Below are 115,343 nucleotides of genomic sequence, written 5' to 3'. Positions count from 1 at the left end.
TTCCTATCGAGGAGAAGTTAGCAAATGAAATTAAGTAAGCTGAAATAATACCGACTGTTTTATCAGATATGTCAGGGACAAGTTTGACGAAATCTGAGATGGCGACGAATTCATTCGCAGCTACTTTTGTTCCCATAATAGAACCTGCATTGACAATTTCAGAAGTTGGAATACCCATAATAAATGCCACAGGTGCAAAGATATACCCAAGTATTTCTTGGAATGACATGCCCACTAAGCCGTTGAACACATAGTTGATCATGGCCAATAACGCCATATACGTAATTAGCATGGCACCTACGATTAGTGCTGTCTTACCACCTAATAAGGTACCGTTTCCAACAGCTTCAAAAAATGATTTATCCGTATTCATCTCTTTTAGATCTATATCATAATCTTCTTCGCTTCGGACAGGAGCAACAATGGAAGATAAAATTAAACCGGAAAATACATTTATCGGCAGTGCGACGAGCACATACTCAGGTGGTATCAGCTGCAAATACCCTCCCAAAGTTGAACAAGACACCGCGACAAGTGAGGATGTTGCAACGATAAACAAGCGGTTTGGACTCAGCTTATGAAGTTGAGACTTAACTGAAATAATTGCCGTTGTATCACCGAAAATCATAGAATTCACTGCAACAAAGGATTCAACTTTCGGCAGTCCCGTGATTTTGGACACAATACCGCCTACATACTTAATCGCTAAAGGCAATATTCTGAGATACGTTAAAATAGATAATAATGCAGATATAAAAATAATCATCATAAGAACATTCAGGAAGAAATAACCTTTTGTGGACAAGTCACCGAATACGAATGAAATGCCTTCGTGTCCAAAGGAAAGGACTTTCGTGAATACCTCGACTATTTTTCTTATGACCGTTCTGCCAATTAACGTATTAAGCAAGAACCAAGCTAATATGAGCTGCACAGCCAACATGATACCGACTGCGCGATAATTGATATGTTTTTTGTCGTTTGACATTGCCCAGGCAACAGCGACTAAAACAAGTATTCCTAAAACTCCAATAACAATAGACACGCAATTTACCTCCAACCTTGCAGAACCAACCGTGGATTTTTTGTACATAGCTTATAAATATAAAGTTAATAGACCCGCATCCTACTGTTACAGCTGCGATTCTATACTTGGACCTATTTATAGGATTAACATAAATCCGTTATCATAAGCAGATCATAAAAATGTTAACAGTATCTCCTGCGTACTGGCGTCTATTATGACACATATCATATTTCGTGATAACACTTTTATTATTAGTTGCACTATTAACATTTTTTATAAAAGTATTTCAATTTCAATAAATACCACTGCTAAATTTTGTATGCTGCTGAACATTTGAAAGAGAGTGGAGGAAATTTGTGAAGAAACAGAAGGGCTGATCATGCAGATTTTATCTGCTTCCGTTCAAACGCACGAAAAAACCGGACAATACAGTAGATTTTCAAGCTTCAAAAATACCGTATTGTTCGTATAAAAGTTAACTGATGTACGCACTTAACAGATTTTGAGAGTGATTTTCCTTTTCTATAACTACTCTGAATTCATTAGCAAAATTGGCTTTATTAGAAAACTAAATCAATTTCTTGTAATAAAAATTCCCATCTTTATACTTGCCGAATGCATCCTGTGCGAATGCAGGTACTTCTCCAAACAATACATAACCTTCCGACTGGTATAACACATTCGCTGGTCCATCTTTTTCTGTGTCCAGCAAAAGCAGTGTTTTTCCATCCTGTCGGGCCGCTTGCTCAGCGTGCTGCAGCAGCTTTCTTGCAATACCTTTGCGCTGGGCATCTGGGTGTGTCATGAGCTTAGCAATTTCGGCACGGTGCTGACCGTTTTCTTTATCACTTAGATGCAATTGTACTGTACCAGCAACCTTCCCATCCAGTAAGCAAATAAATAAGCGTACATGCTCGGAGGGGACCTTATGCCAATACGCAAGGGCAGTTACATGCTGCATTGGATACAAATAATTCATAGAAGCCCCTGCCGCAACTATTTCCTGAAACAAATTAGCCAATTCTTCTTCATAAGCGCCGATCTCTGTTAACTCGACAATCTGCATAACTTCTCCTCCATTCCCTATCTTTAACTGCTTTTCCGTTTCCCATGTCTATTATAAAGCAAAAAAGGATGCAAAAATGCACCCTTTAACAAGTTGGAAGCCATTTATTCTGTTTATGTTTCGATCAAATTGTATCACGCACTAATAGTTTTAAACCGGATGAAACTGGCGGCTGACAACAAGTCGAAGTCTCGCTAATAACTTATTTTTTTCTCCATCAATGATGAGATTTCTTGGAAGCCAAGTTTTTGATATAGGTGTTTCGCTCGGTTTCCTGCAAAAACGTTTAACTGCACTTTATTAAGCCCCTCTGCACTTAATTGCCGGAACGCTGCTTCGCACAATTTTTCGGCTACTCCTTGTTTGCGGAAATACGGCAGTACATATATCTCGAATATAAATCCTGCCATATCATTCTTGTAATAGTCGACTATTCTTGCTACCCCAATCCATCCTTGGATAATATTATTTTCATTATGAACAAGGTAATAGCCGCCATTATGCAAAAATGAAGCTGCCATTTGCAGCACTTTATCGCTTGTTAATTTCCCGTAACCCATCGTTGCTTCATTAAAAACGTTAAAAGAATAATTCCAGATTGTTTGTGTCTCGGTATGCGTAGCTCTTCTGATTGACATCTGCCCAAGCATCTCCTTTACATCCTATAAAAAACTTCAGCCACGATATCCCCCACAAAAGAACAGCCATTGCTTGTAAGTGAATACGCTGCACGTAATATGACAGATCTGTCTCTGAATCTTGTGGTTAGTTTATGTGAGAAATAGGTGTTTGTGCGATATCACTGTCGTCACTTGCTGCGGACATTTTAGGTTTATATGAAGAAACGCGAAAAGGCTTTCGCTCCCTTACTTTCAGAGCTAAAGCCTCCACATGTTTTATATTACTGCTAGGTGCCAGCGTAATTTTCAGAGTGTATTGCGCCAATCTAATAGTCCCTGCTTTTCCTGCAATGTAATAGCGCCTCTTTCCACAAGGACTTCCGTTAATGAATCAAAGTTCGTCAGCGTTTCAAATGGAACTTCTACCTCAGCAAAGTTATCATCGGCTTTTTGTAAATTGTAGCTGAAAATAGCTAATACCTTTGTAACGATTGCTCCTGCTTCCTGGAGAGCTTGCACGGTATTCAGAACCGAACCGCCTGTCGAAATAAGATCTTCAATGACGACCACATGCTTACCAGCCACATCTGCTCCTTCAATCTGATTGCCTTTGCCATGACCTTTTTTGCTGGATCGAACGTAAATCATAGGTAAATTCGCTTTATCAGCAAGCCAGGCTGCGTGCGGGATTCCACCTGTAGCACAGCCAGCGATAATTTCAGTTTCCGGTAATTGTGCTAACTTGCGTTGAAACTGTCTGCTAATCTCACTCCGGACTTCAGGATGACCTAATGTAAGCCGGTTATCACAGTAGATTGGAGAATGAATACCGCTTGCCCATACAAACGATTTGGAAGGATCAATTTGGATTGCATTGATAGAAAGCAGTGCTTCTGCTAGATTAGTTGTTGTTGTCATCGTTTTTCCACTCCTGTACCGCCTGATTGTAGGCTTGTTTTGGGTTATCTGCTGCTGTCACACTTCTGCCGATGACCAAGTAATCGGCACCCATCTTCTTCGCCGCAGCTGGTGTAGCAATACGATGCTGGTCGTTTGGCGCGGAACCGGCCAGGCGAATGCCAGGCGTGACGGTTAGAAAGCTTTCTCCGCAGGCCGCTTTGATGCTCGCTGCTTCATGAGGAGAACATACAACGCCATCTGCACCAGCACACTTAGACAGCTCTGCTAAATGACGTGCATAAGCAGCTAATTCCATCGGCTGCTGCAAATCAGTTTGGACTGTATGCTCATCCATGGAGGTCAGCATTGTCACGCTAATCAGTTTCGGTACAGCATCTGCTGCTCCGCTATGTAATCCTTCTTTTGCCGCCTCTATCATTTTCGCTCCGCCAAGCGCATGCACATTGACGATATCAACATCAAGTGCTGCTAGATTACGCATTGCCCTATTAACCGTGTTGGGAATATCATGTAATTTTAAATCAAGAAAGATCGGATGTTTTTTCTCTTTTAATTGGTAGATAATCTGCGGTCCTTCGCGGTAAAAAAGCTCCATGCCAACTTTTACTGGTATTTCATCCATTTCATTCTGATTAAGGAAATGCATTGCTTCGTTCCCTGTCGGAAAATCAAGTGCGAGATAAATGGGTGTTTGCATGTTCATGCCCCTTTCCGATTGCTTCCACCGCATTAGCGAAACCATATTTCTCAAGTACAGCCGGCAATTGCTGAATAATCTCTGGACAAACAAATGGATGTTGGAAATTGGCAGTACCGACTGCTACCGCTGAGGCACCTGCAAGCAGGAATTCCAGCACATCTTCTGCTGTTCTGACGCCGCCCATGCCAATGATTGGTAAATCCGTCACTTGGCGGACTTGGTAGACCATGCGGATGGCAACAGGTTTAACAGCCGGTCCTGATAAACCGCCTATTTTATTCGCAAGCAGCGGTCTTCGGTTCGCTAAATTGATTTGCATGCCTGTCAGCGTATTAATTAAAGATAAGCCATCTGCACCGCCAGCCTCTGCTGCAGAAGCTATCGCTGTGATATCTGTGACATTCGGAGACAGCTTCACATACACAGGAACGGTACTAACTTCTTTTACCGCCGCCGTAACTGTTTGAGCCAGTGCTGGATCTGTTCCGAATTGCACGCCGCCTTCTTTTACATTCGGGCAAGATATATTTAACTCAATTGCTTTAATAACTGGATGTCTGCTGATCTTTTGTGCTACTTCGACGTATTCTTCAATTGTGCTTCCTGCTACATTTGCCATGATAGGCGTGTCGTAATTTGCTAAGAACGGCAGCTCTTGTTCCATAATTTGATTGACACCTGGATTTTGCAGACCGATTGCGTTCAGCATGCCGGCATCTGTCTCGGCTACACGTGGTGTCGCATTGCCATAGCGGGCTGTGCCAGTCGCTGCTTTAATCGTAATGGCACCTAGTAAGTTCAAATCATACAGCTCGGCGTATTCTTTACCGAAGCCAAAGCACCCGGAAGCTGGCAAAATCGGATTTTTCATTGTTAAGCCTGGCAGCTGGACCGCTAGGTTCATGTCAACACAACCTCCTTCGCTCGGAACACTGGACCGTCTTTGCAGATTTTTTTATAGCCATTTGCACTATCCGGTGCAGGAACGACGCATGCGAAGCAAGCTCCGATGCCGCACCCCATTCGCTGTTCAATCGATATAAACCCTTCCTGATTAGAAAGCTGTGTGGATACAGCTTTCAGCATGCCAGTGGGACCACAAGTAAAGTACTGATCAAAATCCAGCTTTTCTGCGTTAATGATATCCGTTACAAACCCTTTTTCTCCTGCACTGCCATCATCCGTGGCAAGATAGTAGTTTCCGAGAAGCCGGAACTGATTTTCATAAAAAACTTGCGCTTTGTTCTGGAACCCTGCCACCATGGTGACGTGCACACCTTTTCGTTTCAGACACTGCGCCAGATAGTAAAGCGGCGGTACCCCTATCCCTCCTCCGACAAGCAGCGCTTTTTCAAGCTGCAAGTCGTCGACAGGATAGCCTTGTCCGCAAGGCCCAAGCGCATCCAGCTGATCTCCTGGTGCTGCTTTTGCTAATGTGTTTGTTCCTTCTCCAAGCAGTTTAAAAATGATGGTGATGGTAGAAGCTTGTCTATCTACTCCCGCTATGCTGATTGGGCGGCGGAGCATATGATTCGTCCCTTCGCCTACAAGCAGATGAAGGAACTGGCCTGGGAGAATTTTCTCCTGGGCCATTCTTCCGCGAAAGGTCATCTCTACTGTATCTTTGGCAATAAGCTGTTTGCTGATAATTTTGAGCTGCTCATGAATCAAGACAGTACGCCTCCTGCCACAACTGGTTTGGCAGTAAAGGTCATCGATTCAATAATGCTGGCAATTGCTTTAGCAGTATCCAAGCTTGTCAAACAGGCGAGACCGTGCTCCACTGCTTCGCGGCGGATAAGGAACCCATCAGATCGCGGCTGTTTGCCGGAAGTCAGTGTGTTGACGACAAATTGTACGTCGCCGTTCTCAATGATGCTAATGACATTTTGCTCCGCTGACCCGACTTTACCAACGGTTGTTACCGGCAGTCCTGCATCCTCTACGGCTGCGCTAGTTCCTTCTGTTGCGTATAATTGGAAGCCTAGTGCATAGAACAGTTTGGCTATTTCCATTGCTTCTGCTTTGTCTTTATCTGCTACCGTCAGAAGTATTGCTCCTTCCTGCGGCACAGATAGTCCGGATGCGAGCAATCCTTTATACAATGCTTTTTCAAGCGTCCGATCGTGACCAATTGCTTCTCCTGTAGACTTCATTTCTGGTCCAAGCAGTGTATCCACACTGCGCAGCTTCTCAAAACTGAATACCGGCACCTTCACAAACACATCTTCTGGTTCCGGCAGCAGGCCGCTCACATAGCCCATATCAGCCAGCTTCTGTCCGAGAATAGCTTTTGTAGCAATATTAGCCATCGTTACGTGGGTAATCTTAGACAAGAACGGAATCGTTCGGCTGGCCCGAGGGTTTACTTCCAGCACATAGGCTTTTCCTTTATGGATAACAAATTGGATGTTGATCAGCCCTTTTACACCAAGTGCTTTCGCTATCTGCATTGTTGCCTCGATACATTGCTGGCGGCATTCTTCTGTAATTGTCTGCGTAGGGTATACGGCAATAGAATCTCCTGAATGGACGCCTGCGCGTTCAATATGTTCCATAATGCCTGGGATAATCGTTGTTTCTCCGTCACTGATGGCATCGACTTCCACTTCAATGCCAGTTAAGTATTGGTCGATTAGAACCGGATGATCATGACGAACATGAACCCGCTTTTCCATATAATGGTGTAATTCTGCTTCGTTATAAACAATTTCCATATTGCTTCCGCCGATAACATAAGAAGGACGGACAAGCACCGGATACCCGATTTTAGCCGCTGTTTCTGCTGCATCCTCAAGTTTCGTAATAGATGCACCTTCTGGCTTCGCCACTTTCAATTCGTCTAGTAATTTTTCAAATTTATTACGGTCTTCGGCAGCATCAATTGCTTGTAGTGATGTTCCCAGCACTTTCACGCCGCGCCGTTCCAGTCCTTCTGCTAGGTTGATTGCTGTCTGACCGCCGAATTGAACGATAACGCCCAGGGGATTTTCTAGATTAACAACGTGCATGACATCTTCTAAAGTTAGCGGTTCAAAGTACAGCTTGTCAGATACACTGAAATCAGTCGAAACGGTTTCCGGGTTGCTGTTGATAATAATTGCTTCGTAGCCCGCTTCTCGAATTGCCAGAACAGAATGAACTGTGGCATAATCGAACTCGATTCCTTGACCAATGCGGATAGGACCGGAGCCAAGCACAATCACTTTTTCTTTATCAGAGACAATGGATTCATTTTCTTCTTCGTATGTGCTGTAGAAATACGGTGTTTGCGATTCAAATTCGGCTGCACATGTGTCTACCATTTTATACACCGGTGCTAGCTGGTTTTCCATGCGGAACTGATAGACTTTGTCTTCTTTTGTATCCCACCAGTGTGCAATTTCACGGTCAGAGAAGCCCTTTTGTTTTGCTTCCTTTAACAGCTTCAGCTCCCACGGCTGTTCCTGTAAAGCTGTCTCCATTTCGATAAGTGCTTCAATTTTCCAAAGGAAGAAGCGATCAATTTTTGTCAGCTCATGCAGCTGTTCAACAGAATTGCCGCGGCGGAATGCTTCTGCCAAGATGAATAATCGCTCATCATCGGCTTTGACTAGGCGATGCTCCATCTCGTCGTCCGTCATCTGATCTAAACGCAGAGAGGCGAGGCCGTTTGCTTTATTATCGAGGGAACGAACACCTTTCAGTAACGCTTCTTCGATATTCCGCCCAATTGCCATCACTTCTCCTGTCGCTTTCATTTGGGTGCCGAGCTTGCGATTGCCGCTGACGAACTTATCAAACGGAAAGCGCGGCAGTTTGGCTACAACATAATCGAGAGCCGGCTCAAAGTAAGCGTATGTAGTACCTGTTACAGGGTTTTTAATTTCATCCAATGTCAAACCAACGGCGATTTTAGCTGCCATTTTGGCAATTGGATAACCTGTTGCTTTCGAAGCCAGCGCACTAGAGCGGCTGACACGCGGGTTCACTTCTATGATGTAATAGTTAAAGCTGTGCGGATCAAGTGCAAGCTGAACGTTACAGCCGCCTTCAATCTTTAATGCCTTAATAATCTTAATAGAAGCATTTCGAAGCAGCTGGTATTCGCGGTCGCTTAGTGTTTGCGATGGCGCCACAACAATGCTGTCTCCGGTATGAATACCGACAGGATCGACGTTTTCCATATTACAAACAACAATGGCCTGGTCGTTTTTGTCGCGCATAACTTCGTATTCAATTTCCTTAAAACCGGCAATATTGCGTTCAATCAAACATTGTGTGACAGGAGAAAGTGTAAGGCCGTTCCTTGTGATTGTCTTTAACTCTTCTAAGTCATAGCACATGCCGCCCCCAGTGCCGCCAAGCGTATATGCGGGACGGACAATCAGCGGAAAACCGATTTCCTCGGAAAAAGCTACGGCTTGTTCGACAGTTGTGACAATTTGGCTTTCGGGTACTGGCTCACCGAGCTGGTGCATCAAATCACGGAATTGCTCCCGATCCTCTGCTTGCTGAATGGCTTCCAAAGAAGTTCCTAACAGCTCAACACCGAATTCTTTTAATATACCAGAGTTATCAAGCGCAACAGCCAAGTTTAAGCCTGTTTGACCGCCAAGTGTAGGCAGCAGCGCATCAGGTTGTTCCTTGCGAATGATTTTGCTTAGGAACTCGACCGTGAGCGGCTCCATATAGACGATATCTGCTACAGTGTGGTCTGTCATGATGGTGGCAGGATTGGAGTTTGCCAGAACGACCGTATATCCTTCTTCACGCAACGCTTGGCAAGCCTGTGTGCCGGAATAATCAAATTCTGCTGCCTGCCCAATGACGATTGGACCAGATCCGATAACAAGGATTTTTTGGATGTCAGTACGTTTAGGCATAAGTAGCTTCCCCCTTGGATGATGGTTGTGTTGTTTGCTGTGTCATGTCAAGAAACTCATCGAACAAATGTCGGGTATCTTCTGGGCCCGGAGCTGCTTCTGGATGGTATTGCACACTCATGACTGGGTATTTTTTGTGCTGAAGCCCTTCTACGGTACCGTCGTTTAACGCTACTTGCGTTAATTCAAGATCCGTTGAAGATAGCGATTCTTTGGTAACGGTATAGCCATGATTTTGAGATGTTAGGTAGGTTTTCCCTGTTGCCAAGTCTTTGACAGGATGGTTGGAGCCCCGATGCCCGAATTTCAGTTTTTCTGTATTGGCGCCGGCTGCAAGTGCAATCAGCTGGTGGCCGAGACAGATACCAAAAATAGGTACTTGACTGATCAGCTCACGAATGGTTTTGGTGGCAGTTTCCACGTCTTTCGGATCTCCTGGTCCATTTGTCAGCATGACGCCATCAGGATTTAAATGAAGGATTTGTTCTGGCGAGTAGTGCCAAGGTACGACCGTAATATGACAGTCGCGTGCTGCAAGTTCACGTAAAATACCATGCTTCATACCGAAGTCCATCACCACAATTCGTTTGCCGCGGCCGGGAACGACATAAGGCTTGGCTGTACTCATACGCTGCACTTGGTCATTCGGCAGTGAAATTGCTTCCCAAGAAGCACCTGTTTCCACTGTTTCGGTTGCTTCTGTCAATCTAGCTTTCATCGCACCTTGTTTGCGGATGATTTTTGTTAGTTTACGAGTATCAATGCCTTCAATTCCAGGAATCTCATGAAACTTTAGGAAGCTGTCTATTGTATGCTGCTTCCGGAAATTTGAAGGAGCAGCACTTGCTTCTTTTACGACGAGTGCTTGGATGGATGGCTGGATGCTTTCGAAGTCATCACTATTAATACCATAGTTGCCAATTAGCGGATAAGTCAGTGTAACGATTTGTCCGCAGTAGGAAGGGTCAGACAGAATTTCTTGATAGCCGGTCATTCCTGTATTAAAAACAATTTCTCCTGTTGTTGCCTGATCGCTTCCGAATGCTGTTCCGTTGAATACAGTCCCGTCTTCGAGAATTAGTTGTCGTTTCTTCATTTTACCGCTTCCTTTCTGTATACAATTTCTCCATTGCAGATTGTCATTGTTGGCTCTCCTGTATAACGCCAGCCGATAAATGGTGTGTTTGTTCCTTTTGATTGGAATAAAGTCGGGTCCACTAGTCCGTCTGCTTGCAGATCCAGTACAGTCAAATCTGCTGCTGCTCCTGTCTCAAAGCGGCCGTACGGCAGCTCGAATGCTTGGGCTGGCTTGATTGTCAGCCAGTCGATAAGCTGACGAAGCGTGAATACATCTGTCTCGACAAATTGTGTGTACAGCAGACTGAAAGCTGTTTCTGATCCAACGATGCCGAATGATGCATCCAGCATGCTGACATTTTTCTCCTCCGCTGTGTGCGGTGCATGATCCGTTGCAATCATATCGATTGTGCCGTCCAGCAGTCCTTCGATAAGCGCCTGACGATCAGCTTCGGATCGGAGTGGCGGATTCATCTTATAATTGCCATCATCATTTTTAATATCTTCATCTGTCAAAAGCAAATGATGCGGTGTTACTTCTGCTGTTACTCGAATACCGGCGCGTTTCGCATCGCGGATAACGCGAACGGACTCTTTTGTACTGACATGACAGATGTGGTAATGACAGCCAGCTGCTTCTGCGAGTAAAACATCCCGGGCAATGTGCACCGACTCAGACACATTATTAATACCTGGCAATCCAAGTCTTTTGCTTGCTGTTCCTTCATGCATGACGCCTCCCGGCACAAGACTGTCATCTTCACAATGTGCGACGACCGGGATGCCAAGTTTCGCTGCTCGCTGCATCGTTTCCAGCATCATACCGGCAGACTGGATACCGAGTCCGTCATCAGTAAAAGCAAAAGCAGTTGTCATATTTTCCATATCGACAATTTCCCGGCCCAGCTGCTGCTTCGTGATGCTGGCGTACTGAAGAACACGAATTACGCCGCTTTCTTCATTTTTCGCTTGAATGCTGGCAAGTGTCTCTGGGCAATCAGGTGCAGGACGCAAATTGGGCATTGCTGCAACCGTTGTGAAGCCGCCTCTTGCTGCTGCCTTTGTGCCGGTTTCAATCGTCTCTTTTCTTTCAGCGCCTGGTTCTCGCAAATGGACGTGTACATCTACAAAACCGGCTGTGATCAGCTGTCCTTCCATATCTTCAAGCTGATCACCTGCTGCCGTCTCCATATGCGGAGCAATCTCTTTGATTACGCCACCCTCAATTTTTACCATTACATCTTCCAAGCTGTTGTCAGCTGTTAACTGCTTCGCGTTTGTCAAAATTATAGCCACGCTGCATTCCCCTGCCTTCCAATAAAGTTAGAATTACTGCCATCCTTGCTGCAACGCCATTTTCCATTTGGCGGAATATTCGAGACCTCGGCGCTTCGACTAAACTGTCATCAATCTCAATGCCTCGGTTGACTGGTGCGGGATGCATAATAATGCTGTGCGGCTGCATCCGTTTTTCTCTAGCTTTGGTCAAGCCGTATTCCTCTAAGTAACCTGCTGCTGCTTCTTTTTTGTCATGCCGCTCAAACTGTATACGAAGGAGCATCATCACATCACATTGCGCTGCCGCCTCATCCATACTCAATACTGGAAGATCCATGGACGCATCCATCCATTCCGGTTTGCCTGCCGCAAAGACCTGCGCCCCCAATTGCTGCAGTGCCAATGCATTGCTCCTGGCAACCCGGCTGTGACGAATATCGCCGGCAATCACGACTTTGAGTCCGTTAAAACGTCCGTATTCCTGATAGATGGTCATCAAATCAAGCAAGCATTGTGTCGGATGCTCTCCTTTTCCATCACCAGCATTGATAACCGGTATATCCAGCTTCTCCGCCAGCATACCAGCTGTTCCTTCCTCTGGGTGCCGGATAACAAGGACTGAAGCGCCGATCGATTGAAGGGTCTTCGCAGTATCATAAACGGTCTCGCCTTTCGTGACACTGGATGCTTCTGCAGCGAAGTCCAGTACTTCCAGTCCGAGTTTGCGTTCTGCTACGGTAAAACTCATCTTCGTCCGTGTGCTCGGCTCGAAGAATAGATTGGCTGCGAACAGCTGCTGCCTGTATGCAGATACCCCCTGTGCCTGTATGTCTGCAGCGAGCTGTACGAGCTGTAGCAGTTCTGCTGCACTAAGATGCTTCATCGATACAAAATGCTTCATGTCCTTCTCCTCCTTATTTGGATGTTTGTTTCTGCTCCTCGATAGAGAACAGACTGCCATTTCCAAGACCAGATTCTTTTCCCGGCAAGACTAAGTTCAGAACGACACCAACTAGTGCTGCTAATGCCATGCTATTGATTTCCAAGTCAAGTTCAGCTATTTGGAAGCGTAGGAATGCTCCTCCAATTCCAATGACCAAGATGATCGAACTAATAATCAAATTGCGCTTATCCCCTAGGTCAAGCTGACTGTCAATCATTGTCCGAAGGCCGCTGGCAGCGATGATTCCGAACAGCATAATGCTGACGCCGCCCATTACTGCGGTAGGCACAGAACTAATCAGTGCGGTGACGATACCCGTGAAGCCGAACAGGATGGCAAGCACCGCCGTTCCTCCGATAACATACACACTGAATATTCTCGTGATCGCCAGTACACCGATGTTCTCACCATATGTTGTATTTGGCGGGCCTCCAAGCATAGACGCAATCATGGTCGCTACACCATCTCCAGTGATGGATTTGTCCAACCCTGGCTTTACTAGCATGTTTTCATCTACGATTTTGGATAGTGCTAACTGATGTCCGATATGCTCCGATACGGTAACAACTGCGATTGGCACCATGGTGAAGAACAGCTGCCAGCTGAACACATCAGCTACATTGTAATCTGCAAATGGAACCGTGAAGTTCGGCACATGGAAAATGCCGCTAAAGAATGCTCCGACGGAATCTGCCGTCACAATTTGGTTCCAAGCTGCTTGTACGCCGCTTGTATCAACAATTCCTTGTGTTAAAGCGAAAACATATCCGCCAACAATTCCGATTAAAACTGGAATTAGACCGAGGAAACCGCGCAGGAAGATAGAAGCTGCTACTGTGATTGCTAATGTCACAAGTGCTGCGATAAAGTATTTGGTGCTGTATTCTCCTGTATCAGGAGCATTCATTGCCATGTCTACTGCAGTCGGTGCCAGCGCCAGCCCGATGACGATAATGACAGGTCCGACAACGATTGGCGGCAGCAGCCGGATGATACCTTTCATCCCGCCGAATCGGATGGCGATGGCTACGATTCCGTAAGCCAGCCCCGCAAAGAAGCTTCCAATCATGGCCCCGCCGATACCGGAAGCATCGATTGCCTGTGTGATAGGGTAAATGAAAGCAAAGCTCGATCCCAGATAAGCTGGTACGGATCCTCTTGTTATAAGGATGAATGCCAGTGTTCCAATCCCGCTGGATACGAGTGCGACAGCTGGATCAAGGCCGGTCAGCGCTGGCACAAGAATTGTCGAGCCAAACATTGCGAATAAGTGCTGTAAGCTGAATATTATCCATTGGTGCCATTTTGGTATGTCGTGTATTGCTAGTGCTGGTTTCATCTGTGTCTCTCCTCTTTTCGGCTATAAAAAAAGCCTCTTTACGATGTAGGTCGCAAAGAGGCACACGTCTGCCACTAGTCGTGACGACGTTGTTGCTTGCGACCTTGTAAGCCTCTCTGGACTTCCATTAAAGGTCCTATTTAATTTTCGTAAATATCTACGCTCTCGTAATCGTCTGTTTCTTCTAGTTCAACGACGATTATTTCTGATTGCGAAGTTGGGATATTCTTCCCAATATAGTCAGCACGGATTGGGAGTTCCCGGTGACCGCGATCAATCAGAACTGCAAGCTGGATCTGCGCCGGACGTCCCGCATCCATAATCGCATCCATCGCTGCTCTGACTGTTCTTCCTGTATATAACACATCATCAATCAAGATGACTGTCTTATTCGTTAAGTCTGTTCCAAGCTTAACTGGCTGTACCGTTGGTTCTTGATTATCAGAAGCATGTGCTAAATCATCACGGTATAATGTGATATCCACTTCTTCCAGCGGAACCGTCGCTTGTTCAATTCCTTCTATCTTCTGCTGCAAGCGTTTGGCGATGGGAACACCTCTGGTTTGGATGCCGACCAGCACCAAATCCTCTGGTCCTTTATTTCGCTCAAGTATCTCATGAGCAATTCGCGTAAGAGCACGGTTAATTGCTGCTTGATCGAGCAAAGTCGCTTTTTTGTTCATTCTTGTCCCACCTTCCTGAAGCTGTGAAAAAACCCCTTATCACCATGAGGTAATAAGGGGCATAGATACATACTTGTATCCCGTTCTTCTCCGCTTCCTTATCAGCCTCTCTGGACTGTCTTAAAGGTTCTTATTCAACTGCAATTAGTATCGCATAGGGCTGCATTACTGTCAAGCGTTGAATTTTAACTTGTCCAATTCCGCTTGAAACACTTCTGGGACAGGAGCTTCGAATCGCATCCATTCTCCTGTAATCGGGTGATGCAGACCGAGCACAGCTGCATGAAGCGCTTGTCCGCCAATGTCGAGTGTACGGCGAGGACCATATTTCGGATCTCCAGCCAGCGGATAGCTAATATACTGCATATGCACACGTATTTGGTGGGTTCTGCCTGTTTCCAGCTTACATTCAATGTAAGTAAAACCTTCAAAGCGCTCTAACACTTCAAAGTGTGTTACTGCTGGTTTCCCATTTTCAACAACAGCCATTTTCTGACGGTCATTCGGGTCACGTCCGATTGGTGCTTCAATCGTGCCATATTCATGGTCAATAACACCATGAACAATTGCCCGGTATTTACGTTCAATATCATGATCCTTCAGCATATCGGTTAATTTCTGATGTGCTTTGTCATGTTTTGCAACAACTAACAGACCGCTCGTATCTTTATCAATACGGTGGACAATCCCTGGACGAAATGTGCCATTAATGCCGGAAAGATCTTTAAGATGATACAACAATGCATGCACCATTGTACCGGACTGATGTCCATTGGATGGGTGAACCACCATTCCTCTCGGTTTGTTTACGACTGCAATATCTGCATCTTCATAAACAATTTCAAGCGGGATATTCTCCGCTTTGATCTCCATTTCCTCAGGTTCGGGAATCGACCAAGCAATTTCGTCTCCTTCTTGCACCGTATACTTATTCTTAACTGTCGTGCCGTTTACTGTCACCAGATCTTCCTTGATCCAGCTTTGTGCTTGGCTCCGGGAAACATCTTCCTGGATATCTGACAGCAGTTTATCAATGCGCAGTCCCGCTTGCTCGGCTGCAACTGTATGTTCAAACTGACTCATGTTTCTTTTCTCCCTTTCTTTCGCTCATCAAGCAGCATTGCGATGATGATGAGGATAACGCCGACAACCAGGCAGGAATCTGCCACGTTAAATATCGGATAATGATAATCGCCAAACCTCGTGTCTACAAAATCGACGACTTCTTTCCGGAATAAACGATCGATAAAGTTGCCGACCGCTCCTCCAAGTACAAGTGCAAGTGATGTACCCATCAGTTTGCTTTCTTTGCTATATTTCACAATATAGTAACTGACTATAACTATAACAATCGCTGTGACGAGATAAAAGAACCAAAAATGCCCTTCTAATATTCCCCAAGCTGCTCCTCGGTTACGATGAGAAGACAAGTAGAAGAAATTGTCGATGATAGGGATTGACTCTCCTTCTGTCATATTCTTCACAACAGCTAACTTTGTTAATTGGTCAATAATGACTGCGATGATCGCGATGATAAAATACATGGACTCTATTTTCCCCCGTTCAATACAATCTATCTTGCATTTTACCATAATTACACACAAAAAGATTGTATAGATAAAAAAGAAAGCTCCGCCTTACTGGCGAAGCTTTCTCTCCTTTACGCCTGATAATGAGCTTCTACAACGCTCGCACAGCGGGAGCATAGATCCAGATGCGAAGCATCTTCGCCGACCGTTTCAGATGCAACCCAGCAGCGTTCGCAACGTTTTGCCGGGTGTTTTTCAACACGTACAGCAACAAATTCATAATCAGCAGCTTCTGGATCAGCATCCACTACATTTGCTTCTGATACAATAAGCAGCTGATGCAAGTTATCGATGCTTTGAAGCAGCTGTTTTGTTGCATCATCTTTTGCAGCAATTGTCAGCTTAGATTCAAGCGATTTACCGATTACTTTTTCACTGCGCGCAATTTCCAAGGCTTTCAGCACATCATCACGAACGGCCATGAAGTGATCCCATTTTTCCAGCAAGTCATCGTGATCTGCAATAGACAGCTCTTCTGGGAAGTCAGTCAGCTGCACATAGTCAGCTTTCTCCCCTGGGATGTAGCTCCATGCTTCTTCTGCAGTATGCGCAATGATTGGTGACAGCATCTGTACAAGCGCTTTAATGATTTGATAATACGCTGTTTGGATGCTGCGGCGTGCTGGTTGATCAGCAGATTCGATATAAAGAATATCTTTCCCGAAGTCCAAATAGAATGAGCTTAGTTCAACAGAACAGAAGCTTAAGACAGCTGAATATACATCAGCGAATTCGTATTTGTCATAGCTTTCACGCACACGCTTGATCAAATCAGAAAGCTTCACAAGCATATAGCGGTCTACTTCCTTCATGTCAGCAAATGCAACACTGTCCTTCGCCGGCTCAAAGTCATGCAAGTTGGCTAACAGGAAGCGGAATGTGTTACGGATTTTGCGGTATCCTTCAGATGTTTGCTTAATGATTTCATCCGAGATACGAACATCGGATTGATAATCGACGGAAGCAACCCACAGACGAAGAATATCAGCACCGTACTGCTTCATAATTTTAGATGGCACCACAATATTACCTAGTGATTTACTCATCTTCTTCCCTTTACCATCAAGCGCGAAGCCATGACTTAACACTGCTTTGTAAGGTGCTTTACCTGTTACAGCAACAGCAGTTGTCAAAGAAGAGTTGAACCAGCCGCGGTATTGGTCAGAGCCTTCCAGGTACAAATCAGCTGGACGCTGCAGTTCCGGACGATTGACAAGCACACCTTGGTGAGAAGAACCAGAATCAAACCAAACATCCATGATATCTGTTTCTTTTGTGAAGATACCATTCGGGCTATGCTCTGACGTAAAGCCTTCCGGAAGCAATTCTTTCGCTTCTCTTTCAAACCAGATATTCGATCCATGTTCTAAGAACAAATCAGACACATGCTGGATTGTTTCTTCTGTGATGATTGGTTCCCCATCTTCTCCGTAAAAGACCGGAATTGGCACACCCCAGGCACGCTGACGGGAGATACACCAGTCTTCGCGGTCACGGAACATATTGTAAAGACGTGTTTCGCCCCATTTCGGGAACCATTCTACTTCTTTAATTTGTTCGATGATTTGATCGCGGAACGCTTTAATCGAAGCAAACCATTGCGCAGTCGCACGATAGATAACCGGTTTTTTCGTACGCCAGTCATGCGGATAAGAATGTGTAAAGAATTCCAGCTTCAGTAAAGCGCCTTTTTCTTCAAGAAGTTCAGTGATTTCTTTATTTGCTTTATCATAGAATACACCTTCAAAACCAGGAGCTTCTTTTGTGAAGACGCCTTTATCATCCAGTGGGCTGATCACAGGCAGCTTGTATTTTTGACTAGCGAAGAAATCTTCTTCCCCGTGTCCAGGCGCTGTATGTACACAGCCCGTACCGCTGTCTGTTGTCACGTGCTCACCAAGGATGATTAATGATTCTCTGTCATAAAACGGATGCTGTGCTGTCACATATTCCGCTTCTTTACCAGAGAAAGTTTTCACTACTTCTGGATTTTCCCATTCAAGTGTTTCTGTTACGCTGCTCAACAAATCTTCTGCTACGACGAATTTCTCGCCGCCAACGTTAGCGACCACATAAGTTACTTCCGGGTGAAGGGAGATGGCAACGTTAGAAGGCAATGTCCAAGGCGTTGTTGTCCAGATAATGAATTTCTCATCGCCTTCGAACAAGTCTTTGCCATCTTTCACTTGGAAAGCAACATAAATGGATGCAGAGCGTTTATCTTGGTATTCAATTTCTGCTTCTGCCAATGCAGATTCAGAAGATGGAGACCAATAAACCGGCTTCATCCCTTTGTAGATGAAACCTTTTTCAGCCATTTCACCGAATACTTTAATTTGAGCTGCTTCATAATCTTTTGTCAGCGTAATGTATGGGTTATCCCAATCTCCGCGTACACCCAGCTGTTTGAACTGGCTGCGCTGATTATCGATTTGCTGCATCGCATACTCTGCACACAGACGGCGGAATTCAGCAACCGTCATTTTTTTGCGGTCAACCTTCTTCTTCGTAAGCGCCTGTTCAATCGGTAAGCCGTGTGTATCCCAGCCTGGAACATATGGTGCATGGAAGCCAGACATGGATTTATAGCGGACGATAAAGTCCTTCAGCACTTTATTCAGTGCATGCCCCATGTGTAAATCGCCGTTTGCATACGGAGGTCCATCATGCAAGACGAAAAGCGGTCGTCCTTCAGTTCTTTCTTGTACTTTTTTGTAAATATTTTGTTCTTCCCATTCCTGCTGCATTTTTGGTTCTTTGTTTGGCAGGTTGCCGCGCATTGGGAATGCCGTGGATGGCATCAGCAGTGTGTCTTTGTAATCCAATGTTCTTCCTCCTTATCATGATCAGATCTTTTCCGGGTAAATAAAAAGAGCCCCTCATCATCCCAAAGGGACGAGAGAGACTCGCGGTACCACCCTTATAGACAAAAGCATATTACTTCTGTCCACTCGAATTCGTAACGTGAATGAGACGTCCATTTCTACTGCTTGCGGTTCGAATGGAAACTAACGGGTGATGTTCGGAAGAAATACCGCACCAGGCTCTCACCTTCCCTGGCTCGCTTCAATCGGTATGGACTTCTTACTGTCCCGATCACAGTCTTTATATCTGAGTCATGTTGTTTGCTAATAATAGTAAGATTATATGTAAGTTTGCGAAAAACGTCAAGCGAGTCTTATTCCGCCGGCTCTTCTTGCGGCTCATAAGCTACTTCTGTCGCGAACAAACCATCCCAGTCATCTGTTTCAATCATCTCTAGCTGCGCTTCAACCAGCATCTTCAAACGAGTACGGAATACTTTTGCTTGTTTCTTCAGCTCTTCTACTTCAAGGGCAATTTGACGAGATTTAGAAAGCGACTCATTGATAATGCGATCTGCATTTTTCTCGGCTTCTTTAATAATCAGCTTCGATTCTTTCATTGCATTGCCTTTTACTTCTTCTGCTGTTTCTTGGGCTACCAAGATGGACTTGTTTAATGTCGTCTCAATATTATTGAAATGACCAAGGCGTTCTTCCAGCGTGCTTACGCGTTCCTCTAATTCCTTCTTTTCGCGGATGATGATTTCATAATCTTTTATCACCCTGTCAAGAAAGTCGTTTACATCATCTTCATCATAACCGCGGAATCCGCGGGCGAACTCTTTATTATGAATATCCAAAGGTGTTAATGGCACAACGGCCACCTCCTATTAATAGATCTATAATTGCTGTTATTCGACAAAGATAGCACAAAAGAGCTGATACCGCTACTTTAATTTTTCTAATGTAATACGCTGCTTGTCCTTCTTTGTCGTGCCTTTCACTTCCGTCAGCTTCCCTCTGCCTTTGCCGCGTAAAGAGATTAGATCTCCTTCGGCTAACGGGTAACTGACATCTTCGACTGTTTTAAAATTAACTTTGACTAGGCCTTTCTGGATGTTTAAAGATGCTTGCTGCCGCGACATTCGATACAGCTCCTTCATTACTGCATCAAGGCGGAGCGAGGAAACAGACGCTTCCATCTGCATCCATTCTGCCTGTTCATGACGAAATTGCGATGAATCCGCAAGCTCCCAGTTTACTTTCGCACGTTTCACTTCCGTCAAGTTGGCCCGAATGTACACTGCGATATCAGCTGTTGTGAACAGCTGCATAACGCCATCCTGAACGCTAATATCACCCAATTTTCTGCGATCTATCCCAAGAGACATAAATGCCCCCATCACATCGCGATGCTCCAAGGAGACAAACTTCACTGGGTAAGTCGCTACCAGCATCACAATATCAAAGTCACTGTCTGCAACAGCATCATAAAGCGGTGCAATGATGCCGCGTTTTCGCTCTGCCGCATCCGCACCGCCTGAAAAAGCCCACTGCAGCTCAGATTGTCCGCCGAGCAGCTGCCGGAAGATAAGCTGTTCCCTTGGATCAAGAAAATCGGTAACCCGCGGCTGATAAGTTCGCTCTACTTGTTCCATCCAGGAGAGAATTTGGTCAATAAAAGGACGTTCCTCTTCCCGGTAATGCTGGTAAATACTCACGCTGCTGTATACTCCTTATTAGAAAATCATGAAATAAACTGTCGTTACGCCACTCTGTGCTAGACGAAGTACGATAATCGCCACAAGCGGTGACAAGTCAAACATTCCAATCGGCGGAATGAAGCGACGAAATACGTCTAAATATGGTTCACAAATCCGACCCAGCATTTCACCAAATGCTGATTGTCTCGCTCCAGGGAACCAAGACATCAGAATATAGATGATTAACGCAAAAGAATAGACCGTAAACGCTGTGTTAATAATATTCAACAAAAGCATTTGCTTCTACCACCTCTTATTATACTCATCCTGTTCCTCAATCATATCGGTTATATTACCAGTAAGTTCGATATTGTCAGGAGCACACAGGAAGGTCTGGCTGCCTAGCTTTTGGATATCCCCATTCAGCGCATAAACGGTACCGCTGAGAAAATCCACAATTCGTTTCGCTTGCTGATGATCAACGCGCTGCAGATTGAGAACAACTGCTCTTCTGTTCACGACATGGTCAGCAATTTCCTGCGCTTCGTTATACGTCCTTGGTTCGCAAAGTACTACTTTTGATGAAGCTTGGACACTCTTCAAGCTGACAACGTTTTGGTTTTGACCGCGCTCCCGGCCGTTAGGATACGGTTCTGCTTCTTCCGCGTCGTTCGGCATTTCCTCCACGTACTCGTATTCTTCATCATCCACTGTAAAGAAGTTCCTCATCTTATTTTTGAAACTCATATTTTCACCTCGCTTATTCGTATGGACCTACAAGGGCCGAGCCGACTCGGATATGAGTGGCTCCTTCTTCAATTGCTATTTCGTAATCATTGCTCATTCCCATCGACAACAATGTGCAAGGTGCATGCGCCATCCCCGCTTCAGCAACTTTATCACGGAGCTGCCTTAACCCCCTGAATACCTGGCGAAGCACATCTTCATCCTCTGTGTGAGGCGCCATTGTCATCAGTCCTGCGACTTGTATGGCAGGAAATGCTTCCAGCTGCTGAATAAAAGAAAGCGTCTCATCTGGTGATACACCTGCTTTTGTTTCTTCGCCGCTCACATTAACCTGCACAAAGCATTTAATTGTTTTCTCTGCACGTTTTTGAATTTCTTTTGCAAGTGACAGTCGGTCAAGGGCATGCAGATAGTCTGCCTGGTTAATGACATCTTTCACTTTCCTGGATTGCAAACTGCCAATGAAATGCCAAACAGCTCTGTCTCCAATGGCCGCCTGCTTTTCTAAGAAGCCCTCGATCCGGTTTTCACCTAAATTGACAATACCGGCATTGACTGCTTCCTCTGATCGTTCAATTGTAACATATTTCGTAACAGCTAGGAGTGTAATATCCTCATAATTCCTGCCTGTTTTAGCAGCTGACGCTTTTATCTTTTCTTGTATTTGTGCGAGATTTTCTTGTACTGTGTTCATACATGCTCCTCTTTCATTCCGATAAAACCAATCATCCTGCCTGTTTTACCTTGATCTTGCCGATGCGAATAAAATTCCGGCATTTCATATGTACAAAATGGCGCTGTAATAATATGCGCATCCTTCACCCCAGCGTCCAGCAAGTACAGTCGGTTTAACGCTTGCAAATCTAAATAATACTTATGATATTCTCCGCTCGCAGTGAGTACTTGCTCACGAAATCGCTCCGGAATCTGCTGGAAGATACGATCATCCACTTCGTACTTGTGCTTCGAAATACAAGGACCAATCATTGCTTCCATAGTAGCAGGAGCGGCACCTTGGCTGCGTAGTGCTGCAATCATCTTTCCTGCCATGTTACCGACTGTGCCGCGCCAGCCGGCATGCGCCATGCCAATCCAACCCGTTTTTGCATCCAAAAAATACAGCGGGACACAATCTGCAAAAAAAGCTGCCAGAAGCAAGCCCGGTTCATTCGTTATCAGACCATCAACTGACGGAATACTATCTGATAATAATTTGCTGCCCCGTCCTGCATCTTTCTTTTGAACAACTGCAATCTCTGTACCATGCACCTGCTCGCCCAGAACCCAATTCGCTAGCGGAAACGCTATTTCATCTGCAAGCAGCTGACGGTTCTGAATAACATCCGCATCCCGATCACCGACATGCAGTCCCATATTAAGACTATCAAATGGTGATTGACTCACCCCATTGTTTTTTGTTGTAATGCCGCTTACTATCCTATTAGGAGCTGACCAGCCGCCAAGCTCCATATACAATCTTTGTTTATTGGAAGCTGCTTTTCTCATATGGTACTCTCACTCCTCTAATTGCTTTAATAGTACCATATTTCAGCTTTGTACTGTATAGGATTACTTTCCCTCTTCTTCTGCAGCAGGTACAGCTTCCGGGCTTTTAATCAAGATAACATCTGTTCCGATTGTAATAATCTGATGCCAAGGAACGACTAGCTCTTCTTCCTTGCCAAACAACCCCATCGTTTTTCCTCTGAGGGTGACCACAATTGCTGCTATATGACCATTCTGCTCATTAATCTCTAAATCCGAAACATTTCCTACCTTTTTCCCGTTTTCCATCAAAATGATGTCCTTCATCTGCAATTCGGTTAATGTCATCTAAGTCAGACCCCTTTGCTGTTTTATACTATTCTATGCGGCCAAGCTGATGATATGGCAATTATTATGAGGGAAGTAGTTTCTGAAGCGGGGATTAAAGTACATTTCTATATAAAAAAAGACACCTATTAAAGGTGCCTCTCATTCAAACATCTGTTTATTCATTTCTTCGATTGCTGCTTTCTCCAGTCTGGACACTTGCGCTTGGGAGATGCCGATTTCATCCGCCACTTCCATTTGTGTTTTGCCCTGGAAAAAGCGTTTGTTCAGTATCATTTTTTCTCGTTCATTCAAGCGATGCATGCCTTCTTTGATTGATAGGTTGTCAAGCCATGTTCCATCGTTTTCAGACTCATTTCGCAGCTGATCTAAAACGAAAATCGGATCTCCGCCATCATTATAAATTGGTTCAAATAAGGAGACCGGATCTTGAATAGCATCCATAGCAAATGTTATGTCAGAAGGCTCGATACCGAGCTCAGCTGCAATTTCTGCTGTCGTAGGATCCTTGGAGGTCTTGGCTATCAACTGTTCGCGTACTTGTAAGGCTTTATATGCCGTATCGCGTAATGACCTGGATACACGAATCGGATTATTATCCCTTAGGTAACGGCGAATTTCACCGATGATCATCGGCACTGCGTATGTAGAAAAACGCACATTATGCTTCAAATCAAAATTATCTATGGATTTCATTAGTCCAATACAGCCTACTTGGAAAAGATCATCGACATACTCCCCGCGATTATTAAACCGCTGAATGACACTGAGCACGAGACGAAGATTTCCATTTACGAGTTCTTCCCGGGCTGATATGTCGTTCTCTTGCTGCATGCGGATGAATAGTTTTTTCATTGCATCATTTTTAAGTACTGGCAGCTTCGAAGTGTCTACACCACATATTTCAACTTTTTGTCTCGACATGTTCTCTTTCCTCCCGATTGAAGATACGATCAAGCACAGTATCTCCTCGCGGGAAATTTTTTATGCAGAGACAAAAAGTGCCTGCTATTGTCCACGAAGGACAAACACAGGCACCAGTTGGGCTTAAAGCATTTTATTAAATTCTTTTTGCAATCTTCTTATAATCTTCTTCTCCAATCGGGAAATATAGGATTGGGAAATGCCAAGCATATCTGCCACATCCTTTTGGGTCATCTCTTCCTGCCCGATCAGTCCAAACCGAAGCTCCATAATTTGCTTTTCTCTGTCATTAAGCTGTTCCAAAGCTTTTTTCAGCAGATTTTTATCTACGTTTTTTTCAATATCTTTCGTGATAATATCATCATCTGTTCCTAGCACATCCGATAATAGTAATTCGTTTCCGTCCCAGTCTATATTAAGCGGTTCATCAAAGCTTATCTCTGATTTCAGCTTGCTGTTTCGGCGCAAGTACATGAGAATTTCATTTTCAATACAGCGTGAGGCATACGTTGCGAGCTTGATTTTCTTTTCTGGGTTAAATGTATTAACAGCTTTAATTAAACCAATTGTCCCGATACTAATTAGATCCTCAATATTGATTCCAGTATTTTCGAATTTTCTTGCAATGTAAACGACGAGACGGAGATTACGTTCAATAAGCATCGCTCTTGCTGATTTGTCACCTGTAGGCAGGAGCTGCAGCAGTTTGAACTCCTCCTCCTTCGATAACGGTGGCGGCAATGCCTCGCTGCCGCCAATATAATAGATTTCCTTTCGTTTGATTCCTAGCTTTACCAGAAGTTTATACCACCAGATTTTGAGCTTCCATGCTTTTGTTTTCATATTAATCTCCCTTCTTTTATCCTACTTGCGTGCTGGTATCATGTACGAGTGACGGATGCAGCAGACAGTGATAACGCCGATCTGCAGTGAGACTGCCGAATTGGATACCGATCCAGACCCGATCTGTTGCTACTGATCCTTTATCTAGTTCAATTAAGATAGAATCCGGCTTAAGGACAAGCATCAGAGCCCCTTCTCCATTTACACCTTGATAGGGGACAACCGAAAAATTATAAGGCCAGTTATCCGGCAGCACGTCCAAATCCAGTTCCTGGTTCGCTTGAGACAATAAGTCCCACTCTTCCTCACCGAACCAATTTTGCAGAAAATGCTGATCACAAATGACAACAGGCCGCTTTGTCATCGGATCTGTTAAATGGTTTCCGCTATCAATAAAGCCCGATGTTTTATGTGTGATGCCATTAATACTAACTTGCACGTCATGAATTTGGTCGTAACGAAATTGTTCAAAACGCTGCTTGTCCATTCTGTTTTTCGTAAAAAATAACGCGACTGGAAATGTGACGATGACAAATATCCAGCTGATGTGGTCTCCATACCCAGTGCTTACAGTCAAGAAGGAGGAAGGCGTGAATGCTAACTGTGTTTGCAGCATATAATGAACGGCGAATAAACTGCCGCCTACTGCGAAGGTTACAAAATAAAAAAGTAACAGCAACTTGATAAAACGTGCGATGGAGCGATATCCGAAAGCACACCAGATAATAGCCATAGAAAACACCAGCTTGCCTGCGGGGTGTGCTGCGATACTTTCCGGAAAGTAAACAGTCACAGGTACGATAAGCGATGCAAGGAGTGCACCTAGGAAGACACGCAGCTTACTTACTTGCAATCTCGCAATTGCTTGTGTACTTAAGAGCAGCAGCCAGTCCAAAAATAGATTGAGCGTCCAGACAGCATCAAGATAGATTGTCACATCAGCCCGTCCTTTCATCCTTAATAGATGAAGTTAGTATAACGGAGCAGGCATTCAAAAGCTGTCAGTTTATGCCTGTTACGTTCCACTATTTTTATGTCTTTTCCGGGCTTTTTGTCTAACGTTTTTTTGCATATAAAAAAAGGATAGCATCTTTGGATGCTATCCTTTGCCTGTTTGCTTATCTTCTGCGGTTGCGGTTGCGAAGGAATGTAGGAATATCAAGTGTTTCCTCTTCCTGTTTACGCGGCTGCGGTGAAGAAGAAGGTGTCTCACGGCGAAGTTCTTCCCGCTCTCTTCTTCTTTCTGTGTTCGCAGGCTGCTGCTCTGTACTTTGTGTTTCCTTTTGTACAGGGCGTGCTTTTGGACGCGGCTGATTCATCGCCTGCTGAATCTGCGTCTCATCAAATCCTGTAGCAATAACTGTTACGACGATTTCATCTTTAAGATCTTCATTGATCACAGAACCGAAAATAACATTTACTTCCTGGTCAGCTGCACTTGTCACGATGTCAGCAGCTTCCTGCACTTCATATAAGCTCAGGTTCGCGCCACCGGAAATGTTCATCAAGACACCATGCGCGCCATCGATGGATGTTTCCAGCAATGGAGAACTGATTGCCTTTTTGGCAGCCTCTGTTGCGCGGCTCTCTCCAGTTGCAATACCGATACCCATAAGAGCAGAACCTTTGTCAGCCATGATTGTCTTCACGTCTGCAAAGTCAACGTTTATCAATCCAGGTACAGCAATCAATTCAGAAATACCTTGTACACCTTGACGCAGCACATTATCCGCTTCACGGAATGCTTCAAGCATTGGTGTATTTTTATCAACGATTTCCAGCAAACGGTCATTCGGGATAACGATCAGTGTATCCACACTGCCTTTTAACGCTTCCGTTCCGGCAAGTGCTTGTGTTTGGCGTTTCCGGCCCTCAAAGGAGAACGGACGGGTAACGATACCGACAGTAAGTGCACCAAGCTCTTTCGCTACTTGTGCAATGACAGGTGCAGCACCTGTACCAGTTCCGCCTCCCATACCAGCTGTTACGAAGACCATATCAGCACCTTGAAGCGCTTCTTGGATTTGTTCTTTGCTTTCCTCTGCTGCTTTTCGGCCAACCTCAGGATTTGCACCAGCACCAAGACCGCGTGTCAGTTTTGCACCGATTTGCATTTTCACATCCGCTTTGGATAGATTTAATGCTTGAGAATCTGTGTTTACTGCGATGAATTCTACGCCTTGGACGCCATGCTCAATCATTCGGTTAACGGCATTGCTGCCGCCACCGCCGACGCCGATGACTTTTATCGTTGCTAATGTTTCCATATTTGTGTCAAATTCTAACATCTTAACGTCCTCCTATTTACAATCGTTCTTCCTGTATTAAAGGAAGAATCATGTCTGTCTTAATCGAAAAAGTACTTGAACAGGTTAGCAAACCCTGATTCTTTCTTCTTCTCTTCGCCTTTTTTCTTTTGTGATTTAGCAGGTTTCGCCGGTCTTTTCTCCGGCTCGTCAAAATCTCCCTCAGATACTGCTGAGAAGATTTCCTTCCCTTGTATTCTCGCATTACGATAAGCAAATTGCAAGATTCCGACAGCACTTGTAAATTGGGGTTCACGCACGCCTAGGTAATCTGGAATTGCCAATCTGACGTTTGCCTGGAAGCAGTCTTGTGCAAGCTCCAGCATTCCTGGCATCATCGCCGTCCCGCCTGTCAGCACATAGCCTCCGGGCAGTTCCGGGAAGCCCATACGCTTGATTTCGCTATCCGCATAAGCGTAAATTTCTTCCACACGGGCTTCAGCAATGTCCGCTACATCAATCTGGGAAAGAGTTTGTTTTTTATTGCTGCCAATCATGGATGCTTCAAATGTCTCTTCTTCTCTAGCGTCGTCATAGAAAGCATGTCCATATCCCAGCTTAATTTCCTCGGCTTCTTCAGAGGACGTTTTAAGACCAATAGATATATCTTTGCTAATATTCTCACCGCCAAGCGGGATAACGCTTGTGGACATAAGCTGACCATTCCCAAAAACAGAAACAGTCGTATTGCCTCCGCCAATGTCAATTAAGCCGACACCTAGATTCTTTTCATCTTCTGAAAGGGCAACAGCCCCTGCAGCTAAAGGCTGCAGACATATATCCATTACTTCTAGGTTGGCTTTCTCGACGCATTTTAATAGATTATGTAAGACTGTACGAGAACATGTAATAATGGTCCCTTCCATTTCTAACCGTACACCGAGCATGCCGCGCGGATCATTGATTCCATCCAAGCCATCCACGATGAACTGTTTTGGAATTACATCGACGATTTCGCGTTCAGGAGGAATGGATACAACCTGTGCTGCTTCAATTACGCGAGAAATATCTTCATCATCAATCTCTCTTGTTTCACTGGAAACAGCAACTACTCCATGACAGGACTGCAGTTGAATCTGATTGCCATTGACTCCTACCACTACCCGTTCAATTTGCATACCGACCATTCGCTCGGCTTGTTCTACAGCATTGCGGATCGATTGGACAGTCTGATCAATGTCGACGATGGCGCCTTTTTTCAGACCGTTCGATTTTGCAGTACCGACACCGATTATGTTAAGGGAATCATGAAATACTTCCCCTATAATCACTTTAATTTTTGATGTTCCTACATCTAAGCTGACTAAAATTTCACTGTTGTTCATGTAAGGCACCTCCTAATCCTAGAGACATGTCGCCAAGAAATCCTTTAAATTTTAACTTTATTTTAGTATTTGTGTGCAGACACGCATAATTATAACAAATTCCACAAGGAAATTTGCCAAAAAACCGACATTCCGTAAGAAATTTTGCCTATTTTTTCGGTATTTGACTCGACTATACCGTATATAGCTCGTTTATTCTACATAAACCGACAAAATTCTCGGCATTTCTGTGCTTATTCGTCTTTTTCTTTTTCCTTTTTAGCAGGTTCAAAATAAACACCCGCTCCCATGTGCAGTACACCATTTACATCGGGATCAAGCTGCGCAGCGATACTCGGGTATGCCTCCATATTGTTGGCAAATGTCCGAATCGTGCCTTGCACTTCCATTCCGTCATTCATAAACAGCTGGATGACGTATTTGCTATCTTCCGATGGCTTATAGTGAATCTCTGAGATAAGTTTGGTGATTGACGCTGGAAGCTGATCAAGCTCTTCTGCCATTTCCTCCAGGTACTCATCATCAGAAAAACCATAAAGTATCGGAGCATCTGACTTTGGCTGCGACCATTCCTTCTCTGAAATGCTCCCATTGGCAAGCAGCGCACGATATTTTCCGTCCTGCTGCAAATATCCAACTCTGCCCAGTTCCGTCACTTGGATTGTAACGGTTGCCGGAAATTCCCGGCTGATCGAGACTTTCTCGACTTCTTCATTTTTCTGAATTTGCTTGATTGCTTTGTCCTTATCAATTCGCCAAATATTGTCCGATACAGTTAGTCCACTGCTTTGGATAATGACATCATCAGACAGAAAGTCATTGCCTTCCACCTGCAGACGATGAATATCGCTTAATGGAGATTGTAAGTAAACGATGATGGAAATCAGTACAAAGAAAATAGATAGATAGAACACAAGTCTTCTATTTGCTTTCTTTTTTCTAGCTTGCTTTAATTTCGGGATGCGATCTTCGATGGAAACAATTTTTTTCTTTTCGCTCATTTCCTCTTCTTCCTATGCTGTACAGTTGAAAACTGCTTGTATTGTAATTATAAAATTATAACACATTCATATAGCGGAAGTAGTCTCCAATCCATTAAATTGTCAAATATCCGCTAGTAAAAGGGGTTCTTTACCTAATTACATAAGAAGCCGCTAATTTCCTTCCTCCAAGACGAATAAATGATAACTTCCTTGCAGGATTTTCTTTTTCATTCTATCATGACATTCGATTGTATGCTTTCAGTTCTGGCGGTCAAAGGCTGCTTTTTCTTTTAGTAATTTTAGCCAAGTGGTTGAGCACAGTTTAGTAAAGACAAGCTTTATAAGAGATACAAGTCTATCACGATACCTTTCATACAGTACGGCAGAGCGATAAATTGCTGCGTAATACAGCCAACTACTCTATTACCCCTTTTCAGAAAGAAAGAAACCTCTTTTAAGTAGAGGTTTCTTCCCATAAATTATTTGATAGTCCAACAAGTTGTTTGGCAAGCAAATCACGTGCTAAATTGTTGGATGGCCCCATTACCATTCCCGCTCTGGCATCTCGGTAGAATCTTTCCAGCTTCCCAATCTTATAGCCGTATCCGCCAGTAATGTCCATAGCAATTTGCGCGATATCATTCACTGTTTCTGAAGCATGAATCTTAAATGCCAGCAAATCTTGCTGGGTGGAGGGGGCGAGCATTTCGTTGTGCTGAACTTGCAGATCAATGTCGTGACGAAGCTGTTTCAGCCAAGCAGTCAAACCCTTGTATTGAATAGCTGCTTTGGCAAGCAATCCACGAATAACTTGATAGTCACTTAGACTTTTATTCACATCTTGGTGGTGGTTCCGCTTGGCATATGCTGTAACTTCTTCTACAATTCCGCCGGCCAATCCTGTCCAGACAGAACCAAGTCCAAGCAAGTAAGCGACGCTATGCTCGATTATCATTTTGCCGCCTCCTTCACCCCCAAGCAAATCTTCCTCAGGTACGCGTACGCCAGCAAGTGTCAGTGATGCGCTATGATTGCCTCTCACCCCAAGCGCATCCCATTCCCCCCAGCTTATACCACGGTCTGTACCTTCAATAATAAAATAACTTAAGTCATCTGCTGCGTCTGCTTCTGGCGATCCAGTTTGTACGACATAAAAATCTGCATAGCCACTGCTTGTCGTAAAAGATTTTTCTAAATCCAGCTGATAACCACCTGGCGTCCGTTTTGCTCGACTGGCGTTAATCCAGTATCTGCCCCCGGATACCCGTTCACTTGTTGATGTTGTGCCAAATTGTCCTTCTTGTATCGGCAGCAGCCACTTTTGGTGCTGCGCCTCGGTACCGTGCCGATAAATCGCATCAGCCGCTTCAATGTGCATTGTGTACACAAGGCCAGTGGATGGACAATGCGCGGCGATTTTCTCTGCTATCACAGAGAATTCGGTATAGCCTGCAGCAAGCCCGCCAAGATGCTCAGGTAGCAAAATGCCATTTAATCGTTTTGCAGCAAGAGCCAGCATGTTTGCTTTCGGGAAAATCTTTTCCCGATCCAACTGGTCTGCGGAAGGAGCAATCACCTGTTCAACTACGGCATCAACTAAGGATTGAATGGTTTCTCGTTTCGTTTCTGCTTTATATGGCATATGTTACACCGTCTGCTTTCTAGACTGCTGCACTGCTTTCCCGGCTTGGCGTGCAGGATGGCGATCCGGCAGTCTGCTGTTTCCGCTTAAATTTTCTCGCAACGTATCTCCTTCGTATTTTTCTCTAATTCTGCCCCGCTTTTGTAAAATCGGCACAACGTAGTCAGCAAGATCTTTAAACGTTCCTGGTGTAACAGCATAAGCAATATTAAATCCGTCGACACCTGTTTGGTCCACCCACTCTTCCATCGCGTCTGCAACTTGTTCAGGTGTTCCGGCGACAACAGGACCAATCCCGCCGATACCGACAAATTCGGCAACTTCGCGTACTGTCCATTTTTTGTTCGGATCTATCTTGGTAAACGTCTCTACCGCTGAGTGAATCGCTTCATTCTCCACAAATCGCAATTCTTCTTCTGGGTCATAGTCGGAGAAATCGATACCGGTCCAGCCGCCTAGTAAAACAAGTCCCCCTTCATAGCTTGCATAACTGCGGTACTCCTTTAGCTTTTGCTGGGCAGCTTCTTCCGTTTCTGCCACAATTGGTGTGAACAAGCTCATGACTTTTACCTCTTCCGGATTTCGGCCTTGACGCTTTGTCTCCTCCCGCAGCTTATCTACATAACGTTTTGTCACGGTAACCGTCGGTGTACTGATAAATACACATTCAGCGTGTTTAGCAGCAAACGCTCTGCCTTTTGGTGAGGAACCTGCTTGGAAGAGTACTGGCGTCCGCTGCGGAGAAGGTTCGGACAGATGCGCTCCCGGGACTTGATAATACGTGCCATTATGGTGGATGTCATGAACTTTATCCGGATCGGTATACACCTTTCGCTCTGTATCTCGTACAACTGCATCGTCTTCCCAGCTGCCTTCCCAAAGCTTATAGCAAACTTCTACGTATTCTTCTGCAATGTTATAACGTTCATCATGTTTGATTTGTGTATCTAACCCTAAATTTCTAGCTGCGCTTTCTAAGTAAGAAGTGACAATATTCCATCCTACCCGGCCTTTTGTTAGATGATCCAATGTGGATACGCGGCGCGCAAAACTGTACGGATGTTCATACGTAACAGAAGCCGTTACTCCAAAACCTAAATGCTTGGTAACTTGCGCCATTGCCGGCACAACAAGCAGCGGATCATTGACGGGCACTTGAGCTGCCTGGCGTACTGCCCCTTCCCTGGAGTTTTGATACACATCATATGTTCCCAGCACATCTGCTAAAAACAACGCATCAAACTGTCCTCCTTCTAAAATCTGCGCTAGATCTGTCCAATAATCCAAATCCTTATAACGATGAGCTTGATCTTCCGGATGTGTCCATAAACCAGGAGATTGGTGCCCTACACAATTCATGTCAAAAGCATTGAGATATATCCGTTTCTTTGTCATTTGTTATTCCTCCTTTGGTTATCGAACAGCAAGTCCTTCGGTCGTCGTATGGTGAAGCTGCGCTTTCGCTGCTGGTGTTAAGCATGCGGTTAAACAGAAACTGAGCCCATACATAATGGCAAATCCCCACACAACACCGATAATCCCTAGATAATTGTTAAGCACACCAACAAGTACTGGTCCGATAAACTGACTGGCTCCTGCACCTAAATTAAGCACGGAGATTGCCGCGCCTCGGTTGGCCGGTGCCAATGTGGGCAAGATGGCCGACAGCGGCACAAATGCTGCAATTGCTGCTCCAAAAAGAATAGCGTTCAGTACGAGCATTGGGATATTCGCCCCAAATGCAACCGGGATATAGTAATAAAGCAAAGAACAAACAGTTGCACCAACACAACCAAACCACCGTACGACACGCAGCCAGCCAATCCGGTCACCGAGCATACCAAACAATACCCCTGCCACCATATTGCTCACAGACTGGACAGCCCAGAGCTGCAGCCACTGACTTGTCGTAATATCCAAGAAACTCGTAAAGAAGCCTGGCATTACAACGACAAATCCATACCAGCCAGCAGTATTAATAGCACGCAGCAATCCGCCTGCTGCAACGCGCGGACTTTTCCACAGAATCGTAATACCTTTCAATGCTTCGGCCCATTTATTACCTTTCACTTGGTCTTGGATCTTAACGCCTTGCCGGTCTTTATCATCAACAAGAAGCACACCTAAAAAGCCGCCGATAATAATCCAGATAAGCGAACTCCACAGCGTTGCCATTTCCCCAACAAATGGCAGCAAAATACTGGGGTAGTACGAACCGAGGAACCCTATCCCCCCAGCAAACATAAAGAAAAACCACCCCATAGCCGTTGCCAGCTTGTGCTTCTCGGTACGATAAGCAATCCACACGATAAAGGCAAATGCAAACAGCGGATATCCGAACCCGCGCAGCCCATACATAAGCACCATCATCGAAAAGCTTTCTAAATACAGACCGAAGTAGAGAAAGCCTATTTCAAAGAGCACCCATGTAAGGAGACCTAACAGCATCGTTTTTTTCGGGCCAATTACCTCTCCGAGTACCCCGGCAAGCCAAGAAGCAACTGTAAGTACAATGCCATAAGCGCTGAACATAATAGCGGATTGATTAGCAGAAAAACCTATGTCGACAACATACTTTGATAAAAATGCCTGCTCAATCCCATCACCCGTCATAAACAACAATATCGCAAGCAGTCCGCCGATAATTTGAATCGGCATTCCAAACAACTTCTTTTCCGCAAACAGCATCCGCATTACTTCTCCTCCTTTATTTCACCAAACTAACAGCATCATTACGGCGAATTTCTTCGAGAAGCTGATTCGACTGCGACTTTAATCTGGCTGCTGTTTCTGCTTCCGCAATTGGCTCGGTTGGATTGTCTTTCAAAATGTGCTGATCACATATATAAACGCCTTGCAAGGACTCTCCCTTTAAATTAGCGATAAGCGGCTTTAATGCATAATCTATTGCTAGCAAATGCGCCGGGCTTCCGCCTGTCATTATCGGAAGTACAGGTTTGCTTCTGAATGCAGCTTGAGGCAGCACGTCCAGTAACGCCTTCAGCACACCCGTATAAGATGCCTTGTAAACCGGCGACGCAATAATGAGGCCTTTCGCATTCTCAATCGCCTTGCCCGCCTCCACAATTGCGGGACTGTCAAATCGCGCATAGACCAAATCCTCCGGTTTAAAATCAGTAATGCTGATCACCTCTGCTGTGTAGCCTTGCTGCTCCGCCAGCTCGCCTGCATAAGCAGCCGCCAGCAGCGATCTCGACTTTCGTGAAGGACTGCCAGATAAAATAATAATGTCAGTCATGTTTCTTCTCCTCCTTTTTTGGTTAGAGTGACGAAACGAAAAAAGGCTCTCTTTTCCGAAGAAAAGAGAGCCTTGAAAATCGCCCGCACTCTTATCTTCCAAGAAATTAATCTTGCTGGATTTAGCACCTTTCTGACAGTGTCAGAGGTTGCTGAAGCTTCATCGGGCCAGTCCCTCGGCTTCTCTTGATAAGAACTATATGAAATTAACTACATGATACGCGGGCTGTACTGGAAAGTCAATAAAATTGTGCAAATATTTTAAATTTAATGCTTTACTCATTTATAAAGGAAAAAGCTCTCTTGCTTAAGGCACGCATTTGTTAAAACAAACGACTGCTGGGATTATACAGCAGTCTTTAAAACGAATTTGAAAGAAAAGGCTATTGCTTAAAGCTTACTATACCGGCTGACATTCAATAGTATCCCGACAGAACTCAAGGTCAGTGTCAGCGAGGATCCGCCGTAACTTAAAAATGGAAGGGTAATACCGGTAACAGGAATCAACCCGGTTACGACGCTGATGTTGATCATTGCCTGGATGGCAATCATCCCTGTTATTCCCAATGCCAGCAGACTGCTGAATCCATCAGGTGCACGAAGCGCAACTTGAATGCCCCGCCATAAAAACAGCAGGAATAAAAGCATCACACCAGCACCGCCGATGAAACCAAGTTCTTCGGCCAATATAGCAAAAATAAAATCCGTCTGCGGTTCGGGTAAATAAAAGAATTTTTGCAAACTGTTTCCCAAGCCTAGCCCCATAAGCCCGCCAGGTCCAATAGCATACAGCGATTGAATGATTTGGAATCCTTCTCCCAGCGGATCTTCCCAAGGATCCAAGAAAGCGGTTATACGCTTAATCCGATATGGAGCTGACAAGATTAAGGCTGCAAAAGCTCCTACTCCCAGCACACCTAGTCCGACAAAGTGGGAAATTCTAGCACCACTGACAAGAATCATCACCATACAAGTGAGCACTAGGACTACGCCTGTCCCCAAGTCAGGCTGGAGCATAATCATTCCGAATGCGGTAAAGACGAGCAGCAGCGAGGGAAGAAATCCTTGCTTTAAGGAAGTAATATACTTCTGTTTGGCTGATAAATAGACGGCTAGGTAGATGATCAAGCCAAGCTTCGTAAATTCGGAAGGCTGAATACTGAATGCCCCAATTCCAATCCAGCTTCGAGCTCCGCCTCGCACCATCCCGATACCAGGTATGAGCACCGCGATAAGCAAAAGGAAACAAATGAGCAGAAGTACTTTTGCATATCGGCGCCAATTCTCGTAATGCACCCTGGAGATGAGCAGCATTGCAGCCAGCCCTACTCCGGCAAACAACAGCTGTCGCTTGGCAAAGAAGAAACTGTCATCGAATTTATAGCCCGCCCAAATTGCTGAAGCACTGTAAACCATAATGATACCGACTGTCAGCAAGCCACCAATAGAGAATAGCAACAGCCAGTCCGTCTTTGGAAGATTACTTTTACGCAAAGAAAAACCCCATTTCCTTGATTGGAATTGGGGGTCCGCATGCAGCGAAGCGGCTGAGCAGGACAAGCCCCTACTCTAATGTATGCACCGCTTCTACAAACATGTTTCCTCTTTCTTCAAATGTTCTGTACTGATCCCAGCTTGCGCATGCAGGTGAAAGAAGGATCACATCGCCGCTCTCCGAAAGACGATAAGCGGCTTCCGCTGCTTCTTTTACGTCGTTCACATACTCAATAAGCTCTATACCTGCCAGATAAGCAGTTTCCCGCAGTTTTTCAGCTGTTTCACCAAATACAACTAAAGCTTTCACATGTTCCATGAATGGGACAAGTGTCTCAAACGTATTACCGCGATCCAATCCGCCGGCAAGCAGAATCGTCGGCTGCTCAAATGATGATAAAGCTTTAGACGTAGCCAATATATTGGTAGCCTTGGAATCATTGTAAAAAGCTCTGCCGTTCAGATGCTTAATATACTGCAGTCGATGTTCTACACCTGAGAAAGTTTTCAGTACGTGCTGAATGCCATCGTTTGTAGCTCCAGCAAGCTTTGCAGCAGCTACTGCTGCAAGAATATTTTCCAGCTGATGCCCGCCTACAAGCAGAATATCTTCGATAGCCGCCACGGCTTCGTCTTTAAAATAGACATGTGTCTCATCATACCAAGCTCCGTTCGCAAGCTGTCTGGAACCAGAGAAGGGAACAAGCGTCGCTTTTGCGTCTTTGACAATATGCTGCAAACGCTCATCCTCTGCATTATAAACAAGATAATCTCCCGCATCTTGATTACGGAAAATATTTGCCTTCGCTTGTTCATAATTCTCTAAAGAATGATGGTAATCTAAGTGAGCCTCAAAAATATTCAGCATGACGGCAATATGAGGTCTGAATTGATCAATCCCTTGCAGCTGGAAAGAGGAGAGCTCCAAAACAAGCCGATCATCTTCGGTTGTTTTGTCCGCCACTTCTGATGCTGCCGTGCCGATATTGCCTGCTACATATGTACGCACTTGACTTTCTTTAAGCATTTCATATGCAAGTGTTGTTGTTGTCGTTTTACCGTTCGAACCAGTTATCCCGACAAGTGTTCCCTTGTGAAGCAAGCCAGCCAGTTCTACCTCCGTCAATACCGGAATATTTCGTTCCATCGCTGTCTGTACAATTAGATTTTCATAACGGATACCCGGATTCTTGATAAGAACATCCATACCATCGAGGAGGTCAATTTCCTGCGCACCAAGCTTCACTTCTGCTCCCTTTTGCTCCAGAATGGTTACTAATTCATCCTGATTGGAAGCATTTAGATCACTAACGCGTACACTGCGCCCATGCGCCAGCAAGGTACTGGCAGCTGCGAAGCCGCTTTTTGCCAAACCAAGCACAAGAACGCGCTTATACGGGAAATGCGTCTCAAAATCTCGCATTATAATCCCACCTTCATATACACGCCGATGACAGCGAATAATAATCCGACAGCCCAGAAAGTAGTAACAACACGCCATTCAGACCATCCAGATAATTCATAATGGTGGTGAAGCGGGCTCATCTTAAAGACCCGTTTACCTGTTGTCTTAAATGAGATTACCTGTATCATGACAGAAAGTGTTTCGATGACAAACACACCGCCAATAACGATTAGCAGAATCTCCATTTTCGTCAGAATGGCAACCGCAGCAATCGCACCGCCAAGCCCTAGTGAGCCTGTGTCTCCCATAAAGACTTTCGCAGGGTGTGCATTAAACACAAGGAATCCAAGTAAAGCCCCGACAACTGCCAAAGCAAATACCGTCACCTGCGTTTGTTGTACATCATAATACGCGACAACAGCAAATGCTCCGAAAGCAATTGCTGCGGTACCTGCAAGCAGTCCGTCCAGTCCATCGGTCAAGTTGACTGCATTGGATGCGCCAACCAGCATAACAAGGATTAAGAAGAAATAACCCCAGCCTAGGTCCCATTGAATCGACGTTCCGGGAATTTGTATGTAAGTACCGAAATCATTGTAGCGAAGCAATGCATAAAAAACGATTGCAATAATAATTTGTCCAAGCATCTTTTGTTTGGATGTCAGCCCAAGGTTGCGCTTCATTGCAACTTTGATGTAATCATCCAGGAATCCAAGCAAGCCATATCCGACTAGCACAAACAGAAGAAGCCATGTTTCTAAGCTAATCTGAATGCCTCCGATTGCATGCATGATCCATGTTGAGACGACAATGCTGATGATAATCATCACGCCGCCCATTGTCGGTGTACCCGACTTTTTCATATGAGATTTAGGTCCTTCCTCACGAATACTCTGACCGAATTTCAATCTGCGTAGAAATGGTATGACTATTGGAGAAATAAGGACGGTGACGATGAATGCTACCGCAATTGTCACAAGTAATAGTGCCACGTTCATTGTTGTTTCCTCCTTTAAAAAAGCACCCGTCCAATCATTTCAAGATGCACGAAAAAGCATCTGTTTTGGCGTTTCTAAATACCAGCTATTAATTTTCTTCCATAATGCCAATTGTGTCAAGTATGGATTCCAGCTTCATACCGCGGGATGCCTTGAGCAGCACAATTGTATCTTCCTGCAGCAGCGGCAGAAGTGCTTCTGCTAAGGAAGCTTTATCAGGAAAGTGGGCACTTTGAATAGTTTGATTTGTTATTGCTGCTGAAATTTCTTCAGCATCTTCCCCAATTGTGAAAACATAAGCCGATTTTTCAGTAATAACATCGGCAATTTCACGATGGTAGCGTTTCGATTCGGAGCCAATTTCGTAAATATCCCCAAGCACAAGAATTTTTCTTTCATACGGAAGCTCCTGTATTGTCTGGATTGCAGCTTTCATGGACGTTGGCGAGGCGTTATACGCATCATTAATAATTTTGCTTCCATTTTTTCCTTCCAGCAGTTCCATCCGCATCCCGGTCATTGCCGGAGTTTGTATGGCCTGTTGGATTTTATTCTTGCTCACGCCAAGCTGTGTGCCGAGTACAATTGCATAGCCCGCATTTCGTACATTATGCGTACCGAGCAAGGAAAATGAATAACTTTCGCCGTTAACGGAAAAAACAGTTGCGCTATCACCTGTCTGTTCAATTACCAATTTCTGCGTATTCTGTTCTCCAAAACCGCATGTTACGGTATGTTCTTTTTCGTGATGGAAATCTAGTAATGGCTCGTCTCCATCAATGATCAATATTGACTTTTCTCCCATTCCGGCAGTTATCTCACTTTTCGCCTTGGCAATACCTTCTCTGGAACCGAGAAATTCGATATGAGATTCCCCAATATTTGTAATGATGGCATAGTCCGGCTGTGCAATGCGGGACAATAACTCAATCTCTCCAAAGTTACTCATGCCCATTTCCAATACGAGCACTTCACAAGATGGCTGCATGGACAGAACTGTTAGAGGTAAACCGATATGATTGTTGAAATTCCCCTTTGTCGCGAGCACTTCATATTTCTCACTTAATACACTTGTTACAAGGTCTTTCGTCGTTGTTTTACCATTCGAACCAGTTATACCTACCACAATTGGATTAACCGCTTCTCGGTGAGCCTGTGCCAGTTTCTGCAAAGCTTCCAGTGTGTCATCAACAAGAAAGAGCACAATGTCAGAAGCTGCCTGCGGGACCGGTACAGAACGGTCCCACAATGCTGCAGATGCCCCTTGTGCTATTGCCTGTTCGATAAAGTTATGGGCGTCAAAACGCTCCCCGCGAATCGGAATGAATAAGCTGCCTGGCGCATCCATTCTGCTATCGGTATTAACTTGACTGATTGCAAATTCCTGCTGCTTCGTTGCATCAGGGAATAAACCATATAGAAACTCACTTGAAAATAGCATCGTTATTCTCCTAACCCCGCTCGTTTTATTGCTTCCGCAGCAACCAGGCGATCATCGAAGTCCAGTACTTGGTCCCCTACGATTTGATATGTCTCATGGCCTTTTCCGGCAATAAGAACAATATCGTCCGCTTCTGCAAGCTCTACCGCACGCTTAATTGCTTCCGCCCGTTCCGGCACGACAACATATGATTTCTCGTCTAACTCAGCAATCATATCTTCTATAATCGCATGTGGATCCTCTGTCCGCGGATTATCGGCTGTAAAGATAGCTGTGTCGGAATATAGTACAGCGGTTCCGGCCATTAACGGACGTTTTGTTTTATCACGGTCCCCGCCGCAGCCTACTACTGTAATTATCTTACCCTTCACGAATGATTTTATCGTAGTCAGTACATTTTCCAGTGAATCAGGCGTATGCGCATAATCGACGATAACGCCAAAACGCTGGCCAGCCGCAACTGGTTCGAATCGTCCTGCTACTCCAGTAGTCTCACGCAAAGCCCTGCAAATTGTTTCAAAAGGCACGCCGCTGCATAGTGCTGCACCGACTGCTGCCAGCATGTTGTATACGTTGAATTTGCCCATCAATTTGCTGTGGATTGTCGCTTCGCCTTTAGGCGTGTGCAAGCGGAAAGAAGTACCATTGGCTGCAAGTTCAATGTCAGTCGCCATAATATCTGCTTTCTTTTCAATCCCATAGCTGCAAACTGGCTGTGCCGTCGACTTAATTAAAGCGTCTGCATAACGATCGTCTGTATTGATAACCGCATATTTCGGCTTATTCGGGTCGAATGTATTGCCAAGCTGGGAGAATAACAAACTCTTCGCATGGAAATAGTCCTCAAAGCTATTGTGATAATCCAAATGGTCTTGAGACAAATTCGTAAATACAGCAACATCAAAATCAGTTCCGTGTACCCGCCCCATATCCAAAGCATGGGAAGATACTTCTATGACTGCCGTATCTACCCCTTCCTCAACCATTTGCCGGAAACCTTTCTGCAGGAATAGTGCATCAGGTGTTGTATTTTTTACCGGATAGGCTTCCTCTTTGATTTTCATCTGAATCGTGCCTATAACGCCAGTCGCCTCCGCATTAGCTCGGAAGATACTTTCCAGCAAGTAAGTCATGCTCGTTTTTCCATTGGTGCCCGTAATCCCTACGACACGCATCTCTTTTGATGGGTGTTCATAAAAACAAGTTGCCAATGCAGCTGAAGCACGAAGCGTGTCTTTGACAATAATAACAGGTACGTTCACATCAAGCGGACGTTCCGCGAGAATTGCTGCTGCTCCTTGTTTCTCTGCTTGACCTGCAAATCGATGTCCATCGACAAGTGCTCCGTTTATACAAATAAATAGATTGCCAGATTCGACATTGCGTGAATCAATCGTCAAGCCGTTAATGTTGATTTGTTCATGTTCCGCCTGCGGTTCATAGAATGGCAGTGCGGATAATAGTGCTGCCAGTTTCAAAATTGCCACGTCCTTCATTTATCCTTACGAAAAGATGTTTGATTTTATAAGGTGCTTGCCAAAAGACCTTATTATACTAGTCTTGATTTTATACCAAACATCATTATACCAGAATTTATGTCTGCAGGAATGGTTCATCCGATTTATTCCGGCGGGTTTTCCGACAAATACAGCCGTACTGTAGATCCTGCCTCCACCTTTGTACCTGCTTTTGGCTCTTGATCAATTATATACTCACCAGAACCGCTTACTTCTAATTGCAGCGTTGTGTAATATTCCGTCAGTTCCCGTTTTTTCATACCAATGAAGTTTGGTGCTTCCAATGGCGGTTCCTCTGGCCAGCTGTACGATTTCTCAAGGCCGTCAGTCTGCGGCTCTACTCCCATAGAACGCAAGCTGTCTTCCAAGATATCACCAACAATTGGTGCAGCTACCTTACCACCGAATTGAATGGTGTTTTTCGGGTTATCAATAGCAAGATAAACAACAATTTCCGGATCATTTGCCGGTGCAAATCCAATGAAGGAAAGGATATAGTTGTTATCCATGTATTGGCCATTGGTACCAACTTTTTGTGCTGTCCCCGTCTTGCCGCCAATACGGAAGCCTTCGCGATAAGCACCACGCCCTGTCCCCTTCGCCACAACGGTTTCCAAAGCTAAGCGGACCTGTTCGGACGTGTCTTCTGATACAACGCGTCGCTTCATTACCGTCTCCGTTGCCGTTTCTGTCTCATTTGTTACAGGGTTTTTCCATGAGTCGGCAATATGCGGCTGATACAAATATCCGCCATTGATTGCCGCTGATACACCCATCACTTGCTGGATAGGCGTAACGGAAACTCCTTGACCGAAAGCAGTAGTTGCTGTTTCTACTGCGCCAATTTTTTCTGGGTTAAAGAGTATCCCTTTTCCTTCCCCTTGCAAATCAATGCCTGTCTTTTCTCCAAATCCGAAATTCTTAATATACGAAAACAAGCGGTCAGTTCCGAGCTTTTGACCTAATGACACGAAACCTGGGTTACAAGAATTTTGCACAACTTCCAAATACGTCTGGTCACCGTGTCCGCCTCGCTTCCAGCAATGCAGTGTGGCACCATCTACTTTTATCGAACCGGTATCGTGAAAATGGTCTTCCTCCAGGTCGACTACTTTTTCTTCCAAAGCTGCCGCAAGGGTAATAATTTTGAACGTACTTCCAGGCTCATACGAACTCCAAATCGGCAAGTTTCGGTTATATGTGTCTGGGTCCGTTTCTTTGTATTTCTCTGGATCAAATGACGGTCGGGAAGACATTGCCAAAATTTCGCCATTGTCCGGATCAACTGCCAACGCAATAGCACCGTCTGGATTATACTTTGCTTCCGCGTTGTTGAGTTCACGCTCCACTATCGTCTGGATATCCGAATCAATGGTCAGCTGCAGATCTTGGCCATCAGTTGGCGGCTGATAAACATCTGCCATATCCTCCAGTCGATGTCCTTTGGCATCAGAGAAGAAGGACAGACTGCCTGCTTCTCCGCTTAATTCTTCATCATAATATGCTTCCAGTCCCATTAAGCCTTGGTTGTCGATACCGCTGAAGCCAAGCACATGAGATAAATAATCACCGTTCGGATAGTGACGTTTGGAATCTTTGGCGATATAAACACCTTCCATGTTCAGTGCCTGAATTGCTTCTGCCTGCTTTTCTGTTATTTTCCGTCCTTCTGGATGAATTCTCTCAATGGATGCTTTTTTCGTTACATGCTGCAAGGCCTTGTCCTTTTCCATCCCAAGGATTTGGGAAAGTTTCGTCGCTGCTTCCTCAGGATCTTTAATTTGACGCGGAACGACCATGACAGTTGGCGCCGACACATTCTCCGCCAGCACATCCCCATTTCGGTCTAAAATTCTTCCTCTTTCCGGTTCAAACGTAATATTTCGGCTCCAGGAATCCTCTGCTTTGTCCACTAAGTCTTTGCCAAGCACAAACTGGACATATGCCAATCGGATTCCGATGATAAGGAACACGATAAAAGCCAAAATAAAAACAGTGACTAACCGCTTGCGCATCGTAACATTGGATACTCTCTTCATACAAATCTCTCCCTCTTACACAAAGGTAGGCTTGTATCCATGTTATGACGGTACGCAAACAGATAGACCACTGTTCGTAGACCTTACGTCGAAAATTCGACAGCAAGGTAGTCGTTTTTATTCAGTTTTGTGCCTTTTTTGATGCTTTGTAACTTCGCATACCCGCTGTCGATTGTCTCAATATCAAGCTCCAGCAGTTCACTTAATTCCAATACTTCTCGCATCGACCAGCCCGTAATATCTGGCATCGTCGGTTGATCAGTTACAATAATCGCACGCTGCCCTTCAATCACTTTCTCTTCATCATCTACACTCGTTTTGGCAACATCTTCTCCGTTACCTATTACGACAACATCCATGCCAGCGTTTTCGAGCGCTTTCTTTGTTGCCCGAGTGGACATGCCGTCAATATTAGGAACCCGTTTTTCTGTAATATCTTCCTGATTGCTCGTCTGATCAGGACTGATATCCATATAATGCAGGGCATTTTCCATCACGTTTTTAAAAATAAACGAAGTAGGTGCAGAGTCTAATTCGCTCGCTTCCAATTCAGGCTGCAGCACAGACACATACATCACTAATTCTGGATCATCTGCCGGAGCCATGCCCAAGAAGGAAAATAGATAATTTCCCTTTCCACTCATATAGCCGCCATTAGGTGACGGAATCTGTGCCGTTCCAGTTTTTCCTGCCACACTATAATCGTCCAGTTTATACGGCTTTCCAGTTCCATGCTCGGAGGTAACCACTGACTCGAGTATCTTCAGCGTCTCATCTGCCGTTTCCTTGGAAATTGGGTTGCCTTGTACTTCTGTTTTTTTCTGTTCAACAACTTTGTCCGTATCCGGATCGACGATTTTGTCGATAATATGCGGCGTTACCATCTTACCGTCATTAGCAATCGCCGTAGCGGCTGTGATCATTTGAATTGGTGTTGCCGTTGTACCTTGTCCGAACGAGGTGCTAATTTTCTCAGACTGGTAGTTGTACAAAATCGTACCAGGTACTTCTCCCGGCAGGTCAATGCCCGTCTTTTGGTCAAAATTGAATTTTTTCAGATATTCCAAGAAGGTATCTTCACCAATCTTCTTATCCACGATATTCGCTACCATGACGTTAGATGATCGCTGCATTCCTTCTAAATAAGAGATTGAATCCCAGCCTTTTCCACTGTTCCAGTCGCTAATTGTTGTTGTACTATCCACTTTGTACGTACCTGACATATATTTTTCATCCGGATTCCATTTCCCTTCCTCTATCGCAGATGCTACCGTGAACATCTTCATTGTAGAGCCAGGCTCCATGGGATTGGAGATGCTATCGTTATACCAGTTTTCGACATTTTCCGGATTGTTCGGGTCATAGCTGGGCCGGTTGCTCATCGCGACAATTTCTCCGGTTTTCGGATTCATGACGATGGCACTGACTTTTTTCGGGTTGTACTTTTTATCCACTTGCGTGAGGGTGTCTTCCAGCAATGTTTGGATTTTCTGATCTATCGTCAAGTAGACTTTATCTCCATCATGAGCAGCCTGCACTTGTTCATTCGGATTGATTAATTTTGTTCCATACCCATCACGCTCGTAGGAAATCTTGCCGTCTTTGCCGGCGAGCTGATCATTGAGCTGCTGTTCAATTCCAGTCAGTCCCGTAATGACGCCATCTTTTCGCTGGGCCAATCCGATGATTTGGGAAGCAAACGTTCCATTCGGATAGAAGCGCTTCGCTTCTTCTGTAAACTGGATGCCCGGCAAATCAAGTTTTTCAATCTTTTTCTTTTGATCTTGAGATAGACCGCTTCCTGCAGCGCCAAATTCTACTTGCCATAAATCGTCATCGATGCCCTTCTGCAGACGTTCCTTTATATCAGCAGCATTTGCTCCTATTATGGGAGCAATCTCTTCAGCAGTTTTGTCTACATCGGTCACATGAATTGGATTATCTTTATCTGTGGAATACTTTTCTGTAACGATGGCATAAATAGAATAAGTTGGCTGATCGTACGCCAACTCCATTCCATTGCGGTCTAAAATTTTCCCACGCGTTGCTTCTAGCTTATACGCATCGGTTCGTTTATCTGCCGCATACTCTATTAAATTATTCCCTGCCACTTCCCCAGAGGCTTGGATGAATAAGAAGCGTCCAGCTAAGACAAGAAAGAGCACGGAAAAGATAGATAAAAGCGTAATCGCCATCTTTTGTGTCGTCTTGTTCTTTTTCATAGTGATAACAACCTCGCTTATTCAGAGACTTTATTTGCCTCTTTTACTTTCGTGCTCTGCACCTTCAAGCCAGCATCACGCGCGATATCAATGATGCGTTCCGGTTTGCTCAATTCCTTCACTTCATATGTGAGGTCTTTGTTGGCAACCTGCTGGCGATCGATTTTGGATTCAAGTGCTTCCAAGTCACTATTGACGTTGTACGTAGATGCTGCGAAAGTTACGAAATAAGCTGCCGCAGCCAAGATGATGAAGCCAAAGAATGCATAGAGAACCTTCTCTCCTGGCGTTATCCACGTCTTTTTCTGAACTTTTACTTTTACTTGTCGTTTCGGCTGCTGCTGCGGTCTTTGCGCCGGACTGCCTTGCTGCCAGCTTCTAGCTCTTTCTGCACTCAAGCTTATTCCTCCCCTGTACTAGAATTCAAATTTTGAACTCCACGGTTTTATTTTCTCTGCCACGCGGAGTTTTGCGGAACGAGATCTTCTGTTATCTTCTAGTTCCGACTCACTTGCAACAATCGGCTTTCTCGTAACAAGAGCAAATGGTGCCTTACTGTCCTCCGGTAATATAGGGATATTACGCGGTACAGGAAGCGGCGTACTCCAAGCTTTAAACGCTTGCTTGCACATTCTGTCTTCCAATGAGTGGAAGGTAATAACAGACACCCTGCCCCCAATTGCTACAATTTCAGCAGTTTGCTGCAGTGCATCCCGAAATGATTGCAGTTCATCATTGACTGCAATTCGGATCGCTTGGAAAATCCGTTTGGCCGGATGGCCGCCTTTTCGTCTTGCAGGTGCAGGAATGGCTTCCTTGATCACTTCTACAAGTTCAAAGGTTGATTCAATTGGTTTCACTTCTCGTCTGTTCTCTATTTTTCTTGCAACTTGCTTGGAGAATTTCTCTTCGCCATAGCGGAAGAAAATCCGTACAAGCTGCTCGTAAGACCACGTATTGACCACCTCGTAGGCAGACAGCGCCTGATGCTGGTTCATGCGCATGTCCAGCGGGGCATCGTGCTGATAGCTGAATCCTCTCTCTGCCTGGTCTAGCTGTGGTGAAGAAACGCCAAGGTCAAATACAACCCCGTCTACTTCTGTCACACCTCTTGCTTCCAGCTCACTTTTCAAATCACGAAAGTTCGCTTGGATATATTCAATTCGATCGCTGTATTCTGCCAACCTCGCCGATGTGGCCTCTATGGCTTGCTTGTCCTGATCAAACGCATACAGCTTTCCTTTATCAGACAGCTGCTTCAAAATCACTTCCGAGTGACCGCCTCCGCCTAGGGTGCAATCGACATATGTACCTTCTGGCTTCACAGCGAGTCCTTCAATTGTCTCTCTGTTCAGCACACTATAATGTTCAAACAAGCTCTACATCCTTTCGGCTGCCATCAAATATCGAAATCAAGCATATTCTCAGCAATTTCAGCAAAAGATTCTTCAGATTCATCGAAATAGGAATTCCATTCGCTCTCCGCCCAGAATTCAATCCGTCCAGACACGCCGATAATGGCAACGTCCTTCTCCAGCTTTGCATATTTCCGGAGCGGTGCAGGAATATTAATCCTCCCCTGCTTATCAAGCTCGCATTCCACTGCTCCTGAAAAGAAGAAGCGTGTGAATGCCCGGGCATCCTTTTTGGTCAATGGCAGCTTTTTTAGTTTTTCTTCTAAGAGTCTCCATTCCTCCATAGGGTAACCAAACAAACATTGGTCCAATCCGCGCGTAAGCACAAACCGCTCACCTAAGTCCTCACGGAACTTTGCAGGCACGATAATACGTCCTTTCGTATCGACCGTATGCTGGTATTCCCCCATGAACATAGACTCCGCCCCCACTTTCCATTTTCATAGTACCACATCCCCCCACATTTCACCACCTCAATATTCACACTTTTTACTAGCATTTTCTCCCGTTCTTAGCGGTTTTTCGGAGTTAACTGCACAAAAAAACGTGCCTGGTCGTCGACCAAACACGCTTCCTGTGTCATCATACCGAAACAATATAATGTTCTGTAGTAAAATCATAGTTTTTCTGCCATAATTCACGCCAAATCCCCACTCCGGAAGTATTCCAGATTGCAAATAGGTTCAACGTCCGCTCCTGCAGCCCCTGTTCAGGATGCAGTGCAGCTTGCAAATGATCAAAATGCGACAGCGCTACGTGGTGCTGCTCTTTAATCCTAGCTTCCATTCGGCCTACAAGGAAATCAATATCTTCTTCCAAATGAAGCAGATTTTTATCTGCAAGCCGACCGAGATCATCGGCAATGGCAGCAGCACTTTGGCGAAGCGGCATATGCAAGTCAGCCATTGCTTGTTTGACTTGCTGTGATAAAACAGCGAGCGGAGGCTGCTGCTGCGCGGCTAAGTACTGAAGCTTTTCGGCATTTACTCCGCCTGCGATTGCTTTTTCCTTATTCAGCTGATAGCGATGCAGCAGTTTTTCTGTCTTACTGTCCAGCATCGTAAACGACAGTCGCGGCATTATCGGCGGCATTTTAAAACCGACGGCATGGAAGCCAGCTTGCAAATTCGACCAATAAGAAATCTCTCCGGGACCAGCGATAAAAGCTAGAACTGGCAGCAGGTAGTCCTGCATAAGCGGACGTGTTACCACATTATTACTAAGTCGTGCCGGCTCAGCTTCTGCCATTTGCAGCATCTCGTCCTCGGTAAAGACTGCTTCATCAGCTTTCCCGCGCCATTTGCCTTCCTCATCACGAATCAAAAGGGTTCTTTCGCCATCAATATAACAGAAGAGATTAGCATCCTCTATTTCCGGTCCTAACGTATTTGAATAGCCTTGCTGCTGCAGTTCTTGTGCGGTGTTATACACCCCTGCACTTATTTCCTGCTGTTTTTTGATCAGCTCCTGGAAAAACGGCCCTTCTATCCGGCGAAGCTGTTTATCACCGGAATCCAGCAAAATCAGACCGGAATCTCGATAAAGATGGTGGATAAGTCTCGCAAAGAAGTCGACAAAAGTTTCCGATTGGTCCAGCAAGTCGCTAACAATTTTGTGGATATCCTTTGTATCAGCTGTTTCTGGTAAAGCAGCGATCACTTCCTGCAGAAAGCTATGCATAAGCTCTTTATCAAGCACCACATCAGAAGCCGCCACTTTTTGTGTGAGATGCTGCTTCCATTTGAATTTATGTAATTTATGTTGTTTCGGAAGATAAATATGGTTGATTTCTTCAACATCATGATCTTCTCCGGCAATCCAAAATACCGGAATAACTTTGGTTCCAAGCTGTTCACTCTGCTGTGCAGCAAGTGCAATAATAGAAGTGATCTTATGCAGCGTCAATAACGGACCTGTGAATAGGCCTGCCTGCTGACCGCCAACTACCGTAACGGTATTAGGGTCCATTAAGGCTTCCGTATTGTGAAGCGCCTTCTCATCAGCACCCCACTCTTTATTTCGTTTATACAGCAAATCAGCTAGTTCTCCTCGCGGAAAGCTGCGTTCTTTTAACTCTTGCTGCCGGGCTTTATAGCTATCCTGGCGAAATGGTGCGTAATCGAATTTATCTATAACAGAAGGATGCTCTGCCCGATAATCGGCCACCAATTTATTCGGACTCTCCAGTCTCATTGGTTGTATTACCATATTAAGTACTCCTTTGTTTAAATTAACAGTTATATTATATGTATTATTGCCTGATGAATGTAACGATAATGCCTGCTACGAGCAGCAGTACATACAGCGGAGCAAACATTAGGAAGCAAATGCGCAGAAACATACGCCAAATATGCTTGAAAACAATCTCTCCTCGGTATTTGTAATGCATAAATACGATTAGCATAAACAGTACTGCAAGAAATCCTATCATATATCCGATGACAGCTTGCTGTAAAATGATTTGCAACATGATTATAACAGAAACGATGTAAAACACGGCTGTCGTTTGCACCGTATGCAGGAAAGCATTCCGTCTTTTCCGAATGAACTTGCGAACGATAAGAAAGTATATCCAAGTTGCAAGCGGTGGTACTGTAATGGCTGCCGCCAGAAGGTAAGCGATAAAATGCGTCATAAGCTAGTCCTTTCTTGCTGTCTTGTAAGTCCAAGTATACTATAGTAGACAAAATCCGTATAAGGAACGGCTCGCCTAGCATGCTTTTGCACATATCCTGAGATGGATTCCACTTCGGTCTGTCTGCCTGCTTCGATGTCTTTTAACATGGAGGAACGATTGTCTTTGGTGGCCATGATAATTCGACGTACATATTCCCACTGTTCCGCAAACTCGAAATCCAGTGCTTCCGCTGCTTCTTCACATAATTTCTGCGCTATCACACAGAACGCAGGACAATCAAGCAGCTCCCCGTTTTTCACACGATATATAGCCGTCAAAGGGTTAATCACTGCATTGGCAATCATTTTTCTTCCAAGCATACGATGCCAGTCCTTCTCAAATATAAAAGGGAAGTTCGGGTCATGTAAATGCTGTACAAGCATTTCAGCGCTGTTGCCCGTTAGGTTTGCCAGACGGATTACTGCTTTTCCGGTATGCAGCACACGCTGCTGATCTACCCGTACGGCACCCTGCTCCACAGAACCGACAACGATTGGATAATCAAACACGGCAGACAGCAGCATATCCGTATGAGCCATTCCATTTTGAAGAAACAATACAGGCGCTGCTGCATGGGAGACCAGTTTATCCCATACAGACTTTACGTCGTATTGTTTTGTACAGATAATATATAAATCCGTTGATTGCACAGTATTCAATTCATTTAATGGTATAGCGTTTATATGTATTGTTTCTTCATCCAGGCATATCCCTTTTGAAGAAATTAACTCGGCTTGTTCGTTTGTTCTCGTCAAAAGCAGCACCTCATGGGTGCTGCTGAGTTTTGCAGCTGCAAGCAGTCCGATTGCACCTGCACCGATTACAGTGATTCTCATCTCCGTCCCCCCGTTTGTCACATACCTAATTGTTTATTTTAGCAAGGTAGCTGCCAAAAGGATATAAGAAATATAACGCTTGAATTTGGAAACGTTTTCATATATGCTGAATGCATAAGCACCTAGCGAATTTTTTTAATACGGAGAGGGGAATCTGTATGACAGTAGCTAAAGTGGAAAAATTGCCAGTGAACTACAAAACAGCGGAGGATTTTGAACGCTTTGCAGCGCAGGGGAATGCAGAGCTTTCAATGTTCGATGAATTTCAGCTCAGCTTAATTGAGAGTGACGATGATACGCTTTTTTACGGTATTTATATGGATGAGCAGCTTGCCGCAAGAATGGCACTCACTTTCGTAAGCGAACAAAAAGATAACACATTTTATCCGCCAAAAGGATACGTGGAGATTACCAAACTTGAAGTACTGCCAGCATACCAAGGAAAAAGACTGGGCTCTTCCCTAGTTGAGTTTGTGCAATCCTTTACGAAACCCGTACGTACGAAAGCACGTGTTAATTCGGAATCCTTCTGGCAGCAGTGTTATTTCAAAGAGACGGGCAAAAAAGAAGATAACTTGACTGTGATGACTTGGCAGCCGACAAAATAAAAAAGCCCCTTTGGGCTTTTTATTTTGTCTCCGCTTCCTCAATCACCCATCGACATAGCTTTTCCATCTCGATGCATGCATCTTGGTACCGTTTAAGCTGATCTTTAAGCTTCGCATTCTCTATCTGCAGTGTGCGCAGCTCTTCATCAGGCTGCTTATTGGGAACATGAAAATTTTGTTTCACTTTTTCTAACAAATCAATCGCAGCTTCCAAACTGACAGAATCCTTTCCTGCCTTCTTCGGGGCAGCCTCTGGCGTTGGTTCTGCACTTTGCTGCTTCCTATTTTGTTTGGCTATCTCAATATCAGTTTGATAATATTGCCGAAGTGAGGCATTCCAACGAAAGCCGCAAGCTGCACCCGTCCGGTTAAGCTTCACCGCAACATCCCGAAATGCATCCAGCTGTGTTTTACCTTCCTGAATATAATCCAGCACTGTATTTGCTAATAGCACATCTTCTTTGTCAGTCCATGCATCCTGCCTTGTACTTTTCACAAGCTTCCCCCCTCTTCTATCCTGCTATCAATGTATGCAAGAGGGAAAAATGCTAGACTAGAAAAAAGTAGATAGAATATAAAAAACACCTATCATCATCTGACGATAGGTGTTTTTTTGTTTTTACGCTTCAACCACTGCTTTGCCATCATAATGTCCGCAAGATCTGCAAACGTGGTGTGGTTTTGCAAGTTCGCCACAGTTAGAGCATTCTACCATTCCTGGTACATGCAATTTTTTGTGTGTACGGCGTTGATTTTTAACTTTTTTAGAAGTTCTTCTTTTAGGTACTGCCACTGTCCTACACCTCCTTCAATCATTCACATGCTTATTCGTCGTCCTTCTTCAAGAGAGCCTGCAGCTTCTCAAGCCTCGGATCGATCTTGTCCTGCTGTGCATCCTCACTGGCAACCTGCCAGCCTTCTCCTTGTTTGACGGCATTATCTAATACCTCTTCATCATCGGAGAAAACACGGAAAGGAACATCCAAGAGAATATTTTCCTCTATATACGGTTTCAAGTCAAGCAGTTCTCCATCAACTGGATGAATTTCCGACTCGTCATCCGCGCTTGCATAAGGAGACAAAGTAAACAGTTCAGTCGCATCAATATGGAATTCATACGGCACATCTGCCAAAGTACGCGCACACGGCAAGATCATCTCACCATCTATCGCAAACTTAACAGTAATGTCGTTACCATAAGAAGTCGCCTGACCGCTGACCTTCACCGGATCAATACGACGAATATCATTCTTGCCCTGGATGTCAGACACATCCACTTGCTCTGTAAATTCGAAAGGTTCAAGACCTTTAGCTTTAAGCTTTTGAACCGGAATTTTCACGTTAATTCACCTCATGGCAACAAAAGTAATTGTAAAAAAAAACAGGAGCTTTGTCAATATATTTTCTTTACAGCAAGGCAATAATTAGCCTATATTCATATTAACACACTAGAAAAGCGTAGAAAACCGTTTAGAAACGAAGCGGTAAGCGAGAAAGCCCGGAGTCGGCGTTTTCCACTCGCAGGGATTTATCACTTACGGCGCAGCTCCTGGCTTTCGGAGCTAGACATCACTAGAAAGCGAAAAACCATCCACAAAAAGGAGGTCCCTCATGAGGTCATGCGGTATTGTCGTTGAATACAATCCATTACATAATGGTCATGTTTATCATATACAGGAAGCTCGTAAATTAACCGAAAGCGACTGCATGATTGCAGTAATGAGCGGTAATTTTATGCAGCGGGGTGAACCGGCCATTTTAGATAAGTTCAGCCGCACAGAAGCTGCTCTGCAAGCTGGCGTGGATCTGGTTGTAGAACTTCCTTTCCTTTATGCGGTCCAGCATGCCGATTTATTTGCAAAAGGTGCTGTGGCCATCTTAGATGCATTAGGCGCTGACCACCTCGTGTTTGGTTCTGAAGATGGCACTATCAATGCTTTTCATCAAGCACAGCTAAAGCGCAGAGCGAAGAAAGGCGTATTTGACGAAATCTTGAAACAGTCGCTCGAACAAGGTTTATCGTACCCAGAGGCAAGCAGGGCTGCATATGAAAATATTGGCATAAATTCAACTTTAGATTTGCAAAGTCCAAACAATATTCTCGGGTTCGCTTACTTGCGTGCAGCTGAGCAGCTGCACGCAAACATACATGTAGATACCATTCCTCGCATAAAAGCAGACTACCATGACCAATCCATCACTGGTCCGATTGCAAGCGCAACTTCAATACGGTCTGCTCGTCTGCGTAATCAAACAGAGAACATAAAACAAGCTGTGCCGGAATCTACTTACGCCGCCTTGCAGGATATAAAGCAGCTTCACAGCTGGGAAGACTATTTTCCATTGCTGCGGTATCTGATTTTGACCCATACGCCTGAGGTGCTGCGAACTATTCAAGGGATGGACGAAGGTCTGGAATATCGGTTCAAGCGATACATCCAGCAATCCGTAAGTTTTCAACAGTTCCTAGCTCATGTCAAAACAAAACGTTATACGTGGACAAGGCTTCAGCGCGTTTGTGTGCACCTTTTGACAAATTCACATAAGGAGCTCATTACCGAATGGCTGGATAATAAAGAGCTGCCTTACATTCGCATTTTGGGGATGAGTAAAGCAGGTCGCGCATTTTTGTCTTCTAAAAAGAAACAGCTTGAGGTGCCGCTCTTCACGCAGTTAAAAGATAACAGCCATCCAGTAGCTGATTTGGAGCTTCAAGCATCTGATGCCTACTACAGCACGTTATTACCGGCAGCTGCTGCGGCAGCTCGCAAACAGGAGATTTCGCCTCCTATTTTTGTATAACAACAAAAGCAGCCAATATAAAATGACAGCAATTCCGTACTTGATCTGCATTACAACTTCTATGTAAAAAATCCAAACGACGAAAGATCGTTTGGATTTTTTTATCTATAGAGCTATTTTATTTATTTTTCAGGCAATCCTTCTAGGTACTCTTTTGCTTCCTCAAACGTATCTACAGGAACGACTTTCATGTCTGATTCAATATCTTCTGCCGTTTGTTTTGCGAGCTGGTAATTAGAATCGTCAGCTCCATCCTCATTTGGCGCAAAGAAAACTGCACACCCTTCCTTATCTGCTGCTACAACTTTCTTATCAATACCGCCAATACGACCAACATTTCCTTCGTAGTCAACTTCCCCAGTACCGCAAATTTGCAATCCATGCGTCAAGTCTTCTTTTTCCAGCTGATCATAAATTTCCAGGCTGAACATGAGCCCTGCACTCGGTCCGCCAATTTCTCCGCTCGAGAAGGTGACTTCCGGATCTTCGTTTACTTCTCTGTCGGTTACCAATGTAATGCCAATACCAGGAATCTGGGTGTCAGGCAAAGCTTCGAGCTTCAATTCCTTTTCTAGCTGCTCGTCACCGCGGACAATTTGTAAGGTAATCGTATCGCCTAATTGTTTGGAAGTGACATATGTAGTCAGATCTGCTGCTTCATTTACTGTTTTATTATCTACACCAGTTATATGGTCACCTGGCTTCAATTTACCATCAGCAGGCAAGTCGTTTACTACAGAAACGACATACACTCCTTTATATTCCACTTGCAAATCGGCCCCTGCTGCTTGATAAGCAACGACTGTAGAAGCTTCCTGCGAGCTTTCCATTTGCATGAGCTGTGCTTGTGTATATTCTTCTTGGGAAATACCTTCTGGAATAACATCCTCCAGTTTCGCGATTTGATGGTACGGGAGAATGTGTGCTATCACATATTGAAATGGAGTTGCCTGGCCGCCGCGTACGGTGACAAGATGCATATCGCCTTCACTTTCATCACTGCCAGCCACCGAAACAATTGGATCAAGTGCATCTGCTCCCCCGGGTTTATATACATAATACGGCATTCTGTAAATCCCGGAAAAACAGAAGACAATGAGCAGCAACAGCACGATAAGCAAGATATAGCGCGTTTTCTGTTTCATCTTCAGTTCCCCTTTTGTGCCCTCTTTTATCTGCTAATTCAGCAGAAGAAGCATATTTCTCTTTCAAGCACGCGTATAGTTAAGGTAGCCTGTACCAACAGACTGAATTCAAGTGTACTACTTCGATATCAAGAAGTACAGCAGTCACAAATCGGAGGGATCATTGTGCAAAAGATGAAATCGATTTTGTTCGCTGGGGCAGCTCTGCTTTTAGCAGTCAGCCTGATTACATACCCGGATCCAGCACTGCAAGCAAGCATACGCGGGCTGAATATGTGGTGGGAAGTCGTATTTCCATCTCTGCTGCCTTTCTTCATCACAGCAGAGCTGTTAATCGCTTTCGGAATGGTACGCTTTATCGGTGTATTCTGCGAGCCGATTATGCGTCCTTTGTTCAATGTACCAGGTGTCGGAAGCTTTGTCCTGGCAATGGGAATGGCTAGCGGTTATCCATCGGGAGCGAAACTCACCAGCAGATTGAGGCAGGAAAAACAGCTGACAAAAACAGAAGCAGAACGTCTCGTGTCCTTTACAAATGCCAGCAATCCTCTATTTATCGTTGGTGTAATTGCGGTTAGTTTCTTCGGTGATGCCGAGCTTGGGCTCCTGCTTGCGATTGCACACTATGGCGGTAACATCCTTGTCGGTATCTGTATGCGATTTTACGGCCGTAATGAAACCAGATCGGTATATGTGCGTGAGAAAGGATTACTAAGACGTGCATTTCGTGAATTGCATGAAACACGTTTGGCGGATAAGCGTCCTTTCGGTAAAATCTTTGGCGATGCTGTCATTCAATCTATCCAGACCCTGCTGATGATTGGTGGATTTATTATTATGTTTTCCGTCTTCAATAAGCTTTTATTTATATTAGGTGTCACCGATTTCCTGGCAAATGGGCTAAAGATAATTACCAGTTTGTTTGGTATTCCAGCTGATTTGGTCCTTCCGATGCTCTCTGGCTTTCTAGAAATCACGATGGGCGGACAAATGATTGCACAAGCAGCCGGATCTGACTTCTTTTTCCCAATCGTAATTGTCAGTTTTGTTCTTGCATTTAACGGATTTTCTGTCCAAGCTCAAGTCGCGAGCATTCTTGCTGACACGGATATTCGTTTCGCTCCATATTTCTTTGCACGTATACTGCACGGCTTCATTGCAGCGGGACTGGCAGCTTGCTTATACGTACCGCTTTACGCAAGACATAAAGAAACGAGTATTTATACCTTTCTACATGAAAAAACAGCTCCAAATTTTATGGAGCTGCTCGAACGGGTAGCATCATTTGGGCCGCTGTTTACACTAAGCATACTTGCATTAGGCACACTTATACTGGTGCGGCGACGTCAATCCCATTAATATTTCAGTTTGATTGCCTTATGTACAGGGGGCGGCACAAGCTTACTTATATCCGCTCCATAGCTTGCTGCCTCTTTAACAATACTGGAGCTTAAAAAGCTGTATGCTGCATCAGCTGTGATGAACAGTGTTTCTAATTCCGGCTCTAAATGGCGGTTAATACCGCTTATCTGCATTTCACTTTCAAAATCGCTAACAGCCCGCAGTCCGCGAATCAGTACGCGTGCATCGTATCGTTTCGCGAAATCTACGGTCAGACCTTCTGCTTTCGCCACTGTCACATTCGAGAAGTGTTTTAGTGATTCCTGCACAAGTTCTACCCGTTCCTCCGCGTTGAAAAGCGGCTGCTTCTTGCTGTTCACAGCTACTGCAACAACCACTTCATCAAAAATAGCGGCTGCTCGTTTGATAATATCCACGTGACCGTTTGTTACAGGATCAAACGAGCCCGGATACATTGCGATTGTCATCTGGCACCCTCCTGAGCAGCTTGGTAAATTGTTATAGCAGTAGTATTCCCATAATTTTCTCGTTTTACCGCTTGAAAACCAGCGATATATTCCGGCAGCTCTTTACGCCCGTCATGTTCACAAACAATCTGTCCGCCAGCTCCTAGTATACCAGTCTCGCTAATCTGCTCAAGCAGGCTTTCGTAGGATACTTTTTGGTATGGCGGATCCAAAAAGATAAGATCAAACTGTTTCTCCCGTTTCGCAACGGCTTTCAGCGCACGCATTGCATCATTCCGATATACTTCTGCAGCGTCTGACAGCTTTAACGTCGTTAAGTTTTGATGAATTGTCTCAACAGCCTTGCCTTGCTTATCAACAAAAATACACGTGTCCATACCTCTGCTAAGCGCCTCAATACCAAGTCCGCCGCTTCCCGCGAACAAATCAAGACATGCTCCTCCTTCAAAGAATGGGCCAAGCACCTGAAACAGGCTCTCTTTCACTTTATCAGTTGTTGGTCTTGTCAATTGATTAGGAACAGCTTTTAATGCCCGTCCTTTATGCTCTCCAGCAATCACTCGCATTGCTATGTCACTCCTTCAAAAACGATGTATAATCCTGCTAAAGCCGGTCCATACTGTACTACTGAAGCGGCTATCACGCTTATAGCTGCTTCATGAACACGGAGAAGACTTACGTTTCCCCATAAGCTCTTCCTCCGGTTTCTCCTCTCCCTTTGCCTGTTTGTTTTCATCGGAAACAAAAGGCGCCTGCAGGGCTATTCCCTGCAGGCTTTTTTTATATACCGATCTTATAATCGTATTCTTTTGCTTTATCCTGTTTTGCATTCTCAAAATCTGTGCGTACAAATGGACGGTACGATAACGCTGTTTTAGATACGAACGGCAGTCTTTGTAATACTGCTTCTTTTTCCTCTGCTTCCTCCATGTTTACATAGATCATGGCATACTTTTGCTTTTTGGAAACAAAGACTAAGTGTCCGTGCCGCTTCAGCTGCTTTATATTTTTCATATGCTGGAACCATACGACGATCCCCTGACGTTTTGTCAACATAAATGATGTTCCTCGCTTTACAGCTTTTTTACTAGTGTAGCAAAGCCTGCCCCTATGGAGCAACATAAAAAAACCGACAAGCCAAAGCTTGCCAGTCGTTTTTAAGAGGCACAGCCGCAAGCTCCGCCGCTGCCGCACCCGCAGCCAGAGTCCTTCATAGCTGCACCAGATCGCGGTGCTTTAACGGTTTCACTCACCGTAGCAGCGAGTGTCCCGCTTATTTCGTCGAGCAGTTTTTGCAGATTTCGCTCTGCTATTTTAAATGCCGCAACATTGGCATCCATGTCCATCTCACGCTTCTTGCTGCGAATTGCTTTCATGATAGAGCTATAATCCGGGTGGTATCTGCCGAATCGCTGCACTTCTTCATATTGTTCCTTTACAGCAGTGAATGCATCGATTTTCGCTTTTGTTTCACTATCCTGGTAGAGCGCTTCTTGCGAAGAATTATAAGCAGCCATTACTTCCGAATCCCGGATCATTCTGCCTAAATTCTCGGATCGCTCCAATAGCTCAACAAATTCCACAGTTGCATACATATAACCACCTCCCCTATTATCATACCAAATAATAGGGAAAAATGAAAAGACCTAATCCCGCATTGCTCTTGCCATCTGTATCAGCATGTTGACCATACTAAGCTGTTCACCAAACTGCCCAATGCGCTGCGGCACGGTTTTTCCATAAAAATACTTGGCCTGCTTTTCCATATCCGCAAATGCATTTGGATCACGTGACAGCGTTCGGTACCAAACAGGGTGAAGTCTGACAAACCGCAGCAGCTCTTCCCTTTGCTTGAGCCTTTGATAGATATCCTGCCGCATCACATCCATCTCCTTCTAGTCTTTGTGAAACAATGTCGGCCCCTTTTTCTTTGCTGGAAGCTGTTGTTTCACACCTTGATATTGCCCGATTAAATGCTTTACATTATCTAATGCTCCATTCAGCTGGTGGATATGACCTGATAGCTTCTGCAAATCAAATTGACTTGCCATTCCCATCATCTTACTAACCATTTCATTTCCCTTTTCGGCTGATTCCTCATCTGTCTCCGCCTGTTCCGTCTGTGCTTCTGCTTTATACGCTTGCCAACTCGGGTCTTCTTCGCCTAAAAGCACCCACTTTTCATAATAAGGCTGCCATCCTGTCTGTTTCTGCCGCGCTTCTTCTATAAGCTTCGGATGCTGCTCGACAAATTGCTTGAATGCCTGAATCGATGGATGCAGATTCGTTTCTGACATTACAATCCAACTCCTATCCAAAATTACTCTCTCTAAACAATGTATGAAAGCCCAGGCAGATTGACACAAAAAAACCGAGTTTCATGAAGAAACTCGGTTATTGAAGCAAGAAGTTTTGTGTATAGTAGTAGCGGTAAACACCGACTCCCAATTCTTTGTAAGTTGGATCAAGCATCGTTTTTCGGTGTCCCTCACTATTTAACCAGCCAATCATAGCAGCTGGCGCATCTGTATAGCCTGCAGCAATATTTTCACCTGCATTTTGGAAAGGTACTTGGCCATCCGCCAACCGATCCCCAAGCTCTTCACCACTTGGCGTTACATGTGAGAAGTACTGCTGTTTCTGCATATCTTCACTATGACCAAATGCAACTGCTGCTACATTATCATTCCATTCGAGCGGAGAAACATCGAATTGGGCGCGCATCACATTCGTGATTTCAATAATTTGCTGTTCCATGCCTGCTTGTACTTGCTGCCATTCCTCTGTTATTAGCTGCGGCTGCTCAGGAAGCTGTCCTGTATATGTAATATCATATGGACGTTCCATAATCAGCTGCTCATCCGTTATCACACGCACAGCAGCTAGTTCATCCTTGAATGTGTCAAAGTAAAACTGCGCAAACAATCCGTCTTTCAGCTGTACTAAAGGCTGAATCTGCTGATCCTTGTCCTTCAGTTTAAACGTGTAACGGTTGCCATCATATTGGAAAGACACCTCGTTCTCCAACGTATAGTGCTTTTCTACTTCTTCCCGGCTTTCTCCAAGTTTCACATCAGCTAAAGAGGCTTCCCCAGCAGCAAAAGCCGTAACGATGCGATCATCTTTCACTCCGTACTGTGCATATGCGTCCCCTTTATCATATACATACCATTCATATCCGTAAGAAGACTTATCCATATGATCCGGTTCACCCTGATCTTTCTTCAACGTGTCAGGGGCTTGATTGATCCAGCGTTCTATATCTCCGTTCGGTTTTTGGGCAGCTTCTGCTTTTTGTGTATTCTCCGTATTTTTGGTCTTTGCATCGTGGGCAGGAGCCAAATAATCATTTCTATTCCAAAAGAATAAAGCACCCGCTCCCACAACGAGCAACAATAGCACGATTCGTAAACCTTTCATGCTCCAGCCCCTTTCTTTTCATACGCTGCACCTATTATAATACAAAACAGCATTTGGAAATAGCTGACTTTTTCGACAACCTTCACAAACCATCTGCCGGTAGCAGGTGCCCATATGTCCTAAATTGGATAAGTCCATCGACCTGTCCAAGTTTATGGAACCCGCAGCGCGTCAGCACTTGCTGCTTTTCTGCTTCTTGCGGTTTACAAAACGCATGAATGATATCCACACCTTGCTGCAGCAGCCAGTCACAGATGCTGACAATTGCTTCCTCTTCATATCTTTTGCCAGCCATCTCTTCCCGTATATGGAAAAAGAGTTCAGCCTGTGCAGCATCAGGAGTTGTTTGGCGGATAAAAATATCACCGACCATCTCCTGCTCATACTTTGTATGTACAATCCACGGCCCAAAACCAAAGCTTGTCTGTCCGGTTGCAAGATTCTCTAAATAAAGCGGCAGCTCTGCTTTCAGAGCATTAGATGGCCAGTCTGTCACATACGAAATTTCTTGTTCATAGAAGAATGTGATCGGAAATCGGACGAGCTGCTTTCCCATGTCGGTTGTTATTGCCTTTAAACTTAAACGAGATGTTTCCATATCCATTTCGTTACCCTCTCTTCGGTGCACGTTTGTTATGGTCTTTATTCCCAAAACGCTGTACGCAATAAACGCCAAATATTCAGGGACAAGATAATCGGCCATGAGAATGTCTCCATATAAGCGCAGTGCTCTGCCTGCTGCCCGGCAAAATATTGTTATCTCTCCCTAAAGCGCACTACTCTTATTGTCTGGTAATCTAACTATCAATAATAAAAAAATCCGAACCTGCGTGAATTCTTATCAAAGAATTCACTTTTAGTTCGGATTTTAGAATCAGACACATAAAAGCAGTGTCTCTTATTAAAAGATTGCAGGTGTGGTGAAGACAACAAGTGCGATAAAGAAGATCATCAAGTAGTTTAAGCTGTAAACAAACATCCAAGTTGCCCACTTTAGATCATCTTTCATGAAGAAACCAGCAATTCCAATCGCGAGCCAGCCAACGTTCAGTACAGTAGCAATGGCAACAAACACAGTTCCCAATGTTGTTAAATAGAACGGAAGGGGAAGCAAGCATGCTGTATATACAATAATTTGACGCTTCGTAATGCCAAATCCATACACAGAAGGAAGCATTGGAATGTTCGCTGCTTTATAGTCTTCTGCTTTTTTCATAGCTAAAGCTAAGAAATGCGGTGTTTGCCAAATGAACATAATGGCAAAAATAATCCATGCTTCTGTGCTCAAACCGCCGTCTATGGCAGCATAACCGATTAGCGGAGGCACTGCGCCGGAAAAACTGCCAATAGCAGTATTAATTGTATAGCGGCGTTTAGACCACATGGTATAAAGGATGACATAAGCAAACCAGCCAAAAATACCAATTGCTGCTGCTTGCCATGTTGTTAGGAACAAGAAGCCGACACCCAGTACCGTAAACCCAATGCCCATTGTGAGTACAACGGAAAGCGGAATCGTTCCGGTTACAGTCGGGCGTTTTTTCGTCCGTTTCATTACATGGTCAATATCCCGGTCATAATAGTTATTGATTACACAACCGCCAGCGATGACCAACCCGCTGCCGAGCATCGTATAGATGAATGTAGGAATATGATGAACGAATTGCTCATTCGTCATGTAAAGCGCAAGCCAAAAACCGCCAAAGGCAGTCAATAGATTGGAGTTAATGATTCCAGTTTTTATAAGTGCTTTAAAGTCTGTCCATAGACTAGTGCTTGAATCAGCATGTTCTGCGCCATTCAATACTTGAGAAGAAGTAGATTCGGCTTTATTCACACCAGCACATCCTTTCTGCTTGGTTACACATAATTCTTTTATTCTATTACACTTTTCATATTGTAACACGTTATATTCTAAGATAAGAAACTGTTTTTGACAATTTACTGAACTAACTTGCCTGTTTAGTTCGTGAATGCTTTCCCCTAGAGACAACAGGTCATAAAATTGACACGAAATCTCCCCTTTTTCTTGTTGATTTCATGTTACGATAAGCTTGATGTTATTGTAACGCTACTAGTTTGTATATAAGAGGTGTTCCTGGATGAAATTATTAAAATATTTATCTGTAATCAGCACGGTCGGTATGTTGTTCATCCTTCTTGGAGGTGCTTTAGTAACGAAGACAGGTTCTGCAGATGGCTGCGGACAAAGCTGGCCTTTGTGTGAAGGAGCGCTTACCAATATAACTCCCGAGCTTGTCATTGAATCAGCTCACCGGTTTGTCTCTTCCACAATAGGCATTGTCATTCTCTTGCTGGCTATCTTTGCTTGGCGCAAGATCGGCCACATTCGTGAGGTTAAATTCTTATCTGTCTTGGCCGTGTTTTTCCTTGTTTTGCAAGCATTAATTGGTGCTGCAGCTGTAATTTGGCAGCAGTCCGACGCAGTGCTAGCGCTGCATTTCGGCATTTCACTCATTTCCTTCGCTTCTGTCCTCTTGCTGACATTAATTGTTTTCGAAGTGGACAAGAAGTTCGATGCACGTTCGCTCGTTATTAAGAAAGGGATGCGTATCCAGTTTTACCTGCATACCATCTTTATTTATCTCGTTGTATACACCGGTGCACTCGTTCGGCACATGCATGCCAGTCTAGTTTGCGGAGACTTTCCGCTTTGCTCTAATGCTGATCCGGGCTTGTTTGGTCTCAGTACTGCCCAAATGGTACAGATGCTCCACCGCGGAGCTGCGATGCTTGCGCTTGTCTGGTCCTTCATCATCATGGTCCAAGTGCTGCGCCGCTATAAGGGACATGCTGTGATGACAAAAGGATGGATTATCAGCTTTTGCCTGCTGGCAGCGCAGGCAGTAGTCGGTGTATTAGTCATCTTCACAGGTATGAACTTGTATGTCGCTTTGATGCACTCTTTAATTATCAGTATCTACTTTGGAATCATGACATACTTTATTATGCTATCCTTCCGAAGTGCGAAATTCGAAAAAGAACAATAAGAAAAATCCACTGCTTATCGGGGCCGTTCCCCAAAAGCAGTGGATTTTTTAGTATTTATTCAAACTCTACAAGCAGATCGCCAACTTGAATCGGTTCACCGTCTTTCACGTAGACTCCTTTTACTTTTCCATCGTAAGGCGCTTGTACGGTTGTTTCCATCTTCATTGCTTCCGTAACGAGCAGCTGCTGACCTTTCTGTACTTGCTCACCGGCTTCAACAAGCGCGCGGATCACAGTACCTGGCATTGTGGCACCGATATGCTTCTTATTCTGTTTATCTGCCTTCGGTGTTGTTTTGACTGTTGCTTGCACTTGTTCATCGCGAACAAGGATTTCCCGCGGCTGTCCGTTAAACTCAAAGTACATCGTACGCATCGCATCCGGGCCAGCTTCGCCAATTGCAACCAGTTTAACAATCAATGTTTTTCCTGATTCAATTTCCACTTCAATTTCTTCATCCATTTTCATGCCGTAGAAGAAGGTAGGTGTTGTCAACACGGATAAGTCACCGTATGCTTCCTTAAAAGCGGCGTATGTTTCAAATACCTTCGGATACAGCGCATAGGCAATAACATCTTGTTCCGTGACTTCCCCTTCCAGCTTCTCCTCGAGTTCTTTGCGAAGCGCATTGAAATCAACGGAAGGAAGCAATTCCCCTGGACGTGTTGTGATAACTTCTCTATTCTTTACAATAACTTTCTGTAATTCTTTCGGGAAGCCTCCATAAGGCTGACCAAGATAACCTTGGGCAAATTCAATAACAGAATCAGGGAAGTCTAAGGATTGGCCTTGTTCAATGACGGTCTTCTCATCTAAGTCATTTTGTACCATAAAGAGTGCCATATCCCCGACCACCTTGGAAGATGGTGTTACTTTGATTACATCTCCGAACAGATCATTTACTCTTCTGTACATGACCTTTACTTCATCCCAGCGATTTCCTAAGCCGACAGCATTGGCTTGCTGCAGCAAATTGCTGTATTGTCCGCCTGGCATCTCATGTAAGTAAACTTCTGCATGCGGAGCTTTCATACCACTCTCGAAATCACTGTAGCGTGATCGCACATCTTCCCAATAATGACCAATCTCATCATAATGATCTACATTAATGGAAGGTTTACGGTCCATGGCTTGCATCGCGTGGTAGAACGAGCTGGCACTAGGCTGAGATGTCAGACCAGCCATCGGCCCTGCTGCAACATCTACAACATCAACACCGGCTTCTACAGCCTTCATGTAGGTAAGAACACCATTACCGCTTGTATCATGGGTATGCAAGTGAATCGGCAGAGATACAGTCTCTTTTAACGCACGTACAAGTTCATACGCTGCTTGCGGTTTAAGCAAACCTGCCATATCTTTGATACCAATGATGTGGGCACCCGCACCTTCTAATTCCTTGGCCATTTTTGTGTAATATGCCAAGTCATATTTTGTCCGGCTCGGATCTAATATGTCACCAGAATAGCAAAGTGCCGCTTCCGCTACTTTATTTTGCTTGCGTACTGCTTCTATCGCTGGTTTCATATTTTCAATCCAGTTTAGGCTATCAAAAATACGATACACATCAATGCCGGCCTGTGCACTTTCTTCCACGAATTTTTCTACAACATTATCCGGATAGTTTTTATATCCAACTGCATTGCTTGCCCGAAGCAGCATTTGGAATAACACATTCGGCATTTTCTCTCGCAGCTTCGCCAGGCGATGCCAAGGATCTTCTTTCAGGAAGCGATAGGCAACATCAAAAGTTGCTCCGCCCCACATTTCGACTGAGAAAAGATTCGGCAGCAGTTTAGCTGTTGGTTCAGCAATTGCAAGCAAATCCTTCGTTCGAACACGTGTGGCTAAAAGGGATTGGTGTGCATCTCGGAAAGTGGTGTCTGTCAATAGCACTTCTTCTTGATTCTTCAGCCAATCAGCAAGTCCTTCCGGCCCGTGTGCATCAAGTATTTGTTTTGTCCCGTTCTGATAATCCAGGCCTTTTTGCAGCTTTGGTATCCTTTGGGGCGGAAATACCGGTTTTTCTGCTTTTCCGCTTCCGTCAAAGCCATTGACCGTCGTATAACCGATATACTGCAGCATTTTCGTTCCTCTGTCCCGGCTTTTCGGAAAATCAAACAGTTCTGGCGTTTCATCAATAAAGCTAGTTGTGTAATCCGCCGATAAAAACTTTTCATGCAAAACTAAATTTTCCAAAAATGGAATATTAGTTTTGATACCGCGAATACGGAACTCACGCAGATTTCTTTCTAATTTATAAGCTGCTTGCTGATAACCAGCCGCCCAGGACGAGACTTTTACTAACAAAGAATCATAATAGGAACTAATAACCGCGCCTTGGAAGGCATTTCCTCCATCCAAACGAACACCAAATCCTCCGCTGGAACGGTAAGCCATAATTTTGCCTGCATCCGGCATGAAATTATTTAGCGGATCCTCTGTTGTGACACGCGCTTGAATGGCATAGCCATTAGTTTTGATGTCAGCTTGTGCAGGTATGCCAAGTCGCTCATCTGTTAAGCTGTACCCTTGCGCCAGCAATAACTGTGTTTGCACAATATCAACGCCTGTTACCATTTCTGTAATCGTATGCTCTACTTGGACACGAGGGTTAACCTCGATAAAATAAAATTGATTATCTGCCACAAGGAATTCAACTGTACCTGCATTCAAATAGGATACATTCTTCATCAATTGAACAGCTGCATCACAAATTGCAAGCCGCAGTGACTCTGGGAGACTGACACTTGGTGCCACTTCTATGACTTTCTGGTGGCGTCTTTGAATCGAGCAGTCACGTTCATACAAATGAATCACGTTGCCTGCACTGTCTCCAAGAATTTGAACTTCAATATGTTTCGGATTTTCGATCAGTTTTTCTACGTACATTTCATCACTGCCAAATGCAGCTTTTGCTTCGGATTTCGCACGTTCATAGGCTTCTGCTACTTCTGCTGCATCACGAACAACGCGCATACCGCGTCCTCCGCCGCCAAGTGATGCTTTTATGATAATTGGATAGTCATGTTGGGAAGCAAAAGCTTTTACTTCATCAAGATCTTGGACTGGTCCATCACTTCCTGGAATAACTGGGATTTCTGCCAGTAATGCTTGCTGTCTTGCTTTTACTTTATCTCCGAACATATTCAGCTGTTCGCTGCGCGGCCCAATGAACGTGATGCCTTCTTCTTCACAGCGTCTCGCAAAATGAATGTTCTCCGAAAGAAAACCATAACCTGGATGGATAGCATCCGCTCCGGAAGTTTTCGCAATTTCAAGAATATTCTCGATATCAAGATAGGCATCAATCGGCTTTTTCCCCTCGCCGACCAGATATGCCTCATCCGCTTTAAAGCGGTGACTGGAGGATTTATCCTCCTTTGAATAAATCGCGACCGTCTGTATACCGAGCTCAACACAAGCTCGGAATACACGAATCGCGATTTCCCCTCTGTTTGCAACTAAAACTTTACTTATTCCCCTTAGTTCGTCCATCGTTCTCCTCCTCTAGTCTTTCCCCTGGTTTGTGTAGTCGTACTAGTGGTGCGGATCCTCTGTCGATTGGAGGGACGTTTTCCCCGCTTATCTTGTGTGAAGGTGCTGTCTGACACAATCAGTTCCTGTGAACGTACATACTTGGCAACATTATTCAAAATCCCCATAGAAGCGAACAAAATCAACAAGGATGTACCTCCGTAACTGACGAACGGCAGTGTGACACCTGTAATTGGCAATAGGCCGGTGATTGCACCCAAATTAATAAAGGTCTGGATCCCCACCATCGACGAAATGCCTATTGCCAGTAATGAACCAAAACTATCTCGGCACTGCTTAGCAATATAAAGGCCTCGCAGTACAATAATGGCCAGCATAGCCAGCACTGCTGCTACACCAAGAAAGCCAAGTTCTTCTGCTATAACAGCCATAATAAAGTCTGTGTGCGGTTCTGGCAAGTACCCTAGTTTCTGTACGCCTTGACCGAGACCGACACCAAACACACCGCCTGTTCCAATGGCAAGGTAGGACTGAACGAGCTGGAAACCGTCGTCTTGAACATGTTCCTCATCAAATGGCTGGTAGGCACCTGTAAAACGGGAAACCCTCTCATCTGTAACCATATGCGGCCATACTGCCAAAATTAATAACAGCCCCGCTACAATTAATAAACTCAAATGCCTGATCTTAATTCCGGCGCTGAAAATAATGGAGCAGGAAATCAAGAATATAATGGAGGCGTTCCCAACATCCGGCTGAATAACGATTAAGCCAAGAATAATTCCCAATGCGATTAATGGAGGCAGAACGCCCTTGGAGAAACTAGATAAATAGCTTTGTTTCTTCGAATAAATAGATGCCAGATAAATAATCATCCCTACTTTAGCCAATTCTGCAGGCTGCACACTGAAAAATCCAAGGCTGAACCAAGATCGAGATCCATTTACTTTACCTGTAAATAACACAAGTACTAGCATTAAAAAGATAACCAGCATCAGCGGCTTAATTACCTTATGGTACTTTTGATAGGGCACGAAACTAAAAAACGCAAACACCGGAATAGCCAGTGCAAACCATACGAGTGTACGTACAAAGAAGTGTGTTGCTGACCAATCAAACTTGACTACGGCCACTGTGTAGCTGGCACTGTAAATCATTACTGAACCAAAAGCAGTCAGCAGTAAAGGTGTAAACAGCAAAGTAAAGTCAAAATTACGCAATCTTTTTTTCATATTAAAGCTCCCAGTATGTATTTTACGATCATCACTAAACCGCAGGATGGATGGAATAATAAAAAACCCCGCCGATTTTGAAGGGCAAAGGGTTTTCATCTTTCATATGGGATGCCCGTACAAGTGTATGACAAGCGGCCTGCCCCCTATATTAAGAACGCATAGACCGCTGTGCCGCTTCATGCAGCACATTCAACTGTCTTTCCAAGTTTTCAAGAAGCTCTTTTCCATCTTCTTCTTTCACCAGGTTCAATCGAATAGCAAAATCTATCTCACGAGACAATCCAAACATTTGTGTATCAAGCACTTCTTCATAAAGCGGACATTGCGGCATCATCAAATTGTCCATCTGTACTTTGATTAGTTTAAGTATCTTATCAGCATCCGCCAAAAGAAGGGCATATGCTTTCTCTTGATTACTAACGGTGATCTCAGATATCAAAATTATCCCTCCGTTAAACAGACTTCTTCTATACAATTCTAGCGGTACTTCTGCTAAATTGCAAGACACGTCCCCCTATTAAATTTGTCGAATCTTTGTCATTCGACGCATTACTTATGGTAAACTACCAATATGTTATTCAAAAAGAGAGTATATTCTGTTAAAGGAAGTGTCTCCATATGATAATTACATTGACAGGCAAGGTGGAATTTCCACTCACACTTGACCCAACAGTCTGGATTTTTGATGATCGCAAAGTCCTTTTTGAAAACGCTTTTAAAGAGGCGGAACCTGTTCCTGATACCGAAGAGAAACATTGGGATCAATCTGTTTACCAGCAAAAGATGAAACCGCCTATTAACAAAAGTCTTTCACGGGAAGAACGAAAAAAAGCGCTGGAGAACAGCTATGTGATGCCAATTGCCGATTTTATCGCTACTGCTAAAATACAAGAGGACGCAACACATGCCGTGTTCGTGACAGAAACGGGCGAAGAAAGCGTTGCTTTGGACGATCTCAAGAAAAGTATGTTCCTATTTGCAGTAGACGGACGCAGCATTAAAGAAACTGGTCCTGCGCATTGCTACCTTCCGAGCAAGAAAGAACAGCCTATAAAGGCAATCCGCCAAATACGTATTAGCTAAGCTGCTGTATAGCAATGTCTGCTATTGGGTAAGACTGGGAGACCGGCGCTAAGCAAAGCACAATGTCGCTTCATATGGTAAACTGAAAAAGTATTATACTTTCTGAGGTGATAGCATGCGAGTAAAGTGCGTAATTTGCGATATAGTCGAAGAAATAGATGATGGAAGTCCGCAAGCGAAGAAGCTGCGCAATCGCCGCAACACCATGCATATGTGTACAATTTGTACAGAGCGCATTACCTTACGGACGAAAGAACGAAAAGCAACCGGCAACTTCCACTTATACCGGGAATCGAAGACAGATGAACCTTTAATTTAATTAAATGAGGTGAAACGATGTCAAAAGGACTAGCTTTATTAACTGCCATTTTGGTAATTGCCTGTTTTGTAGCCGCAGGCGTGACAATCAGCTACCAGAATTATGGTTGGATGACTGTGGCCATCCTAGCCGGTTTCGTCATTATGGGAGCTGGCATCTTTGCCAAAAGAAAAGGGCAATAAAAAAAGACGGAGACTCCGTCTTTTTTTATTTTAATTCAATATAGTCATTAATTATTTCTTGATGGATACTCGTATTTGCAGCTACTACTGTTGTTCTGCTTAAGAAATCGACTGGCTGTCCAGCAGCATCCGTCAATTTGGCTCCTACTTCCTCTAGCAGAACATAGCCGCCAGCATAGTCCCAAGGCTGTAAACTGAAAGTTAAATATGCATCTGTAATACCTTCTGCAAGAAAAGCTAGTTCTAAAGCTGCTGAACCATAGGCTCTCGTTCCTATTGCTTTGTATACTAGCTGCTGCAGCTTTTCTTCGTTAACACGACGGTTTGGGCACAACCAAAAATGATTCAGTTCAATCAAGCATTGATCGAGCGTTTTTTCCGGAAGTTTTGGAAGCTGCTTATCATTTTTGTAAGCACCTTCTCCTCGTTTCGCATGATAAATGGTGTCCTCCATGACGTTGTAGATCAAACCGATTTCGGCTTTCCCTTCATGAATAATTCCGATTGAGACAGCAAAATTAGTTTTTTGGTGGACAAAATTCATTGTTCCGTCGATCGGGTCGATGATCCAGACGGTACCGGTCGTCTCATGAACAGCTTCTCCAACACCTTCTTCACCTAAGACTTTGTGGCTTGGATGATTTTTTCGAATTTTCTCTAAGAAGAAAGACTCCACCGCTTTATCCATTTCAGTCACAAGATCTTTTGGGCTTGACTTTGTCATAACTTCTAATGGTGTATCCATTTTCTCTTTGATCAGCTGTCCCGCTTCCAGCACCCATTGATAGGCCTGTTCATGTAATGTGTGCTTCAATGATTGCTCCATCTGTGCTCCCCCATTCTTTCCACTAGCTTAACATAAAAAATCTTATGATTCGAATTGATTCAGCCGCTCCCGCAGCATAAGCAGCCTTGCTTTCGTCTCTTTGATTACGATCTCATCTTTCTCCTGTAAAGCATCGTGCAAAGTAACAAGCTGATAATCGATTTCCAGACGAATCGCCGGCACTTTCTCCTCCGCTTCCCTTCTCTGTAATGCTTCCACTACATCACGCATTTCTCTTCCCTCCATTATCGTTTTATCAACTAGTCAAGTTGTTTCTTTTTACCACTGCAGCGCAGTTTGTAAACCTTTCCTCACTTGCAATCTTCCTGCTCGACAGGTATGATGAAAAAGATTTAATGGACAGATTTCGGCAAGGAGTGACACAAATGTCAGCATTATTTACACAACAGGATTTTGATGTATTTACAATAGATGGATTGGAAGAAAGAATGGAAGAGCTGCGCAGCCGGCTGTCTCCGAAGTTAGAGATGCTCGCGACTGAACTGGCTCCCTTTGCAGAACAAGTGACGGATCAAGATATGTATGTGCATGTTGCAAAGCATGCGCGCCGCACGAAAAACCCTCCAAAAGATACGTGGTCCGCTTTAGCATCCAGTAAGCGAGGATACAAAAAGCTTCCCCATTTCCAAATCGGCCTTTGGGGCAGTCACGTATTTGTTCAATTTGCCCTTATATATGAAAGCCCATTTAAAGAAACAGTCGGGCAGAAAATGACAGAAGCAAAACAGCAGATTCTAAACACAATCCCAGCCCACTACGTCTGGTCAATGGATCACATGAAGCCAGATGCTTCACCTATCACCGATGAATTGTTTGATAAAATAGCAGAACGTTTGCAGCATATTAAGAAATCGGAATTGGTATGCGGTGTTCATCTGCAGCCTGACAATCCAGCACTCGCTTCAAAGGAAGCATTCCTTAAAGTGTGTCAAGATGTCTTGAAACATACAGCTATTTTATATGAACAAGCAGCACATCAACATGCCTGAAAAATAACAAATCCCCTTCCTGGCTTAGGAAGGGGATTTTGCTTTACATATTTATTTTTTCCCCTGGAGATGCAGCTTTTGCTTTTTGAACTGCCCGATAACTAGAGTATCCCGAGTCTTTTTCAAACTGTGCTCCCAGTTGTTTCTCTTCTGACTTGGATGGCACTATTTGCTTGAAGCGCTCATAAGCAAGCAGCAAATCATCCCGCAAAATACCATCTTCGTATGTACGCTCGACTAAGGAGAAGAAATTTACAACATCTATAATCTCTTCTTTTGTCCAAGTTTCATCTAATGGATAGCTATAGCTCATTTTACCCCCTCCTTCTCTGGATAATAGTGTAACACGAAAAGAGAAATCCATGCGACGCTAGTAATCACAAGCTAGTTTTGCTATAATTCATTTTTTAACAAGTAAAGAGGGAGACAGCAAAGATGTGTTCACAAGAACAAGCACCATTGTTTGATGGCTTGCGTAAGCATGCCGCGAACAAACCACTTCAATTTCACATACCTGGTCATAAAACCGGCAAAGGAATGGACAGTGCATTCTCCGCTTTTATCGGTGAAAACGCACTTTCCATTGATTTAATTAATATAGAACCATTAGATGACCTGCATCATCCGCATGGCATGATTCAACAAGCACAGCAGCTTGCAGCCAAAGCATTTGGTGCAGATTACACCTTTTTCTCTGTGCAAGGTACAAGCACACCAATTATGGCGATGGTAATGAGTGTATGCAAACCCGGAGATAAGATTATTGTTCCGCGGAATGTGCATAAATCTGTTACGAGTGCACTAATCTTTTCTGGTGCTATACCTATTTTTGTTCATCCCCAGTTAGACCGTCACCTTGGTATTTCACATGGTATTACACCTGCTGCTGTCGAGAAAGCATTAGAGGCAAATCCTGATGCCAAAGGGGTACTAGTCATCAATCCGACCTACTTTGGTGTAGCTGCGGACTTAACTCAAATTGTAGAAGTATCGCATCGATATAATGTTCCTGTTCTTGTCGATGAGGCACATGGCGTTCATATTCATTTTCATGAAAAAATGCCTGTTTCCGCTATGGCAGCAGGAGCAGACTTAGCGGCAACAAGCGTTCACAAGCTTGGTGGTTCTTTGACGCAGAGCTCTATTTTAAATCTGCGAGAAGGACTGGTACGGCACGAGCAAGTACAAACGGTGCTTTCCATGCTTACTTCGACAAGCACTTCCTATATCCTGCTGGCTTCTTTGGATGCAGCACGCCGCCAGCTCGCTACGAAAGGCGTGGAAATGAACACACGTACGATCCAGCTAGCGAATAACGCACGACAGCAAATCAATGCCATCACCGGTCTATATTGTGCTGGTACAGAAATCCTGGATTCAGAAGCTGCGTTTGCTATGGACCCGACGAAGCTGCTAGTGTCAGTCAAACAGCTAGGTATCTCAGGCAGTGATGCAGAGCGCTGGCTGCGTCAAGAAAAAAATATGGAAGTAGAGCTTTCGGATTTGTACAATCTGTTATTCTTAATCACTCCTGGTGACACAGAAAAGGAAATCCAGCAGCTGTTAGATGCTCTAGCAGATATGGCAGCACTGTATCAAGGAGATTCTTCTGTTCCTGACATGGAGGTATCTGTTCCTGAGATGCCTGTTTTATCACTTAGTCCTCGTGACGCATTTTATGCCGATACAGAAGCCATCCCGCTAGCGGAATCGGAAGGTCGGATTAGTGCTGAATCTATAATGGTCTACCCGCCAGGCATCCCGATATTCATTCCCGGCGAAATCGTAAGCGCTGAAAATATCAGCTACATTAAACGCAATATCGAAGCAGGCCTGCCCGTACAGGGGTTGATGGATGAATCAAGCGAATACATTCGTGTTATTAAAGAACATCGTGCATTCCGGTAATTAAGAGAAGAAATAGGGTTGGCCCTGAAAATACACACCTTACTGCTTCCATTAGATCTAAACGAAAGAAAATCCGAGCTACGCCGATTCTATCGAAGAATCGGCATAGCTCGGATTTTTGGTTAAGCCCGTTCGTTGTTAAGACGGTCTTTCAATTGCATCAGGATTTACTAGTGTGAAGCCTTTGTCTCTTAAGCCTTCCACAATTTCAGGAACAGCTGCTGCTGTCCATTCCCGGTCATGCATAAGCAGATTCGCTCCATTTCCAAGAAGCTCTGTGTTTACCATAATTTCTGCCAGCGCATCTTTGTCCTGGTACTGACTTTCCCAATCGTATCCATATGTCCAGTTCATGACTGCCATTCCTTCTTCTTCAGCCAGCTGTCTGGAGTAGTCCGTGTTTTCTCCAAATGGTGCACGGAAGAACGCTGGTTTCTCACCAGTAATTTCTTCTACCAGTTCATTCACTTTTAGGATTTCTTCTTTTGTTTCTTCTTGTGTTAAATCGTTTAGATTTGCATGACTGTATGTATGGTTACCAATGGCAAATCCCATGTCATATATCTTCTTTAATGTTTCTTTCTCTTCATCAGTTGTCAGAAAATGTCCGTTCACAAAAAAGATTGCTGGTGCATTTTGTTCTTTCAATGAATTTGCTATTTCTAATGCATGCTTATCCGGCGCGTCGTCAAATGTCAGCAAAGCTACCTGTTCTTCTGCATTATCAATAGGTACAATGGAAGAAACTTCGGAAATCTTGTACTGCGGTTCTTGCTGCTCTTCCTCCTGCTTTGCGGCTTCTCGTTTTTCCTGTTCTGCTTCTTTCTCAGCTTTTACTTCCTCTGGCTTTTCTTGTTCCTGTTTTGTGGACGTATCATCCTTTGTTTGCTCAGAAGATGACTGCTCCGCATCTGCACAACCGCTGAACACCAAAACGGATAATACAGCCAGCAGCGGAAATACTAAGTACTTCTTCATAACTTACACCCTCCAAAATGACATGTTATTTCCATTATAGAGGAAATACCTGCCCAAGTAACGTGAGAACGTCTTTTTTTGTCGATATGCAAGGAATTCCATCAATAATGGTTTATTTAAATCGAATTATGGGTATCAAAAGAAAGTGATAATTTGTTATAATGATTATTTGCATAAGAATATACAAGCTTTTAGCGGGAAGGATTGACTTATGAAAAAAACAACTAGTGTATTCTGGTGGGGAGTCGGAATCGTTATTGCTTTTCTAATATGGGGTAGCATTCCCGAATCTGTACTCCCAAACGGAAATACTGCGAATGTGACAAACATTATACAGGCTTTTCTAATTAATCAATTTGGCTGGTTTTATTTAATTGCAGCAACTATCTTTCTTGGTTTTGCCATTTTTCTCATGTTCTCGAAGTACGGGAAAATCAGACTGGGTAAACCAGAAGACAGACCGGAGTACAGCTACATATCATGGTTTGCGATGCTGTTTAGCGCCGGTATGGGTATTGGTCTTGTGTTCTGGGGAGCTTCAGAACCACTTAACCATTTTAATACGCCTCCAACAATCGTGGGTGAAGCAGGCTCAGCTGAAGCTGGAACAACTGCTTTATCGTACAGTTTCTTTCATTGGGGACTGCATCCTTGGGCTATTTATGCCACACTAGCCTTGGCAATTGCTTACTTTACTTTCCGTAAAGATTCTAATGGCGGTGTAATCAGTTCCATTCTTGAGCCGATCTTTGGTAAACGTGTTTTTGGTCCGTTAGGTAAGACAGTTGATATTATAGCGGTATTCGCTACTATCTTTGGTGTTGCAACTTCCTTAGGATTGGGCGCCATTCAAATCAGTACTGGATTGGGGTATGTATTTGATGGCATCGAATCATCATTCGGACTTCAGTTATTAATTATTGCTATCGTGACAGTATTGTTCATCACTTCTGCATTAAGCGGCTTGGATAAAGGTATCAAGATACTCAGTAACGCCAACATCGTCATTGCGATTATTTTGATGGTGGCAGTGCTTATCTTAGGTCCAACAAACTTTATTCTAAGTTCTTTCTCCACGTCACTCGGACAATATATTCAGCATCTGCCAGAATGGAGTTTCCGTTTGACACCTTACGATACTGACAACGCATGGATTGGTAACTGGACTTTATTCTACTGGGCTTGGTGGATTGCTTGGGCACCATTTGTTGCGACATTCATTGCTCGTGTTTCCCGCGGACGTACTATCAGGGAATTCGTAACAGGTGTTCTATTGGTTCCCACTATATTCGGTGCCATTTGGTTTGCGGTATTTGGCGCAACAGGTATTCACATGGAATACTTTGAAGGCATTGACTTGTTCAGTGACATTTCTCAAATAGGTTCAGAAGTCGGCTTATTCGCACTGTTATCACAAATCCCAGGCGGAACAGTTCTATCTATTGTTGCACTGCTGTTGATCAGTACATTCTTCATTACATCAGCGGACTCTGCTACCTTTGTATTGGGGATGCAGACAACAAATGGAGACATTCATCCAAGCAAGAGCGTACGTCTTACCTGGGGACTTATTCAATCAGCAACAGCAGCTATACTTCTCTGGGTTGGCGGATTGAATGCCTTACAAACAGCATCTATTATTGCAGCATTCCCATTTGCAATTATTCTGGTGCTAGTCGTCGTTTCACTAATCATTTCGTTTAAACAAGAAGCTAAGCGTGTGGATTTATCAGCACCAACGAAGAAGGAAAAAACAGGAGATTAATTCTCCTGTTTTTTTTTTGCAGGAATTTAGGTTTCCTTGACGATATTCAAATAAGAAGTAAATTTTGTAGAATTTAAATAAAGTAGACATATTGCAAATACGAGATACTTCCTACACTATTGGTGAAAATAGGTGCTTTTTTATGACACTCTATACTGAACAATTTAAGCAATTATCCGCTTCGCATATAAACTGCCTAGAGCTACAGGATTCGTTCTCCTCTTTTCCTCCTCACTCTCTTGAGGAACTCCAGTGAATTGCAGATAGTTTAGGTATTCATCTTCAGCTTGCTGCTTCTCTTTACAGCGGGTATAGTATGCAACGCCCGCAAGCACTTGCCCTGACCTATTCTGCACAAATATAGAACTGCCTTGATGAACCAGACAGATTTATTCAATCTAATCGAAGACCCTGCTTCTTCCCCACTTTTTTTGACGACTACGACAACTTCTTTGGTACATTACATACGTTTGCTTATGCATTTGACACAAAGCTATTAATGAGATCTTTAGTTCTAGGTCAAGGAGCTCTATTAGATATAAATGCTTCAGAATGGTTTGCCGGAAAGAACCTCTCCGAAAAAGTAATTTATAGCTATATAGCAAAAAAGCCTACCCAATAAGGGCAGGCTTTTTAAATCTATTATTTTACGATATGGATTGGTGTTCCGATTGCAACTTCAGCAGCTTCCATTGTGATCTCACCAAGAGATGGGTGAGCATGGATTGTAAGTGCGATATCTTCAGCAGTGATACCAGACTCAACAGCTAGGCCAAGTTCAGCGATCATATCACTAGCATTAGGACCAGCGATTTGCGCGCCTAGGACAACACCGTCTTCTTCACGAGTAATTAGTTTCATGAAACCGTCACTGTCGTTAAGAGATAGTGCACGACCATTTGCTGCAAATGGGAATTTAGATGCTTTTACTTTGTAACCAGCATCTTTAGCAGATTTCTCTGTGTGACCTACAGAAGCAAGTTCCGGCTCAGAGAATACTACCATTGGAATACCGTTGTAATCGATAGCAGATGGTTTGCCGCTGATTGCTTCCGCAGCAATCTTACCTTCGTAAGAAGCTTTGTGAGCAAGTGGCGGTCCTTCTACGATATCACCGATTGCATAGATATTTTCAACATTCGTACGGCACTGTTCGTCGATTTCAATCAAGCCGCGGTCTGTCATTTTGATTCCTACGCCTTCCAAACCAAGTTCAGAAGTGTTCGGACGACGACCTACAGTTACAAGTACATAATCTGCTTCGATTGTTTCTTCTTTACCGTTTGCCTCATATGTTACTTTAACGCCATCAGCAGACTCTTCAACGCCTTTAGCCATAGCTTCTGTAACAATGTTTACGCCTTTTTTCTTCAGTCCGCGGGAAACAAGTGAAGTCATCTGTTTCTCAAAACCGCTAAGGATATCTTTCAATCCTTCAAGAACTGTAACTTCAGTACCGAAGTTAGCATAAGCAGTACCAAGCTCGATTCCTACGTAACCGCCGCCAATAACGACAAGTTTCTTAGGAATTTCTTTAAGATTAAGGGCACCAGTTGAATCTAGTACACGATCCGTGTACTTGAATGTTGGTAGCTCAATTGGAGTAGAACCTGTTGCAATAATACAGTTGTTGAATGTGTATGTCTGAGAGCTCTTCTCATCCATTACTTTTACTGTATTTTTGTCCACGAAGTAAACTTCGCCGGATACAACATCTACTTTGTTACCTTTCAACAGACCGCCAACACCAGAAGTTAGCTTGTTTACAACGCTAGCTTTCCAGTCTTGTACTTTAGAAAAGTCAACTTTTGCTCCTTCAGTAGAAATACCAAGATCTGCATCACCATGTGCATATTCTGCTTTGTGGCCAGCTTGGATCAATGCTTTAGAAGGAATACATCCAACGTTTAAGCAAACACCGCCTAGGTTGCCTTTCTCTACTACTGTTACTTTTTGACCTTCTTGTGCAGCGCGGATGGCAGCTACATAGCCGCCAGGTCCCGCACCTACCACAAGAGTGTCTAATTCGATTGGGAAGTCTCCTACTACCATTTCTTATCCCTCCATCATGATTAGTTGTGGATCAGCCAATAGACGTTTCAAGTGGTTCATTGCTGTTTGAGCAGTTGCACCATCAACGATTCTGTGGTCAAAGCTTAGAGATAGCGCAAGCACTGGAGCTGCAACGATCTCGCCATCTTTAACGATTGCTTTTTCAGCAATACGTCCTACACCAAGGATTGCTGCTTCTGGGTAGTTGATTACCGGAGTAAACCACTGACCGCCTGCAGAACCGATGTTAGAGATAGTGCTGGAAGCACCTTTCATTTCGTTCGGTCCAAGTTTACCGTCACGTGCTTTAACTGCAAGCTCGTTGATTTCCTGGGAAATAGTAAACACGGATTTACGATCTGCATCTTTAACAACTGGTACAAGAAGACCTTTTTCAGTGTCTGCTGCAATACCGATGTTGTAGTAATGTTTTGTAACGATCTCGTCTGTCGCATCATCGATGGAAGAGTTCAAGATCGGGAAGTTTTTCAATACAGAAACAAGCGCTTTCGCAACGTATGGAAGATACGTAAGCTTGATTTCTTTTTCAGCAGCAATTGCTTTGAATTTCTTACGATGTGCAACAAGCTCTGTAACATCAACTTCGTCCATCAATGTAACGTGAGGAGCTGTTGTTTTAGAAGTTACCATCGCTTTTGCAATCGCACGACGGATACCGCTCATTTTCTCTCTGGATTCTGGGAACTCGTCGCCAGAAACAACAGGAGCAGAAGCAGTAGCTTTTTCTTCAGCAGCTGGTTCAGCAGCATCTGTTTGCGGAGCAGCTTTAGCAGCGCCGCCATTTTTGAAGCTGTCGATATCTTCAGCTAGTACACGGCCGCCTTTACCAGATCCAGATACTTGCTTGATGTCAACGCCTTGCTCACGAGCATATTTGCGTACAGAAGGCATTGCAATTACTAGATCGCCTGATGGCGCTTCTGCTTTAGGACCTTCTTCTTTGATTTCTTTAACTGTTTCGTTAGATTCAGTTCCATTTGCTTGGATAGAAGTCTCTTCTTGCTCAGCTGGAGCCGGAGCATTTCCGCCTTCAGCGTCGCCGCCTTCTCCGTCGAAAGTGATAAGTGTGTCACCAACAATAGCTACTTCACCTTCACCAACAGAGATTTTAGAAACAGTACCCTCGTAAGGAGATGGAATTTCTACTACTGCTTTATCGTTTTGAACTTCGCAAAGTACGTCGTCCTCTGCTACAGTATCGCCCTCTTTGACGAACCATTTTACGATTTCACCTTCGTGAATACCTTCACCGATATCCGGCATTTTAAATTCGAAAGCCAAAATAATTACCTCCTGATTCTGCTATTAGAAATTGATTACTTCGTTCGCTTTTTCAACAATGTCGCTATGGTTTGGAAGCCATACTTCTTCCGCTTGTGAGAAAGCAAAGACAGTATCCGGTGCAGTAACACGCATTACTGGAGCATCAAGGTGCAGGATTGCGCGCTCTTGAATTTCAGAAATCAAGTGAGCTGCAACACCAGCTTGGCGCTGTGCTTCTTGAACTACTACTACACGTCCAGTTTTCTTAACAGATGCAAGAACTGTATCAAGATCAATCGGGCTTACGGTGCGCAAGTCGATTACTTCAGCAGATACATTGTTTTTCTCAAGTTCTTCAGCTGCTTTCATGGATGCTTGTACCATAGCGCCGTAAGCGATAAGTGTAACGTCTGTACCTTCACGTTTTACAGCTGCTTTACCGATTTCCACAGTGTACTCTTCTTCAGGTACCTCTTCACGGAATGAACGGTAAAGTTTCATGTGCTCAAGGTAGACAACCGGATCGTTATCACGGATCGCGGAGATCAAAAGACCTTTTGCATCGTAAGGATTGGATGGGATAACTACTTTAAGACCAGGCTGCTGCGCCATAAGACCTTCAAGGGAATCCGCATGCAATTCAGGAGTGTGCACACCGCCGCCAAAAGGAGCGCGGATTGTTACTGGAGCACTTTGCGTGCCGCCAGAACGATAACGCAAACGAGCCAATTGTCCGCTGATTGCGTCCATTACTTCGTATACGAAACCAAAGAATTGGATTTCGGGAACTGGACGGAAGCCTTCAACTGCAAGACCTACAGCCATACCGCCGATTGCAGACTCAGCAAGTGGTGTATCGAATACACGTTCTTCGCCGAACTCAGCTTGCAAACCTTCAGTCGCACGGAATACACCGCCGTTTTTACCAACGTCTTCTCCGAAGATCATAACGTTTTCGTCATTCTTCAGTTCTGTACGTAGAGCATCAGTGATTGCTTGGATCATTGTCATTTGTGCCATGACTTACTTCGACTCCTTTTCTTTGTACACTTCCAATTGTTCTTTAAGGTTAGAAGGAAGTACTTCGTACATATTGTTGATCAAGTCGGATACTTTCATCTTAGGATGCGCATCTGCTTGTTTGATCGCGGCTTTGATTTCTTCTTTCGCCTGATCAATTACTTTGTTTTCTTCTTCTTCGGACCATAGGCCTTTTGCTTCCAAGTACTTACGGAAACGAACCAATGGATCTTGTTTTTCCCACTCGGAATCCATATCTTCTGTACGGTAGCGAGTTGGGTCGTCACCAGCCATTGTATGCGGGCCGTAACGGTAAGTAAGAGTTTCGATCAATGTTGGACCTTCGCCGTTGATCGCGCGCTCACGAGCATCTTTAGTAGCCGCATAAACTGCAAGTACGTCCATACCATCAACTTGGATGCCATTGATACCTACTGCGACTGCTTTTTGAGCTAGTGTTTTAGCTTTTGTTTGTTTTTCACGTGGTACAGAGATAGCGAACTGGTTATTCTGTACCACGAAGATTGCTGGTGCATCATATACGCCGGCAAAGTTCATACCTTCATAGAAGTCACCTTGTGACGTACCGCCATCACCAGTGTAAGTGATTGCAACAGATTTTTTGCCGCGGCGTTTCATACCAAGTGCGACACCAGCTGCTTGCGTGATTTGAGCACCGATAATGATTGCTGGGCTAAGAGCGTTTACACCTTCAGGGAATTGGTTTCCGTGGAAGTGTCCGCGAGAGAATAGGAATGCTTGGTAAAGCGGAAGACCATGCCAAATTAGCTGTGGTACATCACGGTATCCAGGCAAGATAAAGTCTTCTTTTTCCAAAGCAAACTGTGTACCAAGCTGGGATGCCTCCTGACCTGCTGTCGGTGCGTAGAACCCTAGTCTTCCTTGTCTATTCAAAGCAATGGAGCGCTGATCAAGGATGCGCGTATACACCATTCTGTGCATTAATTCTTTCAATTCTTCATCTGACAAATCCGGTAAAGCTTCTTCGTTTACGACTTCGCCATCTTCGTTAAGAATTTGAAACATTTCAAATTGATCTTCGATTCCTTCTAGCGTACGTTTCAAAGCTAGTCACCTATCCTTCCTAGAACTATATTTACTGTAATAGCCTTTCCAAAAACACGGGAAGTACCACAATAGTTTACTGTACCCATCTCGTCCCCCCGTATAACCGGATAAAACAGAAGTACACAAAACTGTTACATTAATCATGTGAACAAATAGTGATACAATTCATGTCCTGTTATAGTTTAGCTTATTTTGCCGGAAAAGGTCAATAACTTAGAATTGATATTAATAAAAATTTATGAAAACGTTATTAAGAGAATCTTTGCAATTCTCCGGTTTTCGAACTGTACTACACATTATTTTATTACTGTATCAGTAATTGTAAAAACCCTTTTCTTTTTTGAGAAAAGGGTTTTCTGGTTATTTCGTCTCTACATCTAATCCAGCCGCTTTATAAAACTGCTGTTTTTGTTCGTTAAATGCTTCTGTCTGCTCATTAAACCCATCATTGGCCGTCTTGATAGTTTCGTAACTTGCATTGATTTTTTCAATTTGAGCAGTCAGTTCGTCCTGCGAAATGTCTTCCTGCTGGAACATCTCATATAGTTTCTCGTCTTGGTCGAGTGCATCAGAATAGGCAATGTGAAGTTTGTCATAAGCATTATATCGAGCTTCCATGGTATCGTATAGCGTTTCTGCCTTCTGCTGCGCTTCCTCATCTTCCAGATCCGGGATAACCGATCCAATTTCCTCGAATTCTGCTCGCGCCTTCTCTAAGCTTTCCTGTTCCTTTTCCAGCGCATCTCTGCGCTGTTCAATTACATCAATTGCATCTTTGGCCTTGCTTTTGATCTGATCCAGCTCGTCTTCTCCCAGCTGCAGGATTTCATTGTATAAGTCCTGTTCCTGTTTCTCCAGCTTCGTCAGGGGCTCCTGCTGGTCAACGTAACCTGATTCGAGCGAAACTGTCTCTTCCAGATGATTATAAACCTGTTCTTCCGGCGATGCATTGTTACATGCAGTGAGTCCCACAGCACTCCCTATCAGGAGTATGCTTAGTCCTAACTTGCGCAAAACGTATCCTCCTCTGCCATGTTTCCCACAGCTTCTATGTAGTCTCACCCATTGTATACCAAATAAGTTAATGGTGAAAGAAATTCGACAATTGATTTCCCGGTTTGATTCTGGTGTCATACACGCATACTTGTGATAGACTATAAAATTGAAAAGTAACAGTGCAAGGAGTGATCAACATGATTACAATGGATGATATTATCCGGGAAGGGAATCCAATTCTCGAGCAAGTAGCAGAGGAAGTTGAGATTCCTGCTGCGGAAGAAGATAAACAAACGTTAACGGAAATGCTAGAATACTTGAAGAACAGCCAAGATGATGAAACAGCCGAAAAATACGGTTTGCGCCCTGGTGTAGGTTTGGCAGCACCGCAAATCGGCATATCAAAACGAATGATTGCTATTTATTTTGAAGATCCGAACGGCACGCTTTATGAATACGGCTTATTTAATCCGAAGATTGTCAGCCACTCTGTGGAAAATACGTATCTAATGAGCGGAGAAGGCTGTCTGTCCGTTGATCGTGAAGTACCGGGATATGTACCTCGTCATTCCCGAATTACTGTGAAGGCTGTTACATTAGAAGGAAAAGAAGTCAAGCTTCGCCTAAAAGGTTATGCAGCTGTTGTCTTCCAGCATGAAATCGATCATTTGAACGGCACGATGTTCTATGACCGAATTAACCCAGAAGATCCTTTTGCACAGCCGGAGAATTCAAAACCGATAGAACTATGAGAAATGCGCACTCAAGCTTGAGTGCGCATTTTATTTATATCAAACCTGCTTGCTTCAGACCAAGCGCAAGACCGTTTTCATCAACATGAGCTGTCTGAATATCAGCCAGCTCTTTAAGTTCGGGTACAGCATTTCCCATGACGATTCCAGTTCCTGCATAAGCAATCATTTCTAAGTCATTTAAGCCATCGCCGCAAGCATAGGCTGATTTCTCCGATAGTTGAGCAGCTTCCAGCAACTTCATAAGGCCGACCTTTTTGGAGCCATCCCTAGGAAGTACGTCACAGGATAGAGGATGCCAGCGGATAAATCGTACATGGTCATGATGGGAAGCAAATGTTTCTTCTTCTTTCTCTTCACAGAACAAAAGCGCTTGATAAATTGGCTCCTGGTGAAAATAATCTTTATCAATGTCCGGATATGTAAATCCAAGCGAAGCTAAACTCTCTTCTATAAATCCATTATCCGTTTCGGAAGCTTTCATGATGGATTCGCCCATAAAGACCATAGCGTGCTCTTTTTCAGATGCTTCATTATATAAATGCAGCAAATGTTCTCTTGCAATCGGATTTTGATGAATGACTTCCCCTTCAAAGACGACATATTGCCCGTTATAACTAACAAAAGACGCAATATCAAGTTCTTTTCGTATGTCCTCAAACATGAATGGAGCCCGACCTGTAGCGATTGCGACGTAATGTCCGTTGTCTTTCAGTGCCTGTACTGCTTCCTTTGTAGCTTGCGGTATTTCACCTTGTGAATTCAAAATCGTGCCGTCGATATCCAGGAATACGATCTTTTTTTCCATACTATATCCTCCTCCTCATCTCCCCTGCCCTTGCATCTTTCCTCTCTACTTCTTATAATCGAGTATAAGTTATGCAGGTTCGTCGAAAAATATCTTTACATGAATCCCAAGAGAAAACAACCATTCCTTCCTTTTACAGGCAGTTTTTTCGAAACTCTATAGTGTTTTTGTTTTCATCTTAGCGTTTTCATACTATACTGTAAGTAAGAGGGATTGGACGGGTAAACGTTTTTTCTTGCTTTTCTGCGAAACGAAAGGAGTTGCTTCGTGTGCTCAAGCGTTTGAAGGAAAAGTTAAAGAAACGGTGGAAAGATTTATTTGGCCAAAAACGACGAGTGCCTACAGCGTGCGGACAAGATCTAACTGAATAGCATTACGTCAGCAATTCGGTTTGTACAGACTTGCTCCGTTCGATATGGTCATAAAGCAATTGTCAACCATGAGAATAGGAGAGATAAATATGGTATTTAAAGTATTTTATCAAGAAAACCCATCCGAAATTCCAGTACGAGAAGACACTAAGAGCTTGTACATGGAAGCGGAGAGTGTAAGACAAGTACGTAAAACTCTAGCAGATCGCAACATCAACATCGAGTTCATCCAGCCGCTCGATGAGGAACATCTTGCATATGAGCAGCAATCAGAGCATTACAAATTGGAGCAAGCGAAATGAAATTCGTAAAAAATGACCAAACAGCTGTTTTTGCCATCGGCGGATTAGGTGAAATCGGCAAAAACATGTATGGTGTCCAATTCCAAGATGAAATTATTATTATTGATGCCGGAATCAAGTTTCCTGAGGACGAGCTCCTTGGTATTGATTACGTAATCCCTGATTTCACTTATATCATTCAAAACCAAGATAAAATAAAAGGTTTGTTCATTACCCATGGTCACGAAGACCATATTGGCGGTGTTCCTTACCTTCTAAAAGAAGTGAATATCCCTATTTATGCAGGTAAACTTGCAATGGGAATGATCAAGAATAAGCTGGATGAGCATGGCTTATTGCGTAACGCAAAACTTAACATTTACGGTGAAGATGATGTAATCAAGTTCAGAAAAACTTCCGTCAGCTTCTTCCGTACAACACATAGTATTCCGGAATCATTCGGTGTAGTAGTCAAGACCCCTCCTGGCAACGTCGTGCACACCGGTGACTTCAAATTTGATTTCACACCAGTCGGACAGCCTGCTGATATTGCAAAAATGGCTGAAATAGGCAAAGAAGGCGTACTTTGCCTACTATCCGATTCAACAAACAGTGAGGTCCCTGGCTTCACAATGTCTGAGCGTGTTGTTGGTGAAAGTATCAATGATATCTTCAGAAGAGTGGACGGGCGCTTAATTTTTGCTACCTTTGCTTCTAATATCCACCGATTGCAGCAAGTAATTGAATCGGCAGTTAAAACAGGCCGTAAAGTTGCTATCTTTGGCAGAAGCATGGAAACAAACATTAACTTAGGTATCGAGCTTGGATTCATTAATGCACCGAAAGATACATTTATTGAATCGCATCAAATTAATCGCTTGCCTGCGAACGAAGTCGTTATTCTTTGTACTGGTTCCCAAGGTGAACCGATGGCTGCCCTATCTCGGATTGCCAACGGCACACACCGTCAGATTCAAATACAGCCTGGCGATACAGTCGTCTTCTCGTCTTCACCAATTCCAGGTAACACAATTAGTGTAAGCCGTATTATCAACATGCTGTATCGTGCAGGAGCTGATGTCATTCATGGTCCATTGAATGAAATTCATACTTCCGGTCACGGCAGCCAAGAAGAACAGAAACTAATGCTTCGTTTGATGAATCCGAAATACTTCATGCCGATTCACGGGGAGTACCGGATGCTTGTAGAGCATATGAAGCTTGGAAAACTTTGCGGCATTGACGAAGCCAATTCCTTTATCATGGATAATGGAGACGTCTTGGCTTTAGGTAAAGACAGTGCAGCAATTGCAGGTAAGATTCCTTCTGGCTCTATCTACGTAGACGGAAGCGGTATCGGCGATATTGGTAATATCGTTTTACGCGACCGCCGCATCCTTTCCGAAGAAGGACTTGTCATTGTTGTTGTCAGCATCAACATGAAAGAATTCCGCATTGCATCTGGACCGGACATTATTTCCCGCGGTTTCGTATACATGCGTGAATCAGAAGATCTGATCAACGAAGCACAAAAAATCGTCTCTGCACATCTAAATAAAGTGATGGAAAGAAAAACGACACAGTGGTCTGAAATTAAAAATGAAATTACAGATACAATTGCACCGTTCTTGTTTGAGAAAACAAAACGTCGCCCAATGGTACTTCCTATCATCATGGAAGTATAAGCACAAGAAAAACCTGAGCTTCCAAGCTCAGGTTTTTTTCTTATTTCAAGAGACGTTTTACGGACTCTTTCATATTCGGTAATTCTATTTTACCAGTGGAGAAGAATTCTTTAATCAGATATTCCGTGTATTTAACCGCTTGCTGGTAAGAGATTTTCCCTGGGAGCGGAGCTAAATCCTCAATCACGACGTCAATGACAGCTGGCTTATCAGATAAAAAGGCTTGTTTCATACTTGTTTCCAAGTCCTCAAATTTTTCTACACGATAACCTTCTCCGCCGCAAGATTCACCAAACTTCGCAAAATTCATTTCACCCATATCGATGCCGTAGTTAGAAGAACCAATTGTTGCTTGTTCAAATTTTATTAAACCAAGCTGGCTGTTATTCAGTACGATTACTTTTACCGGCAAGTCGTATTTCACTGCCGTAACAAAGTCCTGCATGTTCATACTAAAACCGCCATCACCGCATATAGCGATTGCCTGCTTATCCGGATAAGCCATTTTGGCTGCAATTGCTCCTGGTAAGCCGCAGCCCATCGTAGCCAGCCGTCCGGATACAACAAATTCCTGGTGGGTTAACGGCAAGTACCGTGTCGTCCAGACCGTTACATTCCCCACATCAGAAGAAATAACGGCATCTTTGTCCATATTCTTTTCTAACGCATACATGATTTGCGGAGGCTGAATTGGAGAATCTTCTCTTTTCTTTTGCTTTTGCAGCTGGGTATGCCATTCTCTCATCTTGCCTTGGTATTTCTCAATAAAAGCTGTTTCCTGTTTTGCTTCCGTTGTCGCTGTTAACTCTGCCAGCACTTCCTTTGTATCTCCTGGCAATCCGACTTGAATTGGGTAAATGCTGCCAAGCTTACTTGGTTCAATATCAATTTGAATCGCAGGAACATCATCCGGCAAGAAAGCACGATACGGGAAAGAGGTTCCAGCCAGCAGCAGCAAATCCGCCTCCATGACTGCTTCATAAGATGGTGTAGTACCAATTTGGCCATTCTGCCCTAAATTATAGCTGTGCATGTCTGGAATGACACCCTTTGCCAGCAAGCTAAGTATGATTGGCGACTTAATATGTTCAGCAAACGTAATCAATTCTGCTCGTGCATGCTTCGTCCCTCGACCTGCAAGAATGACTGGTTTCTTAGCGTTATTAATCAGTTTGATTGCTTCCTGTAAATCTTGCTTAGATGGTGTAATGCGTGGTTTTGCATAATTAGCCGAAGTTTTCCCCGGCTTTTCTGGATGTTTCTGCGCGAATAAATCATCGGGAACAACGAGTACACTTACGCCAGAGTTCGCATATGCTTCACGGATTGCTTGATTCATTAAATCAGGCAGCTGTTCAAAGGATGCTGCTCTTTCATTAAAGACCGCTACATCTTCAAACATTTGTTCAAGCTTCACTTCCTGGAAGGCTCCTGTACCTAGCTCATGACTTTTTACTTGTCCAACAATCGCAAGAACAGGGGCATTATCTTCTCGCGCATCATACAATCCGTTCATCAAGTGAACTGCTCCGGGACCTGCTATTGACAGACAAACACCCAGTTTTCCGGTTAACTTAGCATAAGCAGCTGCTGCAAGTGCCCCTGCTTCTTCATGGCGAACTTGGATAAATTTCAGTTCCTCTTCCTTTCTATGTAAGTCACTGATAAATTCGTTGACAGAATCCCCGGGAATGCCATAAATGTGATCCACACCCCAGTCAACCAATTGATCAGCAAGGACTGCTCCTGTTCTTCTTTCAAACATGCAACCATCTCCGTTTCTATTTTTGTCTCCTTTGTATGTAACCTTTTTTTGACATAAAAAAACCCCAAACAGCTAAACTGTTTGGAGTCTGTTCATTAATCATCTGCCAAGGAGCGTTCAAAACGGCCAATATCACGGTCAGCTCCGATTACAATGAGGATGTCATCTGCGCCAAGCTCTGCGTCTGGAGAAGGGCTTACATTTATTTCATTCCCCTGTTTAATCGCAACGACGTTACAGCCATATGCGGCCCGAATATCAAGCGCAATTAGAGATCTTCCAGCCATTTTCTTGCCGGCTTGCACCTCTACAATGCTGTGTTCGTCACTTAGTTCTAAGTAATCAAGGATATTGTTGCTAATAATCTTATGAGCAAGTCGTTTCCCCATATCTCGCTCTGGGTGAACAACGTGATCAGCACCTATCTTGTTTAACACTTTTTCATGATAATCGTTCTGTGCTTTTACCGTAATTTTTTTAATACCCAGCTCTTTTAGCATAATCGTCGTTAAGATACTTGCTTGAATGTTTTCACCGATAGCGACAATTACGTGTTCAATATTACGAATTCCTAATTCTTTCAGAACCTGCTCATCTGTTGTATCAGCAATTACTGCATGAGATGCGATATTGCGAAATTCATTTACTTTATCTTCTTCCATATCTATCGCTAATACATTGAATCCTTCACGGCTCAATTCCATACAAATACTGCCGCCGAACCGCCCTAATCCGATAACTGCAAATTCTCTCTTCATCGTACTTCCTCCACTATTTACAAACTACTCATAGTCTATCATAAACAGTCAAGGTTGTATCACTTCTTTCCTTTTACATATTCTGCATCGAAGAGAAACATGCGCATCACTAGTATGAGGGATGGAATCAGCATGAGCAGTCCGCCTCCAAATGCCAATAGCAATGCGGTACCCATTGCTGGGAGTGTTGCATCAGCTGCTACTTGAATTTGATCGTACAATATATAAGGCATATGTGCGATACCATAACCTAACAGAGCAAAGAAGAACTGCAGCATCACACAGATGAACGAAAGGCCAAAACGTTTTTCTTTGTAAATCAAGTAAACCGCGATTAAGAAGAATAAGATAGATAATCCAAACATCCACCAAAGATCCAGCATATTGTTGTAATGCTCTGGATTTTGTCTGCTTATGGCAATAAATGCGGTCAAGCTGGCAATAATCTGCGGTGCCGCCCAAAACAGCGCATATGAACGCAAAAGTTTCTTTGCTGGTTCATCTCCTGCTTTACTTGCATAGTACGTCAGGAAGTTTGCGCTGATGTATAAGACAGATACGATTGCCAAGAAAACAACCGCCCAGGAAAATGGATTTGTCAGCAATTCTGTATAACGCAAGTAAACACTGCCATTCGCCTCTCGCAAGAATCCGCCTTCTGAAATCGTAAGCCCAGTAGCAATTGCAGCTGGAATTAGCAATCCGCTTGCCCCATATAAAAATGTATATACCAGACTGCTGCGGGATCCGTAATTCTCGAAGGCATAAAAGGATCCTCGAATTCCAATTAAAACTAAAATAATGGAGCCCGGAATCAGCATAGCAGAACCGTAGTAATAACCCGCATCAGGGAAGAATCCTGCTAGCCCATAATAGAAGAAAATGAAAAACACATTTGTAATTTCCCAAACTGGTGATAAATAACGTGCAATCAGCCTGTTGAGGATATGGTCTTTCTTTGTTTGCTTCGCATAATAAGCAAAGAAGCCCGCACCGAAATCAATAGACGCGATTATCAAGTAAGCAAAAAGGAAAAACCATAGAGCAGAGAGCCCTAAAATTTCATAACTCATTTTTGGTCACCTCCAAACAACGTATCCGGGAACCGCTGTTCCCACTCCTTCTGAATCGGGTTCTTCTTATATAAGCGCACAAGTACAACCGTTACAAAAGTACCGAGCAGTACGTACAAAATCAAGAACATGGCAAAGGCTATATGAACATACGGCGAGGAAACAGCTCCTTCGGCCACGCGCAGGTACCCACGCATAATCCACGGCTGCCTTCCTACCTCTGCGTAAATCCAGCCAAACTCGAGCGCAAGTATGGCAAACGGGGCATTGATGACAATCGCTCGCAGCAGCCATTTGTTATATTGGTCACGTTTTTTCCAAAACATAAACAGGACAAACAGCATACTAATCATGATACTGTATGCGCCAAGTGTGACCATCAAATCAAACATATAATGAATCCACAAAGGCGGTATTAAATCTGCGTCCACCCGATCCAACCCAATAACCTCACTATTAAAATCACCGAAGGATAAGAAGCTGAGCAGCTTCGGCAGATGAATCGCACCTTTTACTTCATTATCTTCTGTTAACTTTCCGAAAAGAATAAGATCGGCACCCTTTTCTGTTTCGAAGTGCCATTCTGCTGCGGCTAGCTTTTCAGGCTGGTAAGTGGCTAGGAATTTGGCGGATGTATCGCCCGCAATTGCTGTAAAAATGGAAAAGATCAAGGTCACGATCATCGTAACTTTCAATGCTTTTTTGTAGTATTGGTTGTTCCCGTACTTCAGTATGAAAAATGCTGTAATTGCAGCTAGAACTGCTCCACATGTCATATATGAAGAAGTCAGTACATGAAAGACCTTTGATGGCGTTGCCGGATTCCATATCGCTTTAAGCGGCTCGACTGACGTGATGGTCCTTCCGACTAAAGTGAATCCTTGCGGGGTATTCATGAAAGCATTCACGCTTGTAATAAACACGGCACTCATCCCGCCGCCAATAATTACTGGCAAGGAAAGATACCAGTGGGTATAGCGTCCCTTAAAACGATCCCAAGTGTAAATGTAGGCTCCCAGGAAAATAGCTTCAAAGAAGAATGCGAACGTCTCCATAAACAGCGGCAAACTAATCACATGACCAGCTATCTGCATGAATGTCGGCCATAAGAGAAATAACTGCAGACCAATGGCGGTTCCCGTTACCACCCCGACTGCTACTATAATGACAAAGCCTCGCGTCCATCGTCGTGCTAATAATACGTAATGCGGATCTCGTTTTCTAATGCCGATATATTCGGCTGCACTGATTAACAGTGGTACACCGACACCAATCGTTGCGAAAATGATGTGAAAAACGAGCGTCATAGACGTAAGCATTCGAGCTAAAATAACACTATCATATGCGAACAACGTGCATCCCTGCTTTCTTTATAAAATAATCGCTTCTCTTGTTATGCCCATAGAAGAAAAAATTACCCAAAAGAAAGTGGTGGGAGAAAACAGAATAATAAAGTATGCGGCAGAAGCAATTGATTTTCAAAAGACAGCAACTGTACAAAAAAACGAACGAATCTAAATTCTAATAAAAGAATTCATCTTCGTTCGTTTCTCGTCTGATTTTCCTTTGTCCCAACCTGTTATTGCTCTTCGGATTGAAATTGTGTTTTAACCAATTCATAATATTTCCCTTGTCTATCCATTAAACTATTATGGCTGCCTTGCTCTAAAATACGCCCTTGTTCAAGGACAATGATATTATCTGATTCCCGGATAGTGGACAATCGATGTGCAATCATAATTGCCGTTCGTCCTTGCAGTAATGTTTGCAGCGCATGCTGAATCTTGAGCTCTGTTTCTGTATCAATACTTGCGGTTGCTTCATCAAGAATAATGATGCGCGGATTGGCGAGCATGGCACGCGCAAAGGAGAGCAGCTGTCTTTCTCCTGCTGATAATATGTTTCCTCGTTCTTCTACTTCTGTTTCATACCCATCCGCTAATCGCTGTATAAAATCATCTGCACCAACGATGCGCGCAGCTTCCCTTACTTGTTCATCGCTTGCTTCGGGGTTGCCAAAGCGGATATTTTCCATGATTGTTCCCGAAAAGACAAAGGTATCCTGCAAGACAACGCTAATTTTCTGTCTTATATCCTGCAGCCTTACTTCGCGTAAATCTTCACCGTCAATTTTAACAGCACCTGCTGTTGGATCATAAAATCTGCTGATCAAGTTAGCGATTGTCGATTTTCCAGAACCTGTGTGTCCGACAAGCGCCACTGTCTGGCCTGCTTGGATGTGTAAATCAATCTCATGCAATGCAATACGATCTGAGTTATAGGCAAATACCACTTTTTCAAAGCGAATATCTCCTCTCATTTCTGAAAAGCGTTTTGCATTTTTTTGTTCTTTTACATTAGGTTCTTCATCCATAAATTCAAAAATCCGCTCCGACGATGCCATCGCCACCAGAAGCTGGTTGTATATTTGACCTAAACGGGAAATCGGTTCCCAAAACATACCTAGGAAGAAAGCAAACGTCACGAATGTTCCGATTTCTATTTGATTGGTCAAAATTAAGTGTGCCCCGTAAGCAATCAGAATAACAGTTCCGACGGCATTGCTCATTTCTACAAAAGGACCGAAATATGCGCTTTTCTTCGTAGCAATCCGCTCACTTTCAAAATTATCCCGGTTAAGTACTTCAAAGTAATCTGTATTCTCCGGTTCCTGCGCATAAGATTGCGTCACTCGTATACCTTGGATTGCTTCGTTTAAGTGTGAATTAAGACGTGATTTCTGCATGCGCACTTGCTGCCAGGAACGCCGGATATTCCGTCTTAATCTTGTGGAAATAAAAAACATAAGCGGTAGGATAATCAGCACTGCAATAGCGAGCTTAGGACTAAGAAAGAACAAAATAGCAATGATCCCAATCAGCATCACCGAATCTGTTAACAAATTAATAATTCCGTTTGTAAACAATTCCTGTAACGAATTAATATCATTCAATATTCTAACCAAGATCGATCCGGCAGAACGCGTATCAAAGAAGCGGTGAGACAAATGCTGTATATGACTGAATAATGCTTTACGCAAGTCATAGATCACATGCTGCCCAAGAATATTTACCCACTTGATTCGAAATATATTGGCTGCATAGCTTAAGACATACAAACCGCCAATCACCGCCACCAAATAAACCAGATAACGCGTGTTTCCTGTTGCAATGGCTATGTCTATTGCCACTTTTCCAATTAATATTGGAATGAGCAAGCGAATGAGCGTTGCCAGCAGCATGGTAATAATCGCACCAGGCAGCAATGTTTTGCTGTACGGTTTTATATATGCAAGCAGCCTTCTTATCTGGGCCCAATCAAAAGGTTTCTCCATGACTTGGTCCTGCGAATAGTGGAATCTGTTTGTATGCCGTTTCTGATTCGATTGCAGGTTCTCCATCATTTCTCCTCCTTACTGCGCAGAGCGCATAATTGCTTTTTGATCTTGGTATTGAATATCGTAAATACGTTGGTACAAACCGCCATTTTGCAGCAGATAATCGTGTGTCCCCCGCTCGGCAATTGCTCCATTATCCAATACAAGTATTTCGTCCGCATGCTTAACCGAGGATATACGGTGCGCAATGATGAATGTCGTTCGGTTTTTCATCACTTCTTTCATTGCCTTTTGAATCTTCACTTCTGTCTGCATATCTACTGCACTTGTCGCATCGTCCAAAATGAGAATACTTGGATCTATCAGCAGCGCCCGTGCAATCGCAATACGCTGTTTTTGCCCTCCAGACAGTCCCATTCCACGTTCGCCGAGCATCGTGTCATACTGATTGGGCAGCTCCATAATAAAGTCATGCGCTTGCGCTCGTTTCGCTGCAGCAGCAATTTGTTCAAAGCTGACGTTATCTGGATTTCCATATGCAATATTTTCTTTTATCGTAGTGGAGAACAGAAATGCCTCTTGCAAGACGAAGCCAATATGCTGCCGCAGCAACCTTAAATCATAGTCCTGCACCAGCTTTCCATCTATGTAGACTTCACCTGAAGTAGGTTCATAAAAGCGTGTAATCAGCTGTGTGATACTCGTTTTACCCGCCCCTGTTCCTCCAACTAGACCGATTACTTTTCCAGGTGGCGCATCAAAGCTGATATCCTTTAGAGCTAAGTCATCTTCCTTCGAATATTGCAGAGATACTTGCTTAAATGTCACGTGACCGCTAATCTTCCTCTTCGGAAGCGTCTGTGTAGGCTCGACGATATCTTCCTTGGCTTCCAGTACTTCAAGCAGCCTCTCACCAGATGCTTTCGCTTGCGAAAACATATTGATAATAAACCCGAGGTTAGCAAGCGGTCCTACTATATAAGTGATTAAGCTGAAGAATGCGACTAGTGCACCAAGCTCAAGCCGTTCAGATATGACGAGATAGCCTCCATATGAAATAAGTACAACCATGCAAATATTGCCGATTAACTCCATCAGCGGGAAAAACTTTGCCCATATTTTTGAAGTGGATATGTAGTTATCACGATAAGTGGAATTATTAGTGGTAAAGCGTCCGATTTCAAAATCTTCTCGTGACAACGACTTTACTGTGTTCATGCCGCTGATATTTTCCTGCACACGCGTATTAAGTACGCCAAGAGAGGTTCTGATTTTGCGAAAAGCTGGGTGCACACGTCGATCAAAACGATACACTACAATCGCTAAGAATGGCATCGAAACCATTGTGATGAGGGCAAGCGGGATAGAATAGAAAAACATAACTGCTAAGCTGATGACAATCAATAGGATGACTCTTAGTAATTGCCCTACTCCTGCTGATAAGAAAAAACGAATTCCTTCTACGTCAGCAGTCAGCCTGGACATCAAGTCGCCTGTTCTGGCATTATCATAGTACGTGAAGCTTAATCGCTGGAGTTTTTGATACAAGCTGTTCCGCATTCGGAATACGGTCTGCACACCAAACAAATCCCCTAAATACTGCTGCAGAAAATTGGATACCCCTTTAATAAGCATCAACAATATGAATACAACTGACAATATCGGAATAAGCTCATACTGGTTCCCCAGCACAACATCATCAATCGTAATTTGCAAAATGACTGGATATACAACAGTGATCGCAGTGACAACCGCTATAAACAAGAGTGACAAATAGAAGTTTCTGCGGTGCGGCCAGTAGAATTCCTTTAACTTTCGGAAAATATTCAAAGTCTTTCTCTCCCTCCACATTTCATCGCATGTTCTAATATATCGGGTTCCGAACTAATTTACCAGCACTAATTTACGATAATTTAAAAAAATCTGATTTATAGGTAAAATAAAAAAGCATCGATTAAACGATGCTTTGATAATGTTCTTTTAGAAAGCCGATATAACGCTCTAAATCTTCTTGGGCAGAAAAACTCGCCTGTGCTATTTGCGCATTTCCCCCGCCCTTACCGTTAAACGCAGCCAGTGATTCACGAAACAAGCTGCCGCTATGCATGCCTTCTACATGCTGAGCAAGAACAAGCTTCTTATCCGAGTAATTGGACAGAATCACAAAATCTTTACCTGACTCCGCTACCGTGCCAGCCATTCGCTGCAGTGATTTGACCGTCTTGCCTTCAAATGAGCGAATAATCATACACTCATCCATTTGCATGATTTCTTTTAGTTCGAATTTCTCCAGCTCATTCTCTAGTTCTTCGGAACGTTTCACAGCAGCTTGTAAATCAGCCGACTGCTTTTCCAGTCGTTCCAGCACATTACTGCGGTTTGTCTGAAACTGTGCTGCTGCTTTATCCACAATCTCAAACATCGTTTTTGTTGTTTCAAAAGCCCGCTTGCCGCATTGGAAATATATCCGCTGTGCATGTTTTTGTTTTTCCACCTTTAGAATCTTAATCAAGCCTACCTGGCCAGTGGATCGAACGTGTGTCCCTCCGCACGGATTATACTCCACACCTTCCACCTCAACAATCCGAACATTTTCCGTAACAGTTGGCTGCTTGACAACAGGCAGTTCGGCTAGCTGCTCAGACGTAACATAATAACTGGAAATGGCTTTATCTTCGTAAAGGAGCTGGTTTGCTTTGCGTTCGGCTTCGACAAGCTCTTCATCGGTTAGTTTGTCACCTGCTACGTCAATTGTTACATCATCCTGTCCGAGATGGAATCCGACCGTCTCTCGGTCAGCTGCCATTCTGAAGCCAGCAGACAAAAGATGCTGTCCCGTGTGCTGCTGCATCAAATCAAATCGATGCTCCCAGTTAATTTGGCAGTTTGCTTGTTTATTGACCTGCGATTCCAATCCGTAATAAGGGACATCTTCTTTCATTTCGACAGCCTTTACTTCTACTCCGGCAATGGAGCCTTTGTCCGCTGGCTGTCCGCCGCCTCCCGGGTAAAAGGCTGTTTCCTGCAACGCGACAAAATACAGTCCATCCTTCTCATATGTATCAATCACTACCGTCTGCCAGTTCTGGCAAAAGCTATTCTCTCTGTATAGCAGCTTGCTCATATCGCTCATCCTTTATTTTCTGATAGAGCAAGCTTACCATGAATTGCCCGGCAGGAGAAAGCGTGCTTAACTGTATTTCAAGCTATCGAGCTGTTTTGTCAGAATGGTTGTAAAATTACCGCCTGATTGTATATGCCGTAACCTTCCGTTTTTGTCAATTAGGGCAATACTGGGCAGCTTTTGCACACGAAAGGTATTCTTCATTTGATGCGTATGATCCAAATAAACCGGAACATCAAATTGCTGGATATATTTTTTTATCTCATGTACAGCTAAATCCGCTGCTGAACGAGGCACATGAACAAAAAGCATATCAAAATATAATGATTCTTCATTAGCAAAGTGTAAGAAGCTAGGCATTCTTTCTTTGCACATCGTACAGCTTATTGACCAAAAGAAAACAACTAGCGGACGGCCACCTGTTTGCTGATCTGGCTGAATGAGCCAGTTTTCCGGCTGCTGATTAATGACAGGAGGTAATTGAGCCAGCATATTATACCTCCTCCTGTGGGAGTTGTTCGTCACCTGGCTTCCAATTCACACCGCAAGCTTCTCCTGTTTGGAGAGCCTCCAATACACGCAGCAATTCGGTTGTTTCACGTCCTACCAAGTCTGCATGCATGACACAATAGCAAATAACTCCAGTTGGATCAACGATGAATGTCGCTCGCTGCGATGTGTAGTCTCTTACATCCAACACACCATAGGCTTGCGACACATTACCTGTAAAATCCGAAGCAAGCGGATATGCGGCTCCATTTATTCCATCCTTTTCTCGAGGCGTTTGCTGCCAGGCAAGATGCGATGCAAGACTGTCTGTTGAAACCGCCACAACATCTGCATCTAACGCTTCAAAAGCGGCCATTCTATCTGATAGATCGTTTAATTCCGTCGGACAGACGGTACTAAAATCACGCGGATAAAAAAAGAGCACAAGCCATTTCCCAGCTCCTATACTATGTTTCAAGCTGACAGCTGCTGTCTTTCCATCCGGCATAATAGCAGGTATCTCGAATTGAGGTGCAATTTTTCCGATCATCGACTCTCCTCCTTCTTTTCACCAGTGTCACTATATGCCAAGACTACATCTTGCGTTACATGGCGTTTCATGTAGAATGTAACAGGGAATACACCTGGAATCGATAATCGAAAAAGGAGACGTTCTATGAATTTTTTAACAGACGGACTAAATTTTAACTACGACCGGTTAATTGAGGTTATCATCTCAGTTGGTCTGCAACTGCTGCTAATAGTAATTGGTTATTTTGTTTTACGAGCAGTAGGTAAAAAGCTTATTAGCTCCAGCTTAAATAAAGCCAGCACTAAACAGCGCATCTCAACTAGCAGAATGGTGACGCTGGAGAAGCTGTTGCTCAATACATATGGATATACACTGATCTTCCTGCTTGTTGTCATGATTTTTGGCGTATTCGATATTCAAATTGGACCGTTAATTGCTGGAGCCGGCATTATCGGATTGGCAATTGGTTTTGGTGCGCAAGGATTAGTAAGTGATGTTGTGACAGGCTTCTTCATTTTACTTGAAAGGCAAATAGAAGTTGGAGATGTCATTACGACTTCCGGCTATAATGGTGTAGTAGAAGAAGTTGGATTACGCACAACGCAAGTAAGAAGCTTTGATGGGACATTAAATTTCATCCCGAACAGAAATATTACCGGTATTAGCAATCATTCCCGCGGTAACATGCGCGCTATGGTCGACATCGGCATCAGTTATGAAGATGATATCGATCATGCGCTTCGTGTTCTTCAAGAAATCTGTGAAGACTTCCAGCACGATGAACGCTTTCGTGAAGGTCCGGACGTTATTGGTGTACAAGAATTGGGCGCATCCGAAGTAACGCTGCGGATTATCGGTCATACCGCTAATATGGAACAATATGGTGCTGAAAGAGATATGAAAAAAGCGATCAAGGAAGCTTTCGACAAAGAAGGCATCGAGATCCCTTATCCGCATCAAGTATTTCTGCAGCGGACAGAAGAAAGCGCAAAGCAATAAGCTTTGCGCTTTTTCTTCATGATTCATTTATATAAGCCAGTACCGCTTCAACACCGCAGTTTATCGCTTGTTCGTCCGGTGTTAATTTACTGTGATGCAAGCCATACGGAGAATTGACTCCCAGCCAAAACATGAATCCTGGTATTTCCTTCAGCATGTAACCAAAATCTTCCCCAGTCATCGCAGGGTTGGCCTCTTTATATGTTAAAGAAGTCCCTGCTATCGCTTTCTGAAAAGCTTCTACTTTCGTGTTATCGTTATACACTTGATAATAATTGGAGCCATAGTCAATGCTGATCTGGCAATCATGGCTGATCTCCAGCCCTTTCGCCTGCTGCTCAATATGCTGTTTTACTACAGCAATTGCCTCTGGATCCATCGTCCGAATTGTTCCTTCCAGCCGAGCATTCTCCGCAATTGTATTCTGCACAAATCCGCTTTCCATTTTACCGATAGTAATAACAGCACTTTGTAATGGATCAAGATTACGAGCAACTATTCCTTGCATATTCGTTACGAAGGTACTAGCTGCAACAACCATGTCCTTTGTTAAATGTGGATAAGCAGCATGACCGCCTTTTCCTTTGAAATCCAAGAACAGCTCGCTGGTATTGGCAAAGAGAATACCTGCTCTGGAGGAAACCGTTCCGACCGGCAGTTCTGGTGCAATGTGGAGTGCAAAAATCTCATCCGGCCACCATTCTTTTAATACGCCGCTTTCTAAAAGAGGCAGCGCACCTCCAGGGCCTTCCTCCGCTGGCTGAAAAATAAAAACCATATTGTAATGCGGCTGTTTCTTTGCGCATGCTGTTAATGCACCTAAAGCAATTGTCATATGTAAATCATGTCCGCAAGCGTGCATACGGCCTTCGTGCTGCGACTCAAAAGGCAGTCCGGTTTCTTCTGATATAGGCAGTCCATCAATATCCGTTCGGAAGCCAATTGTTTTTGCACCCTCCGCCCCGGTAACTTTTACCATAATGCCTGTTCGCCAAGTTTTGATCTGAAGATGCTCCTGCGGAAGGTGCTGTATGTACTCGAGCAAATAAGCTTGTGTTTTTTCCTCTTGAAAACCGAGCTCCGGTATTTGATGTAGATCTCTTCTGATTTGAATCAACTTGTCTTCCATTTTTGTCACCTGCTTTATGTGATAATAAAAAAAGGAGCAGCAGCTGCTCCTTTCCTTCTTAGTTCAATTTACGAAGTTCCTGACGAATCTCTGTCTTGGATTTCGTTTGATCATCAATTTCTTTCAATACGCGTGCCGGCGTTCCGCCAACAAGTGTGTTTGGAGCTACATCTTCAGTCACAATCGCACCAGCTGCAACAATGGAACCTTTTCCAACTGTTACACCTTCCAACACGACAACATTCGCACCGATGACAACATCATCTTCAATTACGACTGGTTTCGCGGAAGGGGGTTCAATTACTCCTGCCAAGACAGTACCTGCACCAATGTGGCAGTTTTTACCGACAGTAGCACGTCCGCCCATTACAACGTTCATATCAATCATTGTTCCTTCGCCGATTACAGCACCGATGTTAATGGAAGCACCCATCATAATAACTGCGCCATCACCGATTTCCACTTGGTCACGAATGACTACACCTGGCTCAATGCGGGCGTTAATACCTTTCATGTCTAAAAGCGGAATAGCTGAATTGCGACGGTCATTTTCAATTACGTAGTCTTCAATAGCAGCTGTATCTTTAAGGAAGCCTTCCAGCTCGCTCCATTCGCCGAAAAGAACTGCTGTATTTGCTTCTGGGAATGCTTTGACACTTTCAGGATAAGTTAATTTATCCAAGTCGTTACCTTTTACGTATACTTTAACTGGTGTAGATTTTTTACTATTCGAAATGAAAGAGATAATTTCATTTGCATCCATCATTTTCATGGTTTTGGCCTCCTATGTAGAACGTATGGAATTACTTTAACAAAACTTTTACTAATCAACAAGCATTTATGCGGGGTTCATTACATAATAAATACAAGCTTATGCATTCGTCTTATCCCCTGCAGGGTGAAAGTGCACTTGCTCATGCAGATATCTGTTCATCTGCTTGAGAATAGCACGGCGAGTCAGAATTCCTTCAAAGTACCCTTCCTCGTCCAGCACACAAAGAAAAGCATGGTTCACCACAGCTTTTAATGCTGTCAGAAATGGATCTGATTTCTTTAAGACCGGTACATCTGTCAGCATGGTATCCAGCACCTTCAGCTCAGAAAGCTTCTCCATTTCAAATCTCTCCATACCGAGTACTTCATTTAAGATAGCAGTCTTCGATATCATACCTTGCAGCTTGTACGTATGGTCAAGTACAGGAATGACAGAGTAACCAGATTTAACAAGCACGAGTAAGGCGTGTTCTAATGGATTATTCAATTGAACATGGGCGACTTTTTCAGATTCAATCATCAAGTCTCCCACCATCATTTCAGTGAGTTCCTGAAGCTCTAATTTTGCCATGCGATCTCTCCTTTTGTCTGTGGCAATAGAAGGAGGCAACAACCCCTAACAGTTTACCACATCCCCAGGCAGGCTACCAATTTCGACATCATCTGCAAGGTGTCACGTTTGGGCAGCTGCACCATAAAATATTTCCAGGATTGAACCACTTTTAATGGTGTTAAGCTAGAAAAAGCATTATACTGAAACAGAGCAGAAATGAGGTAAATAATTGGAAACATATATTTTCACAAAAAAAGAGGAAACAGCACATTCTATTACACATGGCTTTGGTGCCTTACTTAGTATAGCTGCCCTCGCTGTCACAATCGTCCTTGCAAGTTTTTCGAGTGACCCTTGGGTTATTGTCTCTGTCACCATCTTTGGGACGACGATGCTGCTTATGTATCTCTCTTCTACAATTGTGCACGCGTTACCGGAAGGGAAAACAAAAGATATTTTCCAGATTATTGATCATGCGGCTATCTATTTATTTATAGCCGGTACGTATACACCGATACTGCTGATCAGTCTTAGAGATCCGCTCGGATGGACAGTTTTCGGGATTGTATGGGGAATTGCCATCGCCGGAACGATTTTCAAAATTTTCTTTGTTAAAAAATTTCTAATCATGTCAACGATTCTTTATCTCCTAATGGGCTGGATGATTATGTTCATTTGGAAACCGCTGCTTGAAGTATTGCCGCAGCAAACGCTTCTGTACTTATTTGTTGGCGGTCTGCTTTATACAATTGGTGCTGTATTCTATGTTTGGCGAAAGATCCCTTATCACCATGCCGTGTGGCATATGTTTGTACTTGCGGGATCGGCGTTTCATTTCTTCGCCATTCTTTTTCTCATTTAAAGACAAAAGGCATTCTTCCATTTATTTTAGGGAAGAGTGCCTTTATTAACGGTTAAAAGAAGGTGCTTTTATGAAAAACAACAGCAAAAAATGGCTGTCCGCAGCTGCCGGTACACTGCTTGCAGGTGCAGGCCTTGGGCTTACATATGCAAGATACATTGAACCAGCAAGATTAGTCACCAAATCCTACACGCTGACAAGTGAGCGTTTGCCGGATGAATTCAGCGGACTGAAAATTGTGCAGTTTACTGATTTGCATTTAGGTTATCATTACTCTATAAGAAGACTAAGACGACTGGTTCGTCACATCCAGGAACAGCAGGCAGACCTAATCGTATTCACAGGCGATTTCGCCGATCGGCCAATCCGCCTGAAATGGAAGCAAGAGATTGTTGATTGTCTGACAGAATTGCATGCTCCTCTCGGAAAGTATTGGATTTTTGGAAACCATGACTATCGTGAGGAGAGTGAAGCAATTGTTGCGAAATACATGAAAGCCGGGGGCTTCACCGCACTCCATAATACATCTGTTCTATTAAAACGCCAGCAAAAACATATTATCCTTGCAGGTATCGATGATGTTATACGGAGTACACCAAATTTGCATGCTGCTACACAGCACAGCAGTGATGAGCTTTTTACAATCTTGTTAGCGCATGAACCTGATTTGGCTGAGAACGTAAAACATTTACCAGTTGATGTTCAGCTTTCCGGACATTCACATGGCGGTCAAGTACGGATTCCTTTTTACGGAGAGGTAATTGTCCCGCCTTATGGAAGACGCTACCCAAATAGTTATTATGAAATTGGCTCGCGACCTTTGCATGTATTCGTATCCAGAGGTGTCGGAACCACCAGGATGCCAATCCGATTTGCATGTCCGCCCGAAATCAGCATCCTCACCTTAAAACACGGACAGCAGGATGTAAAAGAGCATTAAAAAAGAGCTTGCCAACTGTACAGCTTTTCTGTACGATAGTACCATTCTCCGCTAGGTTTATTCCTGCAATAGGAGGTTACACAATTGAAAGTCAACACAACATTAACTGATATTGCGAAAGCATTATTTGTTGTTAATCGTCATGCGAAAACAGCACCTGATCCAAGCTACTTATACCAATTAAAGAAACAGACGGTAGCCAAGCTTCTTGAGCAGAACAAAGCAAAGAAGATTGGTCTGCACTTTTCGGAACATCCAAAACTGAGCCGCCAGCATTCAACGATGCTGGTGCAGGTTGCAGAATATTATTTTCACATTCCTGCTGCTAAAGAAGACTTTAAGACACTGCCGCATCTTGGAGAATTGGACAAGACCTTTCGGAATCCTAAGCCGAACCTCTCCCTCTCTCAAGCAAAACGGATTCTTTCGTCTTATTTGAATCTGCCACTGCAAGAAGCCAAGAAAAAACAGCAGCCGCCAGTCAGCAGATCCGCATACTATACGCCATCCTCCCTTGGTCAATTTACATGGCCCGATAAGAAAAAGCGACGCAGCTAATAGACTGTACGCTTTTTCTTTTTATATTCCAGCAATTTGACAAGTACGAGAATGCCGCATGCAATTGTTATCATCAGCTGCAATTCCGTTTGTGAAAAAGGCAAGTGAAGCCGCCCCATACTGAGCAGATAACTTAACAGCAAATGTGCACAAAGTACCGATAAAAAGGCGTACCATTGCTTTTTGACAAACCATCGAATAAGCAAAAATATAACTGCAAAAAGCGACACCGCACCTATCATTCCAAATACCGGTATAATCGTCATTATTATCCCTCCTTTCAAAAGCTTGGACCAAAATTGGTGTTTCTAAACGAAAAAGGAATCCCCTTCAAGCGGGATTCCTTGTGTGATGTCACTATGTTATAATGTATCAATCGTTATTCCATATGATCAGTTTGGATGCCGTATTTCTTATCCAGCGATTCTTCAATTCGGAGCATCTCCTGATCATCTTGTAATAACTCATTTTTGTTTTGCGTGACTAATTCCTCTAAAGAAAGCTTACGAGGTCTCATTTTAAATTAGCCTCCCTAATTTATTTCCCTTAGCTATTCCCAATGTTAGCACGTTATAATCAAAATTGTTTGAACATTATGTTAAGAAAGTATGAAAATTGGAGGGGTTTTGATGGAACAGCATATCAACCCGTATGTAAAAGACATTCAAATTTCCGGTATTCGCCGGTTCTACAATTTGGTAGCAGATAAAAAGGATATGATCAGTCTCACAATCGGCCAGCCTGATTTCCCGACTCCGCTTCATGTAAAAGAAGCAGGTATCGAGGCAATTCGCGCTAACCAAACAACGTATACACCGAATGCGGGCTTAATGGAACTGCGACAAGCTATTCGTTCCTTTTATACAAAATACGCACCTGCCTATCAAGCTGAAGATGAAATTATTGTTACGACCGGAGCTTCTCAAGCAATAGATATTACGTTGCGTACGATCCTCCAGCCTGGAGACGAAGTTGTTTTGCCTGGTCCTGTTTATCCAGGTTATGAACCGCTAATTGCCCTTGCAGGAGCAAAAGCAGTTCTTGCAGATACGACAGCAAATGGATTCAAATTGACAAAGTCGGTGTTGGAGCAATATATTACACCGAAGACGAAGTGCGTTATTCTGCCTTACCCATCTAACCCGACAGGCGTAACACTTACATATGAAGAGCTGGAAGAGATTGCAGTATTTTTAGCTGATAAAGATATTTTCATTTTATCTGATGAGATTTATAGTGAACTAACATACGATCAGCCCCATGTTTCGATTGCAGGTTTTCAGCAAGTTAGACAAAAAACAATCATCATTAATGGTTTAAGTAAATCACATTCCATGACAGGCTGGCGAATCGGATTTACTTTAGCACCTGCCTGGTTAAGCACCCATATGCTTAAAGTACATCAATACAATGCAACATGCGCTTCTTCTGTCAGTCAGCACGCTGCCGTGGAAGCATTAACAAACGGTCTAGAAGATCCTGCTGAAATGCGTGAAGCATATCGAGAACGTCGTGATTACTGCTTGGATCGCCTGTCAAAAATGGGATTAACAGTCGAGAGGCCAAACGGAGCTTTTTATATATTCCCGAAATTCCCGATCGCGCAAATGACCTCATTCGAGCTGGGTTTAGCGCTCGTCGAGAAAGCCCGATTGGCAATCGTGCCAGGGGATGCATTTTCACGGCTTGGTGAAGGATATATGCGTCTTTCCTACGCGTACAGTATGGAACAGCTTCAGGAAGGATTGGACAGATTGGAGAGATTTCTTTCTTCCAATCAGCTGACATAATAAAAAGGACAGGTTTCGGCACCTGTCCTTTTTATATTTTCCGTTTCGCTTCGTATAGGTTCAAGAGCTTGTCCAGCTCCTGGCTTTTAGCAATGGATTCACTGCTTGTAAAACCTTTTTCAAAAGCTACTTCGGCCATTTGCTCACGAAGCACTTCGATTTGCCGTGTGAGCTTATTTAAGTTAATTAATTTATTTGAGTGTTGCAAACAATATCTGGCGTGCTCAGGCAATATCATGTCATCACCATTATCCTTCATAAGTTTCAAATCTTTTCCATAACTTATCATGCCAAAAGTTTGTCAAAAAGTAAAGTTTATCGTTTACTTTTCACACATTTTTCATATGTATAATACATCCTCCCTCCTTCCTCCTAATCTTCGGCAAAAAATGACATTTCAGTATTTCCTTTGTCATATAAGCATGCAGTACTTCTGTCATAATTGCCTTAAATATCCAGTAAAGAAAACACCAGTAAAACTAGGCGGATGACCATACACCTTTGATCTGTTTGCCATATAGTAAGGTGTAAGCATTAGGAGGTGAAACAAAATGGGTTACGGATACGGTGGCTTCGGCGGTTTCGGCGGCGGCTATGGCGGCGGTTGTGAAAACGTCGGCGGCTACGGCGGTGGCAACGGTTTTGCATTGATCGTTGTACTTTTCATCTTGTTGATTATTGTAGGTGCAGCATTCTACTGCTAATATCATAAAAAGACGGCTGCCCATTTAGGGTGCCGTCTTTTTTTAACCAATGATTATACGCTCTTTCGGGTAGTGGTAATTAGCTCCTGAAGACTTGCGATGTAAAGAATAAAGGAATGTCAAAATACCGACCCTTCCCAGAAACATTAAGAGCATCAAAATGACCTTACTCACGTCCGTCAACTCCGAGGTAATACCAAGACTCAATCCGACAGTTCCGAATGCACTGCATACTTCAAATAGCACTTCAGTAAGTGAAAACGGTTCAATGGATGCCAGAATAACAGCCGAAGTAAAGACAATTAGTATTCCGAAGATCGTCACATTGACTGCCTTGAATAAATCTTCCGCATGAATTTCTCTGCGGAAAATATTAATCTGCTTATTCCCTCTTGCAAAGTGATACAGAGCGATGACAACTAAAGCGAACGTCGTCGTCCGAATACCTCCGCCCGCACTGCTCGGTGAGGCTCCGATAAACATAAGTGCAGACATAAATAATTCATTTTGTTCGGTAAGCTGCCCTACATCCATCGTAGACAATCCTCCGCTTCGTGTCGTAACTGATTGGAAGAGCGAATAAAAAAGGATTTCATGCCAGGATTTATTTGCGAAAAAGTGACCGGAATCTAATAAAGCAATGACAATAGCCCCCATAACAATCAGCACTAAAAACGTTACTGTCGTTAACTTTGTAAACAAAGTAAATCGGATGAAATTCCGTTCTTCATTAGATGCGAAAATGAAATGCTTGACCTCAATTAGTACAGGAAAGCCAATTGCACCAAGAACAATGAGAAGCATATGTACAAACTGCACAAAATAATCATCTTGAAATAGTATTAGCGACTGCCCAGTAATGTCAAATCCGCCATTGGTCGTAGCACTTATAGATGCAAATAACCCTTGGAAATAGGCTTCTTTAGCAGTAGGAAAATACTGCAGATAATAGGTGCCTAATACTAAGAATCCAATAAGCTCAATCGTCAGGATAACAATGAGAATTTGACGCATTAATGACACGGCGCCTTTAAAAGAACCTTGGTTCTGGTCAGCCATGATAAGTCTTCGCTCTTTGAAACCGATTTTTTTACCAAACAGCAGCCAGACGAAGGTACCAAGCGTCATCACTCCGATACCACCCAGCTGCATCGTAAAAGCGATTAAAATAATACCTGTTGTATTAAAATATTCATGAATTGGAACGGAAGAAAGCCCTGTTACACTAATAGCGCTTACCGCTGTAAAAAGCACATCTATAAAAGAAAGATCGGTGTTTTTCTGATGTGCTATTGGCAATGCCAAAAGACAAGTAGAGATTAATACCGCTGCTAAATAAAATAGAATAATCAATTGAGTTGGCGATATATTATTAGCCCAGCGCCAACGCGGGTCGTAGGTACGCATACTAGAACTCCTTTATTGCACGTTTCAAACGTATATTATAGCAGGGATATAAAAGAATAGCTTGTTTTTTAAATGCCTTATTCTGCTAAACCAGTTCCGCACAAGAGAATCTCACCTTCTTCTTTACCTTCCTTACGCAGACGTTGGATTGTCATGAGCAAATCATTCCGGTCCTCTCTTCTTAAATTGCCCCTCATAATGACATTTCCTTCTTCTTCTAAATCATTTACTTCCTGCACTTGAACAAGGAATAAAGCCGGACGATTTTCCGGCTTCGTAATCCGCACTTGAGCAATTACTACATTTCCGTCATGTGATAGCTTACTTACGATTGCCAAATCTTCTTTATCCAGTACCGCTTCTACAACCCATTCGTTATCTTCCTCTTTATTAATAATTAACCCCTCTGTAAGCTGCATTTCTTTCCCTTCTACGCTATCCTGATTTGTCGGGTATAAAATAAGTTCTGCTAATTTGAATGTTTTCATAAGTTGCCACTCCTATCATTTCTCTTCATAGAGCTGTTTCTTCTATCTTATCAGAACTTATCCTTCGCGTAAGCAATGTGTTTTACTACAAGTCTTACGGGTAAAGAAACGGGATATACGGAGGAAGAATGATACGATGCAAAAATTGGATTTGATTGTGATTGGTTCCGGCGTGAGCGGTCACAGCACTGCTTCAGCCGCGAGAGAAAAAGGCTGGTCTGTGGCTGTTATTGATGATAAACCATTCGGAGGTACATGCCCGCAGTGGGGCTGTGATCCAAAAAAAGCGTCATCCAACATATGCTGGAAGAGAAACAGCAAGATGATTTCAAGCATGTACAACCTTCTGTGTGCTATACAATCCCAGGCATCGCCTCCGTTGGTATCCATTCAGAAGATGCAGCTAATAATCCGGATGACTATACTATCCTAGATCAGGATCTTAGTTCTTTCTTTACAAATAAAACAACAAGACTGCAAGAAGGTAACAGCAAAACTATTCTCGATAAGCACAAACAAACCATCGCAGGTGCTCATCTGTTTTCCCCATACGCTGAGCATCTCATTAATTTATTTACGTTAGCTATCGAGTTAAACGCAGATATCCAAGTACTGAAGTCACTGCTTTTGTCTTACCCAACAGCTGAAAGTGATATTCCAAGTATGCTGAAAGAAAGTAACTTAAGCTAACGTTAAAAAACCGCCATATGGCGGTTTTTATGCTTTATATGCTTTTACATAGTAAACTTCCTCATGCAGCTGTCCTTTGGTAACTTTAAAGCCTGCTTCTTGCAGTTTATCAGCTACCAAGTCAGCACTTTGATCTTTGCTGTAGCCTAGCGCCAGAAAGATACCTTTTTCAATTGTCACCCGATAGATTTCTTTAGCTGCTAATTCTGGATTGTCTGTATTATCTAAGACAAATGCTGCTAGACCGCGTTGAAAGGAAGCGTCTGGAAAATTGAGTCTTCCTAATCCGCTTGGCATTCTGTCAATATTTGAAAGTGTTTCTTCTTCAGCTCGAAGTGCCAGCTTTTCTAATAAGCTCTCGTCTTCCTCAAGTGCTGTCACACGATCCTTTGTCTTGTGTGCAATTGGAATAACCAAGTCACCGTTTCCAGCACCAAAGACGATTACCTTCTCGCCGCCATCTATTTCCAACAGCTCTACTACTTCCGCAGCCGAAACATCCGTTGTTTTATTTGCCATATGACTCTCTCCTTTTCACTATCAATTAGTTTTGTATTGCCTTTCCTATACGAAATGAAACGTCACGCCAATAGGATTTGCAGTTACACACTTTCTATCCTTGCATAAAAAAACAGCAGCTAGCTGCTGCTGACTTTAACTCATATATTTATCTTGTTGTACTTTACGATCAATAAAACTGCACAAGTCTCCTAGTTTGGGGAACTGCTCAAATTCTTCATCAGTAGGGAATTCCTCATCAAGCACGGTGATTTTCCAATAGTGCAGCAATTCATGATAGGTTGCCTTAAACTGCTTACGATCTCCATTGTATACCTTAGCTAAATCGGAGGATGTCGTCATCATATTTTCATTCGTCGAATCTGGCTGAGCATGTTTGTCCACGTATTTTACAACTGTTAGATAAATCTCATATTCAATTCCTTTTGGCCTGGCAACCTGAAGCATTCGTTTCTTCGTCCGCACCTGATCCATATCAATGATATTCACCATAATGCTCCCTCCTTCCGATCACATAACCGAAAACATGCAAAGCGCTTTCTTTTCAGTGTACCATACATACGAACAGATGTATGCCTTTCAGCAGTGAATCTTATAATAGTTTAACTATAGTTCATGCGGGTACATAGTTACCATCACATCAATTTTTAAAGGAGAGATACACATGAAACCATTTTTGAAAGAATACACAAACGATGAAAAACTACAAGAAGACATTCAGCTGCTTAGCACAAAAGGCGTTCATAAAGATAACATCTACGTTCTGTCACATGATGATGACCGCACGAAACGTGTATCAAGCAAAGTAGACGCCAATACAATCGGCCTTTCCGAAATGGATGCGAAAAGTGCGGTAGGCAGCATGTTCAGTAAACAAGGTGATGAACTTCGCGCAAAATTAAAAGATATCGGCTTCTCTCAAGAAGAAGCGGAAGACTTTGAAGAAGACTTGGATGAAGGGAAAATTTTCCTTATTGTAAAGGATACGGATAATGTAGAGGGCTTGCTTATCTAAAGCGAAAGAGCACTGTCCAAATGGACAGTGCTCTTTTTAGTGTTTTGGAAGAATTAGTTTGGGCTGTGCGAACACTAAAATAATAATAACTGCAATACTAGCAATAAAACTAGGTAATAAATATGAGCCATTATAAATTAATGAATAAATCCAAACGGATTGTCCTGGTGCAGCTGCACTTCCGAAGAAAACCATGCCTCCTACAAAGTGAGCAGCAAAGCGTCCAAGGCTGCCGATTAATGTTCCGACGATAAGAAGCAAAGCGAGCTTAAATCGATTGTTCTGTTTTGCAGCTTTTTGTGCCAATCCAGACGTTACCGCAGCTAATCCTACTAAAGTAAAGGCGGCCGGATAATCTAGGAATCCTTGGACAACATGTATGATATAAGGCCCTGTAACAAGTTGGAGCAATCCTACAACTAATCCTGTTAAGAGACCGCCTTTCCATCCCCAGCGGAAGGCCATCAGGAAAATTGGGACCATCTGTAAGGAGATGCTCCCTCCCTGCGCCCATGCTTTAAATGAAAATAAGTCCAAAACAACTGCTAGCGCAGCAAAAATCGCCACTTCAACTAAAAATAAAACCTTGCTTCTTGATTGCATATTGCTTCTCCCCTATAAAAAAGAATGCAACAAAAAAACAATGCTGCAGCGGGATCTTCCGATGGCCCAAATGTGCATTGTTTTCCCATCAAAGAAGCTACATCCCTACGCGAGTGCTAACTCACAGGTTCAAAGGGTCTGGACATACGTCCATCTCAGCCATAATGGCTCCCCCTGCAGGCTTTTTGTACCGATTGTTTTCTGTTGTTCTTCTATTATAAAGAAAAATGACAACTCCAGCAACAAATATTAATTTTTCCTATAGTTGAAATATCATCCAAGTGCCAATTTTAGCAATTGTTTTACTTTTACTTCATATAACAAAATTGTTTGAATTCGAGAAAAACTATAACGTATAATGGACACTGTTCGACAAAAAGGGAGGATTTTTTATTATGGATACACCAGCTACAATCCCACAAGGGAAGAAGCATCCAAAGGGATTGTATCTTCTCTTCTTCACTGAGATGTGGGAAAGGTATAGCTATTATGGCATGCGTGCTGTACTAATGCTGTATCTGACTGCCACAGTTATAAGTGGCGGGTTAGGCATGGATACTCAAACTGCTGCGCTTATATATGGTTTTTATACTGGTATTGTATACTTCACCCCTATTATTGGCGGTTGGCTTACAGACAGGTTTATCGGACTACGAACTGCAATTACAATTGGCGGTATTTTGATGGCTATTGGAGATTTCAGTTTATTCCTTTTCAATACACAAGCAGGCCTTTACGTCGGGATGCTGTTCTTGATTATTGGTAACGGATTTTTCAAACCGAACATTTCCACACATGTCGGTGAATTATATGAGCCGCTTGATAAACGGAAAGATGCTGCATTCACCATTTTCTATATGGGAATCAATATTGGAGCCTTCTTCTCTCCACTTGTGGCAGGTTTCTTAGCAGAAGATCTTTTCCACACCGTAGATGCATCTGGAATTGAACATTTTGGTTTTAAATGGGCGTTCCTAGCATCATCAATTGGTATGATCATCGGGCAAGTTATTTTTAACTCCTTAAGCAAACGCTATCTTGGCGACATTGGTACAAAACCTGCAAGAAAAATTGCAAGTGTGGATGGCGGAGCTCCTGCCAAACTAACAAAAGCGGATAAGAAACGAACTGTAGCTGTATTAATTCTTGCTTGTTTCGTTATCTTTTTCTGGGCAGGTTTCGAACAAGCCGGGACATCCCTAACGCTTTATACACGTGACTTTATCGATCGAACTATTGGAAGCTACGAGGTGCCTGTTTCTTGGTTCCAATCTCTGAATCCAGTATTCATTGTAATTCTGGCACCAATTATTTCGGGCTTATGGTTAAAACTAAGTCGAACAAAACGCGGAGACATCAATACTACTACCAAAATGTCTATGGGGATGGTTCTACTAGGAATTGGTTTCATCATTTTAGTACCAGCAGTATTATTTACTGGTAGTAATGAAGCTGATATTACTCAAAAAGCAAACATCTTGTTCATCGTATTCACTTATCTCTTCCATACACTTGGAGAGTTATGTCTTTCACCAGTAGGGTTATCCATGATAAGCAAAGTTGCACCTATTAAAATCGCTTCCCTACTAATGGGTATCTGGATGGCCGCAACAGGAATTTCCAATATCATTGCTGGTCAACTAGCCGCTTTAACAGAATCACTCGGATACCTTGAAATTTTTAGTGCAATCGGGATTGTAACCATTATAGTAGGTCTTATCCTCTTAACTGTATCCAAGAAACTGCAAGCTATGCTAGATGCTCGAGACTAGTAAAAAACACAGTTCCGCAAAGGAGCTGTGTTTTTTATATGTATATTTTTTCTCTGCTTACAGCCCGCTTTATGCTAGGGGTTTGTTCCTTGCTTCCATGCAGCGCCAGCAGATAAGAAGCAAATTGCCAGACAGTTAGATTGCCAATGATGGAAGGCGATGAGGCACATAACTGATTCGCGGCTTCTTCTGTGACCATTCTATTTTTCCGTCATCCTCCCCTAACATCTTCATGATAATCTTCAATAAAGTACATTTCTCCGCTCCATTTGCCCCCAGCATAACGAGGCTATCTCCCTGCGTCATTTGGAACGAAATATCCTCCAGTACTGTTTTTCCTTGAAAGAATTTCTTATTGTGGTCAGCTTCAGCATCCAGCCCACCTCCTGTTACCAGAATAGCAAGCTGAAATTGGAAGCGTAAGGAAGATTTGTCACTGTTAAATATGACAAATGTCATAAAAAAGAGACCACCCATACGAGTGGTCTTCCATGTTATTTTGCAGTCAAGCGCAAGAATTCTTCAACGTCTCGCTTGCACACTTCAATTGCTTTCAGCCAGAAGTCTTTTTGCGTTAAATCTTCTTGTAAATGCTTCATTGCCAGATCCTCAACCGTCATACGGCCTGTATCTTCAAGCAATGCATTATAAGAGCTCTCAAATGTTTCCGGATTATCTGCTGCTTTTGCATAAATACCTGTACTGAATAAGAAACCGAATGTATAAGGGAAATTGTAAAACGGTACGTCCGTAGCATAGAAATGGAGCTTGGATGCCCAGAATGTGGGATCATATTCGCCAAGCTGATCACTGTAAGCCTCTTTTTGAGCATCGACCATTAATTCGCGCAAGCGCGCTGCTGACACAAGTCCATTTTTACGTTCTTCATAAAATCTAGTTTCAAATAAGAAGCGAGCATGTATATTCATGAAGAAAGCGATGCTGCGCTGGATTTTCTCCTCGATTAACGCAATCTTTTCTTCCTTTGTTGCTGCTTCTTTTACAGCAGCGTCTGAGACAATCAATTCAGCCAAAGTGGAGGCTGTCTCCGCTACGTTCATTGCATATTCCTGATTCAGCTGCTCCACATCATTCATTGCATAACTATGGTAAGCATGTCCTAATTCATGTGCAAGCGTCGATACGTTATTCGCTGTTCCGCTGAACGTCATAAAAATACGGCTTTCCTTTTTGTCTGGGAAGCTTGTGCAGAACCCGCCGGGACGTTTGCTATTGCGATCTTCTGCTTCAATCCAGCGTTTTTCAAATGCTTGCTGAGAGAAGTCCGCCATTTGCGTACTATAAGCACGGAAATGCTTCACAATAAAGTCAGCTGCTTCATCGTATGTTACGTGCTTCGTAGTAGAAGATAGCGGTGCATCAATATCGTACCAGCTCAATTTCTCCAGTCCGAGTAAATCAGCTTTTCGCTGCAGATATTTTACAAAGGTATCTTTCTCATCTGAAATTGCGCCCCACATTGCATTCAATGTTTGCTGGGACATACGGTTGTACGCTAACGGCTCTTTTAAAACGTTATCCCATTTTCGATGCTTGTATGTTTGCAAACGAAAACCAGCCAGATGATTGAGCGTTTCAGCAAAGAAGTCCTCTTTTTCTGTCCAAGCTTCCTGCATTTTGCCAAATACATGCTGTCTCACCTTACGATCTGCCGCATCTAATTTATTTGCTGCCTGGCCAACAGAATAAGTTTTCTCTTCTCCATCAATTTCCAATGGCACTTGAATGCTGCTGACAATTGTGTCGTACATGCTTCCCCAGCCATGATAGCCATCAATAGCCAAATCATTCAGCAGTACCTCCTGTTCTGGAGATAGCTTCTCAACTGCTTCTTTTCTGCGTTCCTCAAGAACAAATGCATAATTAATCAGCTCATCTTTCTCAAGCATCTGTTCCCATGTCTGCTGCGGTACTTGCGTAATGACTTTATCTACACCCGTTAGTGTTCCACTGTAAGCAGCCATAAGCTCATCCTTTTTACCTGACCACTGCTTCGCTTTTTTATCTGTTACATCTTGTGCCACTAAGCATTCCACGAACGCAACAACCTCAAATACACGTTTTGCAGATGCTTCCCATTTCTCTACTATACTTAATAAACCAGCAGGATTTGCAGACTCATCAGGTACTTGGAAATCCTCCAGCGCTTGTTTCCATTCTTGTAATGCGTGCTCTGCTTTCTGAGCGTATTCAGAAAGTTCGCTAGAATTACTGCCGCCCGGGAAAATCACATCCAAATCCCATGTTTGTCCATATTTATTTGTCATTATGTATGCCCCTCCTTCAATTACTCCCCTATTATACGCGTTGATTTATTGACTGAAAAGTTTTAGTGTTCCATATTTTCCAGCAAAAAAGGCTATAGCAGTCTTCGTTACTATAGCCGTTATGCAATTATATAAAACGAATACCATTCAAATTACGCGTCTCTGCTGCTGCTGAAGTTACATTGGTGACGGGAACAACCGTCACACTAACTGTATAGGGAGCACTCCCCGTTGCAGGAGCGACATCTACGAATGTATTTGGGATTAGTATTCTTTGGGTACCGGCCGCCTGACCTGTCCTTGTAATAGTAACTTGATTTATAAGAGTACCTCCCCTACGAAGATTAAGTACAATCGATACAGCCCAGTTTGCAGTAGCCACTATTGCTACTTGTGCGTTTAAATCCAACTTTATATTATCGCCTGTAGTTACAGCAGGCGATATTGTATTTATGGTTGTCTCTGTATTTAGAGGAATTGGAAGAGAAGCAGTTGCCTGATTTGCTGTGATTGCAGCAATAGAGGGAAGAGCACCGCCGGTTGGTCCTGTTGGTCCGGTGATTCCTGTGGATCCGGTAACTCCGGTTGCACCAGTAATTCCTGTGGTTCCCGTAATACCTGTAGTTCCTGTGGTTCCCGTAATTCCCATTGCTCCGGTAGGCCCTGTCAATCCTGTTTCTCCGGTTGCACCGGTAG

At 43.6% G+C, this 115,343-nt stretch carries 115 protein-coding genes, 3 pseudogenes, 2 riboswitches and 1 other annotated feature (1 of these 121 running past the window's edge); of the genes and pseudogenes, 23 read left to right on the top strand and 95 right to left on the bottom strand.

The window, feature by feature from the left end:
- The 46 genes from CRO17_RS05960 to CRO17_RS05735 form a co-directional block, all read right to left on the bottom strand.
- Window positions 1-1,045 carry the 5' portion of a NupC/NupG family nucleoside CNT transporter gene (locus CRO17_RS05960; RefSeq protein WP_097040334.1) on the bottom strand. Its footprint begins 131 nt before the window's first position, so the window shows 1,045 of its 1,176 coding nt (coding positions 1-1,045); its start codon is at window positions 1,043-1,045; its stop codon lies off the left edge, out of view.
- 550 nt (window positions 1,046-1,595) lie between these two features.
- A complete protein-coding gene (locus CRO17_RS05955; protein ID WP_097040332.1) occupies window positions 1,596-2,093 on the bottom strand; it encodes a GNAT family N-acetyltransferase in 498 nt (165 codons plus the stop codon).
- Between the two features lie 194 nt (window positions 2,094-2,287).
- The gene (locus CRO17_RS05950) at window positions 2,288-2,731 is read right to left on the bottom strand and encodes a GNAT family N-acetyltransferase (protein ID WP_097041914.1); all 444 of its coding nucleotides are present in this window, start codon (window positions 2,729-2,731) and stop codon (window positions 2,288-2,290) included.
- A 288-nt stretch (window positions 2,732-3,019) separates the two neighbouring features.
- Window positions 3,020-3,631: an orotate phosphoribosyltransferase gene (gene pyrE, locus CRO17_RS05945; RefSeq protein WP_097040330.1), complete on the bottom strand. Its 612-nt coding sequence runs from the start codon at window positions 3,629-3,631 to the stop codon at window positions 3,020-3,022.
- Window positions 3,615-4,331, bottom strand: a complete 717-nt coding sequence (pyrF, locus tag CRO17_RS05940; protein WP_097040328.1) for an orotidine-5'-phosphate decarboxylase — start codon at window positions 4,329-4,331, stop codon at window positions 3,615-3,617. Before pyrF ends, pyrE begins: the two co-directional genes overlap by 17 nt.
- Entirely contained in the window at window positions 4,303-5,238 is a 936-nt protein-coding gene (locus tag CRO17_RS05935) for a dihydroorotate dehydrogenase (protein WP_097040327.1), read from the bottom strand. The genes pyrF and CRO17_RS05935 overlap by 29 nt, the downstream gene beginning before the upstream one ends.
- On the bottom strand, window positions 5,235-6,005 hold the full coding sequence (locus CRO17_RS05930) for a dihydroorotate dehydrogenase electron transfer subunit (protein ID WP_097040324.1): 771 nt from the start codon (window positions 6,003-6,005) through the stop codon (window positions 5,235-5,237). Before CRO17_RS05930 ends, CRO17_RS05935 begins: the two co-directional genes overlap by 4 nt.
- Window positions 6,002-9,199: a carbamoyl-phosphate synthase large subunit gene (carB, locus tag CRO17_RS05925; RefSeq protein ID WP_097040321.1), complete on the bottom strand. Its 3,198-nt coding sequence runs from the start codon at window positions 9,197-9,199 to the stop codon at window positions 6,002-6,004. The genes CRO17_RS05930 and carB overlap by 4 nt, the downstream gene beginning before the upstream one ends.
- The gene (locus CRO17_RS05920) at window positions 9,192-10,295 is read right to left on the bottom strand and encodes a carbamoyl phosphate synthase small subunit (protein ID WP_097040319.1); all 1,104 of its coding nucleotides are present in this window, start codon (window positions 10,293-10,295) and stop codon (window positions 9,192-9,194) included. Before CRO17_RS05920 ends, carB begins: the two co-directional genes overlap by 8 nt.
- Complete coding sequence (locus CRO17_RS05915) at window positions 10,292-11,512, bottom strand: dihydroorotase (protein ID WP_245864757.1); 1,221 nt, start codon at window positions 11,510-11,512, stop codon at window positions 10,292-10,294. The genes CRO17_RS05920 and CRO17_RS05915 overlap by 4 nt, the downstream gene beginning before the upstream one ends.
- Window positions 11,513-11,531: 19 nt before the next feature.
- Window positions 11,532-12,455, bottom strand: coding sequence for an aspartate carbamoyltransferase catalytic subunit (locus tag CRO17_RS05910; RefSeq protein WP_097040316.1), 924 nt, complete (start codon window positions 12,453-12,455; stop codon window positions 11,532-11,534).
- Window positions 12,456-12,468: 13 nt separating this feature from the next.
- Window positions 12,469-13,836: a solute carrier family 23 protein gene (locus CRO17_RS05905; RefSeq protein ID WP_097040313.1), complete on the bottom strand. Its 1,368-nt coding sequence runs from the start codon at window positions 13,834-13,836 to the stop codon at window positions 12,469-12,471.
- Window positions 13,837-13,976: 140 nt separating this feature from the next.
- Window positions 13,977-14,519: a bifunctional pyr operon transcriptional regulator/uracil phosphoribosyltransferase PyrR gene (gene pyrR, locus CRO17_RS05900; protein WP_097040311.1), complete on the bottom strand. Its 543-nt coding sequence runs from the start codon at window positions 14,517-14,519 to the stop codon at window positions 13,977-13,979.
- Window positions 14,520-14,690: 171 nt separating this feature from the next.
- Window positions 14,691-15,602 carry an RluA family pseudouridine synthase gene (locus CRO17_RS05895; protein WP_097040309.1) on the bottom strand — a complete coding sequence of 304 codons (912 nt, stop codon included), beginning with the start codon at window positions 15,600-15,602 and terminating at the stop codon, window positions 14,691-14,693.
- Window positions 15,599-16,063, bottom strand: coding sequence for a signal peptidase II (gene lspA / locus CRO17_RS05890; protein ID WP_097040307.1), 465 nt, complete (start codon window positions 16,061-16,063; stop codon window positions 15,599-15,601). The genes CRO17_RS05895 and lspA overlap by 4 nt, the downstream gene beginning before the upstream one ends.
- 116 nt (window positions 16,064-16,179) lie before the next feature.
- Complete coding sequence (ileS, locus tag CRO17_RS05885; RefSeq protein ID WP_097040305.1) at window positions 16,180-18,933, bottom strand: isoleucine--tRNA ligase; 2,754 nt, start codon at window positions 18,931-18,933, stop codon at window positions 16,180-16,182.
- A gap of 63 nt (window positions 18,934-18,996) precedes the next feature.
- Window positions 18,997-19,217: a binding site (T-box leader), on the bottom strand.
- Between the two features lie 69 nt (window positions 19,218-19,286).
- Entirely contained in the window at window positions 19,287-19,787 is a 501-nt protein-coding gene (locus CRO17_RS05880; RefSeq protein ID WP_077309727.1) for a DivIVA domain-containing protein, read from the bottom strand.
- A 72-nt stretch (window positions 19,788-19,859) separates the two neighbouring features.
- A complete protein-coding gene (locus tag CRO17_RS05875) occupies window positions 19,860-20,633 on the bottom strand; it encodes a YlmH family RNA-binding protein (RefSeq protein WP_097040302.1) in 774 nt (257 codons plus the stop codon).
- 18 nt (window positions 20,634-20,651) lie between these two features.
- Window positions 20,652-20,912, bottom strand: a complete 261-nt coding sequence (locus tag CRO17_RS05870; protein ID WP_097040300.1) for a YggT family protein — start codon at window positions 20,910-20,912, stop codon at window positions 20,652-20,654.
- 6 nt (window positions 20,913-20,918) lie between these two features.
- Window positions 20,919-21,362 carry a cell division protein SepF gene (locus tag CRO17_RS05865; protein WP_097040298.1) on the bottom strand — a complete coding sequence of 148 codons (444 nt, stop codon included), beginning with the start codon at window positions 21,360-21,362 and terminating at the stop codon, window positions 20,919-20,921.
- 13 nt (window positions 21,363-21,375) lie between these two features.
- Window positions 21,376-22,056, bottom strand: coding sequence for a YggS family pyridoxal phosphate-dependent enzyme (locus CRO17_RS05860; protein ID WP_097040296.1), 681 nt, complete (start codon window positions 22,054-22,056; stop codon window positions 21,376-21,378).
- Entirely contained in the window at window positions 22,053-22,868 is an 816-nt protein-coding gene (pgeF, locus tag CRO17_RS05855) for a peptidoglycan editing factor PgeF (protein WP_245864676.1), read from the bottom strand. The genes CRO17_RS05860 and pgeF overlap by 4 nt, the downstream gene beginning before the upstream one ends.
- 63 nt (window positions 22,869-22,931) lie before the next feature.
- The gene (locus tag CRO17_RS05850; RefSeq protein WP_097040294.1) at window positions 22,932-23,195 is read right to left on the bottom strand and encodes a YlmC/YmxH family sporulation protein; all 264 of its coding nucleotides are present in this window, start codon (window positions 23,193-23,195) and stop codon (window positions 22,932-22,934) included.
- Window positions 23,196-23,336: 141 nt separating this feature from the next.
- Window positions 23,337-24,119, bottom strand: coding sequence for an RNA polymerase sporulation sigma factor SigG (gene sigG / locus CRO17_RS05845; protein ID WP_077309739.1), 783 nt, complete (start codon window positions 24,117-24,119; stop codon window positions 23,337-23,339).
- Window positions 24,120-24,242: 123 nt separating this feature from the next.
- Window positions 24,243-24,962 (bottom strand): RNA polymerase sporulation sigma factor SigE, encoded by a 720-nt coding sequence (gene sigE / locus CRO17_RS05840; protein WP_097040292.1) that lies wholly within the window; start codon window positions 24,960-24,962, stop codon window positions 24,243-24,245.
- A 16-nt stretch (window positions 24,963-24,978) separates the two neighbouring features.
- Entirely contained in the window at window positions 24,979-25,899 is a 921-nt protein-coding gene (gene spoIIGA / locus CRO17_RS05835; protein ID WP_179636872.1) for a sigma-E processing peptidase SpoIIGA, read from the bottom strand.
- Between the two features lie 181 nt (window positions 25,900-26,080).
- Window positions 26,081-27,250 carry a cell division protein FtsZ gene (ftsZ, locus tag CRO17_RS05830; protein ID WP_097040287.1) on the bottom strand — a complete coding sequence of 390 codons (1,170 nt, stop codon included), beginning with the start codon at window positions 27,248-27,250 and terminating at the stop codon, window positions 26,081-26,083.
- Window positions 27,251-27,309: 59 nt separating this feature from the next.
- Window positions 27,310-28,593 (bottom strand): cell division protein FtsA, encoded by a 1,284-nt coding sequence (gene ftsA, locus CRO17_RS05825; protein ID WP_097040285.1) that lies wholly within the window; start codon window positions 28,591-28,593, stop codon window positions 27,310-27,312.
- Window positions 28,594-28,826: 233 nt separating this feature from the next.
- Window positions 28,827-29,594 carry a cell division protein FtsQ/DivIB gene (locus CRO17_RS05820; protein ID WP_097040283.1) on the bottom strand — a complete coding sequence of 256 codons (768 nt, stop codon included), beginning with the start codon at window positions 29,592-29,594 and terminating at the stop codon, window positions 28,827-28,829.
- A gap of 436 nt (window positions 29,595-30,030) precedes the next feature.
- Window positions 30,031-31,218 (bottom strand): acyl-CoA dehydrogenase family protein, encoded by a 1,188-nt coding sequence (locus CRO17_RS05815; RefSeq protein WP_097040281.1) that lies wholly within the window; start codon window positions 31,216-31,218, stop codon window positions 30,031-30,033.
- A 3-nt stretch (window positions 31,219-31,221) separates the two neighbouring features.
- Entirely contained in the window at window positions 31,222-32,613 is a 1,392-nt protein-coding gene (locus CRO17_RS05810; RefSeq protein WP_097040279.1) for an LLM class flavin-dependent oxidoreductase, read from the bottom strand.
- A gap of 18 nt (window positions 32,614-32,631) precedes the next feature.
- Window positions 32,632-33,912 (bottom strand): MFS transporter, encoded by a 1,281-nt coding sequence (locus CRO17_RS05805; RefSeq protein ID WP_218839524.1) that lies wholly within the window; start codon window positions 33,910-33,912, stop codon window positions 32,632-32,634.
- Window positions 33,913-33,925: 13 nt separating this feature from the next.
- On the bottom strand, window positions 33,926-34,477 hold the full coding sequence (ssuE, locus tag CRO17_RS05800; RefSeq protein WP_097040277.1) for an NADPH-dependent FMN reductase: 552 nt from the start codon (window positions 34,475-34,477) through the stop codon (window positions 33,926-33,928).
- A gap of 88 nt (window positions 34,478-34,565) precedes the next feature.
- Window positions 34,566-34,672, bottom strand: a riboswitch (SAM riboswitch).
- 194 nt (window positions 34,673-34,866) lie between these two features.
- The gene (spoVE, locus tag CRO17_RS05795; RefSeq protein ID WP_097040275.1) at window positions 34,867-35,970 is read right to left on the bottom strand and encodes a stage V sporulation protein E; all 1,104 of its coding nucleotides are present in this window, start codon (window positions 35,968-35,970) and stop codon (window positions 34,867-34,869) included.
- A 70-nt stretch (window positions 35,971-36,040) separates the two neighbouring features.
- Entirely contained in the window at window positions 36,041-37,393 is a 1,353-nt protein-coding gene (gene murD, locus CRO17_RS05790) for a UDP-N-acetylmuramoyl-L-alanine--D-glutamate ligase (RefSeq protein WP_097040273.1), read from the bottom strand.
- On the bottom strand, window positions 37,393-38,373 hold the full coding sequence (gene mraY, locus CRO17_RS05785) for a phospho-N-acetylmuramoyl-pentapeptide-transferase (protein ID WP_097040271.1): 981 nt from the start codon (window positions 38,371-38,373) through the stop codon (window positions 37,393-37,395). Before mraY ends, murD begins: the two co-directional genes overlap by 1 nt.
- A gap of 88 nt (window positions 38,374-38,461) precedes the next feature.
- Window positions 38,462-39,814 carry a UDP-N-acetylmuramoyl-tripeptide--D-alanyl-D-alanine ligase gene (locus CRO17_RS05780; RefSeq protein WP_097040268.1) on the bottom strand — a complete coding sequence of 451 codons (1,353 nt, stop codon included), beginning with the start codon at window positions 39,812-39,814 and terminating at the stop codon, window positions 38,462-38,464.
- A gap of 2 nt (window positions 39,815-39,816) precedes the next feature.
- Complete coding sequence (locus CRO17_RS05775) at window positions 39,817-41,292, bottom strand: UDP-N-acetylmuramoyl-L-alanyl-D-glutamate--2,6-diaminopimelate ligase (RefSeq protein WP_097041906.1); 1,476 nt, start codon at window positions 41,290-41,292, stop codon at window positions 39,817-39,819.
- Window positions 41,293-41,435: 143 nt separating this feature from the next.
- Window positions 41,436-43,370 carry a stage V sporulation protein D gene (locus CRO17_RS05770; RefSeq protein WP_097040266.1) on the bottom strand — a complete coding sequence of 645 codons (1,935 nt, stop codon included), beginning with the start codon at window positions 43,368-43,370 and terminating at the stop codon, window positions 41,436-41,438.
- A gap of 83 nt (window positions 43,371-43,453) precedes the next feature.
- Complete coding sequence (locus CRO17_RS05765; protein WP_097040263.1) at window positions 43,454-45,592, bottom strand: penicillin-binding transpeptidase domain-containing protein; 2,139 nt, start codon at window positions 45,590-45,592, stop codon at window positions 43,454-43,456.
- A 17-nt stretch (window positions 45,593-45,609) separates the two neighbouring features.
- Window positions 45,610-45,990 (bottom strand): cell division protein FtsL, encoded by a 381-nt coding sequence (gene ftsL / locus CRO17_RS05760; RefSeq protein ID WP_179636870.1) that lies wholly within the window; start codon window positions 45,988-45,990, stop codon window positions 45,610-45,612.
- 18 nt (window positions 45,991-46,008) lie between these two features.
- Window positions 46,009-46,968, bottom strand: a complete 960-nt coding sequence (gene rsmH, locus CRO17_RS05755; RefSeq protein ID WP_097040259.1) for a 16S rRNA (cytosine(1402)-N(4))-methyltransferase RsmH — start codon at window positions 46,966-46,968, stop codon at window positions 46,009-46,011.
- Between the two features lie 23 nt (window positions 46,969-46,991).
- A complete protein-coding gene (gene mraZ, locus CRO17_RS05750; protein ID WP_097040257.1) occupies window positions 46,992-47,423 on the bottom strand; it encodes a division/cell wall cluster transcriptional repressor MraZ in 432 nt (143 codons plus the stop codon).
- A 166-nt stretch (window positions 47,424-47,589) separates the two neighbouring features.
- Entirely contained in the window at window positions 47,590-49,215 is a 1,626-nt protein-coding gene (gene bshC / locus CRO17_RS05745) for a bacillithiol biosynthesis cysteine-adding enzyme BshC (protein WP_097040255.1), read from the bottom strand.
- 43 nt (window positions 49,216-49,258) lie between these two features.
- Window positions 49,259-49,642 carry a DUF3397 domain-containing protein gene (locus CRO17_RS05740; RefSeq protein WP_097040253.1) on the bottom strand — a complete coding sequence of 128 codons (384 nt, stop codon included), beginning with the start codon at window positions 49,640-49,642 and terminating at the stop codon, window positions 49,259-49,261.
- Window positions 49,639-50,520 carry a 2-dehydropantoate 2-reductase gene (locus CRO17_RS05735; protein ID WP_097040251.1) on the bottom strand — a complete coding sequence of 294 codons (882 nt, stop codon included), beginning with the start codon at window positions 50,518-50,520 and terminating at the stop codon, window positions 49,639-49,641. The genes CRO17_RS05740 and CRO17_RS05735 overlap by 4 nt, the downstream gene beginning before the upstream one ends.
- Before the next feature lie 158 nt (window positions 50,521-50,678).
- On the opposite strand from CRO17_RS05735, the gene CRO17_RS05730 reads away from it, so the two are divergent.
- Window positions 50,679-51,128, top strand: coding sequence for a GNAT family N-acetyltransferase (locus CRO17_RS05730; RefSeq protein ID WP_179636868.1), 450 nt, complete (start codon window positions 50,679-50,681; stop codon window positions 51,126-51,128).
- Between the two features lie 19 nt (window positions 51,129-51,147).
- Here the strand turns inward: CRO17_RS05730 and CRO17_RS05725 are convergent, their stop codons facing one another.
- From CRO17_RS05725 to CRO17_RS05715, 3 genes are all read right to left on the bottom strand, one after another.
- Complete coding sequence (locus CRO17_RS05725) at window positions 51,148-51,624, bottom strand: RsfA family transcriptional regulator (RefSeq protein ID WP_097040247.1); 477 nt, start codon at window positions 51,622-51,624, stop codon at window positions 51,148-51,150.
- Window positions 51,625-51,747: 123 nt separating this feature from the next.
- Window positions 51,748-51,921, bottom strand: a complete 174-nt coding sequence (gene rpmF, locus CRO17_RS05720; protein ID WP_077309792.1) for a 50S ribosomal protein L32 — start codon at window positions 51,919-51,921, stop codon at window positions 51,748-51,750.
- 31 nt (window positions 51,922-51,952) lie between these two features.
- Window positions 51,953-52,468: a YceD family protein gene (locus CRO17_RS05715; protein ID WP_097040245.1), complete on the bottom strand. Its 516-nt coding sequence runs from the start codon at window positions 52,466-52,468 to the stop codon at window positions 51,953-51,955.
- Between the two features lie 271 nt (window positions 52,469-52,739).
- Between CRO17_RS05715 and CRO17_RS05710 the strand changes: the two genes are divergently transcribed.
- Complete coding sequence (locus tag CRO17_RS05710; RefSeq protein ID WP_097040242.1) at window positions 52,740-53,930, top strand: nucleotidyltransferase; 1,191 nt, start codon at window positions 52,740-52,742, stop codon at window positions 53,928-53,930.
- A 122-nt stretch (window positions 53,931-54,052) separates the two neighbouring features.
- Here CRO17_RS05710 and CRO17_RS05705 read toward each other — a convergent pair whose 3' ends face one another.
- Window positions 54,053-55,075, bottom strand: a complete 1,023-nt coding sequence (locus tag CRO17_RS05705) for a SepM family pheromone-processing serine protease (protein ID WP_097040240.1) — start codon at window positions 55,073-55,075, stop codon at window positions 54,053-54,055.
- 174 nt (window positions 55,076-55,249) lie between these two features.
- On the opposite strand from CRO17_RS05705, the gene ylbJ reads away from it, so the two are divergent.
- Window positions 55,250-56,434: a sporulation integral membrane protein YlbJ gene (ylbJ, locus tag CRO17_RS05700; RefSeq protein WP_342748978.1), complete on the top strand. Its 1,185-nt coding sequence runs from the start codon at window positions 55,250-55,252 to the stop codon at window positions 56,432-56,434.
- On the opposite strand, the gene coaD is transcribed toward ylbJ, so the two are convergent.
- The 9 genes from coaD to cyoE form a co-directional block, all read right to left on the bottom strand.
- A complete protein-coding gene (gene coaD, locus CRO17_RS05695) occupies window positions 56,431-56,904 on the bottom strand; it encodes a pantetheine-phosphate adenylyltransferase (protein WP_097040239.1) in 474 nt (157 codons plus the stop codon). The genes ylbJ and coaD overlap by 4 nt on opposite strands.
- A complete protein-coding gene (rsmD, locus tag CRO17_RS05690) occupies window positions 56,901-57,470 on the bottom strand; it encodes a 16S rRNA (guanine(966)-N(2))-methyltransferase RsmD (RefSeq protein WP_097040236.1) in 570 nt (189 codons plus the stop codon). Before rsmD ends, coaD begins: the two co-directional genes overlap by 4 nt.
- A 214-nt stretch (window positions 57,471-57,684) precedes the next feature.
- On the bottom strand, window positions 57,685-57,960 hold the full coding sequence (locus CRO17_RS05685) for a YlbG family protein (RefSeq protein ID WP_097040234.1): 276 nt from the start codon (window positions 57,958-57,960) through the stop codon (window positions 57,685-57,687).
- A 101-nt stretch (window positions 57,961-58,061) separates the two neighbouring features.
- A complete protein-coding gene (locus CRO17_RS05680) occupies window positions 58,062-58,499 on the bottom strand; it encodes a YlbF/YmcA family competence regulator (RefSeq protein WP_097040232.1) in 438 nt (145 codons plus the stop codon).
- 51 nt (window positions 58,500-58,550) lie between these two features.
- Window positions 58,551-58,784, bottom strand: a complete 234-nt coding sequence (locus CRO17_RS05675) for a YlbE-like family protein (protein WP_097040229.1) — start codon at window positions 58,782-58,784, stop codon at window positions 58,551-58,553.
- A 15-nt stretch (window positions 58,785-58,799) separates the two neighbouring features.
- The gene (gene ylbD / locus CRO17_RS05670) at window positions 58,800-59,201 is read right to left on the bottom strand and encodes a YlbD family protein (protein WP_097040227.1); all 402 of its coding nucleotides are present in this window, start codon (window positions 59,199-59,201) and stop codon (window positions 58,800-58,802) included.
- A gap of 97 nt (window positions 59,202-59,298) precedes the next feature.
- Window positions 59,299-60,324 carry a CAP domain-containing protein gene (locus CRO17_RS05665; protein WP_097040225.1) on the bottom strand — a complete coding sequence of 342 codons (1,026 nt, stop codon included), beginning with the start codon at window positions 60,322-60,324 and terminating at the stop codon, window positions 59,299-59,301.
- An 82-nt stretch (window positions 60,325-60,406) separates the two neighbouring features.
- Complete coding sequence (locus tag CRO17_RS05660; protein WP_097040223.1) at window positions 60,407-61,027, bottom strand: GNAT family N-acetyltransferase; 621 nt, start codon at window positions 61,025-61,027, stop codon at window positions 60,407-60,409.
- Between the two features lie 198 nt (window positions 61,028-61,225).
- A complete protein-coding gene (cyoE, locus tag CRO17_RS05655) occupies window positions 61,226-62,161 on the bottom strand; it encodes a heme o synthase (RefSeq protein WP_097040222.1) in 936 nt (311 codons plus the stop codon).
- A 265-nt stretch (window positions 62,162-62,426) separates the two neighbouring features.
- Here cyoE and CRO17_RS05650 point away from each other — a divergent pair, with 265 nt between their 5' ends.
- Window positions 62,427-63,335: a COX15/CtaA family protein gene (locus CRO17_RS05650; protein WP_097040220.1), complete on the top strand. Its 909-nt coding sequence runs from the start codon at window positions 62,427-62,429 to the stop codon at window positions 63,333-63,335.
- Window positions 63,336-63,390: 55 nt separating this feature from the next.
- On the opposite strand, the gene pyc is transcribed toward CRO17_RS05650, so the two are convergent.
- The 3 genes from pyc to CRO17_RS05635 all read right to left on the bottom strand — a co-directional run bounded on the left by pyc (window position 63,391) and on the right by CRO17_RS05635 (window position 68,508).
- Window positions 63,391-66,834, bottom strand: a complete 3,444-nt coding sequence (gene pyc, locus CRO17_RS05645) for a pyruvate carboxylase (RefSeq protein ID WP_097040218.1) — start codon at window positions 66,832-66,834, stop codon at window positions 63,391-63,393.
- Window positions 66,822-68,066, bottom strand: coding sequence for a putative lipid II flippase FtsW (ftsW, locus tag CRO17_RS05640; RefSeq protein WP_097040216.1), 1,245 nt, complete (start codon window positions 68,064-68,066; stop codon window positions 66,822-66,824). Before ftsW ends, pyc begins: the two co-directional genes overlap by 13 nt.
- Window positions 68,067-68,217: 151 nt before the next feature.
- Window positions 68,218-68,508 carry an Fpa/YlaN family protein gene (locus CRO17_RS05635; protein WP_077309827.1) on the bottom strand — a complete coding sequence of 97 codons (291 nt, stop codon included), beginning with the start codon at window positions 68,506-68,508 and terminating at the stop codon, window positions 68,218-68,220.
- Window positions 68,509-68,687: 179 nt separating this feature from the next.
- On the opposite strand from CRO17_RS05635, the gene CRO17_RS05630 reads away from it, so the two are divergent.
- The 3 genes from CRO17_RS05630 to CRO17_RS17450 all read left to right on the top strand — a co-directional run bounded on the left by CRO17_RS05630 (window position 68,688) and on the right by CRO17_RS17450 (window position 69,653).
- Window positions 68,688-69,152: a hypothetical protein gene (locus tag CRO17_RS05630; protein ID WP_097040214.1), complete on the top strand. Its 465-nt coding sequence runs from the start codon at window positions 68,688-68,690 to the stop codon at window positions 69,150-69,152.
- A gap of 115 nt (window positions 69,153-69,267) precedes the next feature.
- Entirely contained in the window at window positions 69,268-69,471 is a 204-nt protein-coding gene (locus CRO17_RS05625) for a YlaI family protein (protein ID WP_097040212.1), read from the top strand.
- 17 nt (window positions 69,472-69,488) lie between these two features.
- On the top strand, window positions 69,489-69,653 hold the full coding sequence (locus tag CRO17_RS17450; RefSeq protein WP_179636866.1) for a DUF5325 family protein: 165 nt from the start codon (window positions 69,489-69,491) through the stop codon (window positions 69,651-69,653).
- A 25-nt stretch (window positions 69,654-69,678) separates the two neighbouring features.
- Here CRO17_RS17450 and CRO17_RS05620 read toward each other — a convergent pair whose 3' ends face one another.
- Window positions 69,679-70,479, bottom strand: coding sequence for an inositol monophosphatase family protein (locus CRO17_RS05620; RefSeq protein ID WP_097040210.1), 801 nt, complete (start codon window positions 70,477-70,479; stop codon window positions 69,679-69,681).
- A gap of 42 nt (window positions 70,480-70,521) precedes the next feature.
- Window positions 70,522-70,710: a hypothetical protein gene (locus CRO17_RS05615; RefSeq protein WP_097040209.1), complete on the bottom strand. Its 189-nt coding sequence runs from the start codon at window positions 70,708-70,710 to the stop codon at window positions 70,522-70,524.
- Between the two features lie 155 nt (window positions 70,711-70,865).
- On the opposite strand from CRO17_RS05615, the gene CRO17_RS05610 reads away from it, so the two are divergent.
- Window positions 70,866-71,489: a YktB family protein gene (locus CRO17_RS05610; RefSeq protein WP_097040207.1), complete on the top strand. Its 624-nt coding sequence runs from the start codon at window positions 70,866-70,868 to the stop codon at window positions 71,487-71,489.
- A gap of 43 nt (window positions 71,490-71,532) precedes the next feature.
- Here the strand turns inward: CRO17_RS05610 and CRO17_RS05605 are convergent, their stop codons facing one another.
- Complete coding sequence (locus tag CRO17_RS05605) at window positions 71,533-71,802, bottom strand: UPF0223 family protein (RefSeq protein ID WP_077309839.1); 270 nt, start codon at window positions 71,800-71,802, stop codon at window positions 71,533-71,535.
- 122 nt (window positions 71,803-71,924) lie between these two features.
- Between CRO17_RS05605 and CRO17_RS05600 the strand changes: the two genes are divergently transcribed.
- A complete protein-coding gene (locus CRO17_RS05600; protein ID WP_097040205.1) occupies window positions 71,925-73,397 on the top strand; it encodes an aminotransferase class I/II-fold pyridoxal phosphate-dependent enzyme in 1,473 nt (490 codons plus the stop codon).
- A 138-nt stretch (window positions 73,398-73,535) separates the two neighbouring features.
- Here the strand turns inward: CRO17_RS05600 and CRO17_RS05595 are convergent, their stop codons facing one another.
- Window positions 73,536-74,375 carry a polysaccharide deacetylase family protein gene (locus CRO17_RS05595; RefSeq protein WP_097040203.1) on the bottom strand — a complete coding sequence of 280 codons (840 nt, stop codon included), beginning with the start codon at window positions 74,373-74,375 and terminating at the stop codon, window positions 73,536-73,538.
- A 211-nt stretch (window positions 74,376-74,586) separates the two neighbouring features.
- On the opposite strand from CRO17_RS05595, the gene CRO17_RS05590 reads away from it, so the two are divergent.
- On the top strand, window positions 74,587-76,140 hold the full coding sequence (locus tag CRO17_RS05590; protein ID WP_097040201.1) for a glycine betaine uptake BCCT transporter: 1,554 nt from the start codon (window positions 74,587-74,589) through the stop codon (window positions 76,138-76,140).
- A 642-nt stretch (window positions 76,141-76,782) separates the two neighbouring features.
- Here CRO17_RS05590 and lpdA read toward each other — a convergent pair.
- The 5 genes from lpdA to CRO17_RS05560 all read right to left on the bottom strand — a co-directional run bounded on the left by lpdA (window position 76,783) and on the right by CRO17_RS05560 (window position 82,599).
- Complete coding sequence (gene lpdA, locus CRO17_RS05580) at window positions 76,783-78,192, bottom strand: dihydrolipoyl dehydrogenase (protein ID WP_097040197.1); 1,410 nt, start codon at window positions 78,190-78,192, stop codon at window positions 76,783-76,785.
- Between the two features lie 3 nt (window positions 78,193-78,195).
- Complete coding sequence (locus tag CRO17_RS05575) at window positions 78,196-79,494, bottom strand: dihydrolipoamide acetyltransferase family protein (RefSeq protein ID WP_097040196.1); 1,299 nt, start codon at window positions 79,492-79,494, stop codon at window positions 78,196-78,198.
- 24 nt (window positions 79,495-79,518) lie between these two features.
- Window positions 79,519-80,496 (bottom strand): alpha-ketoacid dehydrogenase subunit beta, encoded by a 978-nt coding sequence (locus tag CRO17_RS05570; protein ID WP_077309853.1) that lies wholly within the window; start codon window positions 80,494-80,496, stop codon window positions 79,519-79,521.
- Between the two features lie 3 nt (window positions 80,497-80,499).
- Entirely contained in the window at window positions 80,500-81,543 is a 1,044-nt protein-coding gene (gene pdhA, locus CRO17_RS05565; RefSeq protein WP_179636963.1) for a pyruvate dehydrogenase (acetyl-transferring) E1 component subunit alpha, read from the bottom strand.
- Window positions 81,544-81,945: 402 nt separating this feature from the next.
- Complete coding sequence (locus CRO17_RS05560; protein WP_179636864.1) at window positions 81,946-82,599, bottom strand: YkyA family protein; 654 nt, start codon at window positions 82,597-82,599, stop codon at window positions 81,946-81,948.
- Between the two features lie 179 nt (window positions 82,600-82,778).
- On the opposite strand from CRO17_RS05560, the gene def reads away from it, so the two are divergent.
- Complete coding sequence (def, locus tag CRO17_RS05555) at window positions 82,779-83,333, top strand: peptide deformylase (protein ID WP_097040190.1); 555 nt, start codon at window positions 82,779-82,781, stop codon at window positions 83,331-83,333.
- A 34-nt stretch (window positions 83,334-83,367) separates the two neighbouring features.
- On the opposite strand, the gene CRO17_RS05550 is transcribed toward def, so the two are convergent.
- The gene (locus tag CRO17_RS05550) at window positions 83,368-84,141 is read right to left on the bottom strand and encodes a Cof-type HAD-IIB family hydrolase (protein ID WP_097040188.1); all 774 of its coding nucleotides are present in this window, start codon (window positions 84,139-84,141) and stop codon (window positions 83,368-83,370) included.
- A gap of 460 nt (window positions 84,142-84,601) precedes the next feature.
- Here CRO17_RS05550 and CRO17_RS05545 point away from each other — a divergent pair, with 460 nt between their 5' ends.
- Together CRO17_RS05545 and rnjA are read left to right on the top strand one after the other, a co-directional pair.
- The gene (locus tag CRO17_RS05545; protein ID WP_097040186.1) at window positions 84,602-84,814 is read left to right on the top strand and encodes a DNA-dependent RNA polymerase subunit epsilon; all 213 of its coding nucleotides are present in this window, start codon (window positions 84,602-84,604) and stop codon (window positions 84,812-84,814) included.
- Complete coding sequence (gene rnjA / locus CRO17_RS05540; RefSeq protein ID WP_097040184.1) at window positions 84,811-86,478, top strand: ribonuclease J1; 1,668 nt, start codon at window positions 84,811-84,813, stop codon at window positions 86,476-86,478. The genes CRO17_RS05545 and rnjA overlap by 4 nt, the downstream gene beginning before the upstream one ends.
- A 40-nt stretch (window positions 86,479-86,518) precedes the next feature.
- On the opposite strand, the gene CRO17_RS05535 is transcribed toward rnjA, so the two are convergent.
- The 9 genes from CRO17_RS05535 to CRO17_RS05495 all read right to left on the bottom strand — a co-directional run bounded on the left by CRO17_RS05535 (window position 86,519) and on the right by CRO17_RS05495 (window position 97,574).
- Window positions 86,519-88,243 (bottom strand): pyruvate oxidase, encoded by a 1,725-nt coding sequence (locus CRO17_RS05535; protein WP_097040182.1) that lies wholly within the window; start codon window positions 88,241-88,243, stop codon window positions 86,519-86,521.
- A 95-nt stretch (window positions 88,244-88,338) separates the two neighbouring features.
- Window positions 88,339-89,001: a potassium channel family protein gene (locus CRO17_RS05530; RefSeq protein WP_097040180.1), complete on the bottom strand. Its 663-nt coding sequence runs from the start codon at window positions 88,999-89,001 to the stop codon at window positions 88,339-88,341.
- A gap of 59 nt (window positions 89,002-89,060) precedes the next feature.
- The gene (locus CRO17_RS05525; RefSeq protein WP_097040178.1) at window positions 89,061-90,074 is read right to left on the bottom strand and encodes a cytochrome d ubiquinol oxidase subunit II; all 1,014 of its coding nucleotides are present in this window, start codon (window positions 90,072-90,074) and stop codon (window positions 89,061-89,063) included.
- Entirely contained in the window at window positions 90,071-91,426 is a 1,356-nt protein-coding gene (locus CRO17_RS05520) for a cytochrome ubiquinol oxidase subunit I (protein ID WP_245864672.1), read from the bottom strand. The genes CRO17_RS05525 and CRO17_RS05520 overlap by 4 nt, the downstream gene beginning before the upstream one ends.
- Window positions 91,427-91,653: 227 nt before the next feature.
- On the bottom strand, window positions 91,654-93,474 hold the full coding sequence (locus CRO17_RS05515; protein WP_245864670.1) for an ABC transporter ATP-binding protein: 1,821 nt from the start codon (window positions 93,472-93,474) through the stop codon (window positions 91,654-91,656).
- Between the two features lie 12 nt (window positions 93,475-93,486).
- Window positions 93,487-95,241: an ABC transporter ATP-binding protein gene (locus CRO17_RS05510; RefSeq protein ID WP_097040174.1), complete on the bottom strand. Its 1,755-nt coding sequence runs from the start codon at window positions 95,239-95,241 to the stop codon at window positions 93,487-93,489.
- A 124-nt stretch (window positions 95,242-95,365) separates the two neighbouring features.
- The gene (locus tag CRO17_RS05505; RefSeq protein WP_179636861.1) at window positions 95,366-96,535 is read right to left on the bottom strand and encodes an alanyl-tRNA editing protein; all 1,170 of its coding nucleotides are present in this window, start codon (window positions 96,533-96,535) and stop codon (window positions 95,366-95,368) included.
- Window positions 96,536-96,601: 66 nt separating this feature from the next.
- Window positions 96,602-97,027 (bottom strand): TlpA disulfide reductase family protein, encoded by a 426-nt coding sequence (locus tag CRO17_RS05500; RefSeq protein WP_097040170.1) that lies wholly within the window; start codon window positions 97,025-97,027, stop codon window positions 96,602-96,604.
- 1 nt (window position 97,028) lies between these two features.
- Window positions 97,029-97,574, bottom strand: a complete 546-nt coding sequence (locus tag CRO17_RS05495) for a peroxiredoxin (protein WP_097040167.1) — start codon at window positions 97,572-97,574, stop codon at window positions 97,029-97,031.
- A gap of 126 nt (window positions 97,575-97,700) precedes the next feature.
- On the opposite strand from CRO17_RS05495, the gene CRO17_RS05490 reads away from it, so the two are divergent.
- Window positions 97,701-98,555, top strand: a complete 855-nt coding sequence (locus tag CRO17_RS05490; RefSeq protein WP_097040165.1) for a mechanosensitive ion channel family protein — start codon at window positions 97,701-97,703, stop codon at window positions 98,553-98,555.
- A gap of 16 nt (window positions 98,556-98,571) precedes the next feature.
- Here the strand turns inward: CRO17_RS05490 and CRO17_RS05485 are convergent, their stop codons facing one another.
- The 3 genes from CRO17_RS05485 to cbpB form a co-directional block, all read right to left on the bottom strand.
- Window positions 98,572-99,684 (bottom strand): N-acetyldiaminopimelate deacetylase, encoded by a 1,113-nt coding sequence (locus tag CRO17_RS05485; RefSeq protein WP_097040163.1) that lies wholly within the window; start codon window positions 99,682-99,684, stop codon window positions 98,572-98,574.
- Between the two features lie 58 nt (window positions 99,685-99,742).
- Complete coding sequence (dapD, locus tag CRO17_RS05480) at window positions 99,743-100,456, bottom strand: 2,3,4,5-tetrahydropyridine-2,6-dicarboxylate N-acetyltransferase (protein WP_097040161.1); 714 nt, start codon at window positions 100,454-100,456, stop codon at window positions 99,743-99,745.
- A gap of 99 nt (window positions 100,457-100,555) precedes the next feature.
- Window positions 100,556-101,029 carry a cyclic-di-AMP-binding protein CbpB gene (gene cbpB / locus CRO17_RS05475; protein ID WP_097040159.1) on the bottom strand — a complete coding sequence of 158 codons (474 nt, stop codon included), beginning with the start codon at window positions 101,027-101,029 and terminating at the stop codon, window positions 100,556-100,558.
- Between the two features lie 211 nt (window positions 101,030-101,240).
- Between cbpB and trhA the strand changes: the two genes are divergently transcribed.
- From trhA to CRO17_RS05460, 3 genes are all read left to right on the top strand, one after another.
- Window positions 101,241-101,873, top strand: coding sequence for a PAQR family membrane homeostasis protein TrhA (trhA, locus tag CRO17_RS05470; protein WP_097040157.1), 633 nt, complete (start codon window positions 101,241-101,243; stop codon window positions 101,871-101,873).
- A gap of 70 nt (window positions 101,874-101,943) precedes the next feature.
- Entirely contained in the window at window positions 101,944-102,813 is an 870-nt protein-coding gene (locus CRO17_RS05465) for a metallophosphoesterase (RefSeq protein WP_097040155.1), read from the top strand.
- Window positions 102,814-102,897: 84 nt separating this feature from the next.
- Window positions 102,898-103,371, top strand: coding sequence for a YkyB family protein (locus CRO17_RS05460; RefSeq protein WP_097040153.1), 474 nt, complete (start codon window positions 102,898-102,900; stop codon window positions 103,369-103,371).
- Here CRO17_RS05460 and CRO17_RS05455 read toward each other — a convergent pair.
- Together CRO17_RS05455 and CRO17_RS05450 are read right to left on the bottom strand one after the other, a co-directional pair.
- A complete protein-coding gene (locus CRO17_RS05455) occupies window positions 103,368-103,637 on the bottom strand; it encodes a hypothetical protein (RefSeq protein ID WP_097040151.1) in 270 nt (89 codons plus the stop codon). The two genes, CRO17_RS05460 and CRO17_RS05455, sit on opposite strands and share 4 nt — an antisense overlap.
- A gap of 113 nt (window positions 103,638-103,750) precedes the next feature.
- Window positions 103,751-103,888, bottom strand: a complete 138-nt coding sequence (locus CRO17_RS05450) for an FbpB family small basic protein (protein ID WP_077309895.1) — start codon at window positions 103,886-103,888, stop codon at window positions 103,751-103,753.
- Window positions 103,889-104,000: 112 nt separating this feature from the next.
- On the opposite strand from CRO17_RS05450, the gene CRO17_RS05445 reads away from it, so the two are divergent.
- Window positions 104,001-105,161, top strand: coding sequence for an aminotransferase A (locus CRO17_RS05445; protein ID WP_097040149.1), 1,161 nt, complete (start codon window positions 104,001-104,003; stop codon window positions 105,159-105,161).
- 31 nt (window positions 105,162-105,192) lie between these two features.
- Here the strand turns inward: CRO17_RS05445 and CRO17_RS05440 are convergent, their stop codons facing one another.
- Entirely contained in the window at window positions 105,193-105,420 is a 228-nt protein-coding gene (locus tag CRO17_RS05440; RefSeq protein ID WP_342748962.1) for a Spo0E family sporulation regulatory protein-aspartic acid phosphatase, read from the bottom strand.
- A 358-nt stretch (window positions 105,421-105,778) separates the two neighbouring features.
- Here CRO17_RS05440 and CRO17_RS17705 point away from each other — a divergent pair.
- Window positions 105,779-105,865: pseudogene (locus tag CRO17_RS17705) on the top strand (YjcZ family sporulation protein); the annotation flags it as partial.
- Window positions 105,866-105,907: 42 nt separating this feature from the next.
- Here the strand turns inward: CRO17_RS17705 and CRO17_RS05430 are convergent.
- A complete protein-coding gene (locus CRO17_RS05430) occupies window positions 105,908-107,272 on the bottom strand; it encodes a TrkH family potassium uptake protein (RefSeq protein ID WP_097040145.1) in 1,365 nt (454 codons plus the stop codon).
- Window positions 107,273-107,349: 77 nt separating this feature from the next.
- Window positions 107,350-107,760: a YwpF family protein gene (locus CRO17_RS05425; RefSeq protein ID WP_097040143.1), complete on the bottom strand. Its 411-nt coding sequence runs from the start codon at window positions 107,758-107,760 to the stop codon at window positions 107,350-107,352.
- Between the two features lie 136 nt (window positions 107,761-107,896).
- On the opposite strand from CRO17_RS05425, the pseudogene CRO17_RS18010 reads away from it, so the two are divergent.
- Together CRO17_RS18010 and CRO17_RS05420 are read left to right on the top strand one after the other, a co-directional pair.
- Window positions 107,897-108,046: pseudogene (locus CRO17_RS18010) on the top strand (FAD-dependent oxidoreductase); the annotation flags it as partial.
- 14 nt (window positions 108,047-108,060) lie between these two features.
- Window positions 108,061-108,450, top strand: a complete 390-nt coding sequence (locus CRO17_RS05420; protein WP_097040141.1) for a hypothetical protein — start codon at window positions 108,061-108,063, stop codon at window positions 108,448-108,450.
- 27 nt (window positions 108,451-108,477) lie between these two features.
- On the opposite strand, the gene CRO17_RS05415 is transcribed toward CRO17_RS05420, so the two are convergent.
- Both CRO17_RS05415 and CRO17_RS05410 read right to left on the bottom strand, forming a co-directional pair.
- The gene (locus CRO17_RS05415) at window positions 108,478-108,969 is read right to left on the bottom strand and encodes a class I SAM-dependent methyltransferase (protein WP_097040139.1); all 492 of its coding nucleotides are present in this window, start codon (window positions 108,967-108,969) and stop codon (window positions 108,478-108,480) included.
- A 135-nt stretch (window positions 108,970-109,104) separates the two neighbouring features.
- Window positions 109,105-109,461 carry a hypothetical protein gene (locus CRO17_RS05410; protein ID WP_097040137.1) on the bottom strand — a complete coding sequence of 119 codons (357 nt, stop codon included), beginning with the start codon at window positions 109,459-109,461 and terminating at the stop codon, window positions 109,105-109,107.
- Window positions 109,462-109,633: 172 nt separating this feature from the next.
- Here CRO17_RS05410 and CRO17_RS05405 point away from each other — a divergent pair, with 172 nt between their 5' ends.
- Window positions 109,634-109,984, top strand: coding sequence for a YflT domain-containing protein (locus CRO17_RS05405; RefSeq protein ID WP_097040136.1), 351 nt, complete (start codon window positions 109,634-109,636; stop codon window positions 109,982-109,984).
- 36 nt (window positions 109,985-110,020) lie between these two features.
- On the opposite strand, the gene thiT is transcribed toward CRO17_RS05405, so the two are convergent.
- Entirely contained in the window at window positions 110,021-110,587 is a 567-nt protein-coding gene (gene thiT, locus CRO17_RS05400; protein WP_097040134.1) for an energy-coupled thiamine transporter ThiT, read from the bottom strand.
- Window positions 110,588-110,672: 85 nt separating this feature from the next.
- A riboswitch (TPP riboswitch) is annotated at window positions 110,673-110,772 on the bottom strand.
- Window positions 110,773-110,982: 210 nt separating this feature from the next.
- Here thiT and CRO17_RS05395 point away from each other — a divergent pair.
- Complete coding sequence (locus CRO17_RS05395) at window positions 110,983-112,359, top strand: peptide MFS transporter (protein WP_097040132.1); 1,377 nt, start codon at window positions 110,983-110,985, stop codon at window positions 112,357-112,359.
- Between the two features lie 135 nt (window positions 112,360-112,494).
- Here CRO17_RS05395 and CRO17_RS05390 read toward each other — a convergent pair whose 3' ends face one another.
- From CRO17_RS05390 to CRO17_RS17445, 3 genes and pseudogenes are all read right to left on the bottom strand, one after another.
- Window positions 112,495-112,818 (bottom strand): ATP-binding cassette domain-containing protein, encoded by a 324-nt coding sequence (locus CRO17_RS05390; protein ID WP_179636857.1) that lies wholly within the window; start codon window positions 112,816-112,818, stop codon window positions 112,495-112,497.
- Between the two features lie 35 nt (window positions 112,819-112,853).
- Window positions 112,854-114,647, bottom strand: coding sequence for a M3 family oligoendopeptidase (locus CRO17_RS05385; RefSeq protein WP_179636855.1), 1,794 nt, complete (start codon window positions 114,645-114,647; stop codon window positions 112,854-112,856).
- Window positions 114,648-114,774: 127 nt separating this feature from the next.
- Window positions 114,775-115,343 (bottom strand): annotated as a pseudogene (locus tag CRO17_RS17445) (collagen-like triple helix repeat-containing protein); the annotation flags it as partial.

It is taken from the genome of Terribacillus aidingensis, from assembly GCF_900215625.1.
In the GTDB taxonomy this organism is placed as follows: Bacteria; Bacillota; Bacilli; order Bacillales; family Amphibacillaceae; genus Terribacillus; species Terribacillus aidingensis.
The sequence above is the reverse complement of the archived record's forward strand: the minus strand, read 5'-3'. Positions and strand labels throughout refer to the sequence as shown.

What these genes read in the sequence shown, in the direction of transcription:
- CRO17_RS05955 (WP_097040332.1), bottom strand. Translation starts at nt 2,093, where the DNA reads ATGCAGATTGTCGAGTTAACAGAGATCGGCGCTTATGAAGAAGAATTG.
- CRO17_RS05950 (WP_097041914.1), bottom strand. Translation starts at nt 2,731, where the DNA reads ATGTCAATCAGAAGAGCTACGCATACCGAGACACAAACAATCTGGAAT.
- pyrE (WP_097040330.1), bottom strand. Translation starts at nt 3,631, where the DNA reads ATGACAACAACAACTAATCTAGCAGAAGCACTGCTTTCTATCAATGCA.
- pyrF (WP_097040328.1), bottom strand. Translation starts at nt 4,331, where the DNA reads ATGCAAACACCCATTTATCTCGCACTTGATTTTCCGACAGGGAACGAA.
- CRO17_RS05935 (WP_097040327.1), bottom strand. Translation starts at nt 5,238, where the DNA reads ATGAACCTAGCGGTCCAGCTGCCAGGCTTAACAATGAAAAATCCGATT.
- carB (WP_097040321.1), bottom strand. Translation starts at nt 9,199, where the DNA reads ATGCCTAAACGTACTGACATCCAAAAAATCCTTGTTATCGGATCTGGT.
- CRO17_RS05920 (WP_097040319.1), bottom strand. Translation starts at nt 10,295, where the DNA reads ATGAAGAAACGACAACTAATTCTCGAAGACGGGACTGTATTCAACGGA.
- CRO17_RS05915 (WP_245864757.1), bottom strand. Translation starts at nt 11,512, where the DNA reads ATGGTAAAAATTGAGGGTGGCGTAATCAAAGAGATTGCTCCGCATATG.
- CRO17_RS05910 (WP_097040316.1), bottom strand. Translation starts at nt 12,455, where the DNA reads ATGAAGCATTTTGTATCGATGAAGCATCTTAGTGCAGCAGAACTGCTA.
- CRO17_RS05905 (WP_097040313.1), bottom strand. Translation starts at nt 13,836, where the DNA reads ATGAAACCAGCACTAGCAATACACGACATACCAAAATGGCACCAATGG.
- pyrR (WP_097040311.1), bottom strand. Translation starts at nt 14,519, where the DNA reads ATGAACAAAAAAGCGACTTTGCTCGATCAAGCAGCAATTAACCGTGCT.
- CRO17_RS05895 (WP_097040309.1), bottom strand. Translation starts at nt 15,602, where the DNA reads ATGAGTCAGTTTGAACATACAGTTGCAGCCGAGCAAGCGGGACTGCGC.
- lspA (WP_097040307.1), bottom strand. Translation starts at nt 16,063, where the DNA reads ATGTATTTTATCATCGCGATCATCGCAGTCATTATTGACCAATTAACA.
- CRO17_RS05870 (WP_097040300.1), bottom strand. Translation starts at nt 20,912, where the DNA reads ATGCTTTTGTTGAATATTATTAACACAGCGTTTACGGTCTATTCTTTT.
- CRO17_RS05865 (WP_097040298.1), bottom strand. Translation starts at nt 21,362, where the DNA reads ATGAGTTTCAAAAATAAGATGAGGAACTTCTTTACAGTGGATGATGAA.
- CRO17_RS05860 (WP_097040296.1), bottom strand. Translation starts at nt 22,056, where the DNA reads ATGAACACAGTACAAGAAAATCTCGCACAAATACAAGAAAAGATAAAA.
- pgeF (WP_245864676.1), bottom strand. Translation starts at nt 22,868, where the DNA reads ATGAGAAAAGCAGCTTCCAATAAACAAAGATTGTATATGGAGCTTGGC.
- CRO17_RS05850 (WP_097040294.1), bottom strand. Translation starts at nt 23,195, where the DNA reads ATGACATTAACCGAATTGCAGATGAAGGACATCATTTTGATGGAAAAC.
- sigG (WP_077309739.1), bottom strand. Translation starts at nt 24,119, where the DNA reads ATGTCGAGACAAAAAGTTGAAATATGTGGTGTAGACACTTCGAAGCTG.
- sigE (WP_097040292.1), bottom strand. Translation starts at nt 24,962, where the DNA reads ATGAAAACAAAAGCATGGAAGCTCAAAATCTGGTGGTATAAACTTCTG.
- ftsZ (WP_097040287.1), bottom strand. Translation starts at nt 27,250, where the DNA reads ATGTTAGAATTTGACACAAATATGGAAACATTAGCAACGATAAAAGTC.
- ftsA (WP_097040285.1), bottom strand. Translation starts at nt 28,593, where the DNA reads ATGAACAACAGTGAAATTTTAGTCAGCTTAGATGTAGGAACATCAAAA.
- CRO17_RS05820 (WP_097040283.1), bottom strand. Translation starts at nt 29,594, where the DNA reads ATGAGCGAAAAGAAAAAAATTGTTTCCATCGAAGATCGCATCCCGAAA.
- CRO17_RS05815 (WP_097040281.1), bottom strand. Translation starts at nt 31,218, where the DNA reads ATGCCATATAAAGCAGAAACGAAACGAGAAACCATTCAATCCTTAGTT.
- CRO17_RS05810 (WP_097040279.1), bottom strand. Translation starts at nt 32,613, where the DNA reads ATGACAAAGAAACGGATATATCTCAATGCTTTTGACATGAATTGTGTA.
- CRO17_RS05805 (WP_218839524.1), bottom strand. Translation starts at nt 33,912, where the DNA reads ATGCGGATGCTGTTTGCGGAAAAGAAGTTGTTTGGAATGCCGATTCAA.
- ssuE (WP_097040277.1), bottom strand. Translation starts at nt 34,477, where the DNA reads ATGACTGACATTATTATTTTATCTGGCAGTCCTTCACGAAAGTCGAGA.
- murD (WP_097040273.1), bottom strand. Translation starts at nt 37,393, where the DNA reads ATGCGAGATTTTGAGACGCATTTCCCGTATAAGCGCGTTCTTGTGCTT.
- mraY (WP_097040271.1), bottom strand. Translation starts at nt 38,373, where the DNA reads ATGAACGTGGCACTATTACTTGTGACAATTGCGGTAGCATTCATCGTC.
- CRO17_RS05780 (WP_097040268.1), bottom strand. Translation starts at nt 39,814, where the DNA reads ATGCTATTTTCAAGTGAGTTTCTATATGGTTTATTCCCTGATGCAACG.
- CRO17_RS05770 (WP_097040266.1), bottom strand. Translation starts at nt 43,370, where the DNA reads ATGAAGAGAGTATCCAATGTTACGATGCGCAAGCGGTTAGTCACTGTT.
- CRO17_RS05765 (WP_097040263.1), bottom strand. Translation starts at nt 45,592, where the DNA reads ATGAAAAAGAACAAGACGACACAAAAGATGGCGATTACGCTTTTATCT.
- mraZ (WP_097040257.1), bottom strand. Translation starts at nt 47,423, where the DNA reads ATGTTCATGGGGGAATACCAGCATACGGTCGATACGAAAGGACGTATT.
- bshC (WP_097040255.1), bottom strand. Translation starts at nt 49,215, where the DNA reads ATGGTAATACAACCAATGAGACTGGAGAGTCCGAATAAATTGGTGGCC.
- CRO17_RS05740 (WP_097040253.1), bottom strand. Translation starts at nt 49,642, where the DNA reads ATGACGCATTTTATCGCTTACCTTCTGGCGGCAGCCATTACAGTACCA.
- CRO17_RS05735 (WP_097040251.1), bottom strand. Translation starts at nt 50,520, where the DNA reads ATGAGAATCACTGTAATCGGTGCAGGTGCAATCGGACTGCTTGCAGCT.
- CRO17_RS05730 (WP_179636868.1), top strand. Translation starts at nt 50,679, where the DNA reads ATGACAGTAGCTAAAGTGGAAAAATTGCCAGTGAACTACAAAACAGCG.
- CRO17_RS05710 (WP_097040242.1), top strand. Translation starts at nt 52,740, where the DNA reads ATGAGGTCATGCGGTATTGTCGTTGAATACAATCCATTACATAATGGT.
- CRO17_RS05705 (WP_097040240.1), bottom strand. Translation starts at nt 55,075, where the DNA reads ATGAAACAGAAAACGCGCTATATCTTGCTTATCGTGCTGTTGCTGCTC.
- ylbJ (WP_342748978.1), top strand. Translation starts at nt 55,250, where the DNA reads ATGAAATCGATTTTGTTCGCTGGGGCAGCTCTGCTTTTAGCAGTCAGC.
- coaD (WP_097040239.1), bottom strand. Translation starts at nt 56,904, where the DNA reads ATGACAATCGCAATGTATCCGGGCTCGTTTGATCCTGTAACAAACGGT.
- rsmD (WP_097040236.1), bottom strand. Translation starts at nt 57,470, where the DNA reads ATGCGAGTGATTGCTGGAGAGCATAAAGGACGGGCATTAAAAGCTGTT.
- CRO17_RS05685 (WP_097040234.1), bottom strand. Translation starts at nt 57,960, where the DNA reads ATGTTGACAAAACGTCAGGGGATCGTCGTATGGTTCCAGCATATGAAA.
- CRO17_RS05680 (WP_097040232.1), bottom strand. Translation starts at nt 58,499, where the DNA reads ATGTATGCAACTGTGGAATTTGTTGAGCTATTGGAGCGATCCGAGAAT.
- CRO17_RS05675 (WP_097040229.1), bottom strand. Translation starts at nt 58,784, where the DNA reads ATGCGGCAGGATATCTATCAAAGGCTCAAGCAAAGGGAAGAGCTGCTG.
- ylbD (WP_097040227.1), bottom strand. Translation starts at nt 59,201, where the DNA reads ATGTCAGAAACGAATCTGCATCCATCGATTCAGGCATTCAAGCAATTT.
- CRO17_RS05665 (WP_097040225.1), bottom strand. Translation starts at nt 60,324, where the DNA reads ATGAAAGGTTTACGAATCGTGCTATTGTTGCTCGTTGTGGGAGCGGGT.
- CRO17_RS05660 (WP_097040223.1), bottom strand. Translation starts at nt 61,027, where the DNA reads ATGGCCGATTATCTTGTCCCTGAATATTTGGCGTTTATTGCGTACAGC.
- CRO17_RS05650 (WP_097040220.1), top strand. Translation starts at nt 62,427, where the DNA reads ATGAAATTATTAAAATATTTATCTGTAATCAGCACGGTCGGTATGTTG.
- pyc (WP_097040218.1), bottom strand. Translation starts at nt 66,834, where the DNA reads ATGGACGAACTAAGGGGAATAAGTAAAGTTTTAGTTGCAAACAGAGGG.
- ftsW (WP_097040216.1), bottom strand. Translation starts at nt 68,066, where the DNA reads ATGAAAAAAAGATTGCGTAATTTTGACTTTACTTTGCTGTTTACACCT.
- CRO17_RS05630 (WP_097040214.1), top strand. Translation starts at nt 68,688, where the DNA reads ATGATAATTACATTGACAGGCAAGGTGGAATTTCCACTCACACTTGAC.
- CRO17_RS05625 (WP_097040212.1), top strand. Translation starts at nt 69,268, where the DNA reads ATGCGAGTAAAGTGCGTAATTTGCGATATAGTCGAAGAAATAGATGAT.
- CRO17_RS17450 (WP_179636866.1), top strand. Translation starts at nt 69,489, where the DNA reads ATGTCAAAAGGACTAGCTTTATTAACTGCCATTTTGGTAATTGCCTGT.
- CRO17_RS05620 (WP_097040210.1), bottom strand. Translation starts at nt 70,479, where the DNA reads ATGGAGCAATCATTGAAGCACACATTACATGAACAGGCCTATCAATGG.
- CRO17_RS05615 (WP_097040209.1), bottom strand. Translation starts at nt 70,710, where the DNA reads ATGCGTGATGTAGTGGAAGCATTACAGAGAAGGGAAGCGGAGGAGAAA.
- CRO17_RS05610 (WP_097040207.1), top strand. Translation starts at nt 70,866, where the DNA reads ATGTCAGCATTATTTACACAACAGGATTTTGATGTATTTACAATAGAT.
- CRO17_RS05605 (WP_077309839.1), bottom strand. Translation starts at nt 71,802, where the DNA reads ATGAGCTATAGCTATCCATTAGATGAAACTTGGACAAAAGAAGAGATT.
- CRO17_RS05600 (WP_097040205.1), top strand. Translation starts at nt 71,925, where the DNA reads ATGTGTTCACAAGAACAAGCACCATTGTTTGATGGCTTGCGTAAGCAT.
- CRO17_RS05595 (WP_097040203.1), bottom strand. Translation starts at nt 74,375, where the DNA reads ATGAAGAAGTACTTAGTATTTCCGCTGCTGGCTGTATTATCCGTTTTG.
- CRO17_RS05590 (WP_097040201.1), top strand. Translation starts at nt 74,587, where the DNA reads ATGAAAAAAACAACTAGTGTATTCTGGTGGGGAGTCGGAATCGTTATT.
- lpdA (WP_097040197.1), bottom strand. Translation starts at nt 78,192, where the DNA reads ATGGTAGTAGGAGACTTCCCAATCGAATTAGACACTCTTGTGGTAGGT.
- CRO17_RS05570 (WP_077309853.1), bottom strand. Translation starts at nt 80,496, where the DNA reads ATGGCACAAATGACAATGATCCAAGCAATCACTGATGCTCTACGTACA.
- pdhA (WP_179636963.1), bottom strand. Translation starts at nt 81,543, where the DNA reads ATGTTTCAAATTCTTAACGAAGATGGCGAAGTCGTAAACGAAGAAGCT.
- def (WP_097040190.1), top strand. Translation starts at nt 82,779, where the DNA reads ATGATTACAATGGATGATATTATCCGGGAAGGGAATCCAATTCTCGAG.
- CRO17_RS05550 (WP_097040188.1), bottom strand. Translation starts at nt 84,141, where the DNA reads ATGGAAAAAAAGATCGTATTCCTGGATATCGACGGCACGATTTTGAAT.
- CRO17_RS05545 (WP_097040186.1), top strand. Translation starts at nt 84,602, where the DNA reads ATGGTATTTAAAGTATTTTATCAAGAAAACCCATCCGAAATTCCAGTA.
- rnjA (WP_097040184.1), top strand. Translation starts at nt 84,811, where the DNA reads ATGAAATTCGTAAAAAATGACCAAACAGCTGTTTTTGCCATCGGCGGA.
- CRO17_RS05535 (WP_097040182.1), bottom strand. Translation starts at nt 88,243, where the DNA reads ATGTTTGAAAGAAGAACAGGAGCAGTCCTTGCTGATCAATTGGTTGAC.
- CRO17_RS05530 (WP_097040180.1), bottom strand. Translation starts at nt 89,001, where the DNA reads ATGAAGAGAGAATTTGCAGTTATCGGATTAGGGCGGTTCGGCGGCAGT.
- CRO17_RS05525 (WP_097040178.1), bottom strand. Translation starts at nt 90,074, where the DNA reads ATGAGTTATGAAATTTTAGGGCTCTCTGCTCTATGGTTTTTCCTTTTT.
- CRO17_RS05515 (WP_245864670.1), bottom strand. Translation starts at nt 93,474, where the DNA reads ATGGAGAACCTGCAATCGAATCAGAAACGGCATACAAACAGATTCCAC.
- CRO17_RS05505 (WP_179636861.1), bottom strand. Translation starts at nt 96,535, where the DNA reads ATGAGCAAGCTGCTATACAGAGAGAATAGCTTTTGCCAGAACTGGCAG.
- CRO17_RS05500 (WP_097040170.1), bottom strand. Translation starts at nt 97,027, where the DNA reads ATGCTGGCTCAATTACCTCCTGTCATTAATCAGCAGCCGGAAAACTGG.
- CRO17_RS05495 (WP_097040167.1), bottom strand. Translation starts at nt 97,574, where the DNA reads ATGATCGGAAAAATTGCACCTCAATTCGAGATACCTGCTATTATGCCG.
- CRO17_RS05490 (WP_097040165.1), top strand. Translation starts at nt 97,701, where the DNA reads ATGAATTTTTTAACAGACGGACTAAATTTTAACTACGACCGGTTAATT.
- CRO17_RS05485 (WP_097040163.1), bottom strand. Translation starts at nt 99,684, where the DNA reads ATGGAAGACAAGTTGATTCAAATCAGAAGAGATCTACATCAAATACCG.
- dapD (WP_097040161.1), bottom strand. Translation starts at nt 100,456, where the DNA reads ATGAAAATGATGGATGCAAATGAAATTATCTCTTTCATTTCGAATAGT.
- cbpB (WP_097040159.1), bottom strand. Translation starts at nt 101,029, where the DNA reads ATGGCAAAATTAGAGCTTCAGGAACTCACTGAAATGATGGTGGGAGAC.
- CRO17_RS05465 (WP_097040155.1), top strand. Translation starts at nt 101,944, where the DNA reads ATGAAAAACAACAGCAAAAAATGGCTGTCCGCAGCTGCCGGTACACTG.
- CRO17_RS05455 (WP_097040151.1), bottom strand. Translation starts at nt 103,637, where the DNA reads ATGACGATTATACCGGTATTTGGAATGATAGGTGCGGTGTCGCTTTTT.
- CRO17_RS05450 (WP_077309895.1), bottom strand. Translation starts at nt 103,888, where the DNA reads ATGAGACCTCGTAAGCTTTCTTTAGAGGAATTAGTCACGCAAAACAAA.
- CRO17_RS05445 (WP_097040149.1), top strand. Translation starts at nt 104,001, where the DNA reads ATGGAACAGCATATCAACCCGTATGTAAAAGACATTCAAATTTCCGGT.
- CRO17_RS05440 (WP_342748962.1), bottom strand. Translation starts at nt 105,420, where the DNA reads ATGAAGGATAATGGTGATGACATGATATTGCCTGAGCACGCCAGATAT.
- CRO17_RS05430 (WP_097040145.1), bottom strand. Translation starts at nt 107,272, where the DNA reads ATGCGTACCTACGACCCGCGTTGGCGCTGGGCTAATAATATATCGCCA.
- CRO17_RS05425 (WP_097040143.1), bottom strand. Translation starts at nt 107,760, where the DNA reads ATGAAAACATTCAAATTAGCAGAACTTATTTTATACCCGACAAATCAG.
- CRO17_RS05420 (WP_097040141.1), top strand. Translation starts at nt 108,061, where the DNA reads ATGCTGGAAGAGAAACAGCAAGATGATTTCAAGCATGTACAACCTTCT.
- CRO17_RS05415 (WP_097040139.1), bottom strand. Translation starts at nt 108,969, where the DNA reads ATGGCAAATAAAACAACGGATGTTTCGGCTGCGGAAGTAGTAGAGCTG.
- CRO17_RS05410 (WP_097040137.1), bottom strand. Translation starts at nt 109,461, where the DNA reads ATGGTGAATATCATTGATATGGATCAGGTGCGGACGAAGAAACGAATG.
- CRO17_RS05405 (WP_097040136.1), top strand. Translation starts at nt 109,634, where the DNA reads ATGAAACCATTTTTGAAAGAATACACAAACGATGAAAAACTACAAGAA.
- thiT (WP_097040134.1), bottom strand. Translation starts at nt 110,587, where the DNA reads ATGCAATCAAGAAGCAAGGTTTTATTTTTAGTTGAAGTGGCGATTTTT.
- CRO17_RS05395 (WP_097040132.1), top strand. Translation starts at nt 110,983, where the DNA reads ATGGATACACCAGCTACAATCCCACAAGGGAAGAAGCATCCAAAGGGA.
- CRO17_RS05390 (WP_179636857.1), bottom strand. Translation starts at nt 112,818, where the DNA reads ATGACATTTGTCATATTTAACAGTGACAAATCTTCCTTACGCTTCCAA.
- CRO17_RS05385 (WP_179636855.1), bottom strand. Translation starts at nt 114,647, where the DNA reads ATGACAAATAAATATGGACAAACATGGGATTTGGATGTGATTTTCCCG.